Raw genomic sequence first — 111738 nt, 5'->3', positions numbered from 1 at the left:
ACAGGCGCGGCGCGCCCACGTGGAGGCCGAGCTGGCCGAGGGCCAGCGGCGGGAGGCCGAGCTGGAGGCGGCCGAGAACGAGGCCCAGCCCCGCCTCAAGGCCGCCCAGGAGACCTACTATCGCCTTTCCGGCCTGCGGGAGCGGCTGCGCGGCGTGGAGAGCCTCGCGGCCGAACGACGGCGGCACGCCGCGGACGCCGCCTCCATCGAGCGGCGCGGGCGCGACCCGGAGGACCTGGAACGCGAGGCCGCCGAGGTGCGCGAGCAGGAACGGGTGCTGGCGGAGGAGCTGGACGAGGCGCGTGAGCGGCTCGACGCCGCCGTCGAGGCCCGCGCCGAGGCCGAGGAGGCGCTGGCCGCCGAGGAGCGGCGCCTGACCGCCGCCTCCCGTGCCGCGGCCGACCGCCGGGAGGCCCTCGCCCGCCTCCGCGGCCAGGTCGAGTCGGCCAGAAGCCGGGCCAGGGCCGCCGGAGACGAGATCGGCAGGCTCACCAAGGCCGTCGAGGACGCCACCCGGCGCGCGGAGCAGGCCCAGGACGAGCTCGACGCGCAGGCGGTCGACGAGGCGCCGGCCGACCCCGGGCTCGCGGCCGAGCTGGAGGCCGCGCAGGAGAGCGTCGATCTCGCTCGCGCCGCGGTGGAGGAGGCCAGGGCCGTGGCCGAGGAGGCCGAGGCCGTCGTGGAGCGGGTGCGGGCCGACCTGGCCGCGCCCAGGGACGCGCTGGCCGCCGCCAAGGCCGCGGTGAGCACGGCCAGGGCCGCCGACGCCGAGTCGCAGCGTGCGGTCGCCGCTCTCCAGGCGCGGTGCGAGGCCCTGGAGATGAGCCTGGCCGGGGGCGCGGACGGGGCCGCCGCGCTGCTCGGCGCCGGGCTGCCCGGCCTGCTCGGCCCGATCGCCACGCTGCTCGCCGTACGCCCGGGGGCTGAGGCCGCCATCGCGGCCGTGCTGGCCGTGGACGGCGTCGCCGTGGCCTCGCTCACCGCCGCCGTCGCGGCCGTGGAACACCTTCGTGAGGCCGGTGCCGGACGCGCCGCCCTGCTGATCGCGGGCGACCGTCAGAGTGACGGCGACCAGAGCGCGCGGCCGGAGACGCCGGTCGCGGGCGCCGAGTGGGCCGCCGACCTGGTGACCGTGCCCGACGAGCTGCGCCCCGCCGTGGAGGCGCTGCTGTCCGACGTGGTCGTGGTGCCCGACCTGCTCACCGCGCGCAAGGTCGTGGACGCCCATCCGGAGCTGCGGGCCGTCACGATGTCCGGCGACCTGCTCGGCGTCAACGCCGCGCACGGCGGCTCGGGCGGCGGCTCCTCGCTGCTGCAGATGCGTACGGCGCTCGACGAGGCCGCCGCCGATCTCGCCACCGCCGGGGCCGAGGCCGAACGGCACGCGGAGGCGCTGGCCGAGGCCGTGGCCGCCGAGCGGGAGTGCCAGCTTGCGCTGGAGGCGGCGCAGGCGCGGGTCGCGGAGGCGCAGAACGGCGTGAGCGCCGCCCAGAGCGGTGTTAACTCGGCTCAGAACGGGCTGAACGCGGCGCAGGCCGGGCTCGACCGCCTGCGCGGCAGGCAGCGGGAGGCCGACCAGCGGGCCGCGGCGGCGGCCAAGCAGCTCGCCCGGCTGGAGGCCGCCGTCAAGGCCGCCCAGGACGAGGCGGCCCGGCTGAGCCGGTCGGTGGTGGACGCCCAGGAGGCGCGCGAGCAGGCCCAGGCCGCGGTCGTGGAGCTGGAGGAGCAGCTCGCCGAGGCGGAGTACGCCGCCGAGCTGGAGGCGGAGCCGACCACCGACACCCGAGACGAGCTGGCCGCCGCCTGCGGCGTCACCCGGCAGGCCGAGATGGAGGCCCGGCTGACCGTCCGTACGGCCGAGGAGCGGGTGCGGGGCATCGCGGGCCGGGCCGACGCGCTGCTGCGCGCGGCGCAGCGCGAGCGGCAGGACCGGGCCAGGGCCGCGGCCGACCGCGAACGCCGCCGCAGGCAGGCGGAGATCGCCACGGCCGTGGCCGAAGGTGCGCGTGCCGCCCTGAACGCCCTGGAGGGCTCGCTCGCGCGGGCCGCAGAGGAGCGCGACGAGGCCGAGCGGGCCCGCGGGCAGATCGACGCCGAGCTCAAGCAGGTGCGCCTGCGTGTGCGGGAGCTCAGCTCCGAGCTGGACGCCCTGGTCAACCGGGTCCACGGCAGCGAGATGGCCAGGACCGAGCGGCGGCTGCGCCTGGAGCAGATGGAGCAACGTGCCCTGGAGGAGTACGGCATCGAGCTCGAACCGCTGATCGCGGAGTACGGGCCGAGCGTGCCGGTGCCGGGCGACCCGCCCGTGCCGTACGTCAGGGAGGAGCAGGAGAAGCGGGCCAGGACGGCCGAACGGCAGATGACCCAGCTCGGCAAGGTCAACCCGCTGGCGCTGGAGGAGTTCGCCGCCCTTGAGGAGCGGCACGCCTTCCTCACCTCCCAGCTCGAAGACCTCAAGAAGACCCGGCGCGACCTGCTGCTCGTGGTCAAGGAGGTCGACGACCGGGTCGAGCAGGTCTTCGCGGCGGCGTACGAGGACGTGGCCCGCGAGTTCCAGGGGATCTTCCAGCGGGTCTTCCCCGGTGGCGAGGGCCGCCTGCTGCTGACCGACCCGGAGGACATGCTGACGACCGGGGTCGAGGTCGAGGCCCGGCCGCCCGGCAAGAAGGTCAAGCGCCTGTCGCTGCTGTCCGGCGGCGAGCGGTCGCTGACCGCGGTCGCGTTCCTCATCTCGATCTTCAAGGCCCGCCCGTCGCCGTTCTACGTCATGGACGAGGTCGAGGCGGCCCTCGACGACACCAACACGCAGCGGCTGCTCACGCTGTTCGAGGAACTGAGACAGACCTCACAGCTCATCGTGATCACGCACCAGAAGCGCACGATGGAGATCGCCGACGCGCTGTACGGCGTGTCGATGCGTGGCGACGGCGTCACCCAGGTCGTCAGCCAGCGCCTCCGCGAGAAGGTCTAGCACTTCACCACCCCCGCCGCTCGCATCCGCTCTAGTCGTGCCGGAGGCGCGCGCGGGGAGTGCGGTCGTGCTGGAGGCGCGCGCGGGGAGTGCGGTCGTGCTGGAGGCGCGCGCGGGGAGTGCGGTCGTGCCGGAGGCGCGCAGGGAATGTGGTGTGCCGGAGGCGCGCAGGGAATGTGGTGTGCCGGAGGCGCGCGGGGGGGGGAGGCCGTGCCGTAGGCGCCCCGGGGAGGGCTGCCTCGCTCGCGGCCGGTCCGTGGCGCGACGGCGCGCCCCTCTATATCGCCCGATCGAGTCGCCCTGTCCGGAGTAATGCGGGCGATCTGGGAAACTGCATGGTGTGGACGGTTACCTCGGCATCATCGTGATCGTGGCCATCGTCGCCATATTGGCGGTGGGTGGCCTGTGGCTGCTGTTCCGGCCGAAGGCGAAGGACCTGCCGCCCGCGCCGCCGGCCCCGCCCGAGCCGAAGGCTCCCGTCGCGGAGGAGCCCGCGAAGACGGGGCTGGGCGAAGAGGACGGCGGCACGACGACCACGCTGCCGCCGCCCGCGCCCCCGATCGAAGAGCTGATCAAGGCTCCCGAGATCGAGGTCCCGCCGCCGTCGGCCGGCCGGATGGTGCGGCTGCGCGGCAGGCTCGCCCGTTCCCAGAACGTCCTCGGCCGGGGCCTGCTCGAACTGCTGTCGCGTGACCGGCTCGACGACGAGGTCTGGGACGAGATCGAGGAGACTCTGATCACCGCCGACGTCGGCGTGGCCCCCACCCGCGCGATGGTGGAGGAACTGCGGACGAAGGTGAAGGTGCTCGGCACGCGCACCCCCGAGGAGGTGCGCAAGCTGCTGCGGGAGGAACTGCTCACGCAGATCGCGCCGGACCTCGACCGCACCCTGCACACCCAGCCGCACGGCGAGCGGCCGGCCGTCGTCCTCGTCGTCGGGGTCAACGGCACCGGCAAGACCACGACCTCGGGCAAGCTCGCCCGGGTCCTGGTCGGCGACGGCAGGAAGGTCGTGCTCGGCGCCGCCGACACCTTCCGCGCGGCGGCCACCGACCAGCTCCAGACGTGGGGCGACCGCGTCGGCGCGGGCGTGGTGCGCGGCCCGGAGGGCGGCGACCCGGCGTCCGTGGCGTTCGACGCCGTGGCCAAGGGCATCGAGGACAAGGCGGACACCGTCATCATCGACACGGCGGGACGGCTGCACACCAAGACCGGCCTCATGGACGAGCTGGGCAAGGTCAAGCGGGTCATCGAGAAGAAGGCGGCGGTGGACGAGGTGCTCCTCGTCCTCGACGCGACCACCGGGCAGAACGGCATGCGCCAGGCGCAGGTCTTCGCCGAGGTGGTCAACGTCACCGGCATCGCGCTGACCAAGCTGGACGGCACGGCCAAGGGCGGCATCGTGATCTCGGTCCAGCGTGAGCTGGGCGTGCCGGTGAAGCTGGTGGGCCTCGGCGAGGGGCCGGACGACCTCGCGCCGTTCGACCCCGAGGTCTTCGTCGACGCCCTGCTCGGCGACTGACACGGAGGCGGCGACCGACGCACGCGAGGCGGCGACTGACACACGAGGAGAAGCGCGGGCCGGGGATCCCCCGGCCCGCACTCATGTCGGCTCGGTCAGCTCCGCAGGAAGGCGCGTAGTTCTTCGATGTGGGGGGTGATGTCGATGCCCCGCTCCGACAGCCAGTGCGGGTCGCCGTACGTGTCGCGGTAACGCTCGGCGCCGTCGCAGATCAGCGTGACCACGCTGCCGCGCTCGCCCCGTTCCCGCATCTCCCTGATGATCTGCACCGCCGCCGCGATGTTGGTGCCGGTCGAGCCGCCGACCTCCCTGCGGGTGACCTCCCTGACCCAGTGCATGGCCGCGATCGACAGGGCGTCCGGCACCTGGGTCATCCGGTCGATGACCGTCGGCAGGAACGACGGCTCGACCCGCGGCCGGCCGATGCCCTCGATGCGCGAACCGGCGCCGCCGTGCTCCTCACCCGAGACCCAGGACGGATAGAACGCCGAGCCCTCCGGGTCGGCCACGCACAGCCGCGTCTGGTGGCGGCGGTAGCGGATGTAGCGGCCGATCGTGGCGGAGGTGCCGCCGGTGCCCGCGCCGACCACGATCCACGCGGGCTCCGGGTGCCGTTCGAGCTCCATCTGCTGGAAGATGCTCTCGGCGATGTTGTTGTTGCCCCGCCAGTCCGTCGCCCGTTCGGCGTAGGTGAACTGGTCCATGTAGTGCCCGCCGGTCTCGGCGGCGAGCCGGTGCGACTCGTCGTAGATCGCTCTCGGGTCGTCCACCAGGTGGCACTTGCCGCCGTAGAACTCGATGATCTCCCGCTTCTCCGGCGAGGTGCTCGCCGGGATCACCGCGATGAACGGCAGGCCGAGCAGCCGGGCGAAGTACGCCTCGCTCACGGCCGTGGACCCGCTCGACGCCTCGATGATCGTGGTGGTGGGCCCGATCCAGCCGTTCGCCAGGCCGTACAGGAAAAGGGATCGGGCGAGACGATGCTTCAGTGAACCGGTGGGGTGCACCGACTCGTCTTTCAGATAGAGGTCGACACCCCAGTGCGAGGGGAGCGGGAACACATGCAGATGCGTGTCGCAGCTTCGGTTGGCGTCGGCCTCGACGGCCTGGATGGCGTCGGCCACCCATGCCCTCGTGACCGGATCGTGCCGATCCAGGTGGTTCATGCCCGCAACTCTGACATGTCGCGTGGCATGAACACCAAAGACGCCTATCGGGCTCCACTGGTCCGCATCCCGGGGTGGCCAGTGAGATCTGCCACATTTTACTCTGGATTGAAGCTGCGATGTTACGCTAATGAGACTTGTTCGGCTTGCGCGTGACCTGGCCGCGCGGGCCTGGTCTCCACAGCGATGACGCTGATCAGGCGGAACGACATTAACACCGTGCTTAGGCCCCAAGCGGCACGATGTTCCTTGGCACAACGATGAACGAGTGACCTCGCATGTGTTCCGGCCGGACGGGTAACGGGGGAGAAGTTCCGTAGGGGGAAGAGATGATCTCGACCGACGAGCAGCGGCAGGCATGGTTCGAGCGTGAGGTCGTGCCGGTCACGAGCCAGCTCTACGCGTCCGCCATGCGTCTGACGCGCAACCCCGCCGACGCCGAGGACCTGGTCCAGGAGACCGTCGCGAAGGCGTACACGTCATATCACCAGTTCCGTGAGGGCACGAACCTCAAGGCCTGGCTGCACCGCATCCTCACCAACAACTTCATCAACGACTACCGGAAGAAGCAGCGCTCGCCCAAGCTGTCGGCCGCCGAGGAGATCGAGGACTGGCAGCTCGCCGCGGCCGAGTCGCACATGTCGACCGGGCTGCGCTCGGCCGAGAGCGAGGCGCTCGACCAGATTCCGGACAACGTCGTGATGAACGCCCTGCGGGCCCTTCCGGAGGACTTCCGGGTGGCCGTCTATCTGGCCGACGTCGAGGGCTTCGCATACAAGGAGATCGCCGACCGGATGGGCACCCCGATCGGCACCGTCATGTCCAGGCTGCACCGGGGCCGCCGCCAGCTCCGGGGGATGCTGGAGGACTACGCCCGCGAGGAGGGCGTCGTACGCGTCCCCGAGCAGGCGTGCGCGGCCTGACCCCTGCCTGAGGCACCTGACGGGCCCCTGACCGGGCGCGGGAACATGGTCCCTCGCCCGCGTCATCGGCCCCCAGGGTTCAGACGGCGGTTAAGGCGGGGGGCCAAGGCGGCGGGGGTTCAGGCGGCGGCGATCAGCGCGATCGCGCCGAGCGCGAACCCGACCCCGGTGATCTGTACGGCACTCAGCCGCTCGCCGAGGACGTACCGCGCGAGCAGCAGCGTGCTCGCCGGATAGAGCGACACCAGAACGGCCACCAGGGTGAGCATCCCCCGCTGCGCCGCGAAGAGATAGAGCACGTTGGCGGCCATGTCGAGCACCCCGGCCGCGATCGTCACCGTGAGACTGCCGGGCACCGGGCGCAGGCTCCTGCGCGTCACGAGGGCCAGCAGCGCGACCAGCGCGATCGACGCGATCCTCGCGCCGAGCAGCGGCCACGTGCCGGAGTCGGCCGGGGCCAGCTTGAGCAGCACGAAGAACCCGCCGAAACCCGCCCCCGACACCAGGGCGGCGAGGATCGGCCCGGCCTTCGGGCCGCGGGCCCCGCCGTTGTCCGGCTCGCGGCTGACCAGCAGGACGGCGAACAGTCCGAGCACGACGCCCACGAGCGCCAGAGGGGAGGGCCGGTCGCCGGTGAGAAGCCCGAACACCACGGGGACCGCCATCGCGGTCGTGGCCGTGGTCGGGGCGATCACGGACATCATGCCGGTGGCCAGGCCGCGGTAGAACAGCACGATGCCGAAGGCGCCGGCGACTCCGGAGGCCATTCCCCAGGCCAGCGCGGCCGTGCTCGGGTGGCCCGGCAGCGCCGGCAGGAGGGCGGCGACCAGCAGCAGGCCGCCGAGCTGGGAGAGCACGACGACGGCCAGCACCTTCGACCGCCTGGTGGCGAGCCCTCCGAAGAAGTCTGCCGTGCCGAAGATCACCGCGCATGCCGTCGCGAGGGCCACCGCCGTCACAGATCCCCCAAGAGATTGCCTTGATAGTGCAATGGATTGTAGTAGCAGATCACTAGGCTGTACTCATGGCTGATCCTGCGACCATCACCGCGGCCATCGCCGCGAACGTACGCGGCCAGCGGGCCCATCGGGGGCTGACCCTCGACGAGCTCGCGGCCAGGTCGAACGTGAGCCGCGGCATGCTCATCCAGATCGAGCAGGGCCGCACCAACCCGAGCGTCAACACGCTCACCCGGATCGCCGACGCGCTGGGCGTGACCCTCGCGCGGCTGGTGGAGGTCGCCGACACCCCGGTCGTCCGGGTCGTGCACGAGTCGGAGGTGGTGACCTTCCGGCATCCCGGGGGAGGATCGGCGCGCCTGCTCGTGGGGACGGACGCGCCCGCGATCCTGGAGCTGTGGGACTGGCGGCTGGAGCCGGGCGAGCATCACGACGGCGACGCGCACCCCGCCGGCACCCGCGAGATGCTCACCGTGCTTGAGGGACGGCTCACGCTGACCGTGTACGGCAGGAGCCACGTCATGGGCCCCGGCGACGCCGTCGTGTTCAGCGCCGACCGGCCGCACCGCTACGCCAACGAGCACGGCGAACCGCTGCGGTTCGTGATGGTGGTCACCGAGCCACCCGTACCTCCGGACGGCGCAGCACCTCCGGACGGGGCCGGGGTCGCCGAGGACGCCCGTGAGCCCTCCTGATCTCGGAGAACCCGTACATGACTGACGAGTAAGGGCTGCGTGGTGACGCTTAGTAGCCGATGATTACAGAATGAATCCGCAAGCGCCGCTCCAAGGTTGGGTACATCCCTTTTTGTGCGTGTCTGCTGTGCAGGGGGCGGTGGCCGGTGAGTGAGTCGCGAGTCGCGGTGGAAAAACTTCGCGCGGAACTCGCCGCGCTCGGGGTGGCCGACGCCTACGAGATCGGCGACGAGGCTACTCTCTCCGTCTGGATAGGCCTGGTCGTGACCTTCCGTGAGGGCTTTTACCGTTGGCGCGAGGGTGCCGTGAAGTGCCGGCACCTGGGTACGGACCCAGCAGGATGCGCCATCCGGGTGGCTCGCAGATATGCCGAGCTCAAGGCGGATGTGCCGCCCTGGTGGGAGGAGCTGGAAAAGGTTCTGCGGGGGGGAGCGGCCGGAGGCTATCCGTAGCGTTCGTGGCCCCCCGCCTGCTCCGGGGGGTCGTATGCGGATCGGATCCGTGCTGCTGTCGTTGCTGTTGCTCGGCGGGTGTGGGCAGGTCAGGACCGTGCCGGTCTCGGGGGAACGGCACGGGGCCGCGGCACCGCATCCGCGCTTCGGCACACAGCGGCATCTCGACCCCGATCTGCTGCGCTTCCGGCTCGCGGGGACACAACGGGGAGCACCGGGGCCGCGCCTGCCCGCGGTGCCGCCGCCCCGGCACGTCGACTGCAAGCGGCACAAGTGCGTGGCGCTGACGTTCGACGACGGGCCGGGCGAACAGACCGGGCACGTCCTCGACCTGCTCGCGGCCCACCACGCCCGGGCCACGTTCTTCCTGCTCGGGCAGATGATCACCGATAAGACGCGGGACCTCGTGCGGCGGATGGCCGCCGAGGGCCACGAGATCGGCAACCACTCCTGGGACCACGCCTCACTGCCCGGATTGTCGTCCGACGCCCTGCGCCGGGAGCTCGACCGTACGCAGGAGGCCGTGCGGAAGGCGACCGGCGTGACGATGCGGCTCATGCGCCCGCCGTACGGCGCGACGAGCCAGGCGGTGGACCACGAGACCAAGCAGAGCGGGCTCGCGCAGATCCTGTGGGCAGTCGACACCCTCGACTGGCTCAACCGCAACCCCAAGGTGATCGCGCAGCGCAGCGTCGCGGCCAAACCGGGCGACATCGTGCTCATGCACGACATCCACCCGACAACCGTGGAGGCAGTGCCCCGGCTGCTCGACGAGCTCGACCGCAAGGGCTTCACGTACGTGACCGTCTCGGAGCTGCTCGGCGGCACCACGCCCGGGAAGAAGTACACGAACCGATGAAGGGCTACGACTTCGAGGGACCGGCCCTGGAGCTGGGCGCGCTCGTTCGCGAGGACGGGACCGCCGACGCCTCCGAGCGCATCCGCATCCCGGTGTGCATGATGAACCGGCACGGCCTGGTGGCCGGGGCGACCGGCACGGGGAAGACCAAGACGCTGCAGCTCATGGCCGAGCAGCTCGCCGGTCACGGCGTGCCGGTGTTCCTCGCGGACATCAAGGGCGACCTGTCCGGTCTGGCCTCGCCCGGCAAGCCGGGCGACCGCATCGCCCGCCGGGCCGCCGAGGTGGGCCAGGACTGGACACCCCAGGGCTGCGTGACGGAGTTCTTCTCCCTCGGCGGCGTGGGGGAAGGCATCCCGCTGCGCGCCACCATGAGCGCGTTCGGGCCGACGCTGCTGTCGCGGGTGCTCGAACTCAACGAGACCCAGGAGTCGTCGCTCGGGCTGATCTTCTACTTCGCCGACAAGCACGGGCTGCCGCTGCTGGACCTCAAGGACCTGATCGCGGTCATCCGCTATCTGACCGAGACGCCGGAGGCGTTGAGCGGCATCGGCGGGCTGTCGGCGTCCACCGCGGGCGTCATCCTCCGCGCCCTGGTGAACTTCCAGGCCCAGGGGGCGGAGGCGTTCTTCGGCGAACCCGAGTTCGACGTACGCGACCTGCTGCGGACCACGCCGGACGGCCGCGGCGTGATCTCCATCCTGGAGCTGCCGGCGGTGCAGGAGCGGCCGCAGCTGTTCTCCACGTTCCTGATGTGGCTGCTCGCGGACCTGTTCGAGACGCTGCCCGAGGTGGGCGACCCCGACAAGCCGTCGCTCGTGTTCTTCTTCGACGAGGCGCACCTGCTGTTCGAGGGCGCGTCCAAGGCGTTCCTCCGATCGATCACCCAGACCGTGCGGCTGATCCGGTCGAAGGGAGTCGGGGTCTTCTTCGTCACCCAGACGCCCAAGGACGTGCCGGCCGACGTCCTCGCCCAGCTCGGCTCGCGCGTGCAGCACGCCCTGCGCGCCTTCACCCCGCAGGACGCCAAGGCGCTGAAGGCGACCGTCTCGACGTTCCCCGAGTCCTCCTACGACCTCGAACGGCTGCTCACCGAGCTCGGCATCGGGGAGGCGGTCGTCACGGTCCTGTCCGAGACGGGTGCCCCGACGCCGGTCGCCTGGACCCGGCTGCGGGCGCCGCAGTCGCTCATGGCGCCGTCCGACCCGGCGGTCGTCCAACGGGTGATCGCCGCGTCCCCGCTCCTGGCCAAGTACGGCACCGCCGTGGACCGGCAGTCGGCGTACGAGATCCTCACCGCGCGACTGGCCTCCCAGCGGGAGCCCGAGCGGGAGGCGCCGGCCGAGAGACCGGCGGACCGGTCGGCGGACCGGCCGGTTGACAGGCCCTCCGAGGCGCGCCGGCAGTCGGTGCTCGAAGGGATGCTCGCCTCGAAGGAGTTCCGGTCGCTGGCCCGCACCGCCGCGACCGCGCTCGGCCGGGAGATCACCAGGACGATCTTCGGCACCGCGAGACGGCGGCGCTGAACGCGTCCGCGCTGTACGGGTCCTGATCCCCGACTCGGTCGTGGTCGTGGCCCCGGTCATGGCCGTGGTCCCGGTCATGGCCGTGGTCCCGGTGCTTGTGCTGGTCGCGGTCCCTGTCCCGGTCCCTGTCCCGGTCCCTGTCCCGGTCATGGCCGTGGTCCCGGTGCTTGTGCTGGTCGCTCTCTCGGTGCTTGCCCCGGTGCCGGTCTCGATCGTGATCCCGGCCCCGGCCCCGGTGCCTGTGCCGGTCCCGGTCCCGGTCCCGGGACTGTCGGTGGGGCGTGCGAAGGTGGGTGGCATGGGTTTCAGCGGGTTCCCTGACGAGGCGCTCATCTTCTACGAGGGCCTCGTCGCCGACAATTCGAAGGCGTACTGGACGGCCCACAAGGGGTTCTACGAGACGGGTGTGCGCGGGCCGATGCTCGCGCTCATGGACGAGCTGGAGCCGGAGTTCGGACCGGCCCACCTGTTCCGGCCGTACCGCGACGTCCGGTTCTCCAAGGACAAGTCGCCATACAAGACGCATCAGGGGGCCTACTGCGGCGTGGGCGTGGAGGGCGTGGGCTACTACGTCCAGGTGGACGCCGACGGTCTCTACGTGGCGGCGGGCTGGTGGGGGTCGGGCGACCAGGTCGCACGTTTCCGCGAGGCCGTGGACGACGACACCGCCGGGCCCCTGCTGGAGGAGATCCTCGGGGCCCTGCCCGGCGATATCGAGGTCGGCGGCGACCGGCTCAAGACCCGTCCCCGCGGCGCGCCGGAGGACCATCCCCGGCTCGACCTTCTCCGGCACAAGACGCTGCACGCCGGGCGGCGGTTCGAGCCGGAGCCATGGCTGCACACCCCCGAGACCCTCGACCGGGTCCGTTCGACCTGGCGAGCGCTGGTCCCGCTGGTCGACTGGCTGCGCCGCCACATCTCCTGAGGCTGCCCGCGAGTGAGGCTGCCCGCGAGTGAGGCTGCCCGCGAGGCGGCGGACCCGGATCAGGCGTGGACCTTGACGACGCCGCAGCCGATCCGGGCACCGGCGTCGCCGGTCTTGCGCGTGGTCGCGTCCGGGCCCACGGCGCCGCCGGCATCGGGGCGGTGGAAGTACCGGTCCGGGATGTGCGCGAAGTTGTCCGGCGCGGCGTGCACCACGAACGCGCTGCCGTTGGCGTCGCCCAGCTGCTCCAGGGTGAACCGGTCGGTCACGAACGACGCGGAGGCGGTGCCGTCCGCGGCCGCCAGCAGCGGGGGCATGTCGCCGGCTCCGCCGCCGTGCTGCCCCGGGCCGAGGTGGCTTCCGGCGCTGGAGAAGGCGCTGCCCGTCGCCCGGTCGACGGAGTGCGCGTCGCACACCCCGGTGGAGTGGACGTGGAAGCCGTGGAACCCGGGAGTGAGCCCCCGCACGCTGACGCTGACCCGCGACTTCTTCGCGTCGTATCGCTCGACCCGGACGGTGCCGAGGGTCCGCCCGGTGACGTTCTTGATGACGGCGGTCGCGGACCCGCCCGCCGACTCGACCACCGGCTCGTTCGCCGACGCGCCCGCCGAGTCACCGGGGCCGGCCTGCGGGGCCGAGGCCGCCGTCATCCCGGCGGCCAGCACCGGTACGGCAGGGGCGGCAGCGGCGGTGAGTCCCAGGGCGAGCCCGGCGGCCAGGGCTATACGGGTTGTGCGGGGCATGGTCGCTCCTCCTCAGACACTCGTTGCCTGCGACAGCAGAGCACGCCCCGGCTGATCGGGGAGCGGCACACGACGTCATCCGTACCGGCCGTTTACCCGCTCTTGCCGTCAGAGCCCCGTGCCCCGTCGCCCGCCTCGAGGGCGCGCCGTCGCCGAAAGGGCGACGGGCCTGTGAGCCGTGCGGGCACAAGCGCTGCGGCACGTCCGGAATAGGCAAGCGGCGATGTCCGAGACAGGAAAGACGACCGACGCCGCGAAGGGTTCACTCTCCAACAACACACGTAAGGAGAGGGAAACATGCCCGAAACCCCCACGTCGGAGTTCTGGAAGAACCTCAAGCCGATCGAGAACTCGCAGAAGCCGGACGCGCTGCCGGAGGTCTACCTTTCCAAGGTCGCCACCGATGACGACCGTTACTACGTGCCGTTCAGCGAGACCGTCGGGTCGCGTCCTCTCTGGATCAACGTCAAGGACAACAGCTGGGCCGACATCCTCCGGGCGAAGGAGGCGGGGCTGGTCAACCGGCACTACCACCCGCACGAGGTGTTCGCCTACACCATCTCCGGAAAGTGGGGCTATCTGGAGCGCCCCTGGACCGCCACGGCGGGCGATTTCGTCTACGAGGCTCCGGGCGAGGGCCACACGCTGGTGGCCTACGACAGCGGCGAGCCGATGAAGACGTTCTTCATCGTCAAGGGGCCCCTCGTGTGGCTCGACGAGAACGGCGAAGCCCAGGGCATCTTCGACGTCCACGACTACATCGCGATGTGCCGTGAGCACTACGAGAAGGTGGGCATCGGCGCCGACTACGTCAACTCGCTGTTCCGCTGATCACCGGCCTGCCCCCCAACGAGGAACGCGATGACCCACATCACGACGTCCACCCCCCACGGAGTGGAACGCGAAGCGAGGCGGTACGAGAACCGCCTTCTCCTCCTTCTCTTCCTGGCCTTCGGGTTCGTCTTCTTCGACCGGCAGGCCCTGTCCTTCCTCGCCCCGTACATGGACGCGGACTTCGGGCTGTCCAACGGCGAGCTGGGCACGTTGTCCGGCGTGCTGGCACTCACCTGGGCGCTGGCCGGGATGGTGGCCGGCCGGTTGTCCGACAGGCTCGGCCGGCGCAAGCCGATCCTCATCGCCGCTGTGGTGCTCTTCTCGCTCTTCTCGTCGGCGTCGGGTCTGATGGCGGGCTTCGCCGGGTTGCTCGCCGCGCGTGCCCTCATGGGGACGGCCGAGGGGGCGGTGCTCCCGATGGCGCAGTCCCTGATGGTGGAGGCGTCCCGGGAAAGCCGGCGCGGGTTGAACATGGGCCTGCTGCAGGGCTCGTCCGCCGGTCTGCTCGGTGGGATCGTGGCCCCGGGCGTCGTGGTGTGGATCGCCGAGTCCTACGGCTGGCGCATCGCGTTCTACGTCACCATCATCCCCGGGTTGGTGATCGCCGCGCTGATCGCCAGGTTCGTCCGGGAGCGGCCGCCGCTCATCAGGACCGCGTCGGAGACCGCACGGGACGGCGCCGCCGGACAGTCCAAGCTTGCGCTGAAGGACGTGCTGAGGCTGCGCAACGTGGTGATCTGCATGCTGATCGCCTGCTGCTACCTGACGTGGTTCGTCACCCTCATCACGTTCACCCCCACGTACCTGACGGAGGTCAAGGGGTTCACGCCGGGCACCATGAGCGGCGTCATGACCTGCCTGGGCGTGGCCTGGGTGCTCTGGGGCTTCGCCACTCCCGGCATCTCCGACCGGATCGGCCGCAAGCCGGCACTCATCGGCTTCACCGCCCTCGCGGTGCTCTGCCCCATCGCGATCGTCTACGTCTCCAGCCCGGCGCTGCTCGGCCTGATCATGATCTTCACCTACACCGGGCTGGGGTGCTTCACACTGTTCATGGCCACGATCCCGGCAGAGACCGTGCCGCCCGGCACGCTGGCCACGGCCCTCGGCCTGATCATGGGCGTGGGCGAGCTGGCCGGTGGGTTCCTCGGCCCGATGATCTCCGGGTGGGCCTCCGACCTGTGGGGCCTGCAGACCGCGATGTTCATCGCGGCAGGCGGCGCGCTGATCGTCGTCCTGCTCTCGTTCGCCCTGCGGGAGACGGCTCCGGCCGTGCTGCGCCGCAGGCGGCGGAGGTGACCCGGTGAACGGCCCGGTGAACGGCCCGCTGGACGGCCTCGTGCGGGCTGCCGTCTGGTATGGGGCGCGGGACGTCCGGGTCGTCGACGTCGCCGTCCGCGCCCCCGGCACCGGGGAGGTCACCCTCGCGGTCGCCTACTGCGGCATCTGCGGTAGTGACCTGCACGAGTACGCCGACGGGCCGCACGCCATCCCGGTGACCCACCCCCATCCCGAGTCGGGGGTGACCGCGCCGCTCGTCCTCGGCCACGAGTTCTGCGGCACGATCACCGAGGTCGGCCCGGAAGTGCGGGGCCTGGCGCCCGGCGACCGGGTCGCGGTGGAGCCGCACTACCGCTGCGGCACCTGCCCTCGCTGCCGGAACGGCGAGTACAACATCTGCCGCCACTTCGGCTTCGCCGGGCTCATGGGCCACGGCGGAATGGCGGAGCGGGCGACCGTACCCGCCTACATGCTGCACCGCCTGCCCGACACGGTCCCTCTGGAGCAGGCGGCCGTGTTCGAACCGGCGGCCGTCGCCCTGCACGCGCTGCGCCGGTCGGGACTGCGGGCGGGCGAGACGGTCGCGGTGGTCGGCCTCGGCCCGATCGGCCTGCTCATCGTGATGCTGGCGGTGCGGGAGGGCGCCGGCCGGGTGATCGTCGCCGATCTCTCCCCCGCGCGGCTCGACCTGGCCCGCCGGCTCGGCGCGACCGACCTGGTGCGAGTGGCCGACCGCGATGCCCTGCCCGGCCTGATGCGGCGGGCGGCCGGAGGCGAGGGCGCGGACGTGGCGTTCGAGGTGGTCGGCTCCGAAGGCACCCTGCGCACCTGCCTGGAGGCGACCAGGAGCGGTGGCAGGGTCGTGCTGGCCGGGCTCGCCGGGACGGTGAGCATCGACGCGTTCGCGCTGGTCAACAGGGAGCAGTCGATCATCGCCACGGTCGGTTATCGGGACGTCTATCCCGACCTGATCCGGTTGGTCGAGGAGGGCGTGGACCTCACGGCGATCGTCACCTCCACCATCCCCCTCCGAGACGTCGTCAGTGACGGGTTCGAGGCCCTGCTGGGCGGCGGCGATCAGATCAAGGTTCTGGTGCGGCCAGGCGAAGGGAGCGCACGCACATGACCGATCAGTCCACGTCCAGCGGATTCCGCGGTGACCTGTTCGCCGGCCGTACGGCGTTCGTCACCGGCGGGACGTCGGGGATCGGGGCGGCGACGGCCACCCTGCTCGCCGAGCTCGGCGCCGACGTCGTGGCCCTCGGCCTGGCGCCCGAGGTCGCCGGCGAGCGGCCGGCCCATCCGCGCGTCCGCGTGATCGAGCACGACGTCCTCGACCGGGATGGTCTGGCCCGGCTCGTCCGTGCGGAGCCGGAGATCGGAATGCTGGTGAACTGCGCGGGCGTCAGCCACGACCGCGGGGAGTATGACCTGGACCGGTGGCGGCGCGTGATCGACGTCAACCTGACCGCCACCATGGTCGCCTGCGAGGCCGCCCGGCCGCACCTGGCGAAGACGGGCGGTTGTGTCGTGAACGTCTCCTCCATGTTCGCCTTCTTCGGCAGCAGGGACAGGCCGGCGTACAGCGCGAGCAAGGGAGGCGTCTCCCAGCTCACCCGGTCGCTCGCGGCGGAGTACGCGGCCGAGGGCGTCCGCGTGAACGCGGTCGCGCCGGGGTTCGTGGAGACCCCGCTCGCCCGGGGCCTGCTCGACGACCCGCGGGCCGCGGCGGAGGTCCTGGCCCGCATCCCTCTGGGACGGTACGGCAGGCCGGGCGACGTCGCCCAGGTGATCGCGTTCCTGTGCTCGCCCGCCGCGTCGTACATCACAGGGGCGGTGCTTCCGGTGGACGGGGGTTACCTTTGCGTCTGATTCCGGACATACTGCTGCGCTAAGGAAGGCGGGCCCGGCAAATGCCGACGCCAGCCGGGCCACGTGCAGCAGGGCTTGGTCTGTCAGGCAATCCAGGGCATGAAGCGGTGAGGAGATCTGTGATGCCCGCGAACGCGGTCTCCGTGATCTCCCGGGCGACGACGGAGAACGTCGCGCCCGCGGAGCGGATCGACTACTGGGAAGAGTACAACCGCAAGACGCTGGTGGGCCTTTCCTGCCGGTCCTACTCCGACCGGGGCCTGCTGGCCAGGCAGATCAACATGCGGCTCGGCGACGTACGGCTCGCGGACATCGCGGGCAACGCGCACGTGATCGAGCGGACCCCGCAGATGGCGAGGTCCACGCCGAAGGACTCGGTCTTCGCCAGCCTGCTGCTCAGGGGCGAGGCGGTCTTCCTGCACGAGAACGGCTGCGTGTCCGCGTCGGCCGGCGACCTACTGGTCTACGACACGCGCAAGCCGTACCTCTTCGGCTTCTCCTCGTCGATGCGGCAGATCCTGGTGGACATCCCGCACGACCTGTTCGCCGAGGCATGCCGGCCCGACGGCGTTCCGGTGCCGATGCTCTTCGGCCGGGGCGGCGCGCACGAGGGCGCGCTCGTGTCGAGCCTGCGCTCGCTGCTCGGCGAGCTCGTCGGGATGCGCGGCGGCGACGGCCCGGAGGAGACGCAGCGCGCCGTGCTCGGGCTGATCCGCCTGCTCACGCTGGAGCGTTCCGGTGGATCGACTCCCTCCGCGGCCCAGCTCGTCATCGCCAAGGAGCACATCGAGCGACACCTGCACGACCCGCGGCTGAACGCCGCGGAGGTCGCTCGCGTCCTCGGGATCTCGGTGCGGCAGCTCGCCCGGATCTTCGATGCGGCCGGCACGACCCCGGCCCGTTACATCCTGGAACGTCGGCTGCAGCGGGCCAGTGTCGAGCTCGGAGAGCCCCGGGCGGGGGAGACGCGGATCGCCGACGTCGCCTACCGGTGGGGGTTCTCCAGCCAGGCCCACTTCGCCCGGGTCTTCCGCAACCGTTTCGGGCGCACTCCGAGCGAGGTGCGGGAGGCCGCCCGGGAGCGTCTCGCCGGCTGACCGAGTCGGTGCACGAGGCCATCCTCACCGGCCGTTCACGCCTCTTGCCGGTGCCGCCCCGCCGGTCAGGCGGTGACGGGCGCGTCCCAGTCGATGTGGTGCCGGTGGACGGGGGCGAACATCTGCTCGGGGGTCGGCATGGCGGGCCTGTCGCCGGCCTGCCCGGCCTTGGCCTTGTTCTTGGCCGCGGCGTCGCCGCCGATCATCTCCACCCGGGGGCGCCGGAGGCGCTCGAACGCCGCGAACGCCTCGGCCGGCGGCAGGTCGCGCAGGCAGCGGGCCAGTTCGACGGCGCTCTCCGCAGCCAGCGAGGCGCCCTGGCCTGAGCTGGACGACGGGGCGTGGGCCGCGTCGCCGACGAGGACCATGCGGCCGCGGTGCCAGCGCGGCAGTGACGGCATGCGCTCCATCGGGCCGGTGATCATGAGGTCCGCCGGGTCGGTGCCCGCCAGCAGCTTCTCGCCCGGGACGTGACCGGCGTAGAGGTCGCGCAGGCGGGCCAGCCAGTCCGCGGCGGGCGTGCGGACGACCTCGGCGTAGGTGAGGGGCTCGGTGCGGGGCAGGCTCGCGAACCAGCAGATGCGGCCGTCGGGCAGCCGCCAGTAGCCGATGAAGGTGCGGCCGAAGGCGAAGTGCATGACGCCCTCATCGGCCCGGACACCGCCGTCACCGGCGTAGCCGCCGAAGCTGAGGACCCCGCCATACTCGGGGCCGGGAGCGCCGGGGTCGATCAGCGTGCGGACCGTGGACCGGATGCCGTCGGCGCCGATCAGCACGTCGGCGGTGGCGGTGGTGCCGTCCGCGAACATGGCGGTCACCCCCTCAGGGGTCTCCTCGGCGGAGACGAGCGGCTTGCCGTACTCGATCCGCACGCCCGCCGTCACCGCGTGATCGGCCAGGGCGCGGAAGAGGGCGGCGCGCGGCATCGCCAGCGTGGGCGGCAGGCCGGGGAACCCGCCGAACTCGGCGAGCCGGTTCCCGGCGCCGTCGGCCATCACGACGCCGGGGACCGGCTGTCCCACGGCCCGTACGGCCTCGTCCGCTCCCACGATCCGCAGCGCGTCGATCCCGTTCGGGGCCAGGCTGAGCATCGCCCCGACGCCGTCCGCTGCGCTGTCGTGGGCTTCGTACACCGTCGCCCGGATGCCCGCCTTGGCCAGAGCGAGCGCCGTCACCGGCCCGGCGATGCCGCCGCCGATCACCAACGCGCTGGTCACCTTGCTCATGCTCACCACTCCTCGTCCTTAGCGAGCCGTTGATCGCTCGCAAGGAGATAGTTGCATTGAAACTAGTTACTCGTCAACTAGTTCGTTTGAAGCTAGTATGTGGGTCATGAGCGCTTCCCTTCGCAGTTCCCCGCTCGCCCTGACCGTGCTGGCGCTGCTGCACCACGAGCCGATGCACCCGTACGCCGTGCAGCGGCTGATCAAGCAGTGGGGCAAGGACCAGGTCGTCAACGTGAGCCAGCGGGCCGGGCTCTACCGCACGATCGAGCGGTTGCACGCCGAGGGGCTGATCGCGGTCCGCGAGACCACCCGTGACCCGGCCTATCCGGAGCGGACCGTCTATGAACTCACCGATGCGGGACGGCGCGTCGCCCGCGAGTGGCTGGACCAGATGCTGGCCGTGCCGAAGCAGGAGTTCCCGCAGTTCCCCGCGGCACTGTCACACCTGATGATGATCCCGCCCGCGGACGCGCTGCGGCTGCTGGAACGCCGTGCCGAGCGGCTGGCGGAGACGAGGGCGGGCCTGGAGGCCGCCCTGGCGGCGCAGACGGACGACCTGCCCAGGGTGACCGCCATCGAGAGCGAGTATCTGCTCGCGGTCACCGAGGCGGAGGAGCGCTGGCTGCGGTCGATCGTGGACGACCTGCGCGCGGGCCGGCTGACCTGGCCCACCGGAGACTCCTGACCGCTCGTCCCGGCAGGTCCCGTGAGCCGGCCGCGAGCGGGGCCCGGACGCGCCGGGCCAGGCCGGTGCGGGGCGGCGTGAGATAGGCCAGGCCGGGCGTGGGGCGGCGCGGGTGCGGGTGGGGGCGGGCGGGAAAGCCGAAGCCCCCGCCGATCGGGCCGGCGGGGGCTTCGGATGGTGGAGCTCAGTTGCCGCGCTTGGCGCGGGCGGCGGCGCGGCCACGGCTGGCCGCGTCGAGGACGACCTTGCGGATGCGCACGGTCTCCGAGGTGATCTCGACGCACTCGTCGTCGCGGATGAACTCCAGGGCCTGCTCCAGGGACAGGACGCGCGGCGGGATCACCTTCTCGGTCTCCTCACTGGTGGAGGAGCGCATGTTGGTGAGCTTCTTCTCCTTGGTGATGTTCACGTCCATGTCGTCGGAGCGGGAGTTCTCCCCGATGATCATGCCCTCGTACACCTCGGTGCCGGGGGAGACGAACAGCGTGCCGCGCTCCTGCAGGTTGATCATGGCGAAGGCGGTGACCTGGCCCGCGCGGTCGGCCACCAGCGAGCCGTTGTTGCGGGTGCGCAGCTCGCCGAACCACGGCTCGTACGTCTCGAACACGTGGTGCACGAGACCGGTGCCGCGGGTCTCGGTGAGGAACTCGGTGCGGAAGCCGATCAGGCCGCGCGCCGGCACCAGGAACTCCATGCGGATCCAGCCGGTGCCGTGGTTGGTCATGTGCTCCATGCGGCCCTTGCGTACGGCCAGGAGCTGGGTGACGGCGCCCAGGTATTCCTCCGGGCAGTCGACCGTGAGGCGCTCGACCGGCTCGTGCACCTTGCCGTCGATGACCTTGGTCACGACCTGCGGCTTGCCGACCGTCAGTTCGTAGCCCTCGCGGCGCATCTGCTCCACGAGGATCGCCAGGGCCAGCTCGCCGCGGCCCTGCACCTCCCAGGAGTCCGGGCTCTCGGTGGGCAGGACGCGTAGCGAGACGTTGCCGACCAGCTCCTTGTCGAGGCGGTCCTTCACGAGGCGGGCGGTGACCTTTGCGCCCTTGACCTTGCCGACCAGCGGGCTGGTGTTGGTGCCGATCGTCATGGAGATCGCCGGCTCGTCGACCGTGATCAGCGGCAGCGGGCGGGGGTCGTCGGGGTCGGCCAGCGTCTCGCCGATCATGATGTCCGGGATGCCGGCGATCGCGATGATGTCGCCGGGCCCGGCCTCCTCGGCGGGCTTGCGCTCCAGCGCCTCGGTCATCAGCAGCTCGGAGATCTTGACGCGCTGCACGCTGCCGTCGGTGCGGCACCACGCGACCTGCTGGCCCTTGCGGATCGTGCCCTGGTGGACGCGGCACAGCGCGATCCGGCCCAGGTAACTGGAGGCGTCGAGGTTGGTGACGTGGGCCTGGAGCGGCGCGGACGGGTCGTAGACCGGCGCCGGGATCGTGTTCTTGATCGTCTCGAACAGCGGCTCCAGGTCGGGGGAGTCGGGCATCCCGCCGTCGGCGGGGCGCTCCAGCGAGGCGCGCCCGGCCTTGGCCGAGGCGTACACGATCGGGAAGTCGATCTGCTCCTCGGTCGCGTCGAGGTCGATGAACAGCTCGTAGACCTCGTCGACGACCTCGGCGATGCGGGCGTCCGGCCGGTCGACCTTGTTGATGCACAGGATCACCGGCATCTTCGCGGCGAGCGCCTTGCGCAGCACGAAGCGGGTCTGCGGCAGCGGGCCCTCGGAGGCGTCCACCAGCAGGACCACGCCGTCCACCATCGACAGGCCGCGCTCGACCTCGCCGCCGAAGTCGGCGTGGCCGGGCGTGTCGATGATGTTCAGGGTCATGCCGCCGTGCCTGACCGCGGTGTTCTTCGCGAGAATGGTGATCCCCTTCTCGCGCTCCAGGTCGTTGGAGTCCATGACCCGCTCGTCGACGTCCTGGTTGGCCCGGAACGCTCCGGACTGCCACAGCATCGCGTCGACCAGCGTGGTCTTGCCGTGGTCGACGTGCGCGATGATCGCGATGTTCCGCAGGTCGTCGCGGGTGTTCATAGGCATAGTGAAGTTCTCGCTCTGGTTCGTCGGGGTGTCGTCCGCGTCCCGGGACCGAAGCGAGACGCACATCCGCCGCATACACGGCCTACCCATTTTAGTTGATCCCCGTCGCCGCCACACGCCGCCGCCGTACGGGACCCTGGATGGCAACACCGCCGCCGCGAGCCGCATTCCATCGGCAACGCCCTGGGAACTTTCTAGATGGTGCTGTTCCTCAGCGTGGCTGGACGAGATCCCCGTCGCACAGGGGGTGAAGTGGTGGGAAATAAGGTCGGGGGCATGGCTCTCGCTGCTGCTTTCGGAGCGATGCTGCGCACGGCGGACGGTGTCCGCATCGACGCGGCGCACACGCCCAACAGTTCACTCGATCTCGGCATCGTCGTCGCGCACGGCTTCACCGGCACCTGGAGGGGGCCGGACACCCGGCGCATCGTGCACGTGCTGTCGCGGTTCGGCGGCGTGGTGTCGTTCGACTTCCGGGGGCACGGCCGCTCCGGCGGCCAGTCGACCGTGGGTGACCTGGAGGTCCTCGACGTGGACGCGGCGGTCAAGCACGCCCGCGCGATCGGCTACAAGCGCGTCGCGACCGTCGGCTTCTCCATGGGCGCCGCCGTGGTCGTACGGCATGCCGCGCTGCACGGCGGCGTGGACGGGGTGGTGTCGGTGAGCGGCCCGGCCCGCTGGTACTACCGCGGCACCAAGCCCATGCGGCAGGTCCACTGGGCGATCGAACGCTGGCACGGCCGGCTGGCGGCCCGGCTGGTCAAGCGCACCAGGATCGCCGGCGGCGGGTGGGACCCCGTGCCGCTTCCGCCGTACGAGGCGGCGGCCCTCATCGCGCCCACGCCGCTGCTGATCGTGCACGGCGACAGCGACCCGTTCTTCCCCACCGAGCACGCCTACCAGCTGTACGAGCACGCGGCCGAGCCGAAGGAGCTGTGGATCGAGCCCGGCTACGGCCACGCGGAGGCCGCGGCCACCCCTGACCTCGTACGGAAAATTGGTCAGTGGATTTCTAGAACCAAATCCCCATAAGGGGCGTCTATAGGGGGTGTGCGGATCCTGGGTCGTCTCCGCCCGCACCGCCGATTGGGGGATCGGCGCACACCCTCACACGGTGTGGCCCAGCGTCGCGGGGGCGCGCTGGGCGGTTTCACCGGCCCGGTGCGGCACGCACGCCGCGCCGGGCCGGAGGGACGCGTCAGCCCAGGCGGGCGATGGACTTGGTCTCCAGGTAGGCGGCCAGGCCCTCGGGGCCGAGCTCCCGGCCGAGGCCGCTGGCCTTGAAGCCGCCGAACGGCGTGTTCGGGTCGAGCGTGTGCATCATGTTGACGCCGTAGGTGCCGGTGCGCACCCGGCGGGCGACGTCCATGCCGTGCTCGGTGTCGGCGGTCCAGACCGAGCCCGACAGGCCGTAGTCGCTGTCGTTGGCGATCCGCACGGCGTCCGCCTCGTCCTCGTACGGGATCACCGTGAGCACCGGGCCGAAGATCTCCTCGCGGGCGATGCGCATGTCGTTGGTGGCCCCGGCGAAGACGGTCGGGGCGACGTACCAGCCCCGGTCGTACGGCCGGTCGAGGCCGCCGACGACGGGCTTGGCGCCCTCCTCGATGCCCGCCCTGATGTAGCCCTCGACCCGTTCCTGCTGCCGCCTGGCCACCAGCGGACCGATCCCGGTGGCAGGGTCGGCGGGGTCGCCCACCGGCTGGCCCGTGACCATCTCGGCGACGGCCTGGACCACCTCGTCGTACCGGTTGCGGGAGGCGAGGATGCGGGTCTGCGCGACGCACGCCTGGCCGTTGTTCATGAGTGAGGCCATCGACAGGAAGCCCATGGCCGAGGGCAGGTCGCAGTCGTCCAGGATGATCGCCGCCGACTTGCCGCCGAGTTCGAGCGTGCAGCGCTTGAGCTGCTCGCCGCAGATCGACGCGATCCTGCGACCCGCGGCGGTCGAGCCGGTGAAGGCGACCTTGTCGACGCCGGGGTGGGAGACCAGGTGCTCGCCCGCCTCGCGACCGGCCGCGACGATGTTGACGACCCCGGCGGGGATGCCGGACTCCTGGATCATCTCGGCGAGCAGGTAGGAGTCGAGCGGCGTCTCGGGGGCCGGTTTGACCACCACGGTGCAGCCCGCGACGAGGGCCGGGGCCAGCTTGGTCATGAGCACGAACTGGGGGACGTTCCAGGGAACGACGGCCGCCACCACGCCGACCGGCTCGCGGCGGACGACGATCGGGCCGAACAGGCCGGGCCGCTCCTCCTCTACGGGGAACGTCGCGCCGAGACCGGCGTAATACTTGAGCATGCCCAGCGGCTGCGGGGCCTGGGCGAGCTGGGAGAACGTGATGGGGGAGCCCATCTCGGTGGTGATGATCCCGGCCATCTCGGCCTGGCGGGCCTCGTAGATCTCCGCCAGCCGGCCCACGACCGCCGCACGCTCGGCCATCGTCATCCGCGGCCAGGGCCCGTTGTCGAAGGCGTCCCTGGCGGCCGCGACGGCCCGGTCCATGTCGGCGGCGGTGCCGTCCGGGACCCGGCCGACGACTTCCTCGGTGTGGGGGGAGATCACCTCGATCGTGTCGGTGCCCGCGGGGGCCACCCAGTCGCCCCCGATGAACAGCGTGTCGTGCTGCAGCATGGCCTGCCTCCTGCTCGGGCGCGTCTTCGCGCACTCAGTGAGACCGAACCATGTTCTGCTCGGCCTTGGCAAGAGCCGCCGGGGCCCGGCCCGCGCCGGGGCCCGGCCCGCGCCGGGTGGCACGGGCCGGGCCGCGGGTTCTACCGATGCGGCTTGCCGAGCAGGTGCGTCAGGGCGCGGCGGACCAGGTCCGTCCGCATCGCCTGGGTCGTCGCACCCTCCGCGCCGAAGCCGAAGTAGACCGTGTCCTTCGTGGTCCTTCGTGGTGATGCCGGCACCGTCGTCGAGCGTGCTGTCGCTGCGCGCCCAGTCGTTCAGCGCGGGCTCCGGCCCGCCCGCGTACGCCGTCAGGCCGACCGGCCACTGCTGCCAGCCGTTTGTCGCAAAACGAGAAACTTGGCGAGTGTCCGCTTTGGGCCCAAGAGTTTCACCTGTTCCGGTAGCAGACGTAAAGATCGTCTCCTATAGTTTCAGGCCGAATCCGAGTGGAGGTCGCGTGCGGCGCTGGGCCAGGCTTGCGGTGGTCGCCACCGCGTTGCTCATCGCACCGTCCGTCTCGGGCGCCATCTCGGGTGAGCTCACCGCCGAGGCCGAGCCGGATCAGCAGGCCAAGCTCCGCAAGCTCACCCAGGAGGCCGCCGCGCTCCAGAAGGAGTATCGCGGCGAGATCCTCAGCCTGGACGACGCGAAGAGGGCCGCGCAGAAGGCGTCCAGCAACGTCAAGAAGCTGAAGTCGGACCTGCTCGCGGCCCAGCGGCAGGTGGCCGCGTTCGCCCAGACCTCGTACATGAGCGGGGGCGCGGACGCCTCCCGGATCTTCTCCCTGTCGGCCGACCCCAGCTCGCTGGCGACGCTGGCCTATCTGGGCACCGCCAGGACCGAGCGGCTCAACGGCGTCAAGGATCTCGTCGCCAAGCAGAAGAAGGCCGCCGCCGCGGCCGCCAAGGAGATCGACAAGCTGCAGGACCACATCAAGGAGCTCAAGGCGAAGCGCGGCGAGATCGAGCGGATGTTGCTGAAGTACGGCTTCCAGACGCCCGACGCCGGCACCGGCCTGACGCAGCGCATGATCTCGACGCGCAACGCGATCATGTCCCAGTTCCCGATGCCGTTCGGCGTCGGCTGCCTGCGGGCCGGCGACCCGGGAGAGCACGGCAAGGGCCGGGCCTGCGACTTCATGATGAGCAGCGGCGGCCGCATGCCCGACGCCGTGGCCAAGGAGCGCGGCGACGCCCTCGCCCAGTGGTGCATCCAGCACGCGAGCGAGTACGGGATCATGTACATCATCTGGCAGCAGCGCTACTACGACATGCGCACGCGGACCGGCTGGCGGATGATGTCCGACCGCGGCGGCATCACCGCCAACCACTACGACCACGTTCACGTGTCGGTGCTCTGAGCCTCCAGGAACTTCCGCAGCCAGTGGTAGGACGCCTTCGGGGTGCGCTCCTGGGTCTCGAAGTCGACGTGGACCAGCCCGAACCGCTGGTGATAGCCCTCGGCCCACTCGAAGTTGTCCAGCAGCGACCAGACGAAGTAGCCCCGCAGGTCCACGTCCGCCCGGCGCATGGCCGTGATGTGGCCGTCGAGGTAGGCGATCCGCTCCTGGTCGTCCAGGCCGTCGTACGAGCAGCCGTTCTCGGTGATGTAGACGGGCGGCAGCGCTTCGCCGTACCTGGCCTTGAGGGAGTCGAGCAGTTCGCGCAGGCCGTCGGGGACGACGGGCCAGCCGAACGCGGTGGTGGGAACGCCGGAGATCTCCTCGAACCGGAACGGCAGGCCGTCGCCGCCCGGACCTCCGATCCGGGTGGGGTTGTAGTAGTTGATCCCCAGCCCGTCGAGGGGCTGGCCGATCGTCTCCAGGTCGCCGGGCCGTACGGGGATCTCGACGCCGAACGCCGTCAGGTCGGGGTAGGCGCCGGTGAGGACCGGGTCGTTGAACAGCCGGTTGTGCAGGATGTCGTACGTCTCGGCGGCGGCGAGGTCCTCCGGTGAGTCCGAGGCGGGCCAGACCGGGGTGCAGTTGTTGGTGATCAGCACCTGCTCCGCCCCGGCCGCCCGCAGGGCCTGCGTGGCCAGGCCGTGCCCGAGCAACTGGTGGTGGGCCACCGGCAGCGCGTCGAACATGAGCGCCCTGCCCGGGGCGTGGATGCCCAGGCCGTATCCCTCCACCATGTGGACGAACGGCTCGTTGAGCGTGATCCACATCCGTACGCGGTCGGTCAGCCGTTCGGCCACGACGGCGGCGTAGTCGGCGAAACGGCGGGAGGTGTCACGGCTGAGCCAGCCGCCCTCGTCCTCCAGCGCCTGCGGCAGGTCCCAGTGGAAGAGCGTCGGCACGGGGGTGATGCCGCGCTCGCACAGCGCGTCGACCAGGCGGTCGTAGAAGTCGAGACCGGCCTGGTTGACCGGCCCGGCGCCGGTGGGCATCACCCGCGGCCAGGCGATGGAGAAGCGGTAGGCGTTGACGCCGAGGCCGGCCATCAGCGCCACGTCCTCGGCGTAGCGGTGATAGTGGTCGCAGGCCACGTCTCCCGTGTGCCCGTCGCGGACCTTTCCCGGCGTGTGCGAGAAGGTGTCCCAGACGGAGGGCCCTCTGCCGTCCTCGTTCACCGCGCCTTCGATCTGGTAGGACGCGGTGGCCGTGCCCCAGAGGAACATAGTGCCGCCTCTCTCAGCTAATATGAGGGAAACTCATGTTAGCTCGGTTGGTCGAAAAGCGGGAGAGAATGGCGGAATGACGACAGGGGGAGCGCTACGCCGACGGCCCGCGCAGCGCCGCAGTCAGGAGCGGGTCGAGCGCATGCTGGACGAGTGCGCCCTGCTGCTCGACGAGGTGGGGTACGCCGCCCTGACCACCAAGGAGGTCGCCCGCCGGGCCGAGGTGCCGATCGGGACCTTCTACCAGTTCTTCACCGACAAGCAGAGCCTGGTCCGCGCGCTCGCGCTGCGGAACCTTGAGGCGTACCTCGACCGGATCGCGTCCCGGCTGGCCGCCGTGCCGCTGTCCGACTGGACCGACACCGTTGACCTGGTCGTGGACGAGTTCGTCCGCATGAAGCGGACCACGCCGGGCTTCGGGGTGGTGGACTTCGGCGAGGTGCTCGCCGCTCCCGGCGGCCCCGCCCTGCCCGGCACCCAGCGGATGCTCGACGAGGCGCTGGAGAACAACGTGATCGTGGCCGACCGGCTGCGCTCCCTCATCGTCGACCGGCTCGGCGTGGCGCCGGGCGACGGCCTGTCGCGCGCCTTCGTCGTCGCCGTGGAGGCGGCCGACGCCGTGCTCAAACTGGCCTTCCGCGTCCACCCCGACGGCGACCCCGACCTCATCGCCGAGTGCAAACGCCTCGTCCGCCGCTACCTCTCCGACCACCTGGCCTGAGACGCTTCGGCCTTCGCCTGTATCGCCGGTATGCCGGTGCCCGCTGCGCGCGTCGTCCGAATGTGTGCGTCCTCCCCGCCGCAACCCGGTACGGCGGGAAGGACGCACAGGCCGGGGTGTCAGGCGGGCCGGACGGTGAAGGTGGTGCGGGTGCCGGGGCCGGTGTTCTGCTGGTGGAAGCTCATGGTGACGCGTCCGGTCCAGCCGGGCGGGGCGAGGTCGGGCAGGTTGACGGTGAAGTCGGAGAAGTCGGTGACGTGGATGACCTGGTCGGCCTGCCGCTTGGTGCCCCAGGGCATGGGAGCGGATCGGGTGCTGTTGTAGAGGCCGCCGTGCAGCAGCACCCCCTTGGTGTAGCCGGAGGCGGTCTCGAAGTCGATGCGCACGCCGTGCAGGCTGTTGGCGTCGAGGTTCTGGAAGGTGCCGGTGCTCTCCGCGCGGATGCGCAACGTGCCGGGGAGGTCGGTCGCCACGACGCCGGCGGCGGTGTCGGCCCAGGTCTCGGTGCCCATGCCGATCTCGGCGGTCCAGGTGCGGCGGTCGAAGCTCGCGTAGCTCTTCTTGCCGTGGTTCGGCATGTACTGCAGGTCGCGGATGACGGTGCCGACGTCAACCGGGTCGAGGGACGAGGTGCCGGTGCCGTCCTCGGCCTCCAGGTAGACGATGCCGTGGTCGGGGATGGTGCCCGTCCAGGTCAGGCCGGCGGTGGAGACGCCGAGCTGCTGCTCGACGGGGGTGAGGGTCTCGCTGGCGGGGTTGTCCTCGTAGCTCGCGTGGTCGGCGTCGATGCGGTAGACGCGGAAGTCGCCCTCAGCGAAGGGGATGTTGGTCAACGAGGCGGTGACGTCCTGGGTGGTGCCGGAGGTGTTCCAGAGCAGCACGCCGGACTTGTGGGAGTCGGAGGAGGCCAGGCCGTCGACGGCGCCGTCGATGGTGAGCTGCTTGCGGGCCACGGGCATGCCGGCGTACAGCTTGAAAGCGTTGTACGAGGCCCGCACGTGCCCCTCGCGGTCGAGCAGCCCGATGACGTCGCAGGTCGTGGGGCAGACCGGGTCCTGGAACTGCGCCCATTCGACGTGCGTGATCCACGGCTTGGCCAGCAGCGCCTTGAAGCTCTTCAGCAGCTCGGCGGCCCCGCGGTGGGTGATGACGTCGGTGGGCACGGTGAAGTCGTGTGACCAGTTGTACTCGTTGAGGTTGTCGTCGACGGTGGCCATCCGGTATGCGGTCAGGCCGGAGTCGGTGGCTCCCTGGTAGTTGTTCTCCAGGCTGCCGTCGGTGGCGTCGGTGTAGGCGTGGAAGGAGAAGCCGTCCAAGGGCAGGTTGTCGGCGAGGACGCGGTTGACGAACTCGGTCTTCCACCCCACGCAGCACAGCGCCGGGCCCTCGACGTAGGCGTCCGGGTCGGCGGCGCGTATGGCGCGGGAGGCGTCGCGGTACAGGTCGAGGTACTGCTGCTGGGTGCCGGTCCAGAACACGCCGGGCAGGTCGGGTTCGTTCCAGATCTCGTACGAGCCGGCGCGCCGCCCGGTCTTCTTCCAGTGGGCGACGAGGGCGGGGACGATCTTCGTAGCCCACACGGAGGGGTCCTTGGGCGGGTCGTTCCAGTTGCCGCCGGACGGTTTGAGGATGCCGGGCGTGTACGTGAGCGCGGGCACCGGCTGCGCGCCGGCGGTCTTGATGAGGTCGGCGAGCCGGTCGATCTGCGCGAAGTGGTAGCGCGGGTGGGAGGGCGAGCCGGTGACCAAGGGGGTCCAGCCGTGCTGCTCGTTGCCCCACATGGTCTCCCAGCGCACCCGCGCCGGCCGCAGCGCCGCCATCTTGGCGGCGTCGCGCTTCCAGCGGGCCGGCGACACGTACCCGCTGTTGAACAGGCCGAACTTGCTCTTGACGAGGGGGTAGTCGACGGGGGTGGCGAAGTCGGCGGTGACGGTGGCGTCGGCTGCGTGGACGGGCCGGGCGGCGAGCGCCGTGCTGATCAGCAGGGTGGTCGCGACGGTGGCGAGGGTTCTCAACGGTCTTTTCATGGGTGCGGTCACCTCCGGCCGCGGATGATGCGGGCGATGGACTCGGGGTCGGCCTTGGGTTTGCGGTCCTCGGTCAGCAGTCCGTTGCGTTCCTGTCCGGTGTCGGTGAGCTGGGTGAAGCAGAACCCCGCCAGGTCGCCGGCCTCGTGCACGGCGTCCAGCAGCGTGCCGAGCCGTTCGAGGAGCTGCTCGGGCGTGTCGGCGACGCCGTAGCCGGTCCAGGTGGTGGGGTCGTCGGGGGCGTGGGTGAAGCCGCCGAACTCGCTGAGCACCACCGGCACGGCGGGCGCGTCGCCGGTGAGGGTGAGCGCACGGCCGCCCGGCCGTCCGGTGGCGACGGTGTCCTCCAGGCGGGCGGCGTAGCGGTCGCGGATGGCCTCGGGGTCGTGGGTGTAGTCGTGGACGCCGAGCAGGTCGCCGCTGACGTACTCCCAGCCGTCGTTGCCGATCACCGGCCGGCTCGGGTCGAGCGCTTTGAGCAGGTGGTACAGGCCGCGTACGGCGTCGCGCTGCGCGGCCGAATGCGCCACCTGCGGCACGCCCCAGCTCTCGTTGAACGCGACCCAGGCCACGACGCACGGGTGGCCGGCGTCCCGTTCGACGATCTCGATCCACTCGCGCGTGATGCGGGCCAGCGAGCGCGGGCTGAACGAGTACGAGGCCGCCGCGTCGGCCCACACCAGCACGCCGAGCCGGTCGCACCAGTACAGGAAGCGCGGGTCCTCGGCCTTCTGGTGGACGCGGATGCCGTTGAAGCCGAGCTGCTTGATCAGCTCGACCTCGGTGCGCAGCGCCGCCGCGTCCGGGGCGGCCAGGTGCGACTGCGGCCAGTACCCCTGCGACAGGGCCATGCGCAGCTTGTACGGCAGGCCGTTCAGCAGGAACGACCGGGCGTCGGTGCCGACCGTCCTGAACCCGACGTAGCTGTGCACGACGTCCTCGGAGGATTCGCCGTGGACGGTGATCGTCGCCTGGCACAGGGTCGGCCGCTCAGGCGTCCACTGCAGGTGGTGCGGTTCGGCGTCGTGGTCGCCGTCCTGCACGACCAGGCGCGTACGCAGCCGGTAGCCGGTGACGGTGGACGTCTCCTCGGCCAGCACGCGGCCGTCGAGCTCCAGCCGTACCGTCACCTGGACAGGTCCGGTGGTGCGGCGGGCCAGCCGCAGATCCAGATCGACCTCGCCGGGGGTGCCGCCGGGCGTCCAGCGCAGGTGCTCGACGTGGTCGGCGGGCACCTCCTCCAGCCAGACGGGCTGCCAGATGCCGGTGGTGCGCTCGTACCAGATGACGTGCGGGCGCTCCTGCCAGTCCTGCTTGCCGCGCGGCTGCTCCAGGTCGTGCGGGTCGTCGAAGGCGCGTACGACGATCACCTGCCGGCCGTCGGCGGACAGCGCGTCGGTGATGTCGGCGCCGAACGGGGTCTGGCCGCCTTCGTGGAAGGCGACGTGCTCGCCGTTCACCCACACGTCGGCGCGGTAGTCGACCGCGCCGAAGCGCAGCATCACCCGCCGGCCCGCCTCCGGCGGCTCCACCTCGACGGTGCGGCGGTACCACAGCACCGGGTGGTAGCCGGTGTCGCCGATGCCGCTGGCCGGGGACTCCGGCGGGAAGGGCACCGTGATCGTCTGGTCGAACACGTCATCGCGGCGCTCCCAGTGTTCGGCGAGGCCGACGTCGCCGTCGTCGTAGGCGAACCGCCAGTCGCCGCCGAGGTCCTGCCAGTCGGCGCGGGCCAGCAGCGGGCGCGGATGCTGGTCGTGCAAGGGCGTGGGCACGGTACTCCTTAAGGTCCCCGATGATGCGCTGGTGAGGGTGGTCAGGTGAGGGTGACGGTGGCGAAGGCGTGCTCGGGCGCGCCGCGCAGCGCGACCGTGACGCGCGCCCGGCCGAGCTCGGCGGCGAGGCCGGTGAGGTCCACCGTCTGCGGGGCCTGCTCGTCCAGGTAGACCTCGCGGCTCTGCCCGAGGCCGCCGTCGATGCGGACGACGAGCCGTCCGCCGGTGAGGGGCGCGCCGGACGCGTCGGTGAGCCGCCCGGTGACGGTGATCGTCTCGCCGCAGCCCTCCAGGTCGGCGGTGATGACGGGCACGGCGTGCGGGTCGGTCGCGGTGCCGAGGCGGAAGGTGGTGGTGGCCTCGTCCAGGTCGGCCCACGCGCTCGTGGTGCGGGCGGTGTAGCGGTGGCGGACCCGGCGGACGGCGCCTGCGGGGGCGGGCGGGGCGGTCCGCGCGGCGGTGTCGGTCGCCTCCAGCAGGGCGACGCCGCCGCGGGGCAGCTCCAGATCCCAGAAGCGCTCGGCGGGCAGGTGCTCGGCCTCGGCGCCGTCGTTGCCGTCGTCGATCCTGCGCAGCGCGACGCTCTCGTACGTGCCCTCGCCCAGGTCGAGGCGGACCCGCACGGCGCGGGGCGAGCGGTTCCACACGGCCACGCTCAGCCGGCCGGGCTCGACGCCGGCCAGCCCGCCGACCTCGGGCGGGCCGTCGATCTCGATCACACAGCGATCGGTCGGCATGTTCTGGTAGAACTCGTACGCGCTGAGCACCGGCTTGCGCTCGCCGTCGATGGTGACCATGCCCGAGTAGTTGTCCTGGCCGCTGTCGAGGAACTGCGCCCAGTTCACCTTCGTCAGCCCCGGCGCGGCGAGGAGCGTGGCGAAGTCGGCGAGCAGGGCCGCCGCCATGTGGTGGCCGTCCTGGGTGCCGCCGCGCGGATAGTGCACCGGGTAGGAGTTGTACTCGTTGAGGTGCACCTCCACGTCCGCCAGGTCGGGGCGCTCCTCCAGGTGGCGCAGCACCTTCTCCAGGGCCACATGCACGCTGTGGGTGCCGTAGTGGTGGAAGGAGAAGAAGTCCAGCGGCAGCTTCTCCGACCGTACGGTGTCGAGGAAGGCCGGGATCCAGTGCTCGTTCGGCAGCACCATGGCCAGGGCCGGGCCGCCCACCGGGGTGTCGGGGTCGGCTTCGCGGATCGCGGGCGCGGCCGTGCGGTAGAGCTGCAGGTAGTCGTCCAGGTCGCCGCCGTAGAAGACGGCCTCGCCGGTCTTCTCGTCGCGCAGGTCGGGCTCGTTGTAGACCTCGTGGTAGCCGACCTTGACGCCGCGCTCGCGGGCGCCGGCGACGTAGGCGCGGACCATCTCCGCCCAGCCGGCGTCGTCGGCGAGGTCGCGCCAGTCGCCGCCCTCGGGCTGGTAGGGGGCCGGCACGTAGCAGTACGACCAGTAGGGGCGGATGCCGAGGCCGTTGAGGAACGTTCCGATCTCGTCCAGCTCGGAGAAGTCGTAGACGAAGCCGTCCGGCGTGGGCGTGCTGATCGGGCGCTCGTAGCCGATCCATTGGGCGCCCCAGCCGATGTCGATGCGGACCGACTCGGGATGCGCGGCGCGCAGCGCGGCCTCGTCGCGGCGGTAGGTCGGGGCGTGCACGATGCCGCTGTTGAAGACGGCGAACTTCGACTTCGACAGCGGGTGGTCGGCGCGGCGGGCCGGGTGCACTCGGACGGTCGCGGTCGTGGCGGGGATCTTCACGTACGGGGGTCCCTTTCCGGGAGAAGAGCGAGAGTCAGTTGGCCATGCCGCTGAAGGCGATGCCGCGCACCACCCAGCGCTGGACGAGGACGTAGCCGATGACGATCGGCAGGGAGACGAGGGTGACGCCGGCCATGATCTCGCCGTACTGGCTGTTGTAGCGGCCGATGAGGCTCTGCAGCGCCTGGGTGAGCACCCACTGGTTCTGGTCCTGCAGGTAGATGCTGTTGACGAAGAAGCTGTTCCAGAGCTGGACGAACGTCAGCAGCCCCATCGCCAGGTACGCCGGCCCGGCCAGCGGTGCCATCACCGAGAAGAACGTGCGCCAGCGGCCCGCGCCGTCGATCGCGGCGGCGTCCTCCAGCTCGCGCGGCAGCGTGAGGAAGAACTGCCGGAAGAAGAACGTGGGCAGCGCGCCGCCGAACAGCATCGGCACGATGATCGGCAGCGGGGTGTCGAGCCAGTTCAGGTTGCGGAAGATGACGTACTGCGGGATGAGCGTCACCTGCGGCGGCACCATCAGCGTCAGCAGGATCACCATCAGCAGCGCCCGCTGGCCCGGGAAGGTGAAGCGGGCCAGCGCGTACCCGGCGAGCGAACTCGACAGCAGCGTGCCGGCCGTGCCGACCACGGCGATCAGCACCGTGTTGCCGACGTACCGCCCGAAGTCCGGCAGGATCGTGAACAGGTTCACGTAGTGCTCGAAGGTGATCGGGTGCGGGATGAGCTGGTCGGCGTCGAACATGTGGGCGTCCGTACGCAGCGACATCGACGCCGCCCACAGCACCGGCAGGATGTAGAGCACCACCAGCACCGTCATTCCGACGTGGTAGAAGCCGGTCCTGGCCCGCTTGCGCGCCTGGTGGAAGCCGGGCGCGGGCTGCGCGGCCAGGCTCGGCGCGCCCACCTTGATCGTGTCGGTGACCGTCATCCCTGGCCGCCCTTCTTGGCGGCGCCCTCACCGGCGTAGAAGACCCACCGCTTGCTGAACGCCCACTGGACGAGCGTGAGCACGAAGGTCAGCAGGGCCAGCACCCAGGCGATCGCCGCGGCGTAACCGAGCCCGGACAGGCGCTCGTTGTAGTTGAACATCTGGTTGTACATGTAGAGCACCACCGTGCGCGTGGAGTCGTCGGGCCCGCCGGCCATGCCGATGCTGCCGCCCGAGGTGGTCATGGCGACCACCGGGTCGAACAGCTGCAGGGCGCCGATCAGCGAGGTGACCACGAGGAACAGCACCGTCGGTGAGATCATCGGCAGCATCACGTGGCGGAAGCGCTGCCAGGCGTTCGCGCCGTCGATCTTCGCCGCCTCCGGCAGGGCCTCGGGCACCCCGTGCAGGGAGGCGATGTAGAGCGTCATGCCGTAGCCGAGCCCCTGCCAGGTGGTGACCAGCGCGATGGCGGGCATCGCCGTCGCCGGGTCGAGCAGCCACTGCGGCCCGTCCACGCCGAACAGCTCGATCGCGGCGTTGATCGGCCCGGACTCGGTGTTGAACATCCAGCGCCAGACGATGCCGACCGCGATCTGCGACAGCACGTACGGCAGGAACAGCAGCGCCCGGTAGAACGCCACCCCGCGCCGCGGCCGGTAGGTGAGCAGCGCGGCCACCAGCGACATCAGCAGGAAGCTGAGGGTGCCGGTGAAGATGAACTTGATCGTGTTCCACAGCACCTTCGGCACGCGCTCGTCCTCGAGCAGGTGCGTCCAGTTCTCCAGCCCGATCCAGGTGGGCTCGGGGGCGACCAGGTCCCAGTGGGTGAACGAGTAGTACAGCGACACGCCGAGCGGGACGCCGACGAAGGCCACCAGACCGAAGATCTGGGGCAGCAGGAACAGCAGCGCGGTGCCCGCCTCACGGCGCCGCGCCCGGGAGCGCGGCGCCTGTGCGGACGATGGTGCGGTTTCGCCCATCACGGTCGTCCCGTCGTCAGGAGGCGAGGATCTTGTCGATCTTGGCGCAGGTGCCCTTGAGCGCCTCGGCCGCGGGCTTCTTGCCGGTGATGATGTCGTTCAGCGCCGGGCCGAGCCCGTCCTGACCGAGCACCGTGGCGAGCACGCCCTGCGGGTCGATGTTCGTACGGGCCAGCGGCCAGGCCGCGGGGTCGAGCTGCGCCTCCTTGAGGTGCTCGGGCTCGCCGGGCGCCTTCAGGAACGCGGGCCCCTCGGCGACCTTCTTGTACGCCGGGATCAGCCCCATCTGCTTGCCGGCGCCCTCGGTCGCCATGTACTTGATGAACTTCCAGGCGTTGTCCAGGTTCGGGGACTTGGCGTACGCGGCCCAGCTGTGCACCTGGATCATCGTCGCGTTGCCCTCGGGGCCCTTCGGCAGGGCGGCCATGTCGTACTTGAGCGACGGGTTCTGCTGCGCGGCGATCGTGACCTGCTCGTGCGAGCCCTGCTGCATCGCCACGTGCCCCTGGATCCAGCGCAGGTAGCCGGGCGTCTCCTGCTCCATCTGCGGGGTGACGGAGCTGTGGTCCTTCCACATCATGTCCTGCAGCAGCTGCATGGCCTGCGCGGTGCCGGGCTTCTCCAGGTCGCACTGGTCCCGCTTGTCGCCGCCGAGCACGCCGCCGCCGTACGCCCACAGCACCGGCCAGTAGCCCGGCTCGGACGGGATGGCGAAGCGGTTGTAGTAGCCCCACTGGACGACGTTCTTGGGATCGAAGTCCGGGCTGTCGGCGTTGTTGCCGTTGGCGTCCAGGGTGAGCTTGCGCGACCATTCGCGCAGGTCGTCGTAGGTGTAGTCGCCGTCGGCCGGCGGCTCTTTCAGCCCTGCCTTGGCGAACATCTCCTTGTTGTAGAACAGCGACTGGACGTTGTAGCCCATCGGCAGGCCGTAGAAGCGCCCGTCCTTCGCGGCCTTGTCCGACTGGATGACGACGGGGACGAAGTCCTCCTCCTTCACGCCGTCGGCGGCCATGCGGTCGGTCAGGTCGGCGAGCACGCCGTCGTTGGCCATCTGGTTGAAGTTCCAGGTGCCGGTGACGAGCACGTCCGCCATGTTGCGGCCGGCGATGAGCGTCTTGCACACGGCGTAGTCGGCGCCGCAGTCGGTCCTGTTGAACTTCAGCGTGATGCCCGGGTTGGCCTGCTCGAAGCCCTTGGCGGCGGCCTTGATGCTGTCGATGTCCTCGTTGACGCCCCACACCGCGATGGTCAGCGTGTTGGACTTCTCCCCCGAGGACGCCGCGGTGTTGGAGCAGGCGGTCACGGCGGTTATCGCCGACATGGTCAGGCAGATCGGTATCAGCCGTCGAGAGATGCGCATGGAGCCCTCCGGGAGGCCGCGATCGGGGTTTCTGAAGTGTTTCGCGGCTATTGCGAGCGTTTTTACCACGTGGCCTGCCACGTGGTAAAGGCTACACTTGTGCCGTTACGTAACATCGGAAGCGGACAGAGGCGGGGATGACGGTCACCCAAGCGGACGTGGCGGCCCGAGCGGGAGTCGCCCGCAAGACGGTCTCCAACGTGATCAACAACTACCCTCACGTCAGCGACGACGTGCGGGCCCGCGTCCTCGCCGCCATCGAGGAGCTCGACTATCGCCCCAACCACGCGGCCCGCAGCCTGCGCAGCGGACACAGCCGCATCATCGGCCTGGCCGTCCCCGAGCTCGACGTCGCCTACTTCTCCGAGCTGGCCCGTCTCGTCGTCGAGGTGGCCCAGAAACGCGGCCTCACCGTGATGATCATGCAGACGCTCGGCGACCGCGACCGCGAACTCGCCGTCGTCAACGGCACCTCCACCCAGTTCGTGGAAGGCCTCATCTACAGCCCCGTCGCCCTCGGCGGCGCCGACCTCGAAGGCCGCCGCGACCGCACCCCGATCGTGCTGCTCGGCGAACGTTCAAGCCAGGGCCTCGTCGACCACGTCGGCATCGACAACGTCGCCGCCGCCCGCACCGCCACCGAACACCTCATCGAGATCGGCCGCCGCCGCATCGCCTTCATCGGCTCCCAGCGCGCGGCCACCTCCGAAATCGCCCAGCTCCGCACCGCCGGCTACCGCCAGGCTTTGGAGGCCGCCGGCCTCAAGGTCGAATCCCGCCTCATCGTGCCCACTGCCGGATACCACCGCAAAGACGGCATGCTCGCCACCCGCAAGCTTCTGCAGCGGACCGGCCCGCTCCCGGACGCCCTCTTCTGCGCCACCGACCTCCTCGCCCAGGGCGCCATCCGGGCCCTCCTCGAACACGGGCTGCGCGTACCCGAGGATGTGGCCGTAGTCGGCTTCGACGACATCGACGAAGGCCGCTACAGCACCCCCACCCTGACCACCATCTCCCCTGACAAACGCCAGATCGCCGAGACCGCGGTGGATCGGCTGCTGGCTCGGGCGCAGAGCAAGACCGACCTGCCCGTCAACGACACTGTCACCGGGTCCACGCTGGTCGTGCGGGAGAGCACGGTCGGGCGAGCTTCGTCCGGCTGAACGCGTTCGGCGTACCGGCGGGTGTCACGACGGTGCCCGCCGGATGACCATTCGTCTTAGCTGCTCCCCATACGGAGCGCCCGGCGCTGGGTTGCCCACGGCAGACGTCACCCGTCGAGGCGAGGGTGTACGGCTGTCGCTTTGATCGACCCAAGCGCAAAGAGGCGGCACGTGCCAGGGCTCTCACTTGGCTGGTGCGGGAACTGCCGTATGAGGTTCGCTCTGTCGTGCTCGCCGAGCGCGAGGCAAACCAGGACAGGCATGATCGTCGGGTTCTGGGCGGTCTGGCGCGCCGACCGCCGCGGTTTGAATACGGACATGCCGCAGTCGCGAAGGAGCCTCTTCTCTGGGTGGCGGACGTAGTGGTGAGTGGTGTGGCGAGAGCGCTCGCGCGAGACGAGGACCCCTGGGCTGTCGGCCTGGGAGTGGTCCTCTCACATGTGGGCTGCGAGCCCGCATGACGTCTGGATACGCGAAAGCCGGGCCACCACCTGCGGAGGTTGACCCGGCTTCACTTCGTAACCCCGAGTGGATTACGCATCACTCATCGTATGCGATGTTGGCTGCCTGCCAAGTCGCGATCCGTCATTCAGGGCCAAGGCGATGTCTCACTGCAGCGGGATCAAGCCCGTGCTCCGGCCGCGGTCGCCGGATCCCCCAGCGGCGTCAGGAGATAGGTGAGCCCTTGAGGATGACCGTGACGGCAGGGATGGGCATGACTCCTAGCCGGTCAGTTTTGCGACACCGGTGCGGCGGTCAGCGGTGCTGCCAGGGCCGGGTGAACCCGCCCTGGCTCGATTGTGGTGATCGTGTGGGTCGCGACGCCGTTCTCGACGAACGGGTCCTCGGCGCTGATTCGATCGATGGTCTCGCGGTCCACGCCGTGCGCCAGGATGGCTCCGCCCTGCGAGGACGGCACCGTCGGCCCCGAGACGAGGAAGACGCCGTCCGCGTGGTGCCGTTCGAGATATGCGACGTGATCGCGAACGAAGGGAGCGGCGTCTTCCTCGGAGCCGGTGTAGGAGACGATCACCACGTGCGGCATGCCGTAATTCAAGCAGCCCGGCCGGCCAGGAGGTGGGCGGTGATGGTCGCCAGGCGCTCGCCCTGGTAGCGGGCGGCCGCGAGGGTCTCCTCCGAGGGAGCGCCCGCGCCGCCCGGGTGGGCGGTGCCGTACGGGTTGCCGCCCGCGGGGTAGACCACCGGGTCGGTGTAACCGGGCGAGACGATGATCGAACCCCAGTGGTGGAAGGTGTTGTAGAGGGCGAGGATCGTCGACTCGTTGCCGCCGTTGGCGTTGTGGGCGCTGGCGAACCCGGTGGCGGGCTTGTTGGCCATGACGCCCTGCTGCCAGATCGGGCCCGTGGTGTCGATGAACTGCTTGAGCTGCGCGGCGATGTTGCCATAACGGGTCGGCGAGCCCAAGGCGTAGGCGTCCGCCCAGACCAGGTCGTCCAGCGTGGCGACCTCCACGTGCTTGGTGGCCTCGACGTGTTCGCGCCAGGCCGGGTTGGCGTCGATGGCGGCGTCGGGGGCCAGCTCGGGGACCCGGCGCAACCGGACCTCGGCGCCGGCCTTCTCCGCACCCTCGGCGATCGCCGTGGCGAGCTGGTGGACGTTGCCGGTGGCCGAGTAGTAGATGACGGCGATCTTGACACTCATGGTGACGTATCCTTCGAAGCGACGATCAAACGGATAGCTATCCGGTTCCATGGCAGTAAATCGGATAACAATCCGGTTCGCAACCCGGGGATTGGATCTCCCGTCCGGTAGCCTCGGGACATGCCCCGCATCGAGCTTCCCGTCACCGGACAGGTCGCGCCGGAGCGCGCGGACGCCGCCCGGAACCGGCGGAAGATCCTCGACGCGACCGCTCGCCTGATCGCGGAGCAGGGTCCGGCGGCCGTCACCATGAACGCCGTGGCGCACGCCGCGGGCATGGGCGTCGGCACCGTCTATCGCCGGTTCGGCGACGTCAGCAGCCTCCTGTTCGCCGTGCTCGACGACGGCGAGCAGCGCTTCCAGCAGGCGTTCATGACCGGTCCGCCGCCTCTAGGCCCCGGCGCCCCGCCCGCCGAGCGGCTCCGCGCATTCCTCCACACGGCTGCCGACCGGATCATCGAGCAGGGCGAGATCATGGCGGCCGCGGAGAAAGCCTCACCAGGGGCCCGCTATCAGAGCGGCGCCTACCGCACCATGCACACGCACGTGTCCATGCTGCTGCGCGAGATGAAACCCGAGGCGGACCCCGCGGTCCTTGCCCATCTGCTGCTCGCGCCGTTCGCACCGAGCCTGTTCGCGCACCTCACCACGGAGCTCGGAGTGGCGAAGGAACAGATCAAGGCCGGCATCGACAGCCTGCTCGATCTGGGGCCGCAGAGGACTGCCGCCCGCGCTGTCGAGACGACCGAGGCGTGACGAACCAGAGGCCCGTGCCGTACATGGCCGGCCCGAGCACGATGAAGGCGGCGGCCACCGGATAGCGCGGCCCGGGCGGCATGTACGCGACACCGGACAGCGTGGCCCGGGCGGCATGTACGCGACACCGGACAGCGTGGCCCGGGCCGCTTGTACGCGGGCACCGGCGAAGGGCGCCTGCGGCAGGGGCCGGGTTCGGCTTCCCACCGCAGGCGCCTTCACAGGCGCCCTTCGCGGGCGCTTCGCGGGTGCCCTTCACAGGGGCGCTTCGCGGACCCTTTCGTGGGTGTGACTCGCAGGCATTCGGAGCAGGCATGCATGCCCTTCGGAGGCGCCCTTCGTGGGTGCCTCTCGCAGGCATCCGGGGGCAGGCGTACGCGGGCCCGGCGTCAGGCGGGGGCGTCGAGGCGGGCGATCTGCTCGTCGTCGAGCTTGACGTCGGCGAGCAGCTCCTCAAGCTGGGCGACCGAGCTGACGCCGACGATCGGGATGATGTCCTGCGCCCGCAGCCAGGCCAGCACGACCTGGTTGCGCGTCGCGCCGAGCTCCCCGGCCACCTCGTCCAGCACGGCCAGCCGCCGCGTGGTGCCCGGGTGGTCGTAGTGCTCGGGTAGCGGCTTGCCGGCGTACGCGCCCGCGAGCAGTGAGGTGTAGACCCACAGCGTCAGGTCGCCCTCGGAGCGCACGTAGTCGAGCAGCTCCTCGGTGACCTGGGTGTGCCCGCCCTCGGGCAGCCGCACCCCGGGCCGGGGACGGAGGTAGGAGTGGCGCAGCTGCACGTGGCTGTAACGCGTGGCCCCACGGGCCGCCGCCAGTGAGCGGGCCCGCTCCAGCCGCCACACCGCGTGGTTGCTCGCGCCCACCTCCTTGGCCTTGCCGGCGAGCACGAGCTCGTCGAAGGCGGCGATAGTCTCCTCAAGCGGCGCGGACCTGTCGTCGATGTGGGCCCAGTAAACATCGACGTGATCGATGCCGAGACGTCGCAGGCTGCCGTCGATCGCGGCCCGGATCACGCCGGCGGACAGGCCCTCGGCGGCGTCGAGCGTACGGGCGCCTGGCACGGACGGGCGGGCGCCGCACTTGGTGCTGATCACCACCTGGTCCCGGTTGCGCCGGGAGGCGAGCCACCGGCCGATGGTGGTCTCGCTCTCGTCACCGGTCGCGCCCTCAAGCCAGAACGGGTAGTTGTTGGCCGTGTCGAGGATCGTTCCGCCGCCTTCGACGAAGCGGTCGAGGATGGCGAACGACGTCGCCTCGTCCACGGTGGTCCCGAAGGGGATCGTCCCCAGAGCGATTCTCATGCCGACCACCTTGCCGCCTGGAGCGCACTCCAGCACAAGCGGCTTTCACCGGCGGCGGGTGAGGGCCTTGCGACCGCGCGCCACGATCGTCTCGACGTCCGTCAGGTCGCTCATGTCGTGGGCCCTGGCCAGCGCCTCCTTCGCGGCGTCGTAGGCGTCGAGGACCGCGTTCCAGTCCACTTCGCCGGTCCGGTCCGACACGCTGTCGATCTCCTCGCCCAGCCGGGTGACGTTCTCCTCCTGGACGCGCCTGGCCTCCTCGAACCGGACCGCTCTCTCGGCGGCCTGCTCCCTGGCCGCTCTCCTCCGCCGCACCTTCGCCGTGGTCACCCCGGCGGCGATCCAGAAGACGGTCAGTCCGGCGATGCCGAAGAAGATCAGCCAGCCGACGGACATGCGGCTGGAGGACCCTGACAGGTCGATGTCCTCGGCGAAGTCCTGGTTCAGCCCGGTGACCTCGGCGCCCTCGAAGGTGGCGCCCCGCAGCTCAGCGTCGCTGAGATCGGCGTCGGTCAACACGGCATTGCGGAAGACCGCGTCCCGATATGTGCCGTGGTGGAGGTATGCCCGGTCCATCCTGGCGCCGGTGAAGTCGGCCTGGTCGGCCGTGACGCTGGTCATCTCCGTGTCACGGAGGTCGGCGCCGGCCAGCCTGGCCTGGGTCAGGGTGGCGCTGCCGAGCGCCGCGCCCGACAGGTCGGCCCCCGACAGGTTCGCCCCCGCGAGGTCGGCGCTGCTCAGCTTGGCCCGCCACAGCCGCGCACCCCGCAGGTCCGCGCCCTTCGCGGAGCGGAGGCTCGCCCCGGCGGCGGAGACGTCACGGAGGATCGCCCGGTCGAGCGTGACCCCCGTCAGGTCGACGCCGTCGAGCTTGGCGCCGGTCAGGTCGGCGCAGCTCAGGTCGTCGGGGAAGTCCGCCACCGAGGTCAGGTCCCAGCCACGGTAGTCCTGCCCGCTGCCGGGCTTGCACGCCCGGTCCGGCGCCGGCAGGAACCGGGGGACTCCCTTGCTCCCGGTGAGCCGGGCGTCCCTGACGTCCCGCAGGTCGGCCCCGGTGAGGTCGGCCCCCCGGAAGTCCGCCCCGGTCATCACCGACTCGTACAACTGCGCGCCGCTGAGATCCGCCTGCCGCAGGACGGTCCTGATGAAGGTGGCGCCGTAGAGCCTGGCCTTCGGCGCCTTGACCCGGGTGAGGTCGGCCCGGCGCATGTCCGCGCCGTAGGCGGCGGCGTCGGTCAGATCGACGCCGACCAGCTTCGCGTCGTCGAACTGCGCGTCGTACGTCTTGGCTCGCGCCATCGTGGCCCCGCTCAGGTCGGCCCCCTCGAAGTGCGCGTAGTAGGGCGAGGAGTCGTCCATCGTCGCCCCGCGCAGGTCGCTGCCGCGCAGGTCCGCGTAGTAGAGCTCGGCCTCGGACAGGTCGGCCTTGCGCAGCCTGGCCCCGGCCATCTGCGCGTACCCGAGGTGGGCCCCCTTGAGCGAGGCACCGGTCAGATCGGCCCCGACGAGCGGGACCCGGACGGTCAGGCCGTCGAGCCTGGCGCCCCGCAGGTCCGCGCAGGACAGGTCGGCGGGCAGCGTCATCCGGGTGAGGTCCCGGCCGGCGAGATGCGGGCCGCTGCCCGGACGGCAGGGGAGGCGGTCTGCGGGCGTCGCCGCGGCGGCCGGGACCGCCGGGACCGACAGCAGAACCGCGGCGGAGAGGGACACCGAAGCGGCGATCGAGCGGGGGATGCCGGGCATTTCTCACTGGCTCCATCGGGGACGCCGCCCGGACGCTCCCCGGGGAGACGCGGGCACCGGATCGTAGGTGGCACGACCCGTTATAAATCCCCGGCTTGCGATCCACTTGCGAAGCGCCTACAGAACACGCGATGTGCCAGGATCAAAGGCGTGGCCGAGTACACACCTGGACAGGTCGTCGAGGAGACCGGTTTCAGCCTCGACACCCTTCGTTACTACGAGCGGATCGGGCTGCTGGAGCCGATCGGCCGTAACGCGGCGGGCCAGCGGCGGTTCAGCGACGACGACGTGAGCTGGCTCGGCATGGTCCGCTGTCTGCGCGACACCGGCATGCCGATCGCCGAGATGCTGCGCTTCGCCCAGCTCGTACGGCAGGGCGAGCACACCATCGCGGACCGGATCGCACTGCTGGAGGAGCACGACCGGAAGGTCGAGGCCCAGATCGCCGACCTGAGCCAGAAGCAGGGCGCGATCCAGCGGAAGATCCAGTACTACAAGGACGTGCTCACCATGCGTGACATGCTCCCCGACCGCGAACGGGCCTCCTGACGACCCCCGCGCCACCGCCCGCGCCTGCCTGGCCCGCGCGTCACCGCCCGCGCTGACCGGCCCGCGCCCGCGTGGCGCGCGTCTGCCTGGCGCGCTGACCGGCCCGCGCGTCACCGCCCGCGTCTGCCTGGCCCCCGCGCCACCGCCCGCGCCTGCCTGATGCGCGCGTGACCATCCGTGCCCGACCATCCGCGCGGACCGGCCCGCGCCCGCGCCCGCACCCGCTCGGGCCGCGTCTGCCGGGTCTGCTCGTCGTGAGCGGGCCCGGCAGAGCGGATCGAGCAGGTGACTCGGGCTGGTGGCCCGAGCCGGTGGTTCGGGCCGGTGGCTCGGGCCTGGTGGCTCAGGCCGAGCGGTAGGCCTCGGCCTGGAGGTTGTAGAGGTCGGCGTAAAGGCCGTCGAGGGCCATCAGCTCCTCATGCGTGCCGTGTTCGCGGACCTTGCCGTGGTCGAGCACGTAGATGCGGTCGGCGTAGCGGACGCTGGCGAGGCGGTGGGTGATGAGCAGCACGGTCCGGCCGTCGGCGTGCTGCCTGATCCGCTCGAACAGCGCGTGCTCCGCCCTGGCGTCGAGGGCGGCCGTCGGCTCGTCGCAGATCAGCAGGGGCGCGTCCCGGTAGAACCCGCGGGCCACCGCGATCCGCTGCCACTGCCCGCCCGACAGCTCGTGGCCGTTCTTGAACCGCCGGTCGAGCAGCGTGCGATAGCCGTACGGGAGCTCGGCGATGACCTGGTCGGCGCCGGCGACCTCGGCGGCGCGGGTCACCTCGGCCTCGCCCTTCTCCATGCCCATCGTGATGTTGTGGCGGGCGGTCAGCGGCCACCGGGTGTGGTCCTGGGCGATGACCGCGATCCTGCGGCGCAGGCTGTCGGGATCGACCTCGGCGAGGTCGACGTCGTCCCACCGGACGCGCCCGCCGTCCGGCTCGTAGAGGCCCGCGAGGATCTTGGCGAGGGTCGTCTTGCCCGAGCCGTTCTCGCCGACGAGGGCCACGACCTCCCCGCGCTCGATGCGGACCGACACCCCGCGCAGGGCGGGGGCCGGCGCGGCGGGATAGGAGAAGGTGACCTCCTCGACCGTGATGCGGCCGAAGTCTTCGGGGGCCGTTCCGTCGCGGAGCGGCCGGATGCGGCGCTCGGCGTGTGCGGCGAAGTCCAGGAAGTCGGTGAAGTAGAGGCCCTCCTCGTAGAGCCGGTTCGTCGCGTACATGAAGTTCGACAGCGAGGTCTGCCCGGACCTGATGGCCAGCACCGCCGTGCCGGCCACCGCGAGGGGCACCGCGCCCGCCGCGAGCAGCAGGCCGAGCGCGACGTAGACCAGGCCCTGCCCGAGACCGCCCAGCGCCTCCCCGAGGACGCGGGCGACGGTCTGCCGCCGCGCGAGGTCGAGCATGACCCGCTGCTCGCCCCGGGCGACCGCGTCGAACATCCGCAGCAGGAAGCCGCGCATGGTGAACGTGCGGACCTCGGCCGCGGTGTCCTTGTCCGCCAGCAGTTCCTCGATGATCCACTTGCGTCGCCTGGCCGGGACGAGCACCAGGGCGGTCGTGTAGCGCATCCGCGCGGCCCGTACGGCCGCCCAGGCGTCGGGGACGACGGCGAGCAGGAGCAGCGGCAGCAGCACGGGGTGCAGCACGCCCAGCACGCCCGCCGCGGCCACGATGCCGACCAGTCCCGTCAGCGTGTCGATCGCGGTGCTCACGACCACCTCGGCCACCTGCATGCCGCGCATGCGGGCCCGCTGCAGCGCGTCGTGGAACTCGGGATCGTCGAAGCAGACGAGGTCGACCTGGCTGGTCAGCGTGTAGAGGCGCTCTTCGGTGATCCTGCTGACCTGCGGTTCGAGCCGGGACTGGGCCCAGCCCGCGGCGGCCTGCAGGGTCGTGCGCGCGACGGCAGCCAGGCCCACGAGCAGCAGGCTGGGCAGCGCGGCCCGGATCCGGTCCGGAGTCGGGCCCGACTGGAAGAGCGCGGTCAGCACGCCCGTCGTGGCGAGCAGGCCGAAGGCGGTGAAGACGCCGCCGAGTGTGCTCAGCGTGACCGTGGCCACGGTGTCGCGGGGACTCGCCTCCCAGGCGATGCCCAGCGCCTGCCGGATCAGCCGGGGCAGCCGCCGGGCGACCGTGAGGAAGCCGAGCCCCGCCATCGTGCCGTAGTGTCGCGCCCATTGCGGAGATTCGACGTCCGCCATGTCCGGCAGGTCGTCCTCCGACAGATGATCAGATCCCCCCTGGTGTGTGACCGTCATGCCTGCAGTGTGAGCGCGCGAGCCGACAATTTCGCGGGCCACGGTCGCGCCGATCGCTTTGACGCACGTCCCTAACACCACGCCATGGCCCGGTATGCAGAGACGTTATCTGCACAAACTTGACGACGTGCCGGTGAAAGTGGGTTGATTGGGGCCTGCTGACAACGTTGTCAGCCATATGTGTCTTCGGGGGCCCGAAATCCTCGTGAATAGGCTGAAGGGAATGTTGCGATGAGACGACGGTGGATGGCGGCCGTCGCGGTCTCTGTTGCAGGTCTGCTCACTCTTTCCGCCTGTGGCGGCGGTGACAAGCAGGAGGGCGGAGGCGGCCAGGCCGCGAAGAAGGTCGAGGTCTTCTCGTGGTGGACGGGTCCCGGTGAGGCCGACGGCCTCAAGGCGATGCGTGAGATCTTCGCCAAGCAGAACCCGAACTTCGAGTTCTTCGACGCCGCCGTGGCGGGTGGCTCGGGCGACCAGGCTCGTGCGCTGCTGTCGAGCAAGCTGCAGGCCAACCAGCCCCCGGACACCTTCCAGGGCCACGCCGGCGCCGAGCTCCAGGGCTACATCAAGAGCGGCAAGCTTGAGTCGCTGAACTTCCTGTACGACGAGCTGAAGCTCAAGGAAGTCTTCCCGCAGCAGCTCATCGACCAGATCTCGGTGCAGGGCCAGGTCTACTCCGTGCCGGTGAACATCCACCGGTCGAACGTGCTGTGGTTCAACCCCTCGGTCCTCAAGGACGCCGGCATCGACGGCGCGCCGAAGACCATCGAGGAGTTCATCACCGACCTCGACAAGGTCAAGAAGGCCGGGAAGATCCCGCTGTCGATCGGCTCGCAGTGGACCCTGGTGCACCTGCTCGAGTCCGTGTTGCTCGGCTCGCTCGGCACCGACGCCTACAACGCGCTGTGGACCGCCAACGCCGACTGGTCCAACGCGAACGTGACCAAGGCGCTGGAGAACTTCAAGACCATCCTGTCGTACGCGGGCAGCCCGCAGGACGACTGGCAGCCGGCGGCCAAGCAGGTCGCCGACGGCGAGGCGGCCTTCAACATCATGGGCGACTGGGCCTACGGCTACTTCCACAACCCGCCTGAGGGCGGCCTCGGCAAGGAGTCGCACAAGGACTTCGACTGGGCCGCGTCGCCGGGCACGGACGGCACCTTCATGTGGCTGTCCGACAGCTTCACCCTGCCGAAGGGCGCGCCCAACCGCGACGGCGCTATCGCGTGGCTGAAGGTGGCCGCAAGCAAGGAGGGCCAGGACGCCTTCAACCCGCTGAAGGGCTCGATCCCGGCCCGCAAGGACGCCGACCAGTCCCTCTACAAGGACTACCTGTCGTGGGACCTGGAGCAGTGGGCGAACGACAAGCTGGCCGGCTCGATCCAGCACGGCGTGGTCGCCAACGACCAGTGGCGGCAGGCCATCACCGACGCGGTCGGCCTGTTCCAGCAGGACAACGACGTCGCCAAGTTCCAGCAGGCGCTGGTCGCGGCGGCCAAGAACAGCGGCCAGTGAGCTGATCTCCTCGTACGGCCCACGCTGGGTCCACATCGGCGTGGGCCGTACTTGACTTCTGAGAGGTACAAGTGACGCGGGTGCGCAGATGGCTGCCCGGGCTACTCCTGGTGTCGCCGTCGATCATCCTCATCGCGGTCTTCGTGTACGGCCTGCTGGGCTGGAACTTCAAGCTCGCCATGACCGACAAGCACGACGAGATCGCGGAGATTCCCGGCAACTTCGTCGGGCTGGAGAACTTCACCGGCATCTGGAGCGAGGAGCGCTGGGGCCTTTCGGTCCGGCACGCGATCGTCTTCACCCTGGTCTTCGTCGGCGGCGCCCTCGTCCTCGGCTGGTTCCTCGCCTTCCTGATGGAGAAGGGCATCCGGGCGGAGAGCGGCTTCCGCGCCGTCTACCTGTTCCCGATGGCCGTTTCCTTCATCGCCACCGGCGTGGTCTGGCGGTGGCTGATGAACAGCGCGACGGGTGAGCATGCGGTCGGGCTCAACCGGCTGTTCCACTATGTGGGGCTCGATTTCCTGCAATGGCAGTGGTTCCGTGATCCCGACTGGGGAATGGCCGCCATGGCGATTCCGGCGATCTGGCAGATGTCCGGATACATCATGGCTTTGTTCCTCGCCGGATTCCGGGGCGTGCCGGAAGAACTGCGCGAGGCCGCCCGGGTGGACGGCTGCAGTGAGTGGGGGGTCTACCGCCACGTGGTGCTGCCGATGCTGCGCCCGGTGACGCTGTCCGCGCTGATCATCCTCGGACACATCTCGCTGAAGGTCTTCGACCTCGTCGTCGCGGTGTCGGGCAAGCAGATCATCACCGACGTGCCCGCGACGTTCATGTGGACGGCCGTCTACGACTCGCACGACCCGGCCAAGGGTGCGACGATCGCGTCCTACATCGTGCTGTCCGTCGCCGTCTTCGTCGTTCCCTACCTGATCTGGGACGCGCGTAAGGGGAAGCGCTCATGACCGCGCACGTCGCCGAGAGGGCCCCGCGTACGGCGCCCGCCGCCCCGGCCCGCGACAAGGGCCGGGCGGGCAGATGGGTGCGGCTCGTCCTGCTCCTGTTGTTCGTCCTGGTCTTCCTGATCCCGGTCTACGTGCTGCTGGTCACGAGCTTCAAGCCGCTGACCGAGGCCGACCCCACCCAGGCGTGGAACCTCCCCAAGGTGTGGACGACCGAGGCGTGGAGCGTCGCCTGGGAGAAGCTCGAACCCGGCATCGTCAACAGCTTCCTGCTCGCGGTGCCCGGTTCGCTGATCTCCGCCGCCCTCGGGGCGCTGAACGGGTATGTGCTGTCGAAATGGCGCTTCCCCGGCGCCGACGTGCTGTTCACGCTGTTCCTGTTCGGCATGTTCATCCCCTACCAGGGCGTGATGATCCCGCTGGTGCAGCTCATGGTGAACGTGGGCGACGCCCTCGGCATCCAGTTGTACGGCGGCATCCCGGGCCTGGTCCTCGCCCACGTGGTGTACGGCATCCCGATCTGCACGCTGATCTTCCGCAACTACTACGTCACGATCCCGGATGAGCTCATCGAGGCGTCCCGCGTCGACGGCGCGGGGATGCTGCGGACGCTCTGGTCGATCGTGCTGCCGGTCTCCGGCCCGGCGTTCGCCGTGGTGATCATCTGGCAGTTCACCTCGATGTGGAACGACTTCCTGTTCGCGGTCTTCCTCACCGGGCCGAGCTCCTGGCCGACCACGGTCATGCTCAACAACATCGCGGGCGCGGTGACCACGCCGTACAGCCAGCAGATGGCGGCGGCGATCCTGGCGTCCATCCCCACGATGATCATCTACGTGCTGCTCGGCAGGTTCTTCATGCGCGGCCTCATGGCGGGCGCGCTCAAGGGCTGAGTCCCAAGGGTACGGATTCACGGGTCGAGGCGGCCGGCCACCAGCGCGCCCCGAGAGGGGTGCGCCGATAGAGGACCTGCCGCCCGACCCGGGCGCCGGCGACCGGCCTGGTGGCGGGCGGGATGCTCCTGCTGCCGCTCGCCGACCGGTGGCGACCGCGGGCCCTCATGGTCGCAGGCGACCTCCTGAGGGTGCCACGTGTCTGGTGCTCAGCGCCGGCGACCTGCGTGGTGATCGGCGGGGCGATCTACGGGGCGACTTGCGCGGCTCCCTGCGTGGTGATCGGCGGGGTGATCCGGGCGGTGATCCGCGTGGTGGTCCGTCGGGGCGGGTCAGCCCGCCGCCCGGAGAGGGGGGCGCTCGCCCGAGCCCCGCGGAACCAGCCGCGTAGCCAGCTCGATCCTGCTGGTCGGCTCCTCGTTCCCGGCCAGGCGCATGAACAGCAGGTCGGCGGCCGTACGGCCGAGCCGGGCGGGATCCTGGGCCACCACGGTGATGCCGAGCAGGTCGGCCAGTTCGAAGTCGTCGAACCCCACCAGGGCGAGGCCGCCCGCGGCGCCCGCGTCGGCGGCTTCGGTGAGCGCCGCCAGCGCACGCAGGATCGCCACCGTGGTCCGGCCGTTGCCGGCGAACAACGCGGTCGGCGGGTCGGACGCCGTGAGCAGCCGCGTCAGGTCGGCCCGCATCCGCGCCGGGTCCGGCGGCCCCATGACCACCAGTCCCTCGTCGTACGGCAGGCCTGCGGCGGCCAGCGCCTGCCGGTAGCCGCGCAGCCGTTCGACGGCGGTGAAGATCCCGGGGGCGTCGCCGAGGAAGGCGATGCGGCGGTGGCCGTGCGTGATCAGATGCGCCGTGCCCGTACGGGCACCGCCCACGTTGTCGCACAGGACGGTGTCCGCCTCGCATCCCGCGCCCGGCGGCCGATCGGCGAAGACCGCCTTGATCCCGGCGTCGAACTCGGGTGCCAGGTAGCCGTGGTCGTTCCCCGCAGGCACGATGATCAGCCCGTCCACGCGGCGGGCGCAGAAGGCGAGCACGAGATCGCGCTCCCGGTCCGCGTCCTCCTGGGACGAGCCGGTGAACAGCAGATAGCCGTGGTGCAGCGCGGCGTCCTCGACGGCGCGGTTGAGGCTGGAATAGAAGGCGTCGGCCACGTCTTCGATGACCAGGCCGATGCTCGCCGTACGGCCCCGGCGCAGGATGCGCGCGCTGTCGTTGCGGCGGTAGCCGAGGCGCTCGATCGCCGCCAGCACGCGGCTCGCGGTAACGGCGTTGACGCCGGGCTCGTTGTTGACGACGCGGGAGACGGTCTTGAGCGCCACGCCGGCCGCGGCGGCCACGTCGTTCATGGTCGGACGGCCGCGTCTCGTCTCTACCACGGAGGGATCATCTCCCATTTCACGGCACTAGACAACGTTGTCAGTGTTCTGGTGAGAGTTGGTCGCTTTTGTGGAGATCTGAGGGCGCTTTGCGGGGTGTCTTGGGCGCGCGGAGGTGTGTTCACCTGATGTGTCCCCGGGATGCCCCGTTGGACTGCTGCTGGGCTGTGCCCTTGCCGTGCCCCTGGTGTGCCCTGTCATGGGCTGCCGGGCAGTGCCGTGCTGTGCTCCTGGTGTGCCCTGCCATGGGCTGCCGGGCTGCGTGCGCCTCCGGTGGCGCGCAGGTCGGCCTCGATCCTGGCGGCGGTGGCGAGCAGCGGGGGGAGCAGGTCGCGGCGGGCGGACTCCACGGTGGTGCGGCTGGCGTGCGAGGAGATGTTGACCGCCGCCACCACCCGGCCGCCGTGGTCCCTGATCGGCGCGGCGATGGAGCGCAGCCCTTCTTCCAGTTCCTGGTCCACCATCGCCCAGCCCTGGGTCCGTACGAGGTCGAGCGCCGCGCGCAGGGCGACCGGCGAGGTGGTGGTGTGGGAGGTCAGCCGTTCCAGCCCGGCGCGGGTGAGATAGGCGTCGAGCTCCTCAGGGGGGAGCCCCGCGAGCAGCACCCGGCCCATCGAGGTGCAGTAGGCGGGGAAGCGGGTGCCGATCGCGATCGTCACCCGCATGATCCGGGCCGTCGGCACGCGGGCCACATAGACGATGTCGGTGTCGTCCAGCACGGAGACCGAGGCCGACTCGTGCACCTCGGCGACGAGCCGTTCCAGGTGCGGCAGCGCGACCTCGGGCAGGGAGAGGCTCGACAGGTAGGCGTAGCCCAGCTCAAGCACCCGGGGCGACAGCGAGAAGAGCCGCCCGTCGGTGCGCACGTAGCCCAGGTCCGCGAGCGTCAGCAGGAACCTGCGCGCGGCGGCGCGGGTGAGACCGGTCTTGCGGGCCACGTCGCTGAGCGTCAGCTCCGGGCTCGCGGCGTCGAACGCCCGGATCACGGCCAGACCCCGGGCCAGCGACTGGACGTGCTCCTCCGCCATGACCGCCCACCTCCCGACCGCACCCTAGCGCCGGCCGACGGCGGCCGGGATAACGGGTCGCGGGATGGACCCGGGGGATGAGCCCGGGGACGAGCCCGGGGGACGAGCCGTGGGACAGGTGTGGGACGGGCGGAAAGCGGGTGGGGCGCGACACCGGCCGGTAGGGTTTGGCGAATGATGAGCGGGATCAAGGCCAATCGGGGCAATCTGCTGCTGGTAGGCGGTTTCGTCCTGGCGGCGCTCAACCTGAGGCCCGCTCTCGCGGGTGTGTCGCCGCTCCTCCCTGCCATCATGCGGGACCTCGGTCTCAGCCCCGCAGGTGGCGGCGCCATCACCACGGTGATGGTCGTATGCCTCGGTCTGCTCGCCCCGGTCGCGCCCGCGCTGGCCACCCGTATCGGGCTGGACCGCACGCTGCTGGCCGGTCTGCTCGTCCTCGCCGCCGGTGTCGCGCTGCGCAGCGCGGACGGTGTGCCCGCCCTGTATTGCGGTGCCGCCCTGGCGGGCACGGCCATCGCCGTCATGAACGTCGTCATGCCCGGCCTCGTCAAGCAGCACTTCCCCGGCAGGGTCGGGCTCTTCACCGGCCTGTACGTCTCGGTCATGGTCAGTGGGGCCGCGATGGCCTCGGCGGCGATGGTCCCGCTCGCTGGACAGGTCGGCTGGCGGGTGGCGGCGGGGTCGCCGGCCCTGCTCGCGCTGGTGGCGGCGGCTCTGTGGTGGGTGGCACGCGGGAGGACGGCCCGGCAGAACCCGGCGGGCGAGCCCGGCCAGAACCCGGCGAGCGCGGCCGGCCAGGACCCGGCGACGACGACGGCGGTGACCGCCCATCCTCGTCCGGGCGGCCCCGGCCATCGGCCGTACGCGACCCTGCTCCGGGCGCCGGCGACGTGGGCGGTGATGGCGTTCATGGGCCTTCAGTCGCTGACCTTCTACATCGTGCTGGCCTGGCTGCCCACCGTGTTCCAGGCCGCCGGCCTGCCCGCGGACGAGGCGGGATATCTGCTGGGCCTGACGAACCTCGTGCAGATCGCCGCCGCGCTGCTCGTCCCCCTGCACGCGGGCCGGGCCCGATCCCAGGCGCCGCACGTGGCCGTGGCCGCGCTGCTGACCGTCGGCGGATATCTGGGCGTGCTGCTCGCGCCCACCACCACGCCGTGGCTGTGGATGGTCGTCCTCGGGCTCGGCCAGGGGGCGTCGATCGCGCTCGCCCTGCTGATCATCACGTTGCGGGCGCCCGACCCGGCCTCGGTGACCGCGCTGTCGGCGGTCGCCCAGTCGAGCGGCTATGTGCTGGCCGCGGTCGGGCCGCTCGCGTTCGGCCTGCTGCACGAGCTGTCCCGTGGCTGGACCGTGCCCCTGCTCGCCGGGCTGGGGGCCTGCGTCCTCCAGTTGGCGTCGGGTGTGCTCGCCGCCCGCCCTGTGCCTCTGCAGACGGGGCAGCCGGAACGGGCGGCGTAGTCAGCGCGGCAGCCGTTCGAGGTCGATGGCGATGGGGAAGGGGGAGTCCACCGAGAGGCGGCCGTGGTGGACCCCGGTCATCTGATATCCGGTGCGGTCGGCGTCGAGCTCGAAGGAGTAGACGAACGGCCGGAAGCCGGTGCTCTCGACCCGCCAGAAGTGGGGGATGCCGGCGGCCGCGTAGTGCCGCGGCCGCATGTCGCGGTCGGATCCGGCCGCGTCGGGGCCGACGACCTCGATGACCAGGCGCACCTCTTCGGCGAGGTAACAGGTCCGCCGGTCGTCGGAGGCGGCGAGGTCGTCCACCAGCGACACGTCGGGACGGGCGCGCCGATCGGGCCCCAGCAGGACGTCCATCCGGCTGACCGCCACCAGGTCACCCGGGACCTGCGCGTTCAGCGCCGTGCGCAGGCCGTACGTCATGCGCTCGCGGAACCGGGTCTGGGGGCCCGAGGAGAGGAGGCCGGCGTCGGGGTGATCGGCGCCAGAGTGATCGGCATCAGGACGATCGGCGTCGGGGTGGCCGGTGTCGTCCTCGCCGGCCCGCCGCTCGTCGGCGAGGGGGCGGAGCCGGGAGAGCCGATCGGAGACGCCTCCGGCCCCGCCTCCCGGGCGGGGCTGGAGCCAGTCATCGAGCACGCTGGTCATGGCAGAAGCCTAGCGTCACCGTCTGTGATGAACGAATTACTCGCGTGACACTAAGCCGGGTCGAGCGGGCGCAATTCGTCGGCGTACCCGACCGAAAGACGCCGCATGGTCCCGTCCTCGGTGATGGAGTACTGCCCCATGCGCCACAGTGGTGGCGAGTACGCGTGGATCGAGACGGAGCCCGGCGCCTCACCGGTCAGCCGGTGGATGTGGTCGGGCCCGAACGAGAAGGCGTCGCCCTCCACGACCCGCGTCTCCAGGTGGACGCCGCCGATGCGCGGGTTGCACTCCTTCAGCTCGCCGGCCACCACCTTGACCGCGCCGGAGGAGACGTCGTGGTCGTGCCAGCCGGTGTCGTCCCCGGGCCGCCAGCACAGCAGCCACACGTCCACGTACGAGTCACGGTGCAGCGAGACGTAGTGGCGTCCCCCGTCCTCCGCGCCTTCGAAGCTGAGGTGGTGACGCCACAGCTCGGGCCGGGTGGCCAGGTCCTCGACCAGGGCGAGCAGCTCGCGGCGGTCGAGCGCGCGGGCGGGCAGGTCGTCGAAGGGGGCTGCGGGATCGGCGGGGGAGGCGCACAGTGCGCCTTCCTGGATCGTGGGCGTGCTCATTGGTGCGACTCCTTCCGGGACAGCAGGCGGCCGGGGTTGGCCACGCGTACGGCATGATCGATGGCTCGTTGTGCGGGGTCGCCGGGGTCCGGCCACGCCGATTCGGCGTACGGCTGGTCGCTTCCGGCGACGAGGACGTCGATCCCGAGCTCGCGGATGACCGCGTCGGCGGCCCGGGGGCCGTAGGACGACGTCTCGAGGAACAGATCGGGGTCCACCAGGCCGCGACCGGCGGCGCCCCGGGCCAGCTGGCGCTCCCGATGCAGCGGGGCCAGCCCGGCCAGCAGCGCGAAGCACACCTTCAGCCGGGGATGCCGGGGCCGGCCGAACGCCTCGAACGCGTACCAGGCGGCGTGCATCTGCTGCACGTACGGCACGACGGCGGCCCACCAGGCGGGGCCGGACGCGGCGGTGGCGGGGCCGGGGTGGACGAACAACGGCAGGCCGCGCTCTTCCAGCACGTCGAGCAGCGGGGCGACCTGGGCCAGCCCCCGGGCGTCGCCGAGCGCGGTCGCCGGAAGCTGCAGCCCGGCCATGGCGTCATCGAGGTCGAGGGTGTGCGAGAGCCGTAAAGGATCGGGGTCGGTCACCGGGGCGGCGGCCCAGGCCCCGAACGGCGCGGGCAGCGCGCGGGCGTCGGCGTGGTAGGCGTCGATGAGCGGCCACGCCTCCTCGGGCGGCAGGTGCTCGATCCCGAGCGGGCTCGACAGGGAGACGAGGGCCAGATCGAGGTGGGCGTTGCGCTTGCGCCGGAGCTCCACGTCGTGGTCGGCCGGATCCACCTCGTACGGCGGCTCGCCGTCGAGGACGAGCGTCCATCCGTCCAGGAACGGCGGGCGGGTGCGGCGGCGCAGCGCGTCCACCAGGGACGGCGTCCACAGGTGCTGGTGCACGTCCACGCTCATCGGCCGGTCCTTTCGGGAAGTACCAATTCCCTACTCAGAATACATGCTTTGCGCATGGATGTGACCCAGGGGCGGGTGACGCACCCGCCCCTGAGCTGGTCAGTCGTCGCCGAGGATCATGTTGAGGACCCAACTGATCACGCCGACGACGATGGCGCCCCAGAAGGCGGCCAGGAACCCGTCGACATTGAAGGGGAGGTGGAGCTGCTCGGCGAGCCAGCTCGTGAGCAGCAGCAGGGCGGCGTTCACCACCAGGGCGAACAGGCCGAGCGTGAGCACGTAGAACGCGCAGCCGATCGTCTTGATGATCGGCTTGATGACGGCGTTGACGAGGCCGAAGATCAGCGCGACCGCGAGGAGGGTGCCGATCTGCTTGGCGGTGGAGCCGGCGCTGACGGTGATGCCGTCCACCAGCTTGGTGGACGCCCACAGGGCCGCGGCCACCACGATGATCTTGAGTAGGACCTTCACCTCAAGAATCCTTCCACGGCGCGGCAAAGAGTGCGCGGTTCACGTGTGGCCGGAATGGGCGATCCGCGCCGATGGCGGGAAGGAGCTGCGCCGATGCCGGGAGGTGGCAAAAAGCCTGTCCGGGTTTGGTGGTCTTTCTTCCGCTTCGGGGGTATGAGCGGCAAACCTGGGGGAAACCGACGAGTTGGGGGTGAGGTCGGATGGACGTGGAAGAGCTCGAGTCGCTCCCCGCGAAGGAGCTTCACGACCGTGCCGTGCGCTACGCCGTACGGCACGGCGACCTGGGATTCCTGTGGGATCTGCTGAAGGTCATCCCGGCGGCCGAGGCCGCCAGCGGCAACAGTGACGAGACCGCGAACGACCTCAGCAGAGTCTCGGCGTTGCTCAGCGACGCGATCGGGGCGGGTGAGGGCGAGCTCGGCGACGCGCTCCGGCCGGTGTACGTCGAGTATCTGTCCAAACACCCCGACGCCTGAGTATCAGGACAAACGCTAAGCAACTTCTCATCTCCGCACGTCACAATGATGGCGTGGTCAAGACACAGGTGCTGGTCGTCGATGACGAACCCGAGGTCCGTGACGCGATCGCGCGAGCGCTGCGCGTGGAGGGGTACGGCGTGGCGACCGCCGGGGACGGTATGGGCGCCCTCGACGCCATCGACGGAGCGGCGCCCGACCTCGTGGTGCTCGACGTGCTCATGCCGGGCATGAACGGCATCGAGGTCTGCCGCGCCCTCCGCGGCGACGGCAACCGGCTGCCCGTCCTCATGCTGACGGCCCTGGACGGCATCGGCGACAAGGTGGCCGGTCTCGACGCGGGCGCCGACGACTACCTGGTGAAGCCGTTCGCGCTGGAGGAGCTGTTCGCCCGGGTGCGCGCCCTGCTGCGCCGCACCGCACCACCCCCGGAGGCCGGGTTCGCCGACCTGGTCCTGCTGCCCGACAGCAGGCAGGCCCGCCGCGGCCGGCGGCTCATCGACCTGACCAGGACCGAATATGCCCTGCTCGACCTCCTGATCCGCAACGGCGGCCAGGTGCTGACCCGGCAGCTCATCCTCGAACGCATCTGGGGCTACAACTTCCGGCCCGGGTCCAACCCGCTGGAGGTCTACATCGGTTACCTGCGTAAGAAGACCGAGGCGGGGGGCGAGCCGCGGCTGATCCACACCGTCCACGGCCTCGGGTACGCGCTCAGGGAGCCCGCCGCCGGGGAGGCTCCATGAAGCTTGGCTGGCGGCTCGCGATGGCCTCCGCGCTGGCCGGCGCGGTGAGCGTGATCGTCGTGATCGTGGCCGCCTACGTCATCACCTGCCGCCGGGTCGACTGGGCGATCGACCATTACGGGACGTACGAGAGCTACGGAGGCTACGGCGACCCGCCTCCCAACGGCGTGCTTGCCGCCCTCGCCGACGTGGACGACCTGGGCTGGCCGTTCTTCGCCGTGGCACTCGGCGGCCTGGTGCTGTCGGGGGCGCTCGGCTGGCTGGCCGCCCGCGCGGCACTGCGTCCGGTCAACGCGCTCAAGGACGCGGCGGGACGGGTGGCGACCACCCGCGACCTGACCACCAGGATCGACGTGACGGGGGACGACGAGCTCAGCAGCCTCGCCCGCAGCTTCAACACCATGCTCGACGCCCTGGAACGCTCCGCGAAGTCGCAGAAGCGCCTCGTCGCCGACGCCTCCCACGAGCTGCGCACCCCGCTCACCGCGCTGCGGACCAACATCGAGCTGCTGATGAGAGGCGACCTGCCGCAGGAGGTACACGACGAGGTGAGCCGGGCCGTGATGAGCGGCCTGGAGGAGCTCACGGCGCTCGTCTCCGACGTGGTCGAGCTGGCCCGCGACGAGGAGCCCGCCGTACTCGTGGAGAACGTCCGCCTCGACGAGCTCGTGGAGCGGGAGGTCGCCAGGGCGGCCAGGCACTGGCCGTCGACCGCATACTCGGTCTCGGCGGAGCCGACGGTGGTGCGGGGCGTGCCCGACCGGCTCGCCCGGGCCGTCGCCAACCTGCTCGACAACGCGGCCAAGTACAGCCCGTCCGGCGGCCTGGTCGAGGTGTCGCTGCGGGGCGGCGTGCTGACGGTGCGCGACCACGGCCCCGGCATCTCCCCGGATGACCTGCCGCACATCTTCGACCGCTTCTACCGCGCGCCCTCCGCGCGGGCGCTGCCCGGATCGGGGCTGGGCCTGGCCATCGTGGGCCAGGTCGTGGACAGCCACGGCGGCAGCGTGTCGGCCAGTGCCGCCCCCGGCGGCGGGACGCTCGTACGGCTGGCGCTGCCAGTAGGGTGAGGTCATGGGCTCTGTACGCGTCGAGCGGACCGACAACGGGTTCGTCGCCCGCAACGAGCGCGGCGCCGAGATCACGATGGGCTCCGGTGACGGCCTGTTCAGCCCGGTGGAGCTGCTGCTGGCCGCCGTCGGCGGGTGCAACATCATGACCGTCGAGCCGCTCACCGCCAAGCGCGGCCACCGGCTCGTACGGCTGGCCGTCGAGGTCTCCGCCGAGAAGGAGAGCCCGACGCTGCTGCGCTCGGTCACCGTGACGTACGACGTGGAGCTGCCCCCGGGGGACTCCGGCGAGGTCTTCGAGGCCGTCGCCCGGCGGGTCCACGAGCGCCACTGCACGGTGAGCCGGTCGCTGCAGAAAGGCACCGAGGTCAAACTGGACCTCGGGAGGTAGCACGGGCGGCCAAGGCCTGCCCGGATGTAGGCCGGAAATCAACCTGCCTATGACGAGTTCATGACAGGGCCCCTTGTAGTGTTGAAGCAAGTCCTCAGGGAGAGGACGACAGACTTTCTCGATAAAGGACGCGGATGGGGGAACCGTGTCCGGAAAGCGGGGGACCCGCCGGTGCCTTTGGGGAGGGCATTCCTGGCGGAACCGCTTTAATCCGGAGCCGGGCAGTTGGGGGACTGCCCGGCTCCGGCATTTCCAGTGTTCTCTACCCGTTCTCCTCCCGTCCGTCCCCTCGCCGGCCATCGCCGCTGTGGACGTGGCCGTCCCCTTGCCACTCCTCCCGCCGTCGCCGTCCCTTTGCCGTCGTCGCCGTTGCCGCCCTCCCACGATCCCCCTTGCCATCCCTCCCTCCCCTTGCCCCCGCCGTGGCCGTCGTCCCGCGGTCCCCTTGCCGCCGTCGCCGTTGCTGCCGTGGCTTTGGCCGTTCCCTTGCCACTCCCTCCCGCCGTCGCCGTCCCGCCCTCCCGCCATCGTTGTCGCGTCGCCGCGAGCGGGCCGTTGGCCCGGCCACGCTGGGCGAGTCCGGACCCCCTTGCCGTCCCTCGCGTGTGGGGCAGGAACGTCAATGGATAGCACGCCAGCCGGGTCGTGAGCCGTACAGGCTGGACAGCGGGCCTCGTCCCGGTCCAGCGGTACACCGCGCAGGTGCCGGACCATCCCGGCATCGTGCTGCTCACCGAGTCCGGAGTCGTCTTTGCCGTCCCTCGCTCGTAGGGTGTCCTTGGCCGGGTGGGCCACTGCGCCGTAAGGAACCTCCGGCCCTCCCTGGTGAAGTCCCTCGGCTGGACCTTCGCTGCGGTCCTTGTTCCCTTCCGCTCCGCTCTCTCCACGCCGGTGAACGTTGCGGACACTGATGGACACCGCAGCGGTCAGGGCGCCGGGCCTCGTCCTGGTCGTCCCTGGCAAACAGCCTTTGCTTTGGTAAACCGGCGGTCTTCACCTCGCTCGGCGGTTCCGCTTTTGAGGTGGGTTGCTCTACCGCGCCGTCCCTGGTGATTTTCTTTGTGGTCTCTTGCCGTACGGCCCCCGCGCTTTGCCGTGCGCGGATGGCGCACCTTCGTTACGCACCGTCAACATCACAAAGGTGGGGCGGCGAGCCGTAGACGCTCTTGGGGTAAACGGGGTCAGAGGTAGATCTTCTGGGCGCTATGCGACTCATGCTTTGCTCTGTCCTGACTCGTCCTGTAGTGTCCTATTTGCCGCCGACCGGTGGCTGGATTGGACTTGGAGAGGAGATCACCGTGGGTGACCCCACACCGACCTCCGAGCCAAGGCATCTCGGATCACACGTCTGACTCACGACGGCCTTCCGGCCGATCGCCATAGCTTCAGCGCACACGCCTCCGGGTGATCGACTTCTCTTGCCCGGACACGTGGCCCGTCTTCGCGGTCTGCCGCATGCAGGTCCCTAGATGACGCATGGCCATTTTCTGTCGTCTCACGAAAGATCCCCAGCCCTGATGAAGACTCTGTTTGACCTGCCGGGCAACCGACGCCTCACCACCGCGGCGACGCTCGTCGGTGCGGTGGCCGTCACCGCGTCCCTTGTGGCCGCCGTGCCCGCGCCCGTCGAGCAGCCGGTCAAGGAGGCCGCGAACGTGACCGCCGCCCTGCCGGCGGGCCAGCCCTCCCTCGCCCTCGCCATCCCGGCGAACGAAGAGGTCCTGCTCCAGGGCAGCACCACCGGCTCCTACTTCTGGGACGACTGCTCGGGTCGCCAGGGCGACACCGGTCTGCCGGCCATTGGCAAGCCCATGCAGCAGGGGTTGTTCGCCAGCCCGAGCTGGCCGCTCGGCACCGAGGGCTACATCTTCTACAAGGGCAAGATGGCCAAGTTCTTCATCGGCGACCGGGGCCCGGGCGTTCCGTCGGACAGCGGCGTCATGCTCGACATCGACGGCAAGACCTTCGCCGAGCTCACCGGCACCACCTGGAACCAGGACACGCTGACCATCAGCGGCGACCAGGGTCACATCCCGATCCAGTACGTCGTCACCAAGTGGGGCGACGGGCCGGGTCTGCGCGGCGAGCCGGTGCCCTTCTCCAGTGGCGCCTGGCGAAGCTGAGCCACGACATCCCGATCATCGTTCGAGCGATGTGCGCGACCTTCGCGGGACTGCTAAGGTTACGGACATCGCGGGCGCCGCTAGCTCAGTTGGTTAGAGCAGCTGACTCTTAATCAGCGGGTCCGGGGTTCGAGTCCCTGGCGGCGCACCAGATGAAAGCCCAGGTCGGCACAGCCGATCTGGGCTTTCTTCATCTCTGCGGCATCTTCCCCCGGTCTTCTGTGGTGCGCTGCGCCCCAGCCTCCCGTTCGCCAGCCCGAGATGGGCAATTTCGGGGCTCGCCCGGGCCGTCCAAGGCGAACGTCGTGCTGAAAAGCCCGGCCGGAGCCGCCTGTCCGCCGCTGCCAGGGGCCTGCCCAGCGCGAATGATTACGGGACAGAGCCGTTGTTTGTACTGTCCCGCTGCCAGGGTGCCAGCGCTGCCCGTTGCCGGCCGCCTGCTGTCCGGTGTCGTTCTCGGTGGCGCTGCCGGTGTGGGCGTCGGTGCCCCAGCATGCCCGCCGGTTGTACATGCCGGTCGCCGAGTCGCTCGCGGTAGCGCACGACCTGTGCCGCCGAGTCGCTCGCCATAGTGCACGACCTGTGCCGCCGAGTGGCACGCCGCCGGGGGCGACCTGTACGCAGCCAGTGCTCCGCTCTCACGATTCTGGAGGCAGCGCGTTAGGTTGTGACTCCACATTTGCGCTGGTCAGGCTTGTTTTCGATAGCGTGTTCGGTTAATCTCTGAAGTAGTTGTTACGGATGAGCTTGGTTGGCGTTCTGGTCTGTGGCCTCTGTGCCGGTTGATGAAGTAGCCGAGTCTGTGTGAGTAAGTCCCGGTCCGGGCGACCGGGAGCCCATAGTGCTTTCGTCTCCGGCCTGCGAAGGAGGTTCCCGGCAATGCCAGGCCCGTCCGCGTCCGCCTTGTTCCGGGCGCACTCCGCGTCATCCAGGACTCAGGGACGGCCTGGGCAGTCCATGCCGTCCGCGGCTCGGATGCCTGGTGCGCCCTCGTCGCCGCGTGTGCCGTCTGCTTCTGATCGTGCCCGTTCCTCCTCTTCTCACGGGGTGAGCGGGGTCGGCTCGTTCGCGCCGAGGCGAGCTGCGATTCCGATACCGGACGGGCTCACGATGACACCTCCGGGTGCCGAGCTGGCCGGGCTGCTCGCCGAGGTGAACGTGGAGCGTGTGTCCGGGTTCGACACGGTGGAGGTGCTCAAGGCGGCCTACCGGCAGGTCTGCCATGACCGGGCGTGGTTCTTGCGGGCCTTGCTGGAGGTGGGACTGCGGGACTCGTTCTCGGGCGACGACGTGGTGAGGCTGGAGGTGCCGGATGAGTTCGGCCCGGATGAGGCGCGGGCGGCGCTGGTGTGGTCACGCCGCCGCGCCGATTCAACCTTCGAGCTGGCTTGGAACATTCATCGGCGGTTGCCGATCCTGGGCGAGGCGATGCTGGCCGGGACCCTCGACGAACCCCGCGCGGTGGCGTTCGTCCGCTGGACCGTCGGGTTGACCGACGAGCAGGCCGCTCTGGTATGCGACCAGCTGGTGCCCCAGGCGTCGTCCTGGACGGTGGGAGAGTTGATCGAGCGGATCCAGCGCCTTGCGTTGGCGATCGACCCCGCCTGGGCCGAACGCCGGTACACCGAGGCGGTACGCCGCCGCCGAGTGGTGGGGACCCGCAACGAGGACGGCACCGCGACCGTGTCCGGGCTGGACCTGCCGCTGGACCGGGCGGCGGCCGGGTGCGACCGAATCGACGAATTGGCCCGAGCGTGCAAGCGGGCCGGTGACCGCCGTCCGATCGATCACATCCGGGTGGACCTCTTCCTCGGAAGCCTGGACGGCACGTTCGAGGGGATGTCGGATGAGGAGATCGTCACCCATGTCCTCTGCCATCCCTTCCACGACACCCTTCCTTCCCGGGAAGGCGATGACGACAACGGCTCCGGTGACGACAACAGCGACGGCTCCGGTGGTGACAACAGCGACGGCTCCGGTGGTGACAACAGCGACGGCTCCGGTGGTGACAACAGCGGCGAGCGCGGCAGCGATGGCGGCGGTGACGGCCCTGACCGCCCCGGAGACGGTGGCGGAGTGCGCCCGGGTGCTGATCCCGACCTTCCTGGCGATGACAACCACGTCGATGGCCATGACGGGGCCGGTAGCAGCGAGGGCACCAGGGGTAACGGGGGCACCAGGAGCAGCGGTGACGACCTTGACCACCCCGGTGATGGCATGCGTCCTGACGCTGACCTCGATCAGCGGGATGGCCGTCGCATCAGCGGGGCCAGCGGCGCGGACGGCGCCGGCGGCACCGGCGGTGCCGACAGCACAGGCGGCGCTGATGGTGGTGGTGCTAATGGTGCTGACGGTTCGGCCGAGGCCGATAGCGGCGCGGCCGAGCGAGACCAAGACACGGAGCCGTGTAGCCACCCGGGGAATGGGCCCGGCGGACTGTCGTCCGCGAGCGGCTCGCACTCCATGGAGCCGCACTCGGCAGGGTCGGAGGAAACAGCGCCTTGTACGCCCGATCATGAAACCGGGCAAGGTGAGGCCGAATCCGACAAGCGAGTGCCCGGCAAGCCAGCGCCCGACGGGCCGGCGTTCGACGCGCTCGTGCCCGACGAGGCTGAGCTCGACACGCTCGTGCTCGACCAAGTTGAGCTGGACAGGTCAGCACTCGACAAGGTTGGGCCTGACAAGGCTGAGCTGGACAGGTCAGCGCCCGGCAAGCCAGCGCCCGACGGGCCGGCGTTCGACACGCTCGTGCCCGACGAGGCTGAGCTCGACGCGCTCGTGCCCGACCAAGCTGAGCTGGACAGGTCAGCACCCGACACGCTCGTGCCCGACAAGGTGGGGCCCAACGGGTCAGGGCCGGGTCAAGCTGGGACTGGTAGGGCCGGGCCCTGCAGGTCAGCACCCGACAAGGTTGGACCCGACAGGCCGACGCCCGATGAAGCTGGACCTGCCAGGCCAGCGCCCGGTGAAGCTGGGGCCGACCGGGTGGGGCTCCAGCATGCCCACGCTCAGGTACAGGGGGATGCCGATGTCCGGATGGGCACCGGAGGGTGGACGGTGCGGGAGATCCGGCTGGAGCTCACCACGCTGCTCAGCCTGGATGAGCATCCCGCCCATCTGCCCGGCTGGGGAGTCGTCCACCCTGGTTTGGCCCGGTGCATCGTCGAGGGCATGCTCGGTGGGCAGTGGCGGTACGCCATCTGCTACGACAACGGCCACCTGGCGTTGACCGGGCTCGTCCGGGCCCGTCCTCACGCCCCGGGCCGGAACCGCCCCGCCCGTGACCGGCGGCGTGGCGGCCTCGTCGAACTACAGATCACCCTCAGTCACCTGCGGATGCTGGCCGCCCGGCCCGCCCGCGTCCTCGGAGCGTGGGCGCCGGTGGTCGCCGAGTTGTCCGCCCACGCCGCCTCCCTCCTGGCCACTGGCGAGGGGGTCACCGCGGGCCGGCACATGAACGGTATGGCGGACAGGCGAGCCGAGGGGACGGCGGGCGGCGGGGCCGATTCGGAGCGCCGGCGTCAAGCCGGAGCGGCCTTACGACGCTATGTGCAGATACGGGGCCGGGTCTGCTCCTGGCCCGGCTGCCGCACGCCTGCCACCCGAACCGACCAGGACCACATCCTCCCGTGGGCGGAGCAGGGGCCTACGAACGCGGAGAACCTGCACCTGGCCTGCCGCCACGACCATCGCGCCCGGCACCACGGCGGCTGGCGCGTCAGCACTGCGGGCCCTCACATGGTCGTCTGGACCAGCCCGCTGGGGCACCGGTACCCGAGTCCTCTTCCGAAGATCATCATCCCCGCCTGTAGTCCGCATCCCCGCAGTCAGCCCAGCCCGACGTCCTACCGGTACCTCGACGACCTCCCCGAGACCCCCACCATGGCCCCGGCCACCGAGCCGCCACTTCCGCAGGAGTCTCCCCAGCGGGAGACGGGAGCAGCCACGCCGCCGAAGCCGGCCGGCGGGACGGGGACGCCCGCTCCCAAGGCCGGGGCGTACGGATCGCTGCTCGGAGGCGAACGTGACGAACCACCCTTCTGACGCCTCCCGCGCCCGAGAGGAAAGGTCGGACACAGAGAGGGCGGAGAAGGCTTGGACGGGGAGTGGCCGGACACGGAGGTCCTGGACATGGAGGGCCGGACACAGAGAGGGCCGGACACAGAGAGGGCCTGGAGTTGGAGGGGGCAGACACGGAGGGCGGATACGAATAGGGCGGAGAGGGCTTGGACGGGGAGTGGCCGGACACGGAGGTCCTGGACGTGGAGGGTCGGACACGGAGCGGCCGGTAGAAACAAGGCGTAGATCGAGAACCTTCGTCTCCGGCACCGATGAGCAGGCGCTCACCGAGGGCGAACCCGTGGGACGACCGAGGAGATCTGTGGGAACGGCCGAGGAGATCTGTGGGAACGGCCGAGGAGAATACCTGGGACGACTGAGGACCTGGGACGGAAGGCGCAGCAGGGGTGCGCGCTAATGGCGCGGCTGATGACTCGGTCCGATGCGCTCGTAGGATGGGTGTGGGGTGCCGGGAAGTCTGGTCGGCGGTCGTCGAATCGAACCCGGAAACGGAGCGTCATGGCCCCGACCCGCCGCCTGTCTGTCCTTGGTCCCGCTTCCCGGGCTGAGACCCGTCGCATCGCCGACATCCTGCGCAAGGAGACGATCGGCGGCGCACTGCTCCTGATCGCCGCTGTCGCGGCCCTCGTCTGCGCCAACTCGCCCTGGTCGGAGGCGTACGAGGGGCTGCGCTCGGCGACGATCGGGCCGGCCGCATGGCATTTGGACCTCAGCCTCGCCAAGTGGGCCTCGGACGGGCTGCTGGCGATCTTCTTCTTCGTCGCCGGCCTGGAACTCAAGCGCGAGTTCGTGGCCGGGGACCTGCGCGATCCTCGTCGGGCCGTCGTTCCCGTCGCGGCGGCCGTCGGTGGTGTGATCGTCCCGGCGCTGCTCTATCTGCTGGTCAACTCCCTCATGGACGGCGAGGCGCGGGGGTGGGCGACTCCGACGGCCACCGACATCGCGTTCGCACTGGCGGTGCTCGCCGTGGTGGGGCGGCGGCTGCCCGCCACGCTGCGCACGTTCCTGCTCACGCTGGCCGTCGTGGACGACCTGCTGGCCATTGTGATCATCGCGGTGTTCTACACGTCGCATCTGTCGGTGCTGCCGCTCCTGGCGGCGCTGGTGCCGCTGGGTGTCTTCGCCGTGCTGGTGCAGCGGCGGGTGCGCTCGTGGTGGCTGCTGCTCCCGCTGGCCACGCTGACCTGGGGACTGGTCCACGCCTCGGGTGTGCACGCGACGGTGGCCGGGGTGCTGCTCGGCTTCGCCGTCCCGGTCCTGCGCAGTGAGAAGGCGGGTGGTCCGGAGGCGGGGCCTGGGCTCGCCGAGCACTTCGAGCACCGGTTCCGCCCGATCTCGGCCGGGGTGGCCGTGCCGCTGTTCGCGTTCCTGTCCGCGGGGGTGCCGCTCGGAGGGCTGGACGGTGTGACGAACCTGCTCGCCGACCCGGTGTCGTTGGGCGTCGTCGTCGGGCTCGTCGTGGGCAAGCCGCTGGGGATCATGGCGGCCACCTGGCTGACCGCCCGCTTCACCCGTGCGGACATCAACGAGGGGCTGGCGTGGGTGGACGTCGGCGGGCTGGCGATCCTGTCCGGCATCGGGTTCACGGTGGCCCTGCTCATCGGCGAGCTGGCGTTCGGCCTCGGCACGGCCCGCGACGCCCAGGTGAAGCTGGCGGTCCTGACCGGCTCGCTGGTCGCGGCGCTGCTGGCGACGGTGGTGCTGCGGCTGCGCGATCGCGCGTACCGGCTGGCAGCCGACACCGAAACCGGTGGCGAAACCGACGCTGGAGCCGGCACCGAACCCTTGCACGGAAATCGGAGCTGAAGCCGACGCCGCCAGCGACGCTGACACTGGAGTCGACACGGAAGCCGGCACGGAAGCCGGCGCCGAACCGCTGGGCGCGTGGCCGAGCCCGCTTGATGGGCGGCCCGGCCCTGCTCGCCGTCGCTGTCGACGTGCGGTTACCCGCGCCCCCGGCCGCGCGCGGCCGTCGTCCGGCTCACGGGGCTTCGCCCGCGCCCCCGGCTGCGCGCGGCCGTTTTCCGGTTCATCGGGCTTCGCCCGATACCGGGGCCGGGCGCGAGACGGGGACACGAGCATCCCGTTCCACGTCGACCGGCCGGGGAGGCGGACCGCTGTCACCTCCTGACGTTCACCAGGTGACGGGCAGCGCCTGGAGCCCTCCGGCCAGCCTGTCGGTGTGCGCCTTCAGCTCCTCGTACGGCACCGCGAGCGCCAGCGCGGGGAAGCGCGTGAAGAGTGAGCCGAAGACCGCGCGCAGTTCGACCCGGGCCAGGGACGCCCCGAGGCAGTGGTGCGGCCCGTGGCCGAACCCGACGTGCGGCTGGGGATCGCGCCGCCGGATGTCGAAGGTGTCGGGGTCGGGGTAGACGCGCTCGTCCCTGTTGGCCGCCGGGGTGGACAGCATGACGAGCTCACCCGCGCGGATCCGCACCCCCGCGACCTCGACGTCCTCGTGCGCGTAACGCACCAGCCCGTGTTCGCTCGGCGAGGCCACCCGCATGATCTCCTCGACGGCGCCGTCCACGAGGGAGGGGTCGTGCAGCAGCGCGTCACGCTGGGCGGGGTTGCGCAGGAACAGCAGCACGCCGTAGTCGATCTGGTTGACCGTGGTCTCGTGGCCGGCGAACAGCAGGCCACCCGCGATCCTCGCCACGTCGTCCTCCGGCAGCGAGGCCTCCGCCAGGTCGGAGTAGACGTCCTCGCCCGGGTTGTCCCGCTTCGCCTTCACGATCTCGTAGGTGTAGGTGTTCATCTCCATCTGGGCGGTGGCGGACCGTTCGGGATCGGTCAGGTCGGTCATCGCCTCGGCCATGGCCCGGAACCTGGTCCTGTCCTCGTACGGCACGCCGAGGAGCTCGCAGATCACCTGGATCGGCAGCGGGAGCGACAGACCGGCGTGCAGGTCCGCCGGCGGGCCCTGCTCGTCGAGCCCGTCGAGCAGCGCCCCGACCAGCGACCCGATCCGGTCCGACAACATCCGCATGCGGCGGGCCGAGAACGCGGGGGTGAGCAGGCGCCGCATCTGCTTGTGGACCGACCGCTCCGTGGCGTACTGGCCGGTCGGGCCGCCGAGGAGGGCGTTGTTCGACAGGCGGGCCGCGGTCTCGGGGGTGGGGTGGGAGCGGCCGAACCTGTCGTCGGCGAACACCTGCCGAATCTCCTCGTAGCCCGTGATCAGCCATGCCTCGTCGCCCATGGCGGTCGTGACCTTGGCGATCGGCGCTATGGCTCGCAGTTCGCCGAAGCCGGGGGATATCCCCAGGACGTCCGGCCGCTCGAACGGCAGCCGCGGGAGTCCGGGCATAAGTGACCTTCCCTTCGTTTTCGATGTCGGCCCTCTCGAATCTCTCCCCTGACTCTCTGTCCGGCAAGGTAGTAAAACCATGTACGGCATGACCCGAGAGGCGACATTTGCCACACGACACCTCGCCGCGCCTGCTCGCGCCCGGACACTCGTGCCCCGCGCATACCAGCGTCGTTCCCGCGACCCGGCATGAGACAGGTGGTACGGGAGGAACGGGGATCAAGTCGTGGTGAAGTCACCGCAACCGGCGGGAGATCTTCGTCGGGGCCGGTGTGGCGGTGCGGCCGGAGGGGGGAGACCGCTTCTCACTACCAATCGTGTCCGGATGAGCACACCGTTGTCTCCCGGCACAGAGCCTGGAGGTGGTGACGAGTGCGGTTCTCAGCCGAGGACGCTGCCTGGAGACAACTGAGCAGCGAGTACGCCGGCCGCTGGTCGATCTGGAGGAGCGACGCCGGCCGCTGGTACGCGACCCGGCTGACCAGGTCGCTGTCCCGGATCGAGATGGACCGGGGCCTGATCATGACCGCATGCGGCGAAAGCGCGGAGGAGTTGCGCGCCTTGCTCACCGCGCAGGAGGGCCTTGCGGGCAAGACGCTCTCCACGTGACGCCCAGGACGTGGGCCCGGTCCGCTGCCGGGCTCACGACCCGAGAGTCCGCCGGGTCTCGGCCCCGAGGCTCTCCACAGGGTGCCCTGCGGGCGTCATGGGCCGGATGGGAAAATCCCTCTCATGACAGAATCAGCGGTTCGCGAAGCCGTTTCCCCGACCGGCACGCAGCACACGATCGCGGCGCACGGATACGCGGCGACCGTCACCGAAGTGGGCGGGGGCCTGCGCGCCCTGACGTACAACGAGCGGCCGCTGATCATGTCGTTCCCCGCGGACGCGCAGCCGGTGGGCGCCGCCGGACAGTTGCTGCTGCCCTGGCCCAACCGGGTGCGCGACGGCAGATACGACTTCGACGGCGAGACCAGGCAGCTCGCGATCACCGAGCCCAGGACCGGCAACGCCGCGCACGGCTTCGCCCGCCTGATGCCCTGGACGGTCCTCGACCGGGACGACGCCTCGATCCGGCTCGGGCTGCGGCTGTTCCCCCAGCTCGGCTATCCGCACGTGCTCGACCTGACCGCGTCGTACGCCCTGGGGGAGGCGGGCCTGGAGGTCGAGGTGGCGGCCGTCAACGTGGGGGAGGGCGTCGCGCCGTACGGCATGGGCGCGCACCCCTACCTCACCCTCGGCGAGGAGACGGTGGACGACGCCGTGCTGGAGCTGCCCGCGGCCGAGTGGACTCCGGTTGACGAGCAGCAGATCCCTACCGGCCGTCGCCCGGTCGAGGGCACGGAGTACGACTTCCGCGCGGGACGCCGCATCGGCGGCACGGTGCTCGACACCCCGTACACGTCCCTGCGGCGGGACGGCGACGGGCTGGTGCGGGCCCGGCTCCGGACGTCCGGCGGATCCCGGGGCGTGGAGCTGTGGGCCGCGTCCGGCGTCGAGTGGCTCCAGGTCTTCACGGGGGACACGCTGGCCGAGCCGTACCGGCGGGCCGGAGTGGCGGTCGAGCCGATGAGCTGCCCGCCGAACGCCTTCGCGACCGGCGAGTGCCTGGTGCGCCTGGCCCCCGGGGAACGGGTCGCCCACCGCTGGGGGATCACCGCGCTCGGGTGAGCGGCAGGCCGGACGAATTGGGTCTTATGTCGCACAGTGGACATGCGAGATGATTCGGTCTGCGTGCATCGCGAGTCACGGATGCTCGTATTTCAGCTATTTTCATGGTGAAGCCGGTGGTGTGGGCACGTTCCGTGGTCACGGTGGCGGGCGGGGCATGCCGGATGGGGTGCCGCTGACGTGCGCACTCCCGGCAACGTACAGAAGATCGATGGCCTTTCCTCCTTTCCGCGCATCACGGAACGGGCATTGACCGGAAACAATCTTGTTTCTTTGAATTCACATGACTGCGTTGCGTGCCGTATCTTGAGCCGTGGGAGCGCTCCCATGAGCCTAAGGAGGCGCGCGTGACTCTCCCCTTCGGTACGGCGCCGGTCGACCCGGCCCCTGTCTGGACCGCGGAATGCCTCCTGCCCGCCATCGGAGCGAGTGTCGGCGAGGCACGTGCTCTCGTCCGCCGCGAGCTCGGCCGGTGGGGCCTGGACGAGCTCGTGGACGACTGCTGCCTCATCGTCAGCGAACTCGCCTCCAACGTCGTACGGCACGGCGGGAACGTCTTCACCCTGCGGCTCGGCAGCAACGGCACCTGGGTGTACGGGGAGGTCTTCGACCAGGGCGAGGGCGTGCCGCACCAGCGCGAGGCGGACATCGATTCGGTCGGCGGCCGTGGCCTGCTCATCGTGGACGAACTCGCCGACGACTGGGGAGTGGCCAGCTCGGGCCGGAGCGGCAAGACCGTCTGGTTTCTCGCCGGGTCCGGCAGCCCGTCGCCGCTGCCCGTCGTCCCGCACCAGATGCGCATCGCGGTCGGCTGACCCGGCCACCTGACCCGCCCGGCTCACGCGCGGCCCGGCCACCTGACCCGCCCAAACCGGCGCGCCCGCCGGCCCGAACCACGTGCCCCCACTGATCCGCCCGGCTCACGCGCGGCCCGTCCGGCGGATCCGCTCAACCTGACCCGCCCTGGGATCGGGCGGTCCTGTCGTCGGCGCAGGGCTTTTTGCGGGTCTCCTCAGCAGGGTTTTCCGTACGTCTTTTCAGCGGGTCTTCTTTTCAGCGGGTCTTCGCGCCGTCGAGACGCGCGAGCACCGTGGCCGCGATCTCCTCGGGCCTGTGGGTGGAGGGATCGACCGTCACGTCCGCGACCTCCCGGAACCACGGCAGCCGCAGGTCGCGCTGCTCGGTCAGCATGCGTACGAGGTCGGGCTTGAAGTGCGGGCGGTGGGTGCTCGACTTCATCCGCTCGGCCAGCACCTCGGGCGGGCCGTCGAGGAAGACCACGAAGGCGGAGGCCAGCGCACGGCGCGTCTCGGGGTCCTCGACCGTGCTGGCGGCGGCCGCGACGACAGGGGTGGGACGGTCCGCCAGCGCCTCCCGCAGCACCAGCGCCTCTCGGGCGTGCAGCTCGTCCGCGCCCACACCGGCGGCCATCGCGGCGGCGGTCGTGCCGAACCTGGCCTCCAGATCGGCGTCGCTGTCGCGCATGGGACGGCCGAGCGCGTCGGCGAGCAGCCGGGCGACGGTGCTCTTCCCGGCGCCCATGAGTCCCATCACCACAATGGGGATATCGGTCATAACTCGCAATGCTGCCCTATGCGGGCACCCGCATGCGACGTTTGGAATCCGTGGAGGGGATAGAGCAGAAGGCGAAGGAGGAAAGCCATGACCATCGCCGGAAGCATCATCCTCATCATGCTGGGGGCCATCCTCACCTGGGCGGTCGACTTCACCATCGCGGGCCTCGACATCCAGGTGATCGGGGTGATCCTCATGGTGGGCGGCCTGGCCGGGCTGCTCTTCGGCATCTGGCGCCTGACGACGGTCCGCCGCAGGACCACTGTCACCGCTGCCGCCCCCGTGGACACGACCGCCACCCGCCGCCACGTGTACGAGGAGCGGCGCTACGACGACCCCACCATCTGACCCCCTCCAACGGACTTCCGACGGCCTGAAGGGAGGCATGGAACATGCCAGGACGTAAGGAACTGCCCTCGACCCTGGAGCGCTCGCCCAAGGAGGCCCAGGAGACGTGGATCAAGGCGCACGACTCCGCCGTCGAGACGTACGGCGAGGGCCAGCGCGCCCACCGTACGGCGTTCGCCGCACTCAAGCACTCCTTCGAGAAGGTGGGCGACCACTGGGAGAAGAAGGGGGGACGCGGACCGTCGGACGAGCAGGCGAAGAAGGGCACGCCGAAGCAGGGCAAGACGGCCGAGGGCGTAGACGCGAACGCGTCCAAGCAGCATCTCTATGACGTCGCCGGCCGCCTCGGCATCCAGGGCCGGTCGAAGATGACCAAGGACGAGCTCGTGGACGCCATCAAGAAGGCCAACCGTAAGGCGACCGCCAAGGCCCGCTGATCGCTCTCGTACGCGCCGCCGGCAGCCCGGAAGGGCCTGTCACGTGGACGGTGGTTCCGGGCGGCCGGAGGCGGCGAGGAGACGACGGGCGAAGGCGGCATAGGCACCGCGGAAGTCCTCGGGCTCGATGACGGTGAAGTCGGCGTCGAGACGGGCGAGGCCGAGGACGAGCCATTCCCAGGAGTCGAGCCAGACGGTGACCCGGGTCTCTCCGGCGCCGAGCCCACGGCGCATCTCGGCGTCCTCGAACTTCAACGCGTCGGCCACCTGGTCGGGCCGCGCCCGCACGACGAGCCGTACGCGCCGGCGGTCGGCGTTGAGGCCCTGGCGGAGGTAGGCCAGGGCCGCGTCGGCGGGCAGGGCGCGGGGAGCGTGCCGGACACCGGTGCGCACGAGGTCGCGGACGCGGTCGAGGCGGAACACCCGCCAGTCGTCCCTGTCCAGGTCCCACCCCAGCAGATACCAGCGCAGAAGCAGATGGACCTGCCGGTGCGGCTCCACCCGCCGGCGGCTCTCCCCGCCGTGTCTGTCGCGATAACCGAACCGTACGACCTCCCGGTCGTCGATCGCCTCGGCGAGACCGGCGAGAAGCGCCGCGTTCACCGCGGGCGCGAGCTGCCGGCCGGTCTCCAGGCTCGCCCGCAGCGCGGCCACGCGCGGCCGCAGCCGCGCGGGCAGGAACTGGTCGAGCTTGCCGTACGCGCGGGTGGCCGCGTCGTCGAACGCCCCGTCCTCGCCCGAACCGGAGGAGGCGAGAGTCGCGAGACCGAGCAGCGCGGCGATCGCCTCGTCATCGTCGAGGACGAGCGGGGGCATCGTCCGGCCCGCCACGAGCCGGTAGTAGCCGCCCGGTCCCGGCTGAGTCTCCACGGGATAGCCGTACTCCCGGAGCCGGTCCACGTCGCGGCGCACGGTGCGGGGGCTGACGTCGAGGCGCGCGGCCAGTTCGTCCCCGCTGAACGGCCGTCCCGTCTGGAGGATCGACAGCAGGGTCAGCATGCGTCCCCGCCGCGCTGTTCAGCGCCAACTCCGAAGGCGCCTGCCCGAAGTGCGACGGGCTCGGGATCATCTACACCGACCTGGCCTTCATGGACGGCCAGGAGGTCGTCTGCGAGGCGTGTGAAGGGCGGCGCTTCACCCCCGAGGTGCTCGCGTACACCGTCGACGGTCTGTCCATCGCCGACGTCGATGCCCTCTCCGTCGACCAGGCCAGGCGCCGGCTGTCCGACACGGCCGTCGACCGGGCGCTGCGGCACCTGTCGCAGGCCGGTCTCGGCTATCTCCGGCTGGGCCAGTCGCTCACCACGCTGTCCGGAGGGGAGTGCCAGCGACTCAAGATCGCCAAGGAGCTGCGCGACGCCGAGCGGCCCACGACGTACGTGCTCGACGAACCGACCACGGGCCTGCACATGAGCGACATCGACGGACTGCTCCGGGTCCTGGACGCCCTCGTCGACCGGGGGCACACCGTCGTGGTCATCGAGCACAACCTGGACGTCGTCCGGCAGGCCGACTGGCTGATCGATCTCGGGCCCGGCCCCGGCAGGCATGGCGGCCGCGTCCTCTACCAGGGGCACGTCGCGGACTACCCGCCGGACGCCGGGACGCCGACGGCCCGCGCCCTCGCCGCCCACCGGTAGGCTCGGCGGGTCTCAGCGGAGCAGGGACAGGACGGCCTCGCGGATGGCGCCCCTGTCGATGCCGGCGTCCTCCAGTTGCTCCTGTGAGGTCGCGCTGCCCGGCATCACCGACACGCCCAGCTTGCGTACCGGCACCGGCGCGTCCGCGAGCGCGGAGAGGACGGCGTCGCCGAGCCCGCCCTCCGGCCAGTGGTCCTCCACGGTGACGACCTTCCCGGTGGCCCTGGCCGCGTCGAGCAGCTCGGCCGAGTCGAGCGGCTTGATCGAGTACGCGTCGACGACGGTGACGGAGACGCCGTCCTCGGCGAGCAGGTCGGCGGCGGCCAGCGCCTCGTGCACGGTGATGCCCGCGGCCACCACGGTCGCCTGGCCGCCGGTGCGCAGGATCTTGCAGCCGCCCACCGGGAACTCCTCGTCCGGGCCGTAGATCACCGGGGTCTCGCCTCGGGTCGTCCGCAGGTAGCGGATGCCCTCCAGGCCGGCCATGTCCGCGACCAGCCGGGCCGTCTGGTTGGCGTCACAGGGGTAGAGCACGGTGCTGCCGTGCACCGCGCGGAACGCCGCGAGGTCCTCCAGGCCCATCTGGGAGGGCCCGTCCTCGCCGATGGACACTCCGCCGTGCGAGCCCACCAGGCAGATGCCCGCCCGGCTCACCGCCGCCATCCGCACGAAGTCGTACGCCCTGGTGAGAAAGGCGGCGAACGTCGCGGCGTAGGGGGTCCAGCCGCGGGCCGCCATGCCGACGGCGGCGGCGACCATCTGCTGCTCGGCTATGTAGAACTCGAAGAACCGCTCGGGGTGCGCCTTGGCGAACGCCTCCAGCTTCGTCGAGTCGGCCACCTCGCCGTCGAGCCCGACGACGTCGCCCCGCGCCGTGCCGAGCGCGGCCAGCGCCTCGCCGAAGGCGGTCCGGGTGGCCACCCGCTCACCCACCTCATATGCCGGCAGGTCGAGCGTGCCGTCGGCGTACCGGTACGGCGTGGCCGGGGCGTCCGGCGGGGTGACCTCGACGGTGAGGGAGCGCGGCCCGCCGAGCTCCTCGATCGCCCGCTCGGCGTCCTCAAGCGGCTTGCCGTGCTTGCCCTCGCGGTTCTCCACGGCCGACACGCCGCGGCCCTTGCAGGTCCTGGCGATGATCGCCGTCGGGCGGCGCCGGGTGGCCCGGGCGTCGGCGAGCGCGTAGTCGATCTGGCCGGGGTCGTGGCCGTCGATCTCGATGGTGTGCCAGCCGAAGGCGCCGAGCCTGGCGGCGTACGCGCCGAGGTCCCAGCCGTGCCGGGTCGGGCCGCGCTGACCGAGCCGGTTCACGTCGATGATCGCCGTGAGGTTGTTCAGCCCCTCGTGCCCGGCGTGCTCGAACGCCTCCCACATCGATCCCTCGGCGAGCTCGCTGTCGCCGCACAACACCCAGACGTGGTACGGCAGGCGGTCCAGACTCCGTGCGGTCAGCGCCAGCCCCACCCCCACGGGCAGGCCGAAGCCCAGCGAGCCGGTGGCCACGTCGATGAACGGCACCCGGGGCGTGGGATGTCCCTCCAGGCGGCTGCCGCGCTTCCGGAAGGTCAGCAACTCCTCGTCGCTGATCACCCCGGCGGCCTTGAGCATCGCGTACAGGAGGGGTGAGGCATGGCCCTTCGAGAAGACGAGATGGTCGTTGGCCGGGTTGGCCGGGTCCGCGATATCAATGCGCAGGTGACGCGCGAGCAGTACGGCCATCAGCTCGGCCGCCGACATCGAGGACGTGGGATGTCCCGAGCCGGCGGCCGCGGCGGCCCGCACCGAGTCCACCCGGAACTGGGCCGCGAGTTCGCACAGGAAGTGGTAGTCAAGCTCGTCCATCGCCCTCGACTACCCCGGTATGCCCCTACGTATCAGCAGGAAAAGGTCGTGCCTCGATATAGAGCGATATTCACACCCGCGCGTATCACCGACCGGGCTGCCGGGCACCTCGCCCGAGGCCGGGTCGGGTAGGGGAGAGGAGCGCGGGCCTGAGCCGTCAGCGGCGGCGCAGGCCGAGTCCGGCGAGGGCGGCGAGCCCGAGGCCGGCGGCGGTGACGAGGCGGCGGTGCTGCGACATCCACAGCTGCACGCTGCGGCCGTGCGAGCGCCGGTCGAAGCCGCCGTGCGCGCCGTAGTCCTTGTCCTCGTCCGCCGGTTCCCACAGGTTGGACACCCCGGTCGGGGTCTTGTCACCGGTGAGCTGCGACTTCACTCCGGTCCTCGCGAGATAGCGGTCGAGCAGCGCGGGCGCCAGCCGCTGGCCGATGATCGTGGCCGCGGTCATCCCGCCGACCCAATACTCCTTGCGCTCCGGATGCCCGGCGGCGTAGACGAGCGCGTCGGCGGCCACCTCCGGCTGGTAGATCGGCGGCACCGGCTGCGCGTGCCGTCGCATCCGGTTCAACCCCCAGTCGAACTGCGGAGTGTTCAGCGCCGGAAGCTGCACCACCGTGATCTTCACGCCCGAGTCCTCGGCGAGAAGTTCGGTCCGAACCGACTCGGTGAACCCGACGATCGCGTGCTTGGCGCCGCAGTACGCCGACTGCAGCGGGATCGACCGGTAGGCCAGGGCCGAGCCCGCCTGCACGATGACGCCCCTGTCGCGCGGCTTCATCATCTCCAGGGCCACCCGGGTGCCCCAGACGTAGCCGAGATAGGTCACCTTGGTCTCGCGCTCGTACTCCTCGGGAGTGATCTCCAGGAACGGCGCGAACACCGTCGTGAACGCGATGTTGATCCACACGTCGATCGGGCCCAGCTCGGCCTCGGCGCGCTGGGCGGCCTTGCGGACCTGGTCGTAGTCGGAGACGCCCGCTGCGAAGGTCTTTCCGGTGCCGCCCTCCGCCCCGACGTCCACGGCCGCGCCGGCGAGGCCGGCCTCTCCTCGTGCGATGAGCGCGACCTTCGCGCCCTCCGCTCCGAGCTGCCGGACCACCGCGCGGCCCACGCCGCCGCTGGCGCCGGTCACCACGACGACCTTGTCCTTCAGGCTCACCTCGTCATCCTCTCGATCGGGGCCCGCCGCCCAGCTTCTTCTGCTTGCGTACGGCGAAGGCCATGTAGAGGCCGATGGCCGCCATGATCACCACGACGATCCCCGTCAGCACCCACAGGCGGCCGACGAAGGAGAGCACCAGTACGGCGACGCAGAAGACCAGTGCGAACGACCCGATGCGGATGCGGATCACATCCATCGGGGTCGCCTCCACCATGGGCTTGCCGGTCGGAGAGCGTTGTTCTTCGGTCATGGGGCCCCCTCTACCCTCGAATCCGGTTCGCTATCGCCGCGGTCGAACGGGCCTGGACATATCCGGGGTGCAGCGCCGTCATCTCCCGGCGGCTACCCCCGAAAACGCAGGGGAAACAGCAGGCACCGCAGACCCGTCCGCTCGGTTTGGGGCCGTCCCACCGGGGTAACCGGGATCAGACGTCGCTCCACACGAGTGCTCCGCCGGGGGTCAGCCGGCGGGCCGGACGAATGGGGGTGTCCGATGCACGAGGGGACGGGGCGGGTGGCATGAGCGCCCTGCTCGTGGAAGGAGTCGAGCGGATCGCGGTGCTGAGGGCCAGCGCCCTCGGCGACCTGCTGCTGGCGCTGCCCGCCATCGGGGCGCTCAGGCGGGCCTACCCGGCCGCCAGGATCACCCTGCTCGGCCGTGAGTGGCACGCGCGGTTCCTGCGCGATCGCCCGGGTCCGGTGGACGAGGTGGTGGCGTTGCCGCCCATCTCCGGCGTCTCCTCCCCGGCCGACGGGTCCGGCGGGTCCGCCGCGCCCGAGAAGCCGTACGAGGAACGGTACGAGGAGCTGTGCGAGGACCTGCGCCGGCGCAGGTTCGACCTGGCCGTCCAGATGCACGGCGGCGGGCGCGACTCCAATCCGTTCATCCGCCGCCTGGGAGCGCGGGTGACGGCCGGCCTGCGCGCCCCCGACGCCGAGCCGCTCGACCGCTGGGTGCCGTACGTCCACTACCAGCACGAGACCCTGCGCTACCTGGAGGTGGCGGGGCTGGTCGGCGCGACCGCCACCGAGATCGAGCCGAGGATAGCGGTCGTGCGGAAGGACTGGGCCGAGCTGAACCGCACGCTCGGCAAGGTGCCCAGGGGACTGGTGGCGATCCACCCGGGCGCGGGGGACCGGCGCAGGAGATGGCCGCCGGAACGCTTCGCCGAGGTAGCCGACCGCCTCGGACGGCCGGTGGTGGTGACCGGCGTCGAGGAGGAGCGGGACGTCGTCGAGAAGGTCGTCGCGCAGATGCAGACCCCGGCGAGGGCCGTCGTCGGAGAGCTGTCCCTCGGCGGGCTCACGGCGCTGTACGCCGCCTGCGACCTGCTGGTCTCCAACGACACGGGGCCGCGTCACCTGGCGGCGGCGACCGGCACCCCCACCGTCGGCGTCTACTGGTGCGGCAACATGATCAACTGGGGTCCGCTGAGCAGGGGCCACCAGCGGCCGCTGATCTCCTGGACGTCCGGCTGCCCGGTCTGCGGGACGCCCGCCGACCCCCGGCTGGGCATGCGGGAGTGCGGTCACCAGGACGTCTCGTGGGTGGGCGACGTGAGCGTGGACGAGGTGCTCGAACAGGCGTGGGAGCTGCTGCGATGAGCACTGTGACCCACAAGGCGGCCACCCGGGGTTCCCCGGACGAAGAGACCCTCGCGGAGGCGGCCAAGGTCTTCCAGACACCGCCCGTCGAGCTGCGGCCGAGCGATCCCGGCGAGCCGGGCATCCGGCGCAGGCGCCGCGGGCGCGGGTTCAGCTACACCTGGGCCTCCGGCCGTACGGTGAAGGACCACGCCACCCTGCGCCGGATCAGGCACCTCGCGATCCCGCCGGCCTGGACCGACGTGTGGATCTGCGCCCATCCGGACGGTCACCTCCAGGCCGTGGGCACCGACTCGGCGGGCCGGCGGCAGTATCGCTACCACGACGAGTGGCGCAGGCAGCAGGACGAGGCCAAGTTCGACCACGTGCTGGAGATCGCCCGGCGGCTTCCGGCGTTCCGCGAGCGGGTCGCGCGCGACTTGCGCGGCGACGAGCTGAGCCGCGAGCGCGTGCTGGCCACCGCCGCGCGCATGCTCGACATCGGCTTCTTCCGCGTCGGCGGGGAGGAGTACACCGACTCGTACGGCCTGGCCACGCTGAAGACCTCGCACGTCAGATGCGGCGATGGTGAGGTCGTGTGCCGCTACCTGGCCAAGGGCCGCAAGGAGCGGGAGCAGGTGCTGACCGACGCCGACGTGTGCGCGGTGCTGTCGGCGCTGTCGAAGGGCCGCAGGGGCGAGCTGCTGCGCTACCGCACCGACGAGGGCTGGGTGGACGTGCGGAGCGCCGACATCAACGCCTACCTGAAGGATGCGTTCGGCACCGAGGTCTCGGCCAAGGACTTCCGCACCTGGCACGCCACGGTCCTGGCGGCGGTCGGGCTCGCCGTCTCCCGCCCCGTACGCAGCGGCGCCGGGCGCAAGCGGGCCGTCTCCCGGGTGATGAAGGAGGTGTCGGAATACCTGGGCAACACACCGTCGGTCTGCCGCGCCTCCTACGTGGACCCACGCGTCGTCGCGCTGTACGAGAAGGGGCGGACGATCCCTCTCGGGCGGCTGGGCGAGGACACCGGCGAGGGCAGGCTCGCCACCCACGGGCCGGTCGAGGAGGCCGTCATCGAACTCCTGTGCCGGGCGCCCGCACGGCGCCGTTGAGCACCTGCCGCCGAGCACCTGCCGTCGACCGCCTGCGGTTGAGCACCTGCGGTTGAGCACCTGCCGCCGAGCGCCTACCGTCGACCGCCTGTGGTTGAGCACCTGCGGTTGAGCACCTGCCGTCGACCGCCTGTGGCTGACCATCTGCCCGTTGACCGCCTGTGGTTGAGCACTTGCGGTTGAGCAGCTGGAAACCGCACCGGTGAGCGGACCGCCGATGCCGCCGATGCCCCCGATGCCGCCGGAACGCGGCACGGGGGCCGTGGACATCAGTGGCTCACCCCATAGGCCGGATCAGGAAGCGCTCCTCGCCGGCTCACGGGCGGACAGCACCCGGTCGTAGGCGGTCAGGGTCTCGGTGGCGATGCGGCTCCAGGCATACCTCGCGCGGGCGCGGTCGGCCCCCGCGATGCCGTACGCCGTGCGCCGCACCCGGTCGCCGAGCAGCCTGCGCAGCGCCCTGGCCAGCGCGGCGGGGTTGCGGGGCGGCACGAGGAGGCCGGTCACGGTGTTGACCACCGTCTCCTTCTGGCCGCCGACCGCGGAGGCGACGACCGGGACGCCGCAGGCCATCGCCTCCAGCGCCGCCATCCCGAACGGCTCATACCAGGGCACCGAAACGACGGCGGCGGCCGAGCGCATCAGCGCGGGCAGGGTGTCGCGCTCGACCCGGCCCAGGAAACGGACCCGGTCGGAGACGCCCGCCCGCGTCACGAGCCACCGCAGCCGGGTGACCTCGGGGTCGCGGTGCAGCTCGGCCGCCGGGGGGCCGCCCGCGATGACCAGCTCGGCGTCCCGCAGGTGCCGCAGGGCTTCGATGGTGGTCTCCAGGCCCTTGCGCGGCACGAGACGGCCGACCGACAGCAGGCGCGGGCGCTCCGGCCGTTCCAGAGGCTCGACGTGGGGGTGGAAGGTGGCGACGTCCACGCCGCAGGGGACGACCCGGGTCGCGCGGCGCCGCACGCCCATGCGGATCAGTTCGTCGACCTCGTCGTTGCAGGTCGCGATGATGCCGTCGACCCGCCGCCCGATGTCGGCCTCGGCCTGGACGCGCTCCCGCGGGCTGGTGTCCGCCGGGCCCTGGTGCCGCCGCTTGACGCTGCCGAGCGCGTGGTAGGTGTGGACGACCGGGATGCCGAGCTTCTCGGCCGCGGCGAGCGCGGCCAGCCCGCTCATCCAGAAGTGGCTGTGCACGATGTCGGGGCGGTCGAACAGCCACCGGTCGTGCAGCCACTTTCCGAAGTGGGGGATCCAGGGCAGGATCTCGTCCTTGGGCATCTCGGCGGCGGGGCCCGCGGGGACATGGACGACGTCCACACCCGGGCCGAAGGCGACGGTTTCCGGCAGGTCCTCGCGGTCTCTGCGGGTGTAGACGGTGACCTCGTGACCGGCGCGGGCGAGCTCCAGGGCGAGGGCGGCGACGTGCACGTTCTGGCCGCCGGAGTCGACACCGCCGAGGGTGGCGAGCGGGCTGGCGTGCTCCGAGACCATGGCGATCTTCACTGGGGGTTCCTCCATGTGCGGCAGTGGCGAATACCCGGCTCGGGGATCAGGGAGTCCAGGTGGGCGGGCCCGGCGGCCGGTACGGGCCCGGTGACCGGTACGGGGTCGACGGCCGGTATGGGGACGGCGGCCGGTCGCGGCGTGTGGGAGCCGCGGGCGCACGCATGGCGGGCCGCGGCCGGCAGGCACGGAGTGGGAAGGCGGGGGGTGGGAAGGCGGGGAGTGGGAAGGCACGGAGTGGGAAGGCGGGGGGTGGGAAGGCAGGGAGCGGGCGTGCGGCCCATGGGCGGCGACGCGGCGGGGTGGGGTCCGGTGCCTGTTCCCAAGACGCTCCTCCATCACGGCATGCTCACGCCGCGGAGGTACCTGCGTCTTAGGCACCGGAACATCAACTCCCCTATCCACCCTCACGCCCGTCAAACCAACGGGTTTCGCCCGGAAAGGGCCGGGCAGCGCTAGCGAGAAGGAACCGAGGGGGACACGAGGGGAAGAGATGGAGACGCCGCACTATGTCGCGGCCCGCGTCCAGCGGGCTCTCGCGGAGGACGATCGGACCACCGAGCTGGGCATTCGGGTGGATGTACGAGGAGAAGAGGTCTACCTGCGCGGACAGGTCTCCTGTGACGAGCGGCGCCACCAGATCGAGAACGTCGCCAGGGAGGCGGCTCCCGGCCTGCGGCTGCACAACGAGATCACCTTGGTCGAGGTGCGGGAGGCGGGAGAGGAGGAGCACCTGTGAGGGAGCTGCGGATCGCCGCCGTCGCCGACATCCATCTGGGCGAGGATCTGCGCGGCCACTATCGCAAGAAGATCGAGGGCATCGAGCGTCGCGCGGACGTGCTGCTGGTGGGAGGCGATCTGACCAGGCACGGCACGATCGCCGAGGGCCGGGTGGTCGCCGAGGAGCTGAGCGGCCTGCCCATCCCCGTCGTCGCCGTGCTCGGCAACCACGACTACCACTCCGACTGCAACCAGGAGATCATCGCTCTCCTCCGTGACGCCGGCATCGTCGTCCTCGACGACGAGAGCACGGTCGTCTCCATCGACGGCGTACGACTCGGGGTCGCCGGAGGCAAGGGCTTCGGCGGCGGGTTCGCCGGGAAGTGCGCGAGCGAGTTCGGCGAGCCGGAGACCAAGGCGTTCGTCCGGCACACCAAGGAGATCGCCGAACGGTGGCGGCGGGCGCTCAAGGATCTGGACGCCGACCACAGGGTCGTGCTCAGCCACTACTCGCCGGTCAAGGACACGCTGATGGGCGAGCCGCCGGAAATCTATCCGTTCCTCGGCAGCTACATGCTGGCGGAGGCGGCCGACGCCGAGGGCGCGGATCTTTTCATTCACGGTCACGCGCATGCGGGCACGGAAAAAGGCGTCACTCCCGGTGGTATCCGGGTGCGTAATGTCGCCCTTCCGGTCATCAAGCACGCCTACACCGTTTACTGCCTGAACGGCGACCATTGCTGATTCGCTGTTCCGATCCCGATCCCGACCCCGACCCCGGTCCAGATCCAGACCCAGGTCCCGGTCCCGAGACGGCCACCGGCCCTTCGGCCGGTGGCCGTCTCGGTGTCCGCGAGTAGCGTGGGTGAGGTTGCGGCTGGTGGGTGAGGTTGCGGTTAGGGATTGAAGATGCTGACGCCCCCGGGGCCGACCAGGAATCCGAGGACGATGAGGACGATCCCCCAGAGGATGTCCCGACGGGCCAGGATGACGTAGATCCCGGCGATGACCAGTACCACGGCGATGATCCAAAGCAGAGTAGCCATGGCCCTCCACTGCCCCTGCAAAGGGTCTCGTAACATCATCGAGCCCTGGCACCGATCGAATTTGCCGCCGAAGCACCCATTGTTACGTTTGCTTGACAATAACCAGGCATCTGGCGATGCATGACGACTTTCGGATATTTCCTGTCCAGTGAGGAGCATGATTCCAAGGAGCTCGTACGGCAGACGAAACTCGCCGAGGAAGCCGGCTTCGAGGTGCTGTGGATCTCCGACCACTTTCACCCCTGGCTGGACGAGCAGGGCGAGAGCTCGTTCGTATGGTCCGTCATCGGAGCCGTCTCGCAGGCCACGTCGCTGCCGGTGACCACCGCGGTCACCTGCCCCATCATCCGCGTCCACCCGGCGATCATCGCCCAGGCCGCCGCGACAGCCCAGACCCTGCTGGACGGCGGGTTCCGCCTGGGGGTCGGCGCCGGCGAGGCGCTGAACGAGCACATCCTGGGCGATCAGTGGCCCCCGGCCGAGCAGCGGCAGCGCATGCTGGAGGAGGCCGTCGACGGCTACATCCACACCGCGCCCGCCGCCGACATGGTCGAGGCGTTCCACAAGGCGGGCGGCGAGGGCAGGCCGTGCGCGGCCGGGCTGAAGGTGTGCTGGGCGAACGACGAGGCCGAGGCGCGCAAGACCGTCCACAGGCTCTGGCCCAACCAGGGGATCCCCGGCGAGGCCGCCCAGCTCCTGCCGCTGCCGCGGCACTTCGAGCAGCTCGCGCAGCTCGTCACGGAGGAGGCCGCCACCCGGTCGACGCCCTGCGGGCCCTCTCCGGAGGCACATCTGAGCGCGATCCGCGCGCACGTGGACGCCGGCTTCGACGAGGTCTACATCGCGCAGATCGGCACGGAGCAGGAGGGGTTCTTCGAGTTCTACTCGACGCGGATCCTGCCCCGCCTCAGAGAACGGCGCTCCAGGGAGCTGAGCTGACGCGAGGCATACGGGAGCGCGGCCGCCGCGGTCGCGTTCTGCTTCCGCGTTCTGCTTCTGGTCGTTCTTGGCTTCTAGCCGTTCTTGGCTTCTAGTCGTTGTCGACCAGGCGCAGCGACAGGAGCGGCTGGACGAACCACAGCCAGGCGCACAGCAGCGCCACGCCCGCGCCGATCAGCGCGGCGGGCCCCGGGCTGGTCAGCGCGTCCAGCACCAGGGCGGTGGAGCAGCTCATCGACACCGCCAGGGCCAGTCCGCCGGCCACGCCCAGCCGGTTGGCCCGGTGCAGCAGCAGCTCCTTGAGCCCCGACCGGAACAGGATCCGGTGCTGGGTCGCCGGGGCGATCGTGCAGATCGACGCGACCGCCGCGCTGACGACCGCCAGGTAGAACAGCCAGTTCCCGGTCGTATCGATCTTTCCGAAGCCGGAGGAGAACGGCAGCGTCAGCAGGAACGCGAACAGCACCTGCACGCCCGTCGCGGCCACCCGCAGGCCCTGCAGCAGCTCGCCGAGCTCGCGGTCGACGCGCTCCTTGCGGCTCTCGCCGGTGTTCTCCAGAGGTTCGAGCACCTCACTCATGTCCGCTTTCCCGCCTCGCTCACTCCGCGGCCTTCATCAGGCGCGCGTACGCGAGCTGGAGCCAGTCGGAGATCGCCACGGCCGCCATGGTGGCCCCGGCCAGCCGGGTCACCCTGGGGAAGAACACGGTGCCCGCCGCGTATCCGGTCGCCACCCACTGGGCCAGACAGAACGGGCAGGTCAGCAGCTCGCCCACAGCGTGCCGCAACCCGTGGCCGCGGACCTGCTCCTTGAGCTCCGCCGGGCCGGAGGGGCCCTCATAGCGGGTGAAGGGAGCGCGGATGGGGCTGGTGACCGGGTCCTTCGCGAGCGTGCGCGAGAGCCGGTGCGTGAACAGCCCCATAAGCATGAGGTCCATCGCCTTGATGTTCTCGGCGGGCCTGCGGCCCGTCAGCTTCGCCGCGGCGAGCAGCGCCGCGACGGCCCCGCCGTACACCGCGAGAACTCGTGTGTACGAGGCCAGGGGACGGTTGTCCTCGCCCTCGTACTCACGCTTGATCTCCTGGAGGGTCTCGGTCATGAGCGCGCTCTACCCTGGATTGTTTGCGCCGAACATGGCTGGGCAAGCGACGTAAGTGGGTAGTCACAGTCACGAAGTCACCGACGCGATCCTTGAGACGCTCAAGCGCGCCGGGGCCGGTCTCAAGGAGGCCGGGGTGCGGTTCGCGCTGGCCGGAGGCTGCGCCGGCTATGCGAGGGGCGCCGCGCCATCACTACATGACGTCGACTTCGCCCTGGTCGAGGAAGACGTCCCGCTCGCGCTGAAAACCCTGGAGAGCCTGGGTTTCCGGACCGCGAAACCACCGGAGGACTGGCTGGTCAAGGCGTTCGACGAGGAGGGCGTCCTCGTCGACCTGATCTTCTCGCTCGCCGACAGGCCCGTGACCGAGGCCATGATCGCCAGAGCCGAGCCGATCAACACCGCCGCGTTGAGCCTGCCCGTCCTCGAAGCCACCGACCTTGTGATCTCCTGGATACTGCCGCTGTCGGAGCACGCCTGCGACTACGGTTCGCTGCTGCCCATGGTCCGCGCCATGCGGGAGCAGGTGGACTGGGACCGGGTCGCCTCGGTCGTCGCGCCGTCGCCGTACGCCTCGACGTTCGTCACGCTCCTGGAGCGGCTGCGCATCATCGCCCCTACGACACCGCGGCCGGACGGCACCTGGCCCTGAAGGCCGCGCTCCGGTCCGCCGCACCGGTCCATACGGCACGGTTCGCCGGCGCAGGTTCGCCGGCACGGTTTCGCCGGCGTGGGTTCGCCGGCATCGTTCGCCGGTACGGTTCGCCGGGATGGAGAAAGGGCCGCGCCATGCCGGCGCGGCCCCTCTCATATGCAGATTGATCTGGCCGCGCCGTTTTCCCGGCGCGGGGCCGCGGATGGCGCGGAACACCTCCGGAAGCCGCTACTCTTGTGGTGCGGGCGCCGCTAGCTCAGTTGGTTAGAGCAGCTGACTCTTAATCAGCGGGTCCGGGGTTCGAGTCCCTGGCGGCGCACCACTTTCATCGCGACCTGTGGTCTCCCGGCGGCGACGCCTACGGGGGCCGCAGGTTTCGTCTTTCCCGGCCAGCGCGTCCCAGAGTCCGGTCACGTTGTGTAGGGGCCGAAGCGGGCCCACGCGGTGAACGCGGCGGCGACGAAGAGGACGACCGTGAGGGGAATCGCGGCGTACTCGTGCCGCCGGGCATGGAAGATCGCGGCCAGTGTCATGGTCAGGGCCAGGCCGGTCGCCGCCAGCGGCGTCAGGACCGGTGCGATGCTGGTGACCGCGGGCAGGACGAGCCCGGCCGCTCCGGCCAGCTCGGCGATCCCGATGAGACGGATCGCCGCCCCGGGGAAATCCGCCGTCCAGGGCATCCTGGAGATCAGGGTGCTCCTTGACGGGATGGCCTGCCTCGCGCCCGCCACGACGAAGACCGCAGCGAGGGTGCCCTGCACGGCCCACAGGAAGGCGTCCGTCTCACAGGCCCGCCGCCGACACGCCGCCGTCCACGGTGAACACCGCGCCCGTGGTGTACGCGGACCGGTCCGAGGCCAGGAAGGCGACGAGGTCGGCGATCTCGCGCGGGCTCGCGGCACGGCCCAGCGGGAACATCGCGGTCAGCTCGGGATAGCGGGACTCGTCGCCGAAGCGGGCGCGGGCCTGGGCCTTCATGAGGGTCAGGATGCGCTCGGTGGCGACGGGACCGGGGTTGACGCCGACCACGCGAATGCCGTCGGCCAGGCTGCGGCCGCCCAGGGCCCGGGTGAAGGTCATCAGTGCGGCGTTGCCGGTGCTGCCCGCGATGTAGTTGGCGTCGGCTCCCTCGCCTGAGGCGCCGATGTTGTTGATGATCACGCCGTGGCCCGCGGCCTTCATCCTGGCGTACATGTGCCGGGTGAGGTTGATGTAGCCGAAGACCTTCAGTTTCCAGCCGTGCCGCCACATCTCCTCGTTCACCGCGGCCAGCGGCCCGCCGGGGATGTCGCCGGCGTTGTTGACCAGGATGTCCGGCACCGGCACTTCGGCGGCGAACCGGTCGAGCTCGTCGCCGCGCCGCAGATCCACGAGGTGCACGGTGGCCGCCACGCCGTGCTCGGCGCGCAGGCGGGCGGCGAGGTTCTCCAGTTCGGGCTCGCTGCGTGCGGCGAGGTCGAGGTCGCAGCCTTCCTCGGCGAGCACCTCGGCGATGGCCGCGCCGATGCCCCGGGACGCTCCGGTGATGAGCGCCCGCTTGCCACGCAGGTTCAGGTCCATGACGTTGCCTCAATCTTGTCGGAACCATCGGTTCTGGTAAAAGCGTTGTCGAAACTGACAGTTTCGTCAAGGGGTCCCTGTCCGGGGCCGTCGTCACATGGCGCGTGGAAGCGTGCACACCCGGCGGGGACACAAGGGGAGCGAGGTGGGCCGTTGCGGCCAAGAGGGATGCCGAAACCGTTGGTTCCGTCAACTGTTATGCTCGGCGGCGTGACCGCAGAGCCGCAGCCCCGTCCGCATACCGGACGGCGACGCAATCCGGCCGTACGGCAGGCCATTCTCGATCGTGCGGCCGACCTGCTGGCCGACAACGACTACTCGGCGGTCTCGATCGACGTCATTGCGCAGGCCGCCGGGGTGAGCAAGCACACCATCTATCGGTGGTGGCCCTCCAAGGGCGCGGTGCTGCTGGAGGCGATGGCGGAGCGGGCCCGGCAACTGACGCCCGGCCTCGACACCGGTGTCTTCGCCGACGACCTGGAGACCTTTCTGGCCGCCACCTTCCGCACCGCCGTGAAGGTGAGCGGGCTGCTGCGCGGCATCATGGCCGAGGCGCAGCGCGACCCGGTGGCGGCCGAGGGGCTGCGCCAGTTCACCGCCGGGCGCAGGGACGAACTGCGCGCCCTGCTCGCCCGCGGGCTCCGGCAGGGCGATCTGCCCGCGGACAGCGATCTGGACCTGCTGGTCGATCAGCTCTTCGGCATGATGTGGTATCGCCTGCTGATCGGCCACGCGCCGCTGGACGACGCCGTCGCCGCCCGGCTGGCCCGTTCGGTGATCGCGCCGCGGTGAGCGGCGCGGGCGGGCGTCAGCGGGAGATCTCGTACCAGTGGTAGGGGATCGACCAGTCCCAGTGCTCGGTCTCCTCGGCCAGTTCCGGCGCCGGATCGGGGGTGTCGGGACCCCAGGTCAGCGCGTAGGCGAGGCCGAACTGGGCGACCCAGTAGCGCCCGAGCCGTACGAACCCCCGTCCGAGAGCGGAGAGCAATCGCTTCGCCAGCGAGAACAGCATCGGGCACCACTCCTCGCAGGATCGGGCGCGGCACTATGTGGCCCAGATCACTTTGCATCTGGAAATCAGGTTTATCTGGCTGGATCTTCCGTGTAAATGCCCAGAGCGGTATGTCACGCGCCGCAGTGGGATCGGGTCGTACGCGTGACCGCCCGGCGTGAGGCTGTCGCTCATGGCGCCTTAGGGGATCGGTGGAACCGCCCTGGTGTGGCGATCCCTTCGGTGAGCCCCTGGTCGGGGGCTTTCGGGAACGCTACGACTCCTCGGCGGCGTACGGCATGCCCGCGCACGTCACCGTCCTGTATCCGTTCCTTCCGTGGGAGCGTGCCGGTCGCTCCCGCATGCCTGTGGATAACGTCACGGCACTGGGGGTCGGGGCTGACAGAATCGCTCGCACGAGCGATCGGGGGAGGGCGAGCGGATGAGCGGCAGCCGCAGGGGAAGTGCCAGGGGGAGTGCCAGGGGCAGCGGCAGAGACAGTGGCAGTGGCGCGGAGCGGGAGGGCGCACGGCGGCGGTGGAGCCTCGGGCCGCCGGGCGGAGCCACCTGGAGTTTCCCCTGGTCGTCGGGCTCCCCGGGCCAGGCGGCGGAGGAGATGGTGGCCGGGCTGCTGTCCGCGGCGCTGGAGGCGCGGCGCCGTCACGACGAGATCGAGTTCCGGCGATGCGTGAAGATCCTCGCGCAGGGCCAGGGGCTGCGCGAGGCCGTGGACCGGGCTCTGCTCGACGCGCTGAACCGGCATGTGACGCTCGCCTGGCACGGTGGCTGGCAGCCCGCCGACCTCGTCCGGCTGGCGGGCCGGCGGCTGGAGGCCCGGCACGTCCGCCTCGTGACCGACGCCATCGCGGCCGAGATGCGCGCCTACGCCGCCGCGACCGTGGACGACCGCTGGCTCGACCAGCTCGACGCCATCGGCGCGACGGTGTGGTGGGGCCGCGACGAGGAGTATCTCCGTGACGACGGCGGCAGGACCGCGATGGTCGCCTGCGCGCTCCGGGTGATCCACCTGCTGGCCACGCTGCCGGCGCTGGAGCGGCTGTGCCCCGTGCCGGGAACGGCCCGCCGTACGCCCGGCGTCCGGGGCGGTGCCGTCGACGAACGGACGCTCGCCCGGGTTCGGGCCCTGCTGGCCAAGGCCGAGTCGACCGAGTTCGAGGCGGAGGCCGAGACGTTCACCGCCGCGGCGCAGGCGCTGATGGCCCGGCACAGCATCGACGCCGCGCTGCTCGCCGCGCAGACGCCCGGTCCGGGAGCAGCCGGTGGTCCGGAGGGGCGGCGGCTCGGAGTCGACGCGCCCTATGAGGGCCCGAAGGCGATGCTGCTGGACGTCATCGCCTCGGCCAACCACTGCCGCTCGGTGTGGAGCCGGCATTTCGGGTTCGCCACCGTGCTCGGGTTCCCCGCGGATCTGGCCGCCGTGGAGGTGCTGTTCACCTCGCTGCTGGTGCAGGCCACGACCGCGATGCGGCTGGCCGGATCCCGCCGGGACGGCCTGGGCCGTTCCCGCACGCGGTCGTTCCGGCAGTCGTTCCTCGCGGCGTACGCCCAGCGGATCGGCGAGCGGCTGCGGGAGGCGACGGGGGAGGCGGTGCGGGAGGCCGCCGCCGATGCGGGGCGCGACCTGCTGCCGGTGCTGGCGGCCAGGGAACAGGCCGTCGAGGCGAGGGTCGAGGAGCTCTTCCCGACGCTGACCCTGGTCGGCGCGGGTGCGGTCAGCAACCGCGAGGGCTGGATCTCCGGCCGGGCCGCCGCCGACCGGGCCGTCCTCGACGTACGCCGGAAGCTCGCGGAGGGAGGCCGTTGACCCGAAGCCGCACCTGAGAGACCCTGTGACCTCCCGGACCAGGCACGATGACGGCGCGTGCGTATCACCCGCGGCCTGCCTGCGCGGCACAACATCGCGGGGCGCGCCAGGATGGTCAGACGACGGATCCGGTGGCGCCGTCGGCGAGCTCTCTGAGGATGTCCGCGTGCCCGGCGTGCCGCGCGGTCTCCTCGATCATGTGGACGTAGATCCAGCGCAGCGAGAGCGCGGGGATCTGCTCGTGCGGCACCTCGTGATCGAGGGGGAACCGGGCGGCGATGCGCCGCGACTCCGCGCACGCCTGCTCGTAGGCCGTGATCAGGGATTCGATGGTGTCGTCGTCGCCGACCGCGAAGCTCCTGTCGGCGTCCTTCTCCGAGGGAGGCGCCATGGCCGGGTCCTGCGCCAGCACCCGCCCGAACCAGTTCCGCTCCACCACGGTCAGGTGCCTGATCAGCCCGGCCAGCGTCGTCGCCGACGGCACATGACGGCGGCGCACGTCCTGCTCGGACAGCCCTTGGGCCTTGCGGACGACCATCGCGCGAAGGAGGTCGAGAAAGGCCTCCAGCACCTGCCGCTCGTCGCCCGTGGCGGCCCGCACCACCGCCTGCGCCGGTTCGGTCGAAGGAAGAGTGGCCATGCCCCGGACCGTACGGAGCGCGGGGATCTCCCGGCAAGAACCCCTGCCCACGCTCTCAGCGAACCCGCATCCCGCGTGTCGAGCGAGTTCGTGTCCCCCGTCGCGAGTGAGCCTGCATCCCCGTGTCGAGCGGGCCCGCGTCTCGGCGTCACGCGAAGCCGCGTCCCGGCGTCATGCGAAGCCGCGTCCCGGCGTCATGCGAAGCCGCGTCCCGGCGTCATGCGAAGCCGCGTCCCCGCCTCAGCCGGAGGTGTCGTCGAAGTGCAGCTCGGAGGTGATGCGGTAGCGGTCGCCGCGATAGATGGACCGGGTGAACTCCACGACCCGGCCGTTGGCCTCGCGGGCCGTGCGTTCGATGAGCAGGGCCGGTGCGTGCTGGGGGACGCCGAGCAGTTCGGCCTCGGTCTCGTCGGTGACGGTCGGCTCGATGCTCTGGGTGGCGCGGCGGACGTCGATGCCGAACCTCGTGCGCAGGAACCGGTAGAACGATCCGGACACCATGTCGTCGGGCCGCAGCGACTCGACCAGGCGGTGCGGCAGGTGGATGCGCTCGATCGCCATCGGCTCGTCGTCCACCAGGCGGAGCCGTACGACGCGCAGGACCGGGTCGGCGGGGGAGACCTGCAGGCGGTGCGCGAGCCGGGCGGTGGCCGGGGCCGAGTCGAACTCCAGGATGCGGCTGAGCCAGTTCCCCTCGGCGGCGGGGGCATGGAAGGAGTCGTCGCCGGCCGCGAGGGGCTGGGTGACCTTCCGGCGGCCGGTGAACGTCCCCCGCCCGTGCTCCCGCACGAGCATGCCCTGCCGTACGAGCCCGTCGATCGCCGCGCGGAGGGTCGGGCGGGAGACGCCGAGCTCGCGCGACAGGTCGCGTTCCGAGGGGATGGCGGTGCCGGGCTCCTTGTCGGAGATCAGGTCGAGCAGGACATCTCTGACCCGGTCGCGTTTGAGGCCCGCTGGAAGTCTCTGCACGTCCCAGACCTTACCAGTAGTTGACCACTCCTCCCAGCGTCATGCCTGCGAATATCCCGATATTTCGCCCCTTGACAGCCCGACTGGTTAAGACCACTCTCCTCTCAACGGTTTACCAATAACTGACCAGTGGGAGGACCGATGAGGTACCGCCTCCTCGCCACGGCGGCCGCGTTCAGCCTCGCGCTCGCCGGATGCGGTTCGGCGTCCGAGCCAGGGACATCCGGAGAGACCGGCACGACCACGCTGACCGTGTGGTTCATGCGCGACAGCCTGTCGGACGCGATCGTGCAGCGGTTCACGGACGACTTCCAGCGGTCGCATCCCGGGATCGCCCTGAACGTCCAGATCCAGGAATGGGACGGCATCGGGCAGAAGGTCACCAGCGCGCTCGCCAGCAAGGACGCCCCCGACGTCATCGAGGTCGGCAACACCCAGGTCGCCGAGTACGCCGCGAGCGGCGGGGTCAGGGACCTCACCGCCAAGATCGCCGACCTGGGCGGCTCCGACTGGCTGCCCGGCCTGGCCGAGCCGGGGAAGATCGACGGCAGGCAGTACGGCATCCCCTGGTACGCCGCCAACCGGGTGGTCATCTACAACAAGGACCTGTTCGCCAAGGCCGGCGTCACGACCCCGCCGAAGACCCGCGACGAGTGGATCGACGTCACCACGAAGCTGAACAAGGGCGGCGTGCAGGGCATCTACCTGCCCGGCCAGAACTGGTACACCCTCGCCGGATTCGTCTGGGACGAGGGCGGCGACCTCGCCGTCAAGGACGGAACCGGCTGGAAGGGCGTGCTCGACACGCCGCAGGCGCTCGCCGGGATGGCGTTCTACCAGCGCCTCCAAGCGCTCGGCAAGGGCCCCAAGGACTCCGACGAGGCCAGGCCGCCGCAGGCCGACGTGTTCGGCAAGGGCGACATCGCGCAGATCATCTCCGCTCCCGGCGGCGCGGTCGCGATCGAGAAGGCCAACCCGGACCTCAAGGGCAGGCTCGGCTTCTTCCCGATCCCCGGCAAGACGGCGGACAAGCCGGGCGCCGTCTTCACCGGCGGATCCGACCTGATCATCCCCGAGGCGTCTGCCCACCCGGACGAGGCGTACGAGGTGGTCAAGGCCCTGGCCGGGGAGAAGTTCCAGCTCGACATGGCCAAGGAGATGAGCTATGTGCCCAACCGCACCTCGTACGCCGGGGTGCTGAGCGGCGACGAGGCCACGGCGGCGATGGCGGCGGGCGCCGCGGTCGGGCACGCCACGCCCAACTCGCCCAACTGGGCGGCGGTGGAGGCCAAGAACGTCATCAAGGAGTACATGACCAAGGTGCTCACCGGAGGCGACGCGGCCACCGAGGCGAAGGCGGCCTCCGAGGTGATCACCACGATCCTCAACACCGCGTCGTGACATGGCGCGCACCCTCGCCCGTACGGCGGCCCGTCCCGCTCCCCTGATCGGGGCGGGAACCCGCAGGAAGGGGACGTTCTGGCCCTACCTGCTGGTGGCCCCGGCCCTGGCCGGCTTCGCGTGCCTGCTCGTCTACCCGCTGGCCCGCAGCGTCGTGATCTCCTTCCAGCACTTCCGGCTGGGCGAGCTGATCAGGGGCGGAGCGGGCTTCGCCGGGCTCGCCAACTATGCCGAGGCTCTCGGCGGGCCGGAGTTCTGGGGGGTCGTGCGGCGCACGTTCCTGTGGACCGCCGCCAACGTCGTGCTCATCATGGTGATCTCCACGGCCGTCGCGCTGATGCTGCCGCGCCTCGGGCGGCGGATGCGGCTGGCGGTCATGAGCGGGATGGTGCTCACCTGGGCCACCCCGGTGCTCGCCGCGACCACGATCTTCCAGTGGCTGTTCCAGTCGCGCCTGGGGGTGGTCAACTGGCTGCTGGCCGGCCTCGGCTTCGACTCCTTCCGCGACTACACGTGGTTCGCCCATGGCGGTGCGACGTTCGCGATCCTTGTCGCGCTGGTCGTCTGGCAGTCGGTGCCGTTCGCGGCGCTCACCCTCTACGCGGGACTCACGACGATCCCCGGCGAGCTGTACGAGGCGGCCAGGATCGACGGGGCCGGGTCGTGGCAGGTCTTCGGCCGGGTCACGTTCCCGATCCTGCGCCCGCTGTTCGGCCTGATCACGTCGCTGGAGGTGATCTGGGTCTTCACCTGCTTCGCGCAGATCTGGGCGATCAGCAAGGGCGGCCCCGGAGGAGCGACGGCCACGCTGCCGGTCTACGCGTTCCAGATCGCGCAGTCGCTGCACCGGTACGACCTGGGGTCGGCCGTCTCCACGCTCACCGTGCTGATGCTGCTCGCGGTGCTGGTCGTCCACCTGCGCCGCATGTTCCGGGAGGAGAACGCATGAGGCGCGTGGCATTCAACCGGCCCGCGCTCAACAGGGTCGTGCTGAACACCGCCGCCCTGGGCGTGCTGGCGGTGTCGGTCTTCCCCGTCTACTGGATGGTGATCACCGCGTTCAAGCCGACGGTGGACATCCTCACCGAGACCCCGGCGTTCTGGCCCGCCCGGCCGACCCTCGACCACTTCGCCACGGCCGTGAACGCCGCCGGGTTCTGGACGTTCTGGCGCAACAGCCTGGCGGTCACCGTCAGCGCGGTGCTGCTCGCGCTGGCCGTGGCGCTGCCGTCCGCGTTCGCCGTGGCCCGGCTGCGCTGGTCCGGGCGGCGCGGGTTCATCCTGATGGTCTTCGTCGCCCAGACCGCGCCCTGGTCGGCGCTGCTCGTGCCGGTCTACATCATCGCCCGCGACGCGGACATGCTCGACCGGCTGCCGACGCTGACGCTCGTCTACTTCGTCACGACGCTGCCGTTCACGATCGTGACGCTGCGCGGCTTCATTGCGGGGGTCCCGCGCGAGCTGGAGGAGGCCGCGCTGATGGACGGGTGCGGCCGGGCCGAGGCGTTCCGCCGGGTGGTGCTGCCGCTGCTCGCGCCGGGCCTGATGTCCACGTCGCTGTTCGGCTTCATCACCGCCTGGAACGAGTTCGCCTTCGCCAACGCCCTCATGATCAAGGACCAGGGCGACCGTACGCTGCCGATCTGGCTGTCCGGGTTCAGCAACGTCTTCGGCACCGACTGGGGCGCCACCATGGCCGCCGCCACGCTGTTCATGCTTCCCGTCCTGCTCGTCTTCCTCGTGCTCCAGCGCCGCGTGTCCGCCGGGATGATCGCGGGCGCGGTGAAGGGATGACCCAGATGATGATTCCGCGGCCCCGCGAGGTGGCCGTGCTCGGGGGAACCGTCATGCTCCACGACGGCCTCGTACGGCACGCGCCCGACGATCCCCGGCTCGGCGAGGAGGGATACCGGATCGACGTCACCCCCGGCGGCGCGGAGCTCGCCGCCGGGGGACCGGCCGGCCGTTTCTACGGCCTGCGCACCCTGGCGGCGCTCGGCCCCGAGGCGCCGCTGTGCCGGATAACCGACCGGCCCGCGCACTCCTGGCGCGGGGTGATGCTCGACGTCGCCCGGCACTTCATGCCGAAGGACTTCGTGCTGCGCCTGATCGACCTGCTCGCGGTGCACCGGCTCAACCGGCTGCACCTGCACCTCACCGACGACCAGGGCTGGCGGCTGCAGATCAAGCGTTATCCCCGGCTCACCGAGATCAGCGGGGAGCACTACACCCAGGAGGACATCCGCGAGATCGTGTCGTACGCCGCCGACCGGTTCGTCACGATCGTGCCCGAGATCGAGATGCCGGGGCACGCCCAGGCGGCCATCGCCGCCTACCCCTGGCTCGGCAACCAGCCGTCGCGCCGCCTGCCGGTGCGGGACTCGTGGGGGATCAGCCCCCACGTGTTCAACCTGGAGGAGGCCGCCATCGGCTTCTGCCGCGACGTGCTCGACGAGGTCATGGACCTGTTCCCCGGCGAGTACGTCCACCTCGGCGGCGACGAGTGCCCGCCGGACGAGTGGGCGCGCAGCGAGGCGGCGCTGCGGCGGATCGCCGAGCTCGGGCTGCCGGGCCCGGACGCGGCGCGGGCGTGGTTCACCGCCACCGTCGGCGCCCACGTGGCCTCCCGCGGCCGGCGCCCGATCCACTGGTACGACGGTCCCGGTGGGGCACGCGACGTGACCGCGATGACCTGGCTCGACCACGAGAGCGGCCCGCGGGCGGCGCTCGAAGGGTTCGACGTCGTGCTCGCCCCGCACACCAGCACCTACTTCGACTATCCCGCCGACGCCCCCGGCCCGCACGGGCACATGCTCTCCCTCTCCGACGTGTACGGCTACGCGCCGCCCGCGGCCCCGGAGGGCGCCACCGGCCGGATCCTCGGCGTGCAGTGCCAGCTCTGGACCGAATACATGCCCACGCCCGAGCACGTCGAGGCGATGGCCTTCCCCCGGCTGTGCGCCTTCGCCGAGGTGGCGTGGGGCACGGCGGGGGACTACCGCGATTTCCTGCACAGGCTCACCCCCCACCTGGAGTCCCTGGGCGTCCGGCCGGGGCCGGTCATCCCCTGACTCCGCACCCCACCCCCCACGAAAGGAAGACTGCGGTGTCACGAAAGCTCTTATGGGGCGGTCTCGCGGCCGTCCTGCTGGCCGCGCTGGTCGTGGCCCTGCCCGCCGAGGCGGCCCAGTCGCTGCGGCTGCGCTACAAGACCAGCGCCACCGGCGCCACCGCCGACCAGGCGGAGCCGTGGTTCGATCTGGTCAACAGCGGGACCACGGCGGTGCCGCTGAACACCGTGAAGATCCGCTACTACTTCACCGCCGACTCGCCCACCCAGCAGTACCGTTTCGCCTGCTCGTGGGCGGTCGTCTCCTGCTCGACCGTCACCGGAACCTTTCAGACGATCTCGGGCACGGCCGCGGCCGACCGCTACCTTGAGGTCGGCTTCACCTCCGGCAGCCTGGCGGCCGGCGCATCGACCGGCGACATGCAGCTGCGGTTCTACCGGGCCGACTGGCAGACGATCCGGCAGAGCGACGACTACTCCTTCGGCCCCGCGCGCACGACGTACGGCGACTGGGACAAGGTCACGGTCTACCAGGGCGGCACGCTGGTCTGGGGCACCCCGCCCGCGGGCGTGACCGACCCCTCGCCGTCCCCGTCGCCCACCGCCTCGCCTTCCACCTCGCCGTCGCCGGGCGGACCGGGCGGCGGCAGCGGGGTCGTCTTCGACGACTTCGCCTACGCCTCCTCGTCCGATCCGCAGATCACCGCGCACCACTGGACCGTACGGACCAACAGCGGCGGCCCCGGCGTCCCCGGGGCGAGCTGGCCGGCGTCCAACGTGAGCTTCCCGGTCGTCACCGGGAGCAACCGGGCGCTGCAACTGCGGGCGGCCACCGACGGCACCGCCGGGGGCACCTCGCAGGCCGAGTTCCTGCACCAGCGCAAGTTCTTCGAGGGCACGTACGCCGCGCGGGTGAAGTTCGCCGACGCCCCCGACAGCGGCCCCGACGGCGACAACATCGTGGAGACGTTCTTCACCATCACGCCCCTGGCGTACGACCTCGACCCGGACTACAGCGAGCAGGACTTCGAGTATCTGCCGAACGGCGGCTGGGGCGCGCAGGGCCCGATCATGTACACGACCACCTGGGAGACCTACCGCAACGAGCCCTGGCTCGCGGTCAACACGCACACCGAGCGTACGGCGAGCTACGCCGGCTGGCACGACCTCGTGCTGCAGGTCTCCGGCGGCACGGTCCGCTACTACATCGACGGCACGCTGTTCGCCGAGCACGGCGGCGACTACTACCCCGAGACGCCGCAGTCGGTGAACTTCAACCTCTGGTTCATCGGCGGCGGGCTGCTGGGCAGCGCCACCCCGCGCGTCTACACCCAGCAGGTCGACTGGTTCTACTTCAGCAAGAACGAGGTCGTGGCCCCGGCCGACGTCACCTCCAGGGTGAACGCCTTCCGGAGCGCCGGCACCACGTGGCAGGACACCGTGCCGATGCCATGAAAACCCTGGCCCGGGTCCTGGCGGCGGCCGGGGCCCGGGCCGTGCAGCCGGGCAGGTCAGTCGAGCAGGTCGGGGTCGGAGGCGAGGATCTGGTCGAGCAGGGGCTGGAAGTTGATCCAGCCGACGAGGTCGTTGCCGATCTGGCCGTGGGTGAGCTTGGCGTTCTCGTGCGTGATGGGCACCGTCGGCCCGGCGGCCTTGGCCGCGAGCTGCGCCTGGCAGCTGCGTTCCATGGTGATGAACCACCAGGCCGCCGCCTCCACGCTGTCGCCCACGGTCAGCAGCCCGTGGTTGCGCAGGATCACCGCCTTGTGCGAGCCCAGTGCCTGCGCGATGCGGCGGCCCTCCTCGGTCTCCACGACCACCCCGGTGTAGTCGTCGAACAGGGCGTGGTCCTCGTAGAACGCGCACGCGTCCTGCGTCAGCGGTTCGAGCAGCGTGCCCAGCGCCGACAGGGCCTTGCCATAGACGGAGTGGGAGTGGGCGGCCGCGACCACGTCGGGCCTGGCCTGGTGGACCATCGAGTGGATGGCGAACGCCGCCTGGTTGACGTGATAGCGGCCCTCCACCACCTGGCCCTCGTGGTTGACCAGGATCAGGTCGCTGACCTTGATCTGCTTGAACGACATGCCGAACGGGTTCACCCAGAAGTGGTCGGTGTGCTCCGGGTCCCGGGCCGTGATGTGACCGGCCACCCCCTCCTCGAACCCGAACCTCCCGAACAGGCGCAGCGCCGCCGCGAGCCGCTCCTTGCGGTGCCGCCGCTCCTCCTCCACGGTCTCGAACGTCGGCGGCATCCGGAAGGCGAGCTGGTCGGCGGGCACGGGCTGCAGGTCGGACAGGCTCATCGCGGCTCCCAGGGCTGGTGAGGCTTCACCCGTCCAGCGTGTCCTTCGCCGCCGCCTCCTGTCCATGCCGGAACCGAATCATCTTCGGTGCCTCGGAAAGACTTCGGTCCTACCGAACCGGGCAGTGGAGACGGACCGAATCCGCGTAAGGTGCATGCAGCGCGAGCGACAGGAGGTACCGATGCGGTTGGAAGCGGTCTTCTTCGACGTCGGAGAGACCCTGGTGGACGAATCCCGCGAATACGGCACCTGGGCCGACTGGCTGGGCGTTCCGCGGCACACCTTCTCCGCCGTGTTCGGGGCCGTGATCGCACGCGGCGGCGACTACCGGGAGACCTTCCAGTATTTCCGGCCCGGGTTCGACCTCCACGTCGAACGGGAGCGCCGGGCCGCGGCGGGCCAGGCCGAGACGTTCGGCGAGGAGAACCTCTACCCCGACGCCCGCCCCTGCATGGCCGAGTTACGGGAGATGGGGCTGCGCGTCGGCCTCGCCGGCAACCAGACCTCCCGCGCCGAGACCATCCTGCGCGCTCTCGACCTGCCCGTCGACGTGATCGGCACCTCCGACGGCTGGGGGGTGGAGAAACCGGACGCGTCCTTCTTCGACCGCGTGGTGACGGAGGCCGGCTGCCCGGCGGAGTCCGTCCTCTACGTGGGCGACCGCCTCGACAACGACATCCGGCCCGCCCAGAAGGCCGGGCTGCGCACCGCCCTCGTACGGCGGGGGCCCTGGGGCCACATCCTCCGCGACGAGCCGGTGGAACGGGCGTGCCTGTTCCACGTCGACTCGCTGGCCGAGCTGCCCGCCCTGATCCGCAAGCACAACGGCGACTGATCGCTCACCCGGCCTCGGTGAGGTCGACCGAGGCGGCCAGGTCCGCCGCCACGCCGAGCAGGTTCCGTACGGCCTGGCGGTCGCGGGCGGGGTGCGCGGTCGAGATGAGTAAGGCCACCCGGAGCCTGCCGATCTCGCCGCGCACCGCCCTGCGGGTGGTCTCCAGGGCCGCGTCCGCGTGCGTGAGAACGGCCCGCGCCTCGGGCAGGAACATACGGCCGACCTCGGTCAGACGCGTGCCCCGGGTGTCGCGGTCGAACAGCCGCCCGCCGAGGGCGTGTTCGAGCGCCGCGATCTGCTGCGACAGCGACTGCTGGGCGATGTGCAGCTCCCGCGCGGCGACGGTGAAGCTCAGATGCTCGGCCACGGCGACGAAATACCGCAGATGGCGCAGCTCGGGGGTCACAGGCTCTGACTGTAACCCCCGCAGGGAACGTGTGTTGGCCGTGCGGGGCTCGCTCCGGGGAGAGTGGTCGCACTGATCACGAGAACGAGGAGTGGGGATCATGACAGGACGGGTGTGGTTGATCACCGGATGCTCGGCGGGCTTCGGCCGGGAGTTGGCCGAGGCCGCGCTGGCGGCGGGAGACCGGGTGATGGCGACCGCGCGACGGCCCGAGACGCTGGCGGACCTGGTCGAAGCCGGTGGCGATCGGGTGCGCGCGGCGCGGCTGGACGTCACCGACGCCGCGTCGATCGACGCCGCGGTGGCCGGGACCCTGTCGGCCTTCGGCCGGATCGACGTCGTGGTGAACAACGCCGGCTACGGGTCCGTGGGGGCCGTCGAAGAGATCGACATGGCCGACCTGCGTGCGCTGATGGAGGTCATGTTCTTCGGGGCGGTGGCCGTGACCAAGGCCGTCCTGCCGCATCTGCGCCGGCAGGGGAGCGGGACGATCGTGCAGATGAGCTCGATGGGCGGGCAGCTCAGCATGCCGGGGTTCGGCGCCTACTGCGCCGCCAAGTTCGCCCTGGAGGGATTGTCGGAGGCGCTCGCCGCCGAGGTCGCGCCCTTCGGCGTACGGGTGCTGATCGTGGAGCCGGGGGTGTTCCGCACCGAGTTCGGCGGCCACCGCATGCACCGCTCGGAGCCCATCGACGCCTACGAGATGTCGGCGGGCGCGACCCGGGCGTTCGTGGACCGGATGGACGGCACCCAGCCCGGAGACCCGGCCAAGGCGGCGCAGGCGATCCTCCAGGTCGTCGACCACGCCGACCCTCCGCTGCGGCTCGCCCTGGGCGACGACGCGGTGGACGCCATCCGCGCCCACCACGAGTCGCTCCGCGCCGACCTGGACCAATGGGAGAAGCTCAGCCGGGCCACGAGCCTCTAGAGCCGCCCATCCGGGCCTCGGAGACTCACAGGCGGGAGACCTGGTAGTGGCCGATGCGCCAGCCCTCCTCCGTCCGCTTCACCAGCACGCTGAGATAGACGTGCAGGGCGGGACGGTCGGTGAAGGAGAAGTCGACGGCCAGGTAGCCGAGGACGAGGCCGTCGGCGGGGGCCGTGGTCTCCAGGATGCGGTACGCCGCCGTCAGCCCGGGCGGCTGGGAGTCGTAGTAGGCGGCGATCCCCGGCCTCCCGACGGTGTAGGGGCGCAGCCCCTGGAAGATCGCGTCCTCCGTGAACAGGGCGGCGACCCGCTGCGGTTCGTGGGCGCCGACGCCGGCTCTCCACTGGTCGAGGACGTCCCTGAGGATCGTTTCCCTGTCGATGTCGCTGGTCATCAGAGGTCTCCTGTCGGTGAGGCCGGGGATCGCGGATCAGTGGCCGGCGCTCATACCGCCGTCGACGTGGAGGATCTCGCCGGTCACGAAGGGGGCGGTCTCCAGGTAGACGACCGCGTCCGCGACGTCGCCCGGCTCGCCCATCCGGCCCACCGGCTGCAGCGCCGCGAGGGCCTGGTGGGTCTCCTCCGGGTGCATGGGGGTCTTGATGGAGCCCGGCGAGACGGCGTTGACGCGGATGCCGCGCGTGGCGTACTCGATGGCGAGCGACTTGGTCGCGGACTGCAGGCCGCCCTTGGTCAGCGAGGCCAGCACGGACGGCACCCGGGAGTCGGCGTTGTCGACCAGGCTGGTGGTGATGGTGACGACGTGGCCGCCACCCTGGGTCAGCATGCGCGCGATGGCGAGCTGGGTGATGTGGAAGAAGCCGTCGAGGTTCACCCTGGTCACCGCGCTGTAGTCGTCGGCGGTGTAGTCGGTGAACGGCTTGGCGACGAAGATGCCCGCGTTGTTGACCAGGGTGTCCACCCGGCCGAACCGCTCGACTGCCGTGGCGATGGCGCGTTCGGCGGTGGCGAGGTCGGCGACGTCGCCCTGGACGGCGATGACGCCGGGGTCGTCGGAGGGCGAGATCGTGCGTGAGACGGCGACGACGGCGTAGCCCAGCTTGCGGTAGGCCGTGACCAGTGCGGCGCCGATGCCCTGCGACGCGCCGGTGACGAGGGCGACCTTCTGCTGCGGAATGCTCATGATGATCCTTCTCCAGATGGACCGGCCGGTTACTAGTCAACCGGTCGTCTATTCACACCGTGAACGTAGGCCGCTGGAGAGGCGAAGTCAAAGCATCATGAGGTCTCAGCCGGAACCGGAATGCTCCCATCTGATAGGCACAGACTCCTAAAGCTCCGCGAGCCTGGCCTGGCGACGGTGCGGATCGTCCTTGGGCAGCCAGGCGTCCGGGCCGTCGATCCCGAAGTGGCCGTCGGCGCGGAGCGCCTCCACGACGGCGAGCACCGAGCCGCGTACCTCGGTGCGGCGCCACACCACCGACCAGGTCCAGTAGATCTCCGGCGCGACGACCGGGCGCCGTACGAGGTCCGGCGGCAACGGAGTGGTCTGGCCCTTGGGCGAGTTGACGATCGGACGGCGGCAGCGGCGCACGTGATCGAAGAACCCCGGGCCGGTGATGCCGCCGTCGGAGATGCGGACCGCGGTGGCCCCGGTCTCGCCGGCCAGCTCCTCGGCGTACGCGTTCCAGGACGACCAGGAGGTGGTGTCGGCGTCGAGCAGGATGCCGGTCTCGCGGGCGGGGACCTCGGTGGTGTCCCCGCCGGTGGCCACGGCGTAGAGGCGGTCGGCGCCGATGAGCTGAGCGTGCAGGCCGTGCCGTTCCAGATCGCCGGTGCGCAGCCAGCAGATCGCGAGGTCCAGGCCGCCTTCGGCGACCCTGGCGGCCTGGGTGTGCGAGGGCGCGACCCAGGCGTCGACGTGGACCTGCGCCGCCGCTGCCGTACGCGCGGTCAGGTCAGGGGGCAGCCAGTTGACGTAGCCGAGCCGCACCGGTTCCGATCCGGCCAGCCGGCGGGCCCGGTGCCGGAAGTCGTCGGCGCGCTCCAGCAGGGCCCGGGCGTCGGACAGCAGGGCGAAACCGGCGGGGGTGAGGGACACCGAGCGGCGATCCCGGTCGAACAGGCGCACGCCCAGGTCGCGCTCCAGCGCCTTGATCTGCTGGGACAGGGAAGGGCCGGCGATGAGCAGGCGCCTGGCGGCTCTGCCGAAGTTCAGCTCCTCGGCGACCGCGACGAAATACCGCAACTGGCGCAGCTCCATGCTTGCCATGCTAGAGAGCGCCTACTACTGGACGGGCGGGGGTCAGAGACCGTGGGCCATCTCGGCGCGGGCGCCGAGCAGCGCCAGGCAGTTGGCCCACAGGGGACCGAGCCGCTGCGTGTCGTTGTAGAGCTTGGCGAACAGAACGTGCCCCTCCAACTGGGCCACCACCGACCGCGCGGCCTCCCGGGTGTCGGCCACGGCGACATCCCCACGAGCCTTGGCCTCGACGACGACCGCCTCGATCATGTCGACCTGCGCCTCGAAGATCTCCTGCAGCCGTCCGCGGATGGCTTCGGTCTGGTTGCTCATCTCCAGCGTGAGATTGCCGAACATGCAGCCCGAGACGGTGCCGCAGTTCTGCTGCCCGGCACGTTGGACGGCCTGGGTCGCCTCGAACAGCCGGCGCAGACGTGCCAGCGGCTCCCCCTCGCCGGACAGGATCCGCCTCCAGTCCCGCTCCTGGTCGGCCCAGTGCTCGTCGATGACCGCCAGAGCGAGGGCTTCCTTGGTCTCGAAGAAGTAGTAGAAGCTGCCCTTGGGCACACCGGCCGCCTTGCAGATCTCCGCCACCCCCAGGGCGGAGTAACCACGCAGCTCGATGAGCGTCCGGGCGGCGCCGAGGATCTTCTCCTTGGCATCGCTGGTCCGTCCCATGCGGTCAGTATACGACCGGTCATATAAAATGCTCCGATTGGCCGACGGCCGCGTGACGGGGGCGTGTGAGGGGGCCGGACGAGGGGGCGCGTGAGGGGGCCGGATGATAGGGCGCGTGAGGGGGTCGTGTGAGGGGGCCGGGTGAGGAGGGCCGTCGTCACATCGTAAGTTCGGGGTGCCGCGACCGGCCGAGGTCGGTCAGCCGTTCGTCCAGCGCCCGCGTCTGGGCGGCGGGCGGCAGGACCTGCAGCACGCGGCGGACCCGGTCATGCCCGATCGCGTACCACTGGTCGTCCAGCGCGTCGACCGCCTGCCTGAGATGTTCGGCGGCCTGGTCGCCGTCGGTGGGGGCGTGGGCGGCGGCGAGGTCGGCGAGCAGCACCGAGCGCTGCTTGCCGCCGTTCGGGCCCAGGTCGTCGAGCGCCTTGCGCAGCCTGCGGGCCGCCTCCTCGTGGTGGCCCGCCGTCAGCGCGCTGTAGCCGGCGAACCCGTCGAGCCTCGCCCGCTCGAAGAAGTCCAGCCACTTGGGGTCGTCGCCGCCCGCGTCCACCATCTGGTCGGCGCGGTCGATGTGGCGCATGCACTCCTTCGGCTCGCCGCAGCGGGCCGAGATCTCCGACGCCACGCAGTGCAGCCACGCCCGGGTGAGCGGGCCGACGCCGTGCCAGGCGTGCGCGAACGCCGCGTCCAGCAGGCCCAGGGCGTCCGTACGGTTGCCCGCGAACCCCGGCACGAACGCCGCGTGGGCGAGCACGGCGGCGGCGAGCGGATGGTCGCCGCACTCCCGGGTGGCCGACAGGGCCATCCGGTACAGCCGCGCAGCGGTGGGGCCGTCATCGAGGTCGAAGAAGGCGACCCTGCCCGACAGCAGGGCCGAACGCGCGGCGGCCTCGGCCAGCGTCTGCCTGACCGCTCCCTCCGGCGCCGAACGCAGCAGGCTCATGCCGAGCCGGGTGTGCGCGACCGACGCCTGGAAGATGTCGTCCGGCGGCGAGGTCCAATAGAGGGCGGCCTGCTTGTCGACGACCCGGGCGAACGCCTCGGCCGACTCGGCGTCGACTCCGCGTCCTCGTTCCACCGCCGCGGGAAGACGTTCGCCGCCCTCGCCGAGGAGCGGAGCGAGCACGCCCGCGCCGAAGATCCCCCGCAGGAACGTGGAGCGGTCGATGCCTTCTGCGACGATCATGCTCAGCAGCCTCCGTATCTCGTCCACCACCTCCGTGACCGGCCGCATGGCCATCTCGTCGGGGGTGAGCAGTCCCAGCTCGCTCGCGGGCTTGTCGAAAATCGTCACGAGGTGCTTGCGGTAACGCGGATCCGGCCACCGCTCGCCGGTCTCCCACCGTCGCACCGTGTTGGCCGTCAGGCCGGTGTCCTTCTCGTCGCATGACCGCATGGACGCGCGGATGCGCTCGCACAGCTCCTCGTAGGACCACCCGCGCTGCAGGCGTTCCCACGCGAGCCGGCGGTTCGGCGGATGGCGGTGGTTGGCCGGCATGTCGCACCCCTCCTCGCACGACCGCAAGCACGCTGTGTCAGCGTGACACGCCGACACTACGGGAGATTCCGTGTTCGCGCGGCTACTGGCTGTGATTGGACGTCCTCTGGCTGATACTCCAACCGCTCTAAAAGCGCTTAGCTTGGCCCACTTCCGCGAGCAGCCGCTTGGAGATGGGTGACATGACCACGTTGGAGGACATCGCACGGGTCCATACCGGCTGGATCATCTGGCGGTCGGACATCGGCCGCTGGTGGGCGACCAGGCGCGGCGCGGTGGACCTCGAAGCGATCCGCATGGGATGCGCGATGACGCTCGACGCCGACGATCCCGAGGCCCTCGCCGCCGCTCTGGACGCACAGGCCGAGCTGATCGCCGCGCTCGCCGCCGACCCCGCCGCCGGGTGACCGGGACCCTCCGGTACGGTCAGCCGCCGTGCCGGAGACGGTCCCTGATGTAGTGGACGACGTGAACCGCGCAGGCGCCGTTGTCGGCGCCTGCGCGATCGGTGACAGTGAACTCGGCCGGCGACGCGCATGACGACCCGCCTCAGGTGCACCGGCGTTCGTGCCCCTTCGTGCCCGGCCGGTAATCGTCCGACTCCCGGAACTTGATCTGGAACAGATCCATCCGCGCGCACCCTCCGCTGTTCAGACGAGGAGATCAGGCCAGCAAATCAGGCCGCAGTACCTCCGCCTGGAGGACGCGCTCGATCTCCTTCTCGTCCGCATTGTGTCCCGTCTGCCGCCGCAGCTCCTTCCGTACGGCGTCGAGGATCACCGGAGTGAGGAGGACCCGTACGAGGGATTTCGGGGCCGTCGCTGCGCGGGCCTTCCACAGGTCGTCTATCAGGCGGCGCTTGAACGCCTCCTTGCTGAGGTAGAAGAGCGCGTCGGCCTTCCCGGTCAGCCCACCATCGTCCAGGAGATCGACCTGCAGCGCCAGGTCGATGACGGCGATGCCTGCTATGTCGCTCGATTGGCGCTTTATTGGGAAATGTCTCCACAAAAAGGAGGGTGCGGGCTGCCCCCTCGGCGCCAGTGCCGGTGCTCTGGGCGGGTGGGAGTCCTCGGGTCGACGGCCGGGCTGCGTGTGCCGGTCTGGTAAGGAGTTCCCGCTTCCCTTGCGAAAGGCGGTGGGGGAGCGATGGCGCGGGGACGGGCGGACAGGGACCTGGTCGGGCTGACGGTGCTCGCCCTGCTGTCGGTACGGCCCGCACCCCTATGAGCTGCATCGATTCGTCATCGACACGCACAGGGACTACATCGGTGGCCTGCCGCGCAGCCTCTACACGCGGTCGACCGGCTGGCCCGCGAGGAGCTCATCGTCCCCGTGGAGACCAGCAGAGAGGGCCGACGGACGGAACGTACGGTCTACCGCGTGACCGACGAGGGGCGGGCCGGACCGCTTCGTCCTCACCGCGCCCGGCCACGCGATGACGGTGGAGGGTGGGCCGGGACCTGCTGGCCGCGCAGGGCGGCTGGTGGTGGCGGGGCGATCGGACGGCCCCTGAAATCCGACGGCCGCTGAACGAGGTCACCGGACCGGCCCGCGACGGGCCGGTCCGCGATGGGGCCGGTCCGTCAGCCCTTCTCCGCGCCCTCGTTGGCCCCGCGTACGAAGTAGCGCTGGAACACCACGAAGATGACCGCCACCGGGATGGTGGCGAGCACGGCGGCGCCGAGCTTGAGCGGATACTGCGTGCCCTTGCCGAGCGAGCCGCTGACCAGGTCGGCGATGCCGCGCGGCAGCGTGAACAGCTCCGGGCTCTGCACCGCCACGAGGGTGTGCGCGAACTCGTTCCAGCTCCCCTGGAAGGAGATGATCGTGAGGGTGATCAGGGCCGGTCGCGCCATCGGCAGCACCACCGACCAGAACGTCCGCCACACCCCCGCGCCGTCGATGCGCGCGGCCTCCTCCACGCTCACCGGGACCGATTCGAAGAACTGCTTCATGATGAAGACGCCCGCGGCGTCCACGATCAGGGGCAGCACCAGCGCCGTGTAACTGTCGTACAGGCCGAACTGGTTGAGCACGAGGAACTTCGGCACGAACAGCACCACGGGCGGCACGGCCATGACCCCGATGACGGCGGAGAACAGCGCCTTGCGGCCGCGGAAGCGGATGCGCGCCAGCGCGTACCCGGCCATCGAGCACAGCAGCACCCGCCCGGCGGTGACCAGGATCGTCACCAGCACCGAGTTGCCCAGCCACAGCGGCAGGTCGGTGTTGAGGAAGACCTTCTCGTAACCGCTGGTGGAGAAGGGATGGGGGACGGGCGACAGCGCGTTGGCCGCGGCGTCCGGCTCGGTCTTGAACGAGTTCGCGACCTGGATCACGAACGGATAGAGGAAGACCAGCGCGAAGAAGACCAGCACGAAGTAGCCCGCGAAGGTGGAGGCGAGCGAGCGGGAGTCCCGGCGTTTCACGGTCACGACCTCCTCGTACGGCGGGCGGGGTCGCGGTCGCGCATGATCCACCGCTGGAGCAGCGCGAGCACGACGATGATGGCGAACAGCACGAACGAGATGGCCGTCCCCGAGCCGTACTCGAAGCTGCGGAAGGCCGTCTGATACGACAGGAAGGCCGGGGTGAGGGTGGTCTTGGCCGGGTTGCCCTGGCTCATCACGTAGACCTGGTCGAAGACCTGCCAGGTCGCGATGAGGCCGAGCGTCAGCACCAGGAACAGCGTGGGCTTCAGCAGCGGGAGCGTGATGTGCCGGAACCGCTGCCAGCGCCCGGCGCCGTCGAGCATGCCGGCCTCCTCCAGCGTGACCGGGATGTCCTGGAGCGCGGCCAGGAACATCAGCATGAACGTGCCCGACGTCGTCCAGACGACCAGCATGATGATCGTGCACATCGCCACGCTCGGCCCGGACAGCCACTCCCACCACGACAGCCCGAACGGCCCGCCGCTCGTCAGCGCCGCCGGCGGATTGTCGGGGTCGGCCAGGCCGAGCCCGCCGAGCAGCAGGTGGAGCACGCCCCGCGAGTCGGAGAACCACTGCGGCCCGTCGATCCCGAACACCTTCAGCAGGCTGGTCACCGCGCCGGAGTTGGCGAAGATGAACAGGAACACCACGCTGATCGCCACCGAGCTGGTGACCGAGGGGAAGAAGAACGCGGCGCGGAAGAACGTCTTTCCCTTCAGCATCCTGCTGTTCACGATCAGGGCGAGCCCCAGCGCCAGCACCGTCTGGGCCGGCACGACGATCACGACATAGTAGAAGTTGTTGCGGATGCTGGTCATGAAGTCCTGGCGGGCCAGGCCGTCCTCGGTGAACAGCCGGGTGTAGTTCTCCATCCCGACGAACGGCACGCCCGAGCGGAACGGGCTGCCCTGGCCGTTCCAGTCGGTGAGGCTGACCCACATCGCCATCAGGATCGGCAGCAGCAGGAACAGGCCCAGGATCACCACCACCGGCGCCACGAACAGCCAGCCCGCGATGTTCTCCCGTACGGCCGCGCTCAGCCGGGGCCCGGGCCGCGGGGCCCGTGGGGCGCCGGGCGCGGGGACGGGTGCGGTGTCGGCCACGGTGTCGGCCACGGTGTCGGCCACGGTCACTCCTTCCGGTCGGCGGGGCCCCGGCCGTGACCGGCCGGGGCCCGCACCGCCTCCGCGTCAGCCGAGGGCGGCCTGGGTGTTCTTCTGCACGCGCTCCAGCAGCGCCTTGGGGTCACTGGAGGTGAGCTTCTGGATGCCGGTGTCGAAGTCGGCCAGGACGCTGTCCATCTTCGGCGCGTTGACCGGGCCCTGGGCGTAGTCGGCGCCGTTCACGAACGGGGCGTCGGCGGGGAACTCCTGGGTGTAGGCGTCCTTCGCCGACTGCCGCGAGGGCATGACCCCGAAGGCCCGGGCGAAGGCCATCTGCTGGTCGACGGTGGTCATCGCCTCGACGAAGTCGATCGCCTGCTGCTTGAATTTGCTCTTCGCCGAGATGCCCCAGCAGTTGGTGAACGACAGGGTGCCCTTGCCCTTGGGGCCGGCCGGAAGCTCGTGCACGCTGTATTTCACGTCGGGGAAGTCGGCCTTGAGCGCGCCCTTGATCCAGTTGCCCTCGATGGTCATCGCGGCCTTGCCCTTGCCGAACGCCTCGCCGCCCCAGCCCGCGTCGAGCTGGCTCGGGAACTGGGCGAGCTTGTCCTTGAGCAGCGACTGGACGTACTGCAGGGCCGTGAGGTTCTCGGGGCTGTCGGCCGTCGCCTGCTTGCCGTCGGGGCTGGTGATCCAGCCGCCCGCCTGCACCATGAACGCGCCGATCCGGTCGCGGGTGTCGGCGACCGCGAGCGGCGTCATGCCCTTGGCCTTGAGCTTCTCGCTCACCGACCTGAGCTGGTCCCAGGTCGTGGGCACGTCGCCCTCGCCCAGCCCGGCCTTGGCCCACATGTCGTCGTTGATCACGAGGGCGAGGGTGGAGAAGTCCTTCGGCGCGCAGTAGAACGTGCCGTTGTACGTGAACGTGGCGCGCAGGCTCGGGTAGAAGTCCGACGCGTCGGACAGCTTGCCGGCGTACGGCTCCAGCGCGCCCACGCTGGCGTAGTCGGCGAACCGGGAGGCGTCCACGTAGAACACGTCGGGCGGGTTGTCGCCCGCGAACGCCTGGCCGAGCTGCTGGGCGAGGTCCTGCGCCGGGGTCACGGTCGCCGTCGAGCCGGACTTCTTCGCCCAGGCCGCGGCGGCGTCCTTCACCGCGGTGGTCTCCGCGTCGCCCGAGGAGCCGATGAGGATCTGCAGGTCGGCAGGGCCGGCGCTCTGCTGGGCGGGAGAGGCCGCCTTGTCGTCGTCGAAACCGCTGCCGCAGGCGGCCGTGGCGAGGAGAGCGGCGCCGGCGGCGCCGAGCACCGCCGTACGTACGGTTCTGTTCTTCATGAGAGTTCCCGATCTTCGTTGAGGGGGATGACGCGCCGGTTCACGCCGACTGGCGGACGACCAGCGAGGGTTCGAGCAGCACGTTCGCCGGCGGTTCGCCGGGGTCGGCCTGGCCGTCGAGGAGTGTGGTGAGGAGCGCCACGCAGTGCGCGGCGGCCTGCGCCAGCGGCTGGCTCAGGCTGGTCAGGCCGACGGCCTTGGCCACCGGCGTGTCGTCGAAGCCGATCACCGCGACCGGCCGTTCCGCCGCGCCGCCGCCGGGCCCTCTGCCGGGCCGCCAGGCGAGGCCGGGGGAGCGGGCGGCGTGCAGCGCGCCGAGCGCGAGCGAGTCGCTGGCGCACACCAGCGCGGTCACCCCGAGATCCGACCGCAGCAGGTCGTAGGCGGCCTTCTCGCCGTCGGCGACCTCGTCGCTGGTGGCCCGGCTCAGGCCGGTGGGGTCGACGCCCGCCGCGGTGAGCGTGCGCGCCCACCCTTCGCGGCGGTCGTCGCCGACCCCGGAGCCGGACGGCCAGCCGAGGAAGCCGATCGCGCGGTGGCCCGCGTCGAGCAGGTGCCGGGTGGCGGCGGCCGTGCCCGCCGCGCCGTCCACGTCCACCCACAGGTGCTCCGGGGAGTCCGCGCTCCAGGGGCGGCCGAAGGTGACGAACGGCACCTTGTGGTCCTGCAGCCAGGCCGTACGCAGGTCGCCGTGGTGGGTGCTGGTCAGCACGAACGCGTCGGGCTCGTACGCGCCGAGCAGGTCCTCGAACGTGTCGACCTCGGCCCGGTCGTCGTCGGCCGTGTAGAGCAGCACCCGGTAGCCGGACCGCGCGGCCGACTCGGTCAGGCCGTGCAGGAAGCGGTCGAGCACCGAGCCGTTGATGCCGTCGCGGTCGGGCTCGATCCGGATGGCGATCAGCCGGGACCGGCCGGTGCGCATCTGGCGGGCGGCCTGGTTGACCCGGTAGCCCAGCTCCTCAACCGCGCGCAGCACCCGCTGCCTGGTCTCCTCGCGGACGACATCGGGGCTGTTCAGGGCGTTCGAGACCGTCTGGCGTGATACGCCGGCGAGCCGGGCCACGTCGGCGATTGTCACCTTTTCGGCCATGATCTGCCCTTCTGGGGGTTTGAACGTTCAAGGAGGAGTAAGGCATGATTAGATCGATCAAAGTAAAGCGAATGTTTCGCAATGTGCACCCCCGGCGACCACATGTCAAGGTCAAGGCCGGGGCGATTCGATCCAGGAGGGCCCCTCGGTGCTCGTCGGAGCCACGCCCGGTCCGGGCGGCGAGTTCGCCGCCGGTGCGGCGTACCGCCTGCAACCACCGCTGCACGAGCTGGTCAGCACCGTCATGGCGCCGACCGGAGCGCTGAGCGGCGCTGACGGCCAGATCCGCCCCTTCGGCGTCCAGGGGCTCTTCCACGCCGACCATCGGGCGCTGTCGCAGGCGACGCTGCTCGTGAACGGCCGCGAGCCCGAGGCCATCGGCCACGTGCACGAGGAGGCCGGGCGCACCCGGTTCGTCTCGCTCGCCCGCTGGCTCGGCGACCCCCAGCCCGACCCCACGGTGCGTCTCGAACGCGTACGGGAGGTCGGCGCGCGCGGCATGAGCGAGCGTGTGGAGATCACCTCCACCGCCACGGTGGCCGTGATCGCGTCGGTCACCGTCGAGCTGGGCTGCGACTTCGCGCCGATCGAGGTGGTCAAGTCGGGCGGCGACATCGTCCCCGCCGAGCCCGACGGCCCGGACCCGGCTCGTACGGACGGCGCGGGCCGCGGCGGCCTGTCGTGGCGGAGCGGCGGCATCCGCGTCACGGCCGCGGGCGAGGACGCCCGCGCGGAGACCGGCGGCGGCGCGCGGCTGCGCTGGGAGCTGAGCCTGCCCCCGGGCGGGACGGCGACGCTGCGCTGGGAGGTCGTCGTGGACGACCCCGCCGCCGTCGTCGTCACCCCGGCCAGGGCGCTGGAGTGGAGCAAACCCGAGGTCACCGCAGCCGACCGGCGGCTGACCCGGCTGCTGCACCAGTCGCTCGAAGACCTGCGGTCGCTGCGGCTGGCGGAGACCGGCGCGCCCGAGGACACCTTCCTCGGCGCGGGGGTGCCGTGGTTCCTCACGCTCTTCGGGCGCGACAGCCTGTGGG

The 111738-nt window shown here is 70.8% G+C and carries 106 protein-coding genes and 2 tRNA genes (2 of these 108 cut by a window edge); 56 read left to right on the top strand and 52 right to left on the bottom strand.

Annotated elements, in window-relative coordinates:
- Positions 1-2971, top strand: partial view of an AAA family ATPase gene (locus OHB01_RS02560; RefSeq protein WP_328709299.1) — the 3' portion only. The gene continues 752 nt to the left of window position 1, outside the view; 2971 of the gene's 3723 nt are visible here — the last part of the coding sequence; its start codon lies off the left edge, out of view; its stop codon occupies positions 2969-2971.
- 340 nt (positions 2972-3311) lie between these two features.
- Entirely contained in the window at positions 3312-4493 is a 1182-nt protein-coding gene (ftsY, locus tag OHB01_RS02555; RefSeq protein WP_142646033.1) for a signal recognition particle-docking protein FtsY, read from the top strand.
- Positions 4494-4588: 95 nt separating this feature from the next.
- On the opposite strand, the gene OHB01_RS02550 is transcribed toward ftsY, so the two are convergent.
- Positions 4589-5659 carry a PLP-dependent cysteine synthase family protein gene (locus OHB01_RS02550; protein ID WP_142646031.1) on the bottom strand — a complete coding sequence of 357 codons (1071 nt, stop codon included), beginning with the start codon at positions 5657-5659 and terminating at the stop codon, positions 4589-4591.
- A gap of 329 nt (positions 5660-5988) precedes the next feature.
- On the opposite strand from OHB01_RS02550, the gene OHB01_RS02545 reads away from it, so the two are divergent.
- Positions 5989-6582: a sigma-70 family RNA polymerase sigma factor gene (locus tag OHB01_RS02545; protein ID WP_142646029.1), complete on the top strand. Its 594-nt coding sequence runs from the start codon at positions 5989-5991 to the stop codon at positions 6580-6582.
- A 119-nt stretch (positions 6583-6701) separates the two neighbouring features.
- On the opposite strand, the gene OHB01_RS02540 is transcribed toward OHB01_RS02545, so the two are convergent.
- Complete coding sequence (locus OHB01_RS02540) at positions 6702-7541, bottom strand: DMT family transporter (protein ID WP_142646027.1); 840 nt, start codon at positions 7539-7541, stop codon at positions 6702-6704.
- A 65-nt stretch (positions 7542-7606) separates the two neighbouring features.
- Between OHB01_RS02540 and OHB01_RS02535 the strand changes: the two genes are divergently transcribed.
- The 5 genes from OHB01_RS02535 (at position 7607) to OHB01_RS02515 (ending at position 11998) form a co-directional block, all read left to right on the top strand.
- Positions 7607-8236 carry a helix-turn-helix domain-containing protein gene (locus tag OHB01_RS02535; RefSeq protein WP_142646025.1) on the top strand — a complete coding sequence of 210 codons (630 nt, stop codon included), beginning with the start codon at positions 7607-7609 and terminating at the stop codon, positions 8234-8236.
- A 146-nt stretch (positions 8237-8382) separates the two neighbouring features.
- Positions 8383-8688: a hypothetical protein gene (locus OHB01_RS02530; protein ID WP_079312678.1), complete on the top strand. Its 306-nt coding sequence runs from the start codon at positions 8383-8385 to the stop codon at positions 8686-8688.
- Between the two features lie 34 nt (positions 8689-8722).
- A complete protein-coding gene (locus OHB01_RS02525) occupies positions 8723-9547 on the top strand; it encodes a polysaccharide deacetylase family protein (protein WP_142646023.1) in 825 nt (274 codons plus the stop codon).
- On the top strand, positions 9544-11073 hold the full coding sequence (locus tag OHB01_RS02520; RefSeq protein WP_328709302.1) for a helicase HerA-like domain-containing protein: 1530 nt from the start codon (positions 9544-9546) through the stop codon (positions 11071-11073). Before OHB01_RS02525 ends, OHB01_RS02520 begins: the two co-directional genes overlap by 4 nt.
- A 298-nt stretch (positions 11074-11371) precedes the next feature.
- Positions 11372-11998 carry a DUF2461 domain-containing protein gene (locus OHB01_RS02515; protein WP_142646019.1) on the top strand — a complete coding sequence of 209 codons (627 nt, stop codon included), beginning with the start codon at positions 11372-11374 and terminating at the stop codon, positions 11996-11998.
- Positions 11999-12057: 59 nt separating this feature from the next.
- On the opposite strand, the gene OHB01_RS02510 is transcribed toward OHB01_RS02515, so the two are convergent.
- Positions 12058-12741, bottom strand: a complete 684-nt coding sequence (locus tag OHB01_RS02510; RefSeq protein ID WP_142646018.1) for a superoxide dismutase family protein — start codon at positions 12739-12741, stop codon at positions 12058-12060.
- Between the two features lie 297 nt (positions 12742-13038).
- Between OHB01_RS02510 and OHB01_RS02505 the strand changes: the two genes are divergently transcribed.
- The 5 genes from OHB01_RS02505 (at position 13039) to OHB01_RS02485 (ending at position 17825) form a co-directional block, all read left to right on the top strand.
- The gene (locus tag OHB01_RS02505) at positions 13039-13572 is read left to right on the top strand and encodes a 2,4'-dihydroxyacetophenone dioxygenase family protein (RefSeq protein ID WP_142646017.1); all 534 of its coding nucleotides are present in this window, start codon (positions 13039-13041) and stop codon (positions 13570-13572) included.
- Between the two features lie 30 nt (positions 13573-13602).
- Positions 13603-14874: an MFS transporter gene (locus OHB01_RS02500; RefSeq protein WP_142646016.1), complete on the top strand. Its 1272-nt coding sequence runs from the start codon at positions 13603-13605 to the stop codon at positions 14872-14874.
- A 4-nt stretch (positions 14875-14878) separates the two neighbouring features.
- The gene (locus tag OHB01_RS02495) at positions 14879-15982 is read left to right on the top strand and encodes a 2,3-butanediol dehydrogenase (protein WP_205829937.1); all 1104 of its coding nucleotides are present in this window, start codon (positions 14879-14881) and stop codon (positions 15980-15982) included.
- Positions 15979-16728, top strand: coding sequence for an SDR family NAD(P)-dependent oxidoreductase (locus OHB01_RS02490; RefSeq protein WP_142646015.1), 750 nt, complete (start codon positions 15979-15981; stop codon positions 16726-16728). The genes OHB01_RS02495 and OHB01_RS02490 overlap by 4 nt, the downstream gene beginning before the upstream one ends.
- 122 nt (positions 16729-16850) lie before the next feature.
- On the top strand, positions 16851-17825 hold the full coding sequence (locus OHB01_RS02485; protein ID WP_142646014.1) for a helix-turn-helix domain-containing protein: 975 nt from the start codon (positions 16851-16853) through the stop codon (positions 17823-17825).
- A gap of 65 nt (positions 17826-17890) precedes the next feature.
- Here the strand turns inward: OHB01_RS02485 and OHB01_RS02480 are convergent, their stop codons facing one another.
- Entirely contained in the window at positions 17891-19051 is a 1161-nt protein-coding gene (locus OHB01_RS02480) for an FAD-dependent monooxygenase (RefSeq protein ID WP_142646013.1), read from the bottom strand.
- A 106-nt stretch (positions 19052-19157) separates the two neighbouring features.
- On the opposite strand from OHB01_RS02480, the gene OHB01_RS02475 reads away from it, so the two are divergent.
- On the top strand, positions 19158-19736 hold the full coding sequence (locus tag OHB01_RS02475; protein ID WP_142646012.1) for a PadR family transcriptional regulator: 579 nt from the start codon (positions 19158-19160) through the stop codon (positions 19734-19736).
- 184 nt (positions 19737-19920) lie between these two features.
- Here the strand turns inward: OHB01_RS02475 and typA are convergent, their stop codons facing one another.
- Positions 19921-21774, bottom strand: a complete 1854-nt coding sequence (gene typA / locus OHB01_RS02470) for a translational GTPase TypA (RefSeq protein WP_142646011.1) — start codon at positions 21772-21774, stop codon at positions 19921-19923.
- A 276-nt stretch (positions 21775-22050) separates the two neighbouring features.
- Between typA and OHB01_RS02465 the strand changes: the two genes are divergently transcribed.
- Positions 22051-22806: an alpha/beta hydrolase gene (locus OHB01_RS02465; RefSeq protein WP_240971081.1), complete on the top strand. Its 756-nt coding sequence runs from the start codon at positions 22051-22053 to the stop codon at positions 22804-22806.
- 166 nt (positions 22807-22972) lie between these two features.
- Here the strand turns inward: OHB01_RS02465 and OHB01_RS02460 are convergent, their stop codons facing one another.
- Together OHB01_RS02460 and OHB01_RS02455 are read right to left on the bottom strand one after the other, a co-directional pair.
- Positions 22973-24409: an aldehyde dehydrogenase gene (locus OHB01_RS02460; protein ID WP_147943781.1), complete on the bottom strand. Its 1437-nt coding sequence runs from the start codon at positions 24407-24409 to the stop codon at positions 22973-22975.
- A 140-nt stretch (positions 24410-24549) separates the two neighbouring features.
- Entirely contained in the window at positions 24550-24687 is a 138-nt protein-coding gene (locus OHB01_RS02455; protein WP_328854884.1) for a hypothetical protein, read from the bottom strand.
- Between the two features lie 218 nt (positions 24688-24905).
- On the opposite strand from OHB01_RS02455, the gene OHB01_RS02450 reads away from it, so the two are divergent.
- Positions 24906-25808: a coiled-coil domain-containing protein gene (locus OHB01_RS02450; protein WP_142646010.1), complete on the top strand. Its 903-nt coding sequence runs from the start codon at positions 24906-24908 to the stop codon at positions 25806-25808.
- Here OHB01_RS02450 and OHB01_RS02445 read toward each other — a convergent pair.
- Entirely contained in the window at positions 25790-27070 is a 1281-nt protein-coding gene (locus OHB01_RS02445) for a GH1 family beta-glucosidase (protein ID WP_147943780.1), read from the bottom strand. The two genes, OHB01_RS02450 and OHB01_RS02445, sit on opposite strands and share 19 nt — an antisense overlap.
- Before the next feature lie 76 nt (positions 27071-27146).
- Between OHB01_RS02445 and OHB01_RS02440 the strand changes: the two genes are divergently transcribed.
- Positions 27147-27791, top strand: a complete 645-nt coding sequence (locus OHB01_RS02440; protein ID WP_142646008.1) for a TetR/AcrR family transcriptional regulator — start codon at positions 27147-27149, stop codon at positions 27789-27791.
- A 119-nt stretch (positions 27792-27910) separates the two neighbouring features.
- Here the strand turns inward: OHB01_RS02440 and OHB01_RS02435 are convergent, their stop codons facing one another.
- The 6 genes from OHB01_RS02435 to OHB01_RS02410 are packed head-to-tail and all read right to left on the bottom strand — an operon-like array spanning position 27911 to position 36615.
- Positions 27911-29818: a GH39 family glycosyl hydrolase gene (locus OHB01_RS02435; RefSeq protein WP_328854883.1), complete on the bottom strand. Its 1908-nt coding sequence runs from the start codon at positions 29816-29818 to the stop codon at positions 27911-27913.
- Positions 29819-29826: 8 nt separating this feature from the next.
- Positions 29827-31593 (bottom strand): sugar-binding domain-containing protein, encoded by a 1767-nt coding sequence (locus tag OHB01_RS02430; protein WP_328854882.1) that lies wholly within the window; start codon positions 31591-31593, stop codon positions 29827-29829.
- 41 nt (positions 31594-31634) lie between these two features.
- Positions 31635-33341, bottom strand: coding sequence for a GH39 family glycosyl hydrolase (locus OHB01_RS02425; RefSeq protein ID WP_142646005.1), 1707 nt, complete (start codon positions 33339-33341; stop codon positions 31635-31637).
- A 34-nt stretch (positions 33342-33375) separates the two neighbouring features.
- Complete coding sequence (locus OHB01_RS02420) at positions 33376-34272, bottom strand: carbohydrate ABC transporter permease (protein WP_328854881.1); 897 nt, start codon at positions 34270-34272, stop codon at positions 33376-33378.
- Positions 34269-35255, bottom strand: coding sequence for a carbohydrate ABC transporter permease (locus OHB01_RS02415; protein WP_142646003.1), 987 nt, complete (start codon positions 35253-35255; stop codon positions 34269-34271). The genes OHB01_RS02420 and OHB01_RS02415 overlap by 4 nt, the downstream gene beginning before the upstream one ends.
- A 16-nt stretch (positions 35256-35271) precedes the next feature.
- The gene (locus OHB01_RS02410) at positions 35272-36615 is read right to left on the bottom strand and encodes a sugar ABC transporter substrate-binding protein (RefSeq protein ID WP_328709308.1); all 1344 of its coding nucleotides are present in this window, start codon (positions 36613-36615) and stop codon (positions 35272-35274) included.
- Positions 36616-36752: 137 nt separating this feature from the next.
- Here OHB01_RS02410 and OHB01_RS02405 point away from each other — a divergent pair, with 137 nt between their 5' ends.
- Positions 36753-37778: a LacI family DNA-binding transcriptional regulator gene (locus OHB01_RS02405; protein ID WP_142646001.1), complete on the top strand. Its 1026-nt coding sequence runs from the start codon at positions 36753-36755 to the stop codon at positions 37776-37778.
- A 730-nt stretch (positions 37779-38508) separates the two neighbouring features.
- On the opposite strand, the gene OHB01_RS02400 is transcribed toward OHB01_RS02405, so the two are convergent.
- Both OHB01_RS02400 and wrbA read right to left on the bottom strand, forming a co-directional pair.
- On the bottom strand, positions 38509-38823 hold the full coding sequence (locus tag OHB01_RS02400; RefSeq protein WP_328709309.1) for a YciI family protein: 315 nt from the start codon (positions 38821-38823) through the stop codon (positions 38509-38511).
- An 8-nt stretch (positions 38824-38831) separates the two neighbouring features.
- The gene (gene wrbA / locus OHB01_RS02395; RefSeq protein WP_147943773.1) at positions 38832-39440 is read right to left on the bottom strand and encodes an NAD(P)H:quinone oxidoreductase; all 609 of its coding nucleotides are present in this window, start codon (positions 39438-39440) and stop codon (positions 38832-38834) included.
- A 120-nt stretch (positions 39441-39560) separates the two neighbouring features.
- Between wrbA and OHB01_RS02390 the strand changes: the two genes are divergently transcribed.
- Positions 39561-40196 carry a TetR/AcrR family transcriptional regulator gene (locus tag OHB01_RS02390; RefSeq protein ID WP_142645999.1) on the top strand — a complete coding sequence of 212 codons (636 nt, stop codon included), beginning with the start codon at positions 39561-39563 and terminating at the stop codon, positions 40194-40196.
- Between the two features lie 389 nt (positions 40197-40585).
- Here OHB01_RS02390 and OHB01_RS02385 read toward each other — a convergent pair whose 3' ends face one another.
- Both OHB01_RS02385 and OHB01_RS02380 read right to left on the bottom strand, forming a co-directional pair.
- Positions 40586-41497: an aldo/keto reductase gene (locus OHB01_RS02385; protein ID WP_328709310.1), complete on the bottom strand. Its 912-nt coding sequence runs from the start codon at positions 41495-41497 to the stop codon at positions 40586-40588.
- A 45-nt stretch (positions 41498-41542) separates the two neighbouring features.
- Complete coding sequence (locus tag OHB01_RS02380; protein ID WP_240971079.1) at positions 41543-43240, bottom strand: pentapeptide repeat-containing protein; 1698 nt, start codon at positions 43238-43240, stop codon at positions 41543-41545.
- A 150-nt stretch (positions 43241-43390) separates the two neighbouring features.
- On the opposite strand from OHB01_RS02380, the gene OHB01_RS02375 reads away from it, so the two are divergent.
- A complete protein-coding gene (locus OHB01_RS02375) occupies positions 43391-43789 on the top strand; it encodes a MerR family transcriptional regulator (protein ID WP_260617145.1) in 399 nt (132 codons plus the stop codon).
- 343 nt (positions 43790-44132) lie between these two features.
- Here the strand turns inward: OHB01_RS02375 and OHB01_RS02370 are convergent, their stop codons facing one another.
- Positions 44133-46037, bottom strand: a complete 1905-nt coding sequence (locus tag OHB01_RS02370) for an ABC transporter ATP-binding protein (protein WP_142645995.1) — start codon at positions 46035-46037, stop codon at positions 44133-44135.
- Between the two features lie 231 nt (positions 46038-46268).
- Here OHB01_RS02370 and OHB01_RS02365 point away from each other — a divergent pair, with 231 nt between their 5' ends.
- The 3 genes from OHB01_RS02365 (at position 46269) to OHB01_RS02355 (ending at position 49407) form a co-directional block, all read left to right on the top strand.
- On the top strand, positions 46269-47552 hold the full coding sequence (locus OHB01_RS02365; RefSeq protein ID WP_142645994.1) for an ABC transporter substrate-binding protein: 1284 nt from the start codon (positions 46269-46271) through the stop codon (positions 47550-47552).
- Positions 47553-47632: 80 nt separating this feature from the next.
- Positions 47633-48517, top strand: coding sequence for a sugar ABC transporter permease (locus OHB01_RS02360; protein ID WP_315985204.1), 885 nt, complete (start codon positions 47633-47635; stop codon positions 48515-48517).
- Positions 48514-49407 carry a carbohydrate ABC transporter permease gene (locus tag OHB01_RS02355; RefSeq protein WP_142645992.1) on the top strand — a complete coding sequence of 298 codons (894 nt, stop codon included), beginning with the start codon at positions 48514-48516 and terminating at the stop codon, positions 49405-49407. Before OHB01_RS02360 ends, OHB01_RS02355 begins: the two co-directional genes overlap by 4 nt.
- Before the next feature lie 332 nt (positions 49408-49739).
- Here the strand turns inward: OHB01_RS02355 and OHB01_RS02350 are convergent, their stop codons facing one another.
- Positions 49740-50786, bottom strand: coding sequence for a LacI family DNA-binding transcriptional regulator (locus OHB01_RS02350; protein ID WP_261985841.1), 1047 nt, complete (start codon positions 50784-50786; stop codon positions 49740-49742).
- Between the two features lie 197 nt (positions 50787-50983).
- Entirely contained in the window at positions 50984-51814 is an 831-nt protein-coding gene (locus OHB01_RS02345; protein WP_147943768.1) for an IclR family transcriptional regulator, read from the bottom strand.
- 174 nt (positions 51815-51988) lie between these two features.
- On the opposite strand from OHB01_RS02345, the gene OHB01_RS02340 reads away from it, so the two are divergent.
- Positions 51989-53275: an MFS transporter gene (locus tag OHB01_RS02340; RefSeq protein ID WP_240971078.1), complete on the top strand. Its 1287-nt coding sequence runs from the start codon at positions 51989-51991 to the stop codon at positions 53273-53275.
- On the opposite strand, the gene OHB01_RS02335 is transcribed toward OHB01_RS02340, so the two are convergent.
- From OHB01_RS02335 to OHB01_RS02320, 4 genes are all read right to left on the bottom strand, one after another.
- Positions 53276-53923 (bottom strand): Uma2 family endonuclease, encoded by a 648-nt coding sequence (locus OHB01_RS02335; RefSeq protein WP_147943767.1) that lies wholly within the window; start codon positions 53921-53923, stop codon positions 53276-53278.
- A 50-nt stretch (positions 53924-53973) separates the two neighbouring features.
- Positions 53974-54534 carry a cysteine dioxygenase family protein gene (locus OHB01_RS02330; RefSeq protein WP_328709314.1) on the bottom strand — a complete coding sequence of 187 codons (561 nt, stop codon included), beginning with the start codon at positions 54532-54534 and terminating at the stop codon, positions 53974-53976.
- Complete coding sequence (locus OHB01_RS02325) at positions 54531-55439, bottom strand: amidohydrolase family protein (RefSeq protein WP_142645987.1); 909 nt, start codon at positions 55437-55439, stop codon at positions 54531-54533. Before OHB01_RS02325 ends, OHB01_RS02330 begins: the two co-directional genes overlap by 4 nt.
- Positions 55440-55538: 99 nt before the next feature.
- Positions 55539-55910, bottom strand: coding sequence for a phage holin family protein (locus tag OHB01_RS02320; protein WP_142645986.1), 372 nt, complete (start codon positions 55908-55910; stop codon positions 55539-55541).
- Positions 55911-56110: 200 nt separating this feature from the next.
- Between OHB01_RS02320 and OHB01_RS02315 the strand changes: the two genes are divergently transcribed.
- The 8 genes from OHB01_RS02315 to nhaA all read left to right on the top strand — a co-directional run bounded on the left by OHB01_RS02315 (position 56111) and on the right by nhaA (position 66602).
- Entirely contained in the window at positions 56111-56386 is a 276-nt protein-coding gene (locus OHB01_RS02315; RefSeq protein WP_030505988.1) for a hypothetical protein, read from the top strand.
- A gap of 53 nt (positions 56387-56439) precedes the next feature.
- The gene (locus OHB01_RS02310; RefSeq protein ID WP_142645985.1) at positions 56440-57132 is read left to right on the top strand and encodes a response regulator transcription factor; all 693 of its coding nucleotides are present in this window, start codon (positions 56440-56442) and stop codon (positions 57130-57132) included.
- Positions 57129-58202, top strand: a complete 1074-nt coding sequence (locus tag OHB01_RS02305) for a HAMP domain-containing sensor histidine kinase (protein ID WP_147943765.1) — start codon at positions 57129-57131, stop codon at positions 58200-58202. Before OHB01_RS02310 ends, OHB01_RS02305 begins: the two co-directional genes overlap by 4 nt.
- A 4-nt stretch (positions 58203-58206) precedes the next feature.
- Positions 58207-58593 (top strand): OsmC family protein, encoded by a 387-nt coding sequence (locus OHB01_RS02300; RefSeq protein WP_142645983.1) that lies wholly within the window; start codon positions 58207-58209, stop codon positions 58591-58593.
- Positions 58594-60110: 1517 nt separating this feature from the next.
- A complete protein-coding gene (locus OHB01_RS02295; RefSeq protein WP_142645982.1) occupies positions 60111-60716 on the top strand; it encodes a hypothetical protein in 606 nt (201 codons plus the stop codon).
- 74 nt (positions 60717-60790) lie between these two features.
- A tRNA-Lys gene (locus OHB01_RS02290) sits at positions 60791-60867 on the top strand.
- Between the two features lie 1016 nt (positions 60868-61883).
- A complete protein-coding gene (locus tag OHB01_RS02285) occupies positions 61884-64760 on the top strand; it encodes an HNH endonuclease signature motif containing protein (RefSeq protein ID WP_328854880.1) in 2877 nt (958 codons plus the stop codon).
- Between the two features lie 534 nt (positions 64761-65294).
- Positions 65295-66602, top strand: a complete 1308-nt coding sequence (gene nhaA / locus OHB01_RS02280; protein ID WP_142645980.1) for a Na+/H+ antiporter NhaA — start codon at positions 65295-65297, stop codon at positions 66600-66602.
- 328 nt (positions 66603-66930) lie between these two features.
- Here the strand turns inward: nhaA and OHB01_RS02275 are convergent, their stop codons facing one another.
- Positions 66931-68106: a cytochrome P450 gene (locus tag OHB01_RS02275; protein ID WP_328854879.1), complete on the bottom strand. Its 1176-nt coding sequence runs from the start codon at positions 68104-68106 to the stop codon at positions 66931-66933.
- Positions 68107-68478: 372 nt separating this feature from the next.
- Here OHB01_RS02275 and OHB01_RS02270 point away from each other — a divergent pair, with 372 nt between their 5' ends.
- The 3 genes from OHB01_RS02270 (at position 68479) to OHB01_RS02260 (ending at position 70592) form a co-directional block, all read left to right on the top strand.
- Entirely contained in the window at positions 68479-68715 is a 237-nt protein-coding gene (locus tag OHB01_RS02270; RefSeq protein ID WP_142645978.1) for a hypothetical protein, read from the top strand.
- Positions 68716-68838: 123 nt separating this feature from the next.
- The gene (locus OHB01_RS02265; RefSeq protein WP_142645977.1) at positions 68839-69777 is read left to right on the top strand and encodes an aldose 1-epimerase family protein; all 939 of its coding nucleotides are present in this window, start codon (positions 68839-68841) and stop codon (positions 69775-69777) included.
- Positions 69778-70124: 347 nt separating this feature from the next.
- Entirely contained in the window at positions 70125-70592 is a 468-nt protein-coding gene (locus OHB01_RS02260; RefSeq protein ID WP_168065700.1) for an ATP-binding protein, read from the top strand.
- Positions 70593-70830: 238 nt separating this feature from the next.
- Here OHB01_RS02260 and OHB01_RS02255 read toward each other — a convergent pair whose 3' ends face one another.
- On the bottom strand, positions 70831-71352 hold the full coding sequence (locus OHB01_RS02255; protein ID WP_205829933.1) for a shikimate kinase: 522 nt from the start codon (positions 71350-71352) through the stop codon (positions 70831-70833).
- Between the two features lie 87 nt (positions 71353-71439).
- On the opposite strand from OHB01_RS02255, the gene OHB01_RS02250 reads away from it, so the two are divergent.
- Positions 71440-71700 (top strand): DUF6458 family protein, encoded by a 261-nt coding sequence (locus OHB01_RS02250; RefSeq protein WP_142645975.1) that lies wholly within the window; start codon positions 71440-71442, stop codon positions 71698-71700.
- A 44-nt stretch (positions 71701-71744) separates the two neighbouring features.
- On the top strand, positions 71745-72137 hold the full coding sequence (locus tag OHB01_RS02245; protein ID WP_142645974.1) for a ChaB family protein: 393 nt from the start codon (positions 71745-71747) through the stop codon (positions 72135-72137).
- 39 nt (positions 72138-72176) lie between these two features.
- Here OHB01_RS02245 and OHB01_RS02240 read toward each other — a convergent pair whose 3' ends face one another.
- The gene (locus tag OHB01_RS02240; RefSeq protein ID WP_328709319.1) at positions 72177-73136 is read right to left on the bottom strand and encodes a helix-turn-helix transcriptional regulator; all 960 of its coding nucleotides are present in this window, start codon (positions 73134-73136) and stop codon (positions 72177-72179) included.
- An 89-nt stretch (positions 73137-73225) separates the two neighbouring features.
- Here OHB01_RS02240 and OHB01_RS02235 point away from each other — a divergent pair, with 89 nt between their 5' ends.
- A complete protein-coding gene (locus OHB01_RS02235; protein ID WP_147943457.1) occupies positions 73226-73777 on the top strand; it encodes an ATP-binding cassette domain-containing protein in 552 nt (183 codons plus the stop codon).
- Positions 73778-73789: 12 nt separating this feature from the next.
- On the opposite strand, the gene OHB01_RS02230 is transcribed toward OHB01_RS02235, so the two are convergent.
- From OHB01_RS02230 to OHB01_RS02220, 3 genes are all read right to left on the bottom strand, one after another.
- Entirely contained in the window at positions 73790-75616 is a 1827-nt protein-coding gene (locus OHB01_RS02230) for a transketolase (RefSeq protein ID WP_328709320.1), read from the bottom strand.
- A 157-nt stretch (positions 75617-75773) separates the two neighbouring features.
- Positions 75774-76766, bottom strand: a complete 993-nt coding sequence (locus OHB01_RS02225) for an SDR family oxidoreductase (protein WP_419197582.1) — start codon at positions 76764-76766, stop codon at positions 75774-75776.
- A 10-nt stretch (positions 76767-76776) separates the two neighbouring features.
- Positions 76777-77025, bottom strand: coding sequence for a hypothetical protein (locus OHB01_RS02220; protein WP_142645972.1), 249 nt, complete (start codon positions 77023-77025; stop codon positions 76777-76779).
- A gap of 269 nt (positions 77026-77294) precedes the next feature.
- Between OHB01_RS02220 and OHB01_RS02215 the strand changes: the two genes are divergently transcribed.
- Positions 77295-78380, top strand: a complete 1086-nt coding sequence (locus OHB01_RS02215; RefSeq protein WP_142645971.1) for a glycosyltransferase family 9 protein — start codon at positions 77295-77297, stop codon at positions 78378-78380.
- Positions 78377-79474, top strand: a complete 1098-nt coding sequence (locus tag OHB01_RS02210; protein ID WP_328854877.1) for a DNA topoisomerase IB — start codon at positions 78377-78379, stop codon at positions 79472-79474. The genes OHB01_RS02215 and OHB01_RS02210 overlap by 4 nt, the downstream gene beginning before the upstream one ends.
- A 294-nt stretch (positions 79475-79768) precedes the next feature.
- Here OHB01_RS02210 and OHB01_RS02205 read toward each other — a convergent pair whose 3' ends face one another.
- Positions 79769-80977: a glycosyltransferase gene (locus tag OHB01_RS02205; protein WP_328854876.1), complete on the bottom strand. Its 1209-nt coding sequence runs from the start codon at positions 80975-80977 to the stop codon at positions 79769-79771.
- 493 nt (positions 80978-81470) lie between these two features.
- Between OHB01_RS02205 and OHB01_RS02200 the strand changes: the two genes are divergently transcribed.
- Both OHB01_RS02200 and OHB01_RS02195 read left to right on the top strand, forming a co-directional pair.
- Complete coding sequence (locus OHB01_RS02200) at positions 81471-81716, top strand: BON domain-containing protein (RefSeq protein WP_142645968.1); 246 nt, start codon at positions 81471-81473, stop codon at positions 81714-81716.
- Entirely contained in the window at positions 81713-82441 is a 729-nt protein-coding gene (locus OHB01_RS02195; protein WP_328854875.1) for a metallophosphoesterase family protein, read from the top strand. The genes OHB01_RS02200 and OHB01_RS02195 overlap by 4 nt, the downstream gene beginning before the upstream one ends.
- A gap of 152 nt (positions 82442-82593) precedes the next feature.
- Here OHB01_RS02195 and OHB01_RS02190 read toward each other — a convergent pair whose 3' ends face one another.
- The gene (locus tag OHB01_RS02190; RefSeq protein WP_167530303.1) at positions 82594-82743 is read right to left on the bottom strand and encodes a GPGG-motif small membrane protein; all 150 of its coding nucleotides are present in this window, start codon (positions 82741-82743) and stop codon (positions 82594-82596) included.
- 120 nt (positions 82744-82863) lie between these two features.
- On the opposite strand from OHB01_RS02190, the gene OHB01_RS02185 reads away from it, so the two are divergent.
- Positions 82864-83682 carry a TIGR03557 family F420-dependent LLM class oxidoreductase gene (locus tag OHB01_RS02185; RefSeq protein WP_328854874.1) on the top strand — a complete coding sequence of 273 codons (819 nt, stop codon included), beginning with the start codon at positions 82864-82866 and terminating at the stop codon, positions 83680-83682.
- A gap of 91 nt (positions 83683-83773) precedes the next feature.
- Here the strand turns inward: OHB01_RS02185 and OHB01_RS02180 are convergent, their stop codons facing one another.
- Together OHB01_RS02180 and OHB01_RS02175 are read right to left on the bottom strand one after the other, a co-directional pair.
- A complete protein-coding gene (locus tag OHB01_RS02180; protein ID WP_142645966.1) occupies positions 83774-84262 on the bottom strand; it encodes a DUF6328 family protein in 489 nt (162 codons plus the stop codon).
- A 19-nt stretch (positions 84263-84281) separates the two neighbouring features.
- Positions 84282-84782: a DUF1360 domain-containing protein gene (locus tag OHB01_RS02175; RefSeq protein WP_328854873.1), complete on the bottom strand. Its 501-nt coding sequence runs from the start codon at positions 84780-84782 to the stop codon at positions 84282-84284.
- 55 nt (positions 84783-84837) lie between these two features.
- On the opposite strand from OHB01_RS02175, the gene OHB01_RS02170 reads away from it, so the two are divergent.
- Positions 84838-85434 (top strand): nucleotidyltransferase family protein, encoded by a 597-nt coding sequence (locus OHB01_RS02170; protein ID WP_142645964.1) that lies wholly within the window; start codon positions 84838-84840, stop codon positions 85432-85434.
- Positions 85435-85682: 248 nt separating this feature from the next.
- Positions 85683-85759 (top strand) — tRNA-Lys (locus tag OHB01_RS02165).
- 88 nt (positions 85760-85847) lie between these two features.
- Here the strand turns inward: OHB01_RS02165 and OHB01_RS02160 are convergent.
- Together OHB01_RS02160 and OHB01_RS02155 are read right to left on the bottom strand one after the other, a co-directional pair.
- A complete protein-coding gene (locus OHB01_RS02160; protein WP_328854872.1) occupies positions 85848-86198 on the bottom strand; it encodes a DoxX family protein in 351 nt (116 codons plus the stop codon).
- A gap of 22 nt (positions 86199-86220) precedes the next feature.
- On the bottom strand, positions 86221-86997 hold the full coding sequence (locus OHB01_RS02155; protein WP_328854871.1) for an SDR family oxidoreductase: 777 nt from the start codon (positions 86995-86997) through the stop codon (positions 86221-86223).
- A gap of 210 nt (positions 86998-87207) precedes the next feature.
- Between OHB01_RS02155 and OHB01_RS02150 the strand changes: the two genes are divergently transcribed.
- Complete coding sequence (locus OHB01_RS02150) at positions 87208-87789, top strand: TetR/AcrR family transcriptional regulator (protein ID WP_261985792.1); 582 nt, start codon at positions 87208-87210, stop codon at positions 87787-87789.
- Positions 87790-87805: 16 nt separating this feature from the next.
- Here the strand turns inward: OHB01_RS02150 and OHB01_RS02145 are convergent, their stop codons facing one another.
- Entirely contained in the window at positions 87806-88009 is a 204-nt protein-coding gene (locus tag OHB01_RS02145; RefSeq protein ID WP_328854870.1) for a hypothetical protein, read from the bottom strand.
- A gap of 421 nt (positions 88010-88430) precedes the next feature.
- On the opposite strand from OHB01_RS02145, the gene OHB01_RS02140 reads away from it, so the two are divergent.
- Entirely contained in the window at positions 88431-89813 is a 1383-nt protein-coding gene (locus OHB01_RS02140) for a DUF2786 domain-containing protein (protein WP_328709326.1), read from the top strand.
- A gap of 115 nt (positions 89814-89928) precedes the next feature.
- Here the strand turns inward: OHB01_RS02140 and OHB01_RS02135 are convergent, their stop codons facing one another.
- Together OHB01_RS02135 and OHB01_RS02130 are read right to left on the bottom strand one after the other, a co-directional pair.
- Positions 89929-90453, bottom strand: coding sequence for a DinB family protein (locus OHB01_RS02135; RefSeq protein ID WP_142645960.1), 525 nt, complete (start codon positions 90451-90453; stop codon positions 89929-89931).
- A gap of 240 nt (positions 90454-90693) precedes the next feature.
- A complete protein-coding gene (locus tag OHB01_RS02130; protein WP_142645959.1) occupies positions 90694-91422 on the bottom strand; it encodes a GntR family transcriptional regulator in 729 nt (242 codons plus the stop codon).
- Positions 91423-91563: 141 nt separating this feature from the next.
- Here OHB01_RS02130 and OHB01_RS02125 point away from each other — a divergent pair, with 141 nt between their 5' ends.
- The 5 genes from OHB01_RS02125 to OHB01_RS02105 are packed head-to-tail and all read left to right on the top strand — an operon-like array spanning position 91564 to position 97348.
- Positions 91564-92823, top strand: coding sequence for an extracellular solute-binding protein (locus OHB01_RS02125; protein WP_142645958.1), 1260 nt, complete (start codon positions 91564-91566; stop codon positions 92821-92823).
- Between the two features lies 1 nt (position 92824).
- The gene (locus OHB01_RS02120) at positions 92825-93772 is read left to right on the top strand and encodes a carbohydrate ABC transporter permease (RefSeq protein WP_142645957.1); all 948 of its coding nucleotides are present in this window, start codon (positions 92825-92827) and stop codon (positions 93770-93772) included.
- The gene (locus tag OHB01_RS02115) at positions 93769-94617 is read left to right on the top strand and encodes a carbohydrate ABC transporter permease (RefSeq protein WP_147943447.1); all 849 of its coding nucleotides are present in this window, start codon (positions 93769-93771) and stop codon (positions 94615-94617) included. The genes OHB01_RS02120 and OHB01_RS02115 overlap by 4 nt, the downstream gene beginning before the upstream one ends.
- 5 nt (positions 94618-94622) lie before the next feature.
- On the top strand, positions 94623-95894 hold the full coding sequence (locus tag OHB01_RS02110) for a beta-N-acetylhexosaminidase (protein WP_142645955.1): 1272 nt from the start codon (positions 94623-94625) through the stop codon (positions 95892-95894).
- A 35-nt stretch (positions 95895-95929) separates the two neighbouring features.
- Entirely contained in the window at positions 95930-97348 is a 1419-nt protein-coding gene (locus OHB01_RS02105; RefSeq protein WP_328854869.1) for a cellulose binding domain-containing protein, read from the top strand.
- Between the two features lie 56 nt (positions 97349-97404).
- Here OHB01_RS02105 and OHB01_RS02100 read toward each other — a convergent pair whose 3' ends face one another.
- Positions 97405-98196, bottom strand: a complete 792-nt coding sequence (locus OHB01_RS02100) for a class II aldolase/adducin family protein (RefSeq protein ID WP_142645953.1) — start codon at positions 98194-98196, stop codon at positions 97405-97407.
- 181 nt (positions 98197-98377) lie between these two features.
- On the opposite strand from OHB01_RS02100, the gene OHB01_RS02095 reads away from it, so the two are divergent.
- Positions 98378-99031, top strand: coding sequence for an HAD family hydrolase (locus OHB01_RS02095; protein WP_142645952.1), 654 nt, complete (start codon positions 98378-98380; stop codon positions 99029-99031).
- A 4-nt stretch (positions 99032-99035) separates the two neighbouring features.
- Here OHB01_RS02095 and OHB01_RS02090 read toward each other — a convergent pair whose 3' ends face one another.
- Positions 99036-99437, bottom strand: a complete 402-nt coding sequence (locus tag OHB01_RS02090) for a LysR family transcriptional regulator (protein ID WP_142645951.1) — start codon at positions 99435-99437, stop codon at positions 99036-99038.
- 100 nt (positions 99438-99537) lie between these two features.
- On the opposite strand from OHB01_RS02090, the gene OHB01_RS02085 reads away from it, so the two are divergent.
- A complete protein-coding gene (locus OHB01_RS02085) occupies positions 99538-100365 on the top strand; it encodes an oxidoreductase (protein WP_142645950.1) in 828 nt (275 codons plus the stop codon).
- A gap of 25 nt (positions 100366-100390) precedes the next feature.
- Here the strand turns inward: OHB01_RS02085 and OHB01_RS02080 are convergent, their stop codons facing one another.
- From OHB01_RS02080 to OHB01_RS02060, 5 genes are all read right to left on the bottom strand, one after another.
- Positions 100391-100759 (bottom strand): YybH family protein, encoded by a 369-nt coding sequence (locus OHB01_RS02080; RefSeq protein ID WP_142645949.1) that lies wholly within the window; start codon positions 100757-100759, stop codon positions 100391-100393.
- A 36-nt stretch (positions 100760-100795) separates the two neighbouring features.
- A complete protein-coding gene (locus OHB01_RS02075) occupies positions 100796-101509 on the bottom strand; it encodes an SDR family NAD(P)-dependent oxidoreductase (protein WP_142645948.1) in 714 nt (237 codons plus the stop codon).
- 147 nt (positions 101510-101656) lie between these two features.
- Positions 101657-102589 carry a LysR family transcriptional regulator gene (locus tag OHB01_RS02070; RefSeq protein ID WP_185948929.1) on the bottom strand — a complete coding sequence of 311 codons (933 nt, stop codon included), beginning with the start codon at positions 102587-102589 and terminating at the stop codon, positions 101657-101659.
- A gap of 42 nt (positions 102590-102631) precedes the next feature.
- Positions 102632-103246 carry a TetR/AcrR family transcriptional regulator gene (locus OHB01_RS02065; protein WP_142645946.1) on the bottom strand — a complete coding sequence of 205 codons (615 nt, stop codon included), beginning with the start codon at positions 103244-103246 and terminating at the stop codon, positions 102632-102634.
- A gap of 157 nt (positions 103247-103403) precedes the next feature.
- Positions 103404-104744, bottom strand: coding sequence for a helix-turn-helix domain-containing protein (locus OHB01_RS02060; RefSeq protein WP_142645945.1), 1341 nt, complete (start codon positions 104742-104744; stop codon positions 103404-103406).
- A 182-nt stretch (positions 104745-104926) separates the two neighbouring features.
- On the opposite strand from OHB01_RS02060, the gene OHB01_RS02055 reads away from it, so the two are divergent.
- Positions 104927-105151 carry a hypothetical protein gene (locus OHB01_RS02055; protein WP_142645944.1) on the top strand — a complete coding sequence of 75 codons (225 nt, stop codon included), beginning with the start codon at positions 104927-104929 and terminating at the stop codon, positions 105149-105151.
- A 256-nt stretch (positions 105152-105407) separates the two neighbouring features.
- Here OHB01_RS02055 and OHB01_RS02050 read toward each other — a convergent pair whose 3' ends face one another.
- From OHB01_RS02050 to OHB01_RS02030, 5 genes are all read right to left on the bottom strand, one after another.
- A complete protein-coding gene (locus OHB01_RS02050) occupies positions 105408-105752 on the bottom strand; it encodes a hypothetical protein (protein WP_142645943.1) in 345 nt (114 codons plus the stop codon).
- Positions 105753-106327: 575 nt separating this feature from the next.
- Positions 106328-107179 (bottom strand): carbohydrate ABC transporter permease, encoded by an 852-nt coding sequence (locus OHB01_RS02045; protein ID WP_260617141.1) that lies wholly within the window; start codon positions 107177-107179, stop codon positions 106328-106330.
- Positions 107176-108303, bottom strand: a complete 1128-nt coding sequence (locus OHB01_RS02040; protein WP_328709330.1) for a sugar ABC transporter permease — start codon at positions 108301-108303, stop codon at positions 107176-107178. Before OHB01_RS02040 ends, OHB01_RS02045 begins: the two co-directional genes overlap by 4 nt.
- 63 nt (positions 108304-108366) lie before the next feature.
- Positions 108367-109614: an extracellular solute-binding protein gene (locus tag OHB01_RS02035; RefSeq protein WP_147943444.1), complete on the bottom strand. Its 1248-nt coding sequence runs from the start codon at positions 109612-109614 to the stop codon at positions 108367-108369.
- Positions 109615-109654: 40 nt separating this feature from the next.
- On the bottom strand, positions 109655-110692 hold the full coding sequence (locus OHB01_RS02030; RefSeq protein WP_328854868.1) for a LacI family DNA-binding transcriptional regulator: 1038 nt from the start codon (positions 110690-110692) through the stop codon (positions 109655-109657).
- A gap of 160 nt (positions 110693-110852) precedes the next feature.
- On the opposite strand from OHB01_RS02030, the gene OHB01_RS02025 reads away from it, so the two are divergent.
- Positions 110853-111738, top strand: partial view of a glycogen debranching N-terminal domain-containing protein gene (locus OHB01_RS02025; protein WP_260617139.1) — the 5' portion only. Its footprint extends 1250 nt past the window's final position; the window shows 886 of its 2136 coding nt (coding positions 1-886); it begins with the start codon at positions 110853-110855; the stop codon falls past the right edge of the window.

Origin of the sequence: Microbispora hainanensis, from assembly GCF_036186745.1 — a bacterium.
GTDB lineage: Bacteria > Actinomycetota > Actinomycetes > Streptosporangiales > Streptosporangiaceae > Microbispora.
The sequence above is the reverse complement of the archived record's forward strand: the minus strand, read 5'-3'. Positions and strand labels throughout refer to the sequence as shown.

What these genes read in the sequence shown, in the direction of transcription:
- OHB01_RS02550 (WP_142646031.1), bottom strand. Translation starts at nt 5,659, where the DNA reads ATGAACCACCTGGATCGGCACGATCCGGTCACGAGGGCATGGGTGGCC.
- OHB01_RS02545 (WP_142646029.1), top strand. Translation starts at nt 5,989, where the DNA reads ATGATCTCGACCGACGAGCAGCGGCAGGCATGGTTCGAGCGTGAGGTC.
- OHB01_RS02535 (WP_142646025.1), top strand. Translation starts at nt 7,607, where the DNA reads ATGGCTGATCCTGCGACCATCACCGCGGCCATCGCCGCGAACGTACGC.
- OHB01_RS02525 (WP_142646023.1), top strand. Translation starts at nt 8,723, where the DNA reads ATGCGGATCGGATCCGTGCTGCTGTCGTTGCTGTTGCTCGGCGGGTGT.
- OHB01_RS02520 (WP_328709302.1), top strand. Translation starts at nt 9,544, where the DNA reads ATGAAGGGCTACGACTTCGAGGGACCGGCCCTGGAGCTGGGCGCGCTC.
- OHB01_RS02515 (WP_142646019.1), top strand. Translation starts at nt 11,372, where the DNA reads ATGGGTTTCAGCGGGTTCCCTGACGAGGCGCTCATCTTCTACGAGGGC.
- OHB01_RS02510 (WP_142646018.1), bottom strand. Translation starts at nt 12,741, where the DNA reads ATGCCCCGCACAACCCGTATAGCCCTGGCCGCCGGGCTCGCCCTGGGA.
- OHB01_RS02505 (WP_142646017.1), top strand. Translation starts at nt 13,039, where the DNA reads ATGCCCGAAACCCCCACGTCGGAGTTCTGGAAGAACCTCAAGCCGATC.
- OHB01_RS02500 (WP_142646016.1), top strand. Translation starts at nt 13,603, where the DNA reads ATGACCCACATCACGACGTCCACCCCCCACGGAGTGGAACGCGAAGCG.
- OHB01_RS02490 (WP_142646015.1), top strand. Translation starts at nt 15,979, where the DNA reads ATGACCGATCAGTCCACGTCCAGCGGATTCCGCGGTGACCTGTTCGCC.
- OHB01_RS02485 (WP_142646014.1), top strand. Translation starts at nt 16,851, where the DNA reads ATGCCCGCGAACGCGGTCTCCGTGATCTCCCGGGCGACGACGGAGAAC.
- OHB01_RS02480 (WP_142646013.1), bottom strand. Translation starts at nt 19,051, where the DNA reads ATGAGCAAGGTGACCAGCGCGTTGGTGATCGGCGGCGGCATCGCCGGG.
- OHB01_RS02475 (WP_142646012.1), top strand. Translation starts at nt 19,158, where the DNA reads ATGAGCGCTTCCCTTCGCAGTTCCCCGCTCGCCCTGACCGTGCTGGCG.
- typA (WP_142646011.1), bottom strand. Translation starts at nt 21,774, where the DNA reads ATGCCTATGAACACCCGCGACGACCTGCGGAACATCGCGATCATCGCG.
- OHB01_RS02465 (WP_240971081.1), top strand. Translation starts at nt 22,051, where the DNA reads ATGGCTCTCGCTGCTGCTTTCGGAGCGATGCTGCGCACGGCGGACGGT.
- OHB01_RS02460 (WP_147943781.1), bottom strand. Translation starts at nt 24,409, where the DNA reads ATGCTGCAGCACGACACGCTGTTCATCGGGGGCGACTGGGTGGCCCCC.
- OHB01_RS02445 (WP_147943780.1), bottom strand. Translation starts at nt 27,070, where the DNA reads ATGTTCCTCTGGGGCACGGCCACCGCGTCCTACCAGATCGAAGGCGCG.
- OHB01_RS02440 (WP_142646008.1), top strand. Translation starts at nt 27,147, where the DNA reads ATGACGACAGGGGGAGCGCTACGCCGACGGCCCGCGCAGCGCCGCAGT.
- OHB01_RS02435 (WP_328854883.1), bottom strand. Translation starts at nt 29,818, where the DNA reads ATGAAAAGACCGTTGAGAACCCTCGCCACCGTCGCGACCACCCTGCTG.
- OHB01_RS02420 (WP_328854881.1), bottom strand. Translation starts at nt 34,272, where the DNA reads ATGACGGTCACCGACACGATCAAGGTGGGCGCGCCGAGCCTGGCCGCG.
- OHB01_RS02415 (WP_142646003.1), bottom strand. Translation starts at nt 35,255, where the DNA reads ATGGGCGAAACCGCACCATCGTCCGCACAGGCGCCGCGCTCCCGGGCG.
- OHB01_RS02410 (WP_328709308.1), bottom strand. Translation starts at nt 36,615, where the DNA reads ATGCGCATCTCTCGACGGCTGATACCGATCTGCCTGACCATGTCGGCG.
- OHB01_RS02405 (WP_142646001.1), top strand. Translation starts at nt 36,753, where the DNA reads ATGACGGTCACCCAAGCGGACGTGGCGGCCCGAGCGGGAGTCGCCCGC.
- OHB01_RS02400 (WP_328709309.1), bottom strand. Translation starts at nt 38,823, where the DNA reads ATGCCGCACGTGGTGATCGTCTCCTACACCGGCTCCGAGGAAGACGCC.
- wrbA (WP_147943773.1), bottom strand. Translation starts at nt 39,440, where the DNA reads ATGAGTGTCAAGATCGCCGTCATCTACTACTCGGCCACCGGCAACGTC.
- OHB01_RS02390 (WP_142645999.1), top strand. Translation starts at nt 39,561, where the DNA reads ATGCCCCGCATCGAGCTTCCCGTCACCGGACAGGTCGCGCCGGAGCGC.
- OHB01_RS02385 (WP_328709310.1), bottom strand. Translation starts at nt 41,497, where the DNA reads ATGAGAATCGCTCTGGGGACGATCCCCTTCGGGACCACCGTGGACGAG.
- OHB01_RS02380 (WP_240971079.1), bottom strand. Translation starts at nt 43,240, where the DNA reads ATGCCCGGCATCCCCCGCTCGATCGCCGCTTCGGTGTCCCTCTCCGCC.
- OHB01_RS02370 (WP_142645995.1), bottom strand. Translation starts at nt 46,037, where the DNA reads ATGACGGTCACACACCAGGGGGGATCTGATCATCTGTCGGAGGACGAC.
- OHB01_RS02365 (WP_142645994.1), top strand. Translation starts at nt 46,269, where the DNA reads ATGAGACGACGGTGGATGGCGGCCGTCGCGGTCTCTGTTGCAGGTCTG.
- OHB01_RS02355 (WP_142645992.1), top strand. Translation starts at nt 48,514, where the DNA reads ATGACCGCGCACGTCGCCGAGAGGGCCCCGCGTACGGCGCCCGCCGCC.
- OHB01_RS02345 (WP_147943768.1), bottom strand. Translation starts at nt 51,814, where the DNA reads ATGGCGGAGGAGCACGTCCAGTCGCTGGCCCGGGGTCTGGCCGTGATC.
- OHB01_RS02340 (WP_240971078.1), top strand. Translation starts at nt 51,989, where the DNA reads ATGATGAGCGGGATCAAGGCCAATCGGGGCAATCTGCTGCTGGTAGGC.
- OHB01_RS02335 (WP_147943767.1), bottom strand. Translation starts at nt 53,923, where the DNA reads ATGACCAGCGTGCTCGATGACTGGCTCCAGCCCCGCCCGGGAGGCGGG.
- OHB01_RS02330 (WP_328709314.1), bottom strand. Translation starts at nt 54,534, where the DNA reads ATGAGCACGCCCACGATCCAGGAAGGCGCACTGTGCGCCTCCCCCGCC.
- OHB01_RS02325 (WP_142645987.1), bottom strand. Translation starts at nt 55,439, where the DNA reads ATGAGCGTGGACGTGCACCAGCACCTGTGGACGCCGTCCCTGGTGGAC.
- OHB01_RS02315 (WP_030505988.1), top strand. Translation starts at nt 56,111, where the DNA reads ATGGACGTGGAAGAGCTCGAGTCGCTCCCCGCGAAGGAGCTTCACGAC.
- OHB01_RS02305 (WP_147943765.1), top strand. Translation starts at nt 57,129, where the DNA reads ATGAAGCTTGGCTGGCGGCTCGCGATGGCCTCCGCGCTGGCCGGCGCG.
- OHB01_RS02300 (WP_142645983.1), top strand. Translation starts at nt 58,207, where the DNA reads ATGGGCTCTGTACGCGTCGAGCGGACCGACAACGGGTTCGTCGCCCGC.
- OHB01_RS02295 (WP_142645982.1), top strand. Translation starts at nt 60,111, where the DNA reads ATGAAGACTCTGTTTGACCTGCCGGGCAACCGACGCCTCACCACCGCG.
- nhaA (WP_142645980.1), top strand. Translation starts at nt 65,295, where the DNA reads ATGGCCCCGACCCGCCGCCTGTCTGTCCTTGGTCCCGCTTCCCGGGCT.
- OHB01_RS02275 (WP_328854879.1), bottom strand. Translation starts at nt 68,106, where the DNA reads ATGCCCGGACTCCCGCGGCTGCCGTTCGAGCGGCCGGACGTCCTGGGG.
- OHB01_RS02265 (WP_142645977.1), top strand. Translation starts at nt 68,839, where the DNA reads ATGACAGAATCAGCGGTTCGCGAAGCCGTTTCCCCGACCGGCACGCAG.
- OHB01_RS02255 (WP_205829933.1), bottom strand. Translation starts at nt 71,352, where the DNA reads ATGACCGATATCCCCATTGTGGTGATGGGACTCATGGGCGCCGGGAAG.
- OHB01_RS02250 (WP_142645975.1), top strand. Translation starts at nt 71,440, where the DNA reads ATGACCATCGCCGGAAGCATCATCCTCATCATGCTGGGGGCCATCCTC.
- OHB01_RS02245 (WP_142645974.1), top strand. Translation starts at nt 71,745, where the DNA reads ATGCCAGGACGTAAGGAACTGCCCTCGACCCTGGAGCGCTCGCCCAAG.
- OHB01_RS02240 (WP_328709319.1), bottom strand. Translation starts at nt 73,136, where the DNA reads ATGCTGACCCTGCTGTCGATCCTCCAGACGGGACGGCCGTTCAGCGGG.
- OHB01_RS02235 (WP_147943457.1), top strand. Translation starts at nt 73,226, where the DNA reads ATGGACGGCCAGGAGGTCGTCTGCGAGGCGTGTGAAGGGCGGCGCTTC.
- OHB01_RS02230 (WP_328709320.1), bottom strand. Translation starts at nt 75,616, where the DNA reads ATGGACGAGCTTGACTACCACTTCCTGTGCGAACTCGCGGCCCAGTTC.
- OHB01_RS02220 (WP_142645972.1), bottom strand. Translation starts at nt 77,025, where the DNA reads ATGACCGAAGAACAACGCTCTCCGACCGGCAAGCCCATGGTGGAGGCG.
- OHB01_RS02215 (WP_142645971.1), top strand. Translation starts at nt 77,295, where the DNA reads ATGAGCGCCCTGCTCGTGGAAGGAGTCGAGCGGATCGCGGTGCTGAGG.
- OHB01_RS02210 (WP_328854877.1), top strand. Translation starts at nt 78,377, where the DNA reads ATGAGCACTGTGACCCACAAGGCGGCCACCCGGGGTTCCCCGGACGAA.
- OHB01_RS02200 (WP_142645968.1), top strand. Translation starts at nt 81,471, where the DNA reads ATGGAGACGCCGCACTATGTCGCGGCCCGCGTCCAGCGGGCTCTCGCG.
- OHB01_RS02190 (WP_167530303.1), bottom strand. Translation starts at nt 82,743, where the DNA reads ATGGCTACTCTGCTTTGGATCATCGCCGTGGTACTGGTCATCGCCGGG.
- OHB01_RS02185 (WP_328854874.1), top strand. Translation starts at nt 82,864, where the DNA reads ATGACGACTTTCGGATATTTCCTGTCCAGTGAGGAGCATGATTCCAAG.
- OHB01_RS02180 (WP_142645966.1), bottom strand. Translation starts at nt 84,262, where the DNA reads ATGAGTGAGGTGCTCGAACCTCTGGAGAACACCGGCGAGAGCCGCAAG.
- OHB01_RS02175 (WP_328854873.1), bottom strand. Translation starts at nt 84,782, where the DNA reads ATGACCGAGACCCTCCAGGAGATCAAGCGTGAGTACGAGGGCGAGGAC.
- OHB01_RS02155 (WP_328854871.1), bottom strand. Translation starts at nt 86,997, where the DNA reads ATGGACCTGAACCTGCGTGGCAAGCGGGCGCTCATCACCGGAGCGTCC.
- OHB01_RS02145 (WP_328854870.1), bottom strand. Translation starts at nt 88,009, where the DNA reads ATGCTGTTCTCGCTGGCGAAGCGATTGCTCTCCGCTCTCGGACGGGGG.
- OHB01_RS02140 (WP_328709326.1), top strand. Translation starts at nt 88,431, where the DNA reads ATGAGCGGCAGCCGCAGGGGAAGTGCCAGGGGGAGTGCCAGGGGCAGC.
- OHB01_RS02135 (WP_142645960.1), bottom strand. Translation starts at nt 90,453, where the DNA reads ATGGCCACTCTTCCTTCGACCGAACCGGCGCAGGCGGTGGTGCGGGCC.
- OHB01_RS02125 (WP_142645958.1), top strand. Translation starts at nt 91,564, where the DNA reads ATGAGGTACCGCCTCCTCGCCACGGCGGCCGCGTTCAGCCTCGCGCTC.
- OHB01_RS02120 (WP_142645957.1), top strand. Translation starts at nt 92,825, where the DNA reads ATGGCGCGCACCCTCGCCCGTACGGCGGCCCGTCCCGCTCCCCTGATC.
- OHB01_RS02115 (WP_147943447.1), top strand. Translation starts at nt 93,769, where the DNA reads ATGAGGCGCGTGGCATTCAACCGGCCCGCGCTCAACAGGGTCGTGCTG.
- OHB01_RS02110 (WP_142645955.1), top strand. Translation starts at nt 94,623, where the DNA reads ATGATGATTCCGCGGCCCCGCGAGGTGGCCGTGCTCGGGGGAACCGTC.
- OHB01_RS02100 (WP_142645953.1), bottom strand. Translation starts at nt 98,196, where the DNA reads ATGAGCCTGTCCGACCTGCAGCCCGTGCCCGCCGACCAGCTCGCCTTC.
- OHB01_RS02095 (WP_142645952.1), top strand. Translation starts at nt 98,378, where the DNA reads ATGCGGTTGGAAGCGGTCTTCTTCGACGTCGGAGAGACCCTGGTGGAC.
- OHB01_RS02085 (WP_142645950.1), top strand. Translation starts at nt 99,538, where the DNA reads ATGACAGGACGGGTGTGGTTGATCACCGGATGCTCGGCGGGCTTCGGC.
- OHB01_RS02080 (WP_142645949.1), bottom strand. Translation starts at nt 100,759, where the DNA reads ATGACCAGCGACATCGACAGGGAAACGATCCTCAGGGACGTCCTCGAC.
- OHB01_RS02075 (WP_142645948.1), bottom strand. Translation starts at nt 101,509, where the DNA reads ATGAGCATTCCGCAGCAGAAGGTCGCCCTCGTCACCGGCGCGTCGCAG.
- OHB01_RS02070 (WP_185948929.1), bottom strand. Translation starts at nt 102,589, where the DNA reads ATGGAGCTGCGCCAGTTGCGGTATTTCGTCGCGGTCGCCGAGGAGCTG.
- OHB01_RS02065 (WP_142645946.1), bottom strand. Translation starts at nt 103,246, where the DNA reads ATGGGACGGACCAGCGATGCCAAGGAGAAGATCCTCGGCGCCGCCCGG.
- OHB01_RS02060 (WP_142645945.1), bottom strand. Translation starts at nt 104,744, where the DNA reads ATGCCGGCCAACCACCGCCATCCGCCGAACCGCCGGCTCGCGTGGGAA.
- OHB01_RS02055 (WP_142645944.1), top strand. Translation starts at nt 104,927, where the DNA reads ATGACCACGTTGGAGGACATCGCACGGGTCCATACCGGCTGGATCATC.
- OHB01_RS02035 (WP_147943444.1), bottom strand. Translation starts at nt 109,614, where the DNA reads ATGAAGAACAGAACCGTACGTACGGCGGTGCTCGGCGCCGCCGGCGCC.